This is a genomic window from Bradyrhizobium sp. HKCCYLRH1030, assembly GCF_051168395.1.
Lineage (GTDB): Bacteria > Pseudomonadota > Alphaproteobacteria > Rhizobiales > Xanthobacteraceae > Bradyrhizobium.
Genome location: NZ_JBNPUY010000003.1, coordinates 508548 through 622082 on the forward strand (window position 1 = coordinate 508548; position 113535 = coordinate 622082).

Here is a 113535-nt window from a genome sequence, read left to right on the forward strand (position 1 = left end):
AAGGGAGCCGTCCACGGCAATCTCGGTGCGCTCGCCGCCCTTTTCGAAGATCCAGGGCTGCAGCGTATCGTCGGCAGGGACCCGATGTCGGATGCAATTATGGGCCTGGAGATCCTCGGGCACGGCCGGCGCGGGATGCGCCGCGAGATAGCCGGGGGCGGCAACCGCAACGAAGCTGCACTCGTCGAAGACGCGGATGACCTTCATGTCGCGCTCCACCCGGTGGCCGGATCTGATGCCGGCATCAAAGCGATTGCGCACGATGTCACTGTTGGTGTCGTCGACAGCTAGTTCGATATGGATGTCCGGGTATTCGGCCAGGAATGACCTGATCAGGGGCCCGAGCCCTCTCACGGCGAACACACGGGATACGGTCAGGCGCAGGGTACCCATCGGCTTGTCGCGGAACGCGTTGATGCTCTCGATGGCCTGGTCGACCCGTTCGAGAATCGGCTGGATCTCCGCCAGCAGGCGCTCGCCGGCCTCGGTGAGGGCCACGCTGCGCGTCGTCCGGTTGAACAGCCTGACGTCCAGCCGCTCCTCGAGGCTCTTGATGGTCTGGCTGATGGTCGGCAAGGAGCAGCCGAGATGAGCGGCCGCCTTGGTGAAGCTCAACGAATCCGCGACGGCTGCGAAAGCGGAGAGCTCGGACAGCTGAACCCGTGCCATCGCTAGGCGTACTGCGCCCGGCGTTGGTCCGCATCGTGCTGAAACATCCACATCCCCCTGATACGCCGCGTCGTGCGGCTGAGACGACTTCGCCAGCGTCGTCCCGACCGATCAGGCACATCAATCTTCCATCAGGAAGCCTACGCCCGGATCACCATCCCGCGCCGCAGAGCTAGGTGCGACGTGATCATTCCGCAAGCATCGAAGTGATGTCGAAACGATCACAAATCCGCGCCTGATCGCCGGACCACCATCGCAGGATCGACTTACCTGACCTAGGCAGATATTTTTTCCACCAATTGGGGGGCGATCGATGCGGTGTCCTTGGTGGATGACCCGCAACACCACGCGCGATGGCGTGCCCACGGCAACAGCTGGAACTCGCGGGAGTCGCGGTCGAGCGACCATTATGCACAGGACCCGTGCGCCGCGCGAAGGTTCGGAGGTCGTTCGCCGTATCGAGGCCTCAACTGGCCTTGCGTGAGCGTGCGGTGGTTCGTGCCGGCTTCTCCGACTTCTTCGGCTCCTCGGCCTTCTTCGGCTCGTCCTTGGCCTTCTTGCCGCTGATCGGCAGCAGCATCTCGCGCTGGCCTTCGACGCGCTTCTTCGGCTTCTTGGCCTTGGCCTTCGGCGCGGGGGCGCCAGCGGCGGGCGCCTTGTCACCCTCGCTGGCAAGGCTGCGCTTCAGGGCGTCCATCAGGTTGATGACGTTGCCGCTCGACTTCGGTGCAGCCTTGGCGGCGATGGTCACGCCGCTGCGCTTCTTGTTGATGAGCTCGATCAGCGCGGCCTCGTAGTGATCCTCGAAGTTCTCCGGCTGGAAGTCGGCCGATTTCTTCTCGACGATGTGCTTGGCGAGATCCAGCATGTCGCTGGTGATCTTCACATCCTGGATGTCGTCGAAATATTCTTCCTCGTTGCGCACCTCGTAAGGGTAGCGCAGCAGCGTTCCCATCAGGCCCTTGCCGAGCGGCTCCAGCGCGATGATGTGCTCGCGATTGGTGAGCACGACCCGGCCGATCGCGACCTTGTCCATGCTGCGGATGGTCTCGCGAATGACCGCGAAGGCGTCGTGGCCGACCTTGCCGTCGGGGACGAGATAATAGGGACGGATCAGATAGCGGCTGTCGATGTCGGTGCGCGGCACGAACTCGTCGATCTCGATCGTGTGCGTCGATTCCAGCGCGATGTCCTCGAGCTCGTCCTTGGTGACCTCGATGTAGGTGTCGGTGTCGACCTTGTAGCCCTTGACGATGTCGTCATTGGCGACTTCCTCGCCGGTCTCGGCATCGACCCTGCTGTATTTGATGCGGTGGCCGGTCTTGCGGTTGATCTGGTTGAAGGAGACCTTCTCGGACTCCGACGTCGCCGGATAGAGCGCGACCGGACAGGTCACGAGCGACAGGCGCAGAAAACCCTTCCAATTGGCGCGCGGGGCCATGACCTACTCCACTTAACTCCGAACTAACGGCTTGCTCCGAACCGGACTGCTGCGGGCGTCGTTCTCGCGGCAGCCGCGAGGATAACACCCGAGGCTGCGGATTCAACAAGCTGGCCGGCAGATTCTCGGATCGGCGTTAACCCGTCGCAGGGGGCGCCGCCCGGAACATCATCTGGCTGCCGACGTTGCCAACGGGAGTGCGTGACAGAGCGCTTCACCGCTCGGAATGCGAATAACAGTGAGCTGAGGGCACCATGGCAGCCAGACGACCGACGCAGATCGTCGAGACCCCCACCGAAGCGCGGCAGGGCGAGCCTGGACCGTCCGTCCTGGCGATCCTGGCCATCTCCACCGGACTGGCGCTGCTCGTCCTTGGCCTGATCTGGTTCGTGTTCTTCCGCACCTGACGCGAGGACCGTTCGATCCGCTCCATTGCGTGGCCGGGTAACGTCCGTCCGCGTCCCTCAGATCCGCGTTCGAGCCCCGCCATCCGTGCGGCGGGTCTTCTCATGCCCGTCTTTCAGAGCTTATATCCGCCCCAATTCTGTCGGCCCCTGCCGGCGGTCCCGATCGAGATGACCAAAAAGTAACCTGGTCGCTCGGGTTCCGTTCATGCACGGTTCACGGCCTTCCGGTTCATCTTGAGGGCGGAAATCGTGCAGTTCAGCTTTGGAGGCAAGCGTGCGTCTGCTCGTTGTCGAGGACGATCCGGATCTCAACCGTCAGCTCACCACGGCCCTGAGCGACGCCGGCTACGTCGTGGACCGTGCGTTCGATGGGGAGGAAGGGCACTATCTGGGCGACAGCGAGCCCTACGACGCTGTCGTGCTGGACATCGGCCTGCCCAAGATGGACGGCATTTCGGTGCTGGAGGCGTGGCGGCGCAATGGCCGGGCGATGCCGGTCTTGATTCTCACCGCGCGCGACCGCTGGAGCGACAAGGTCCAGGGCTTCGACGCCGGTGCCGACGACTACGTGGCCAAGCCCTTCCACCTGGAAGAGGTTCTGGCGCGCATCCGCGCGCTGCTGCGCCGCTCGGCCGGCCACGCCCAGAGCGAGCTGACCTGCGGGCCGGTCACCCTCGACACCCGCACTGGCAAGGTCAGCGTGTCGGGCAACCCCGTCAAGATGACCTCACACGAATACCGCCTGCTGTCCTATCTGATGCATCATTCCGGCCGCGTCGTCTCGCGCAGCGAGCTGGTCGAGCATCTCTACGACCAGGACTTCGACCGCGACTCGAACACCATCGAGGTGTTCGTCGGCCGCATCAGGAAGAAGCTCGACTGCGACGTCATCCAGACCGTGCGCGGCCTCGGCTACCTGCTGACCCCGCCGCCGGCCGCAGGCGCCTGATCCGTTTCCGGAGCCAGCCATTCGAGGTGGCCGGGCGCCGGCCGTTTCGCTAGTTTGCGGTCATGCGCCAGAGTTCACTTGCCACCCGGTTGTTCCTGTCCGCGACCGCGTGGCTCGTGGTCATCCTCGCCATCACCGGCATCGTGCTGTCCTCGGTGTATCGCAATGCGACCGAGCGCGCCTTCGATCGCCGGCTCAACCTCTATCTCCGCACCCTGATCGCCGAGGTCGCCACCCCCGACGATCCGCCGGACCGCCAATTCCAGTCCTTGGGCGAGCCGCTGTTCGAGCTGCCGCTGTCCGGCTGGTACTGGCAGATCACCCGTACCGACACCGAGAAGCCGGAGGTACGGGCCTCGCGCTCGCTGTGGGACAAGAAGCTGCCCAAGCTGGAGGAGCAGGGGATCGAGCTGACGGCGGCCGGGATCCGGATCGGCTATGTCGAAGGGCCGGAGAACCAGGACCTGCGCATGGTCGAGCGTCCGGTGGATCTCGGCTCCGACGGCAAGTTCCTGGTCAGCGTCGCCGGCGATGCCTCGGAGATCTTCGACGAGACCCGCAGCTTCGACTACTACCTCGGCGGCACCTTCACCGCGCTCGGGATCGTGCTGCTGCTCACGACCATCTTCCAGGTCCGCTATGGCCTCGCGCCGCTGAAACGCATCTCCGAATCGATCGCCGACATCCGGTCCGGGCGTGCCGAGCGGCTGGAAGGGGAGTTTCCGGTGGAGATCGCGCCGCTGGCCCGCGAGACCAATGCCCTGATCGACGCCAATCGCGAGATCGTCGAGCGGGCGCGCACGCATGTCGGCAATCTCGCCCATGCCATCAAGACGCCGCTCTCGGTCATCGTGAACGAAGCGGCGACCCATGCGGCGGACCCCTTCGCGGCCAAGGTGATGGAGCAGGCGGACTTCATGCGCGACCAGGTCGCCCACCACCTCGAGCGGGCGCGGATCGCCGCGCGCGTCACCATCGTGTCCACCGTGACGGAGGTGGCGCCGGCCATCGAGGCGCTGCGCCGCACCATGGAAAAGATCTACCGCGACCGCAGCATCGTGGTCGAGGCGACCGCCGATCCCGCCGCGCGGTTTCGCGGCGAGCGCCAGGATCTCGAGGAGATGGTCGGCAATCTGGTCGACAATGCCTGCAAATGGGCGGCTTCGCGGGTCTCGGTCGAGCTCACCGTGGAGCCGCCGGCCCAGTCCGGGGCCTCGCCGATGCTGCGGATCGTGGTCGATGACGATGGCCGCGGCCTTTCGGCGGCCGAGCGCGCCCAGGTGCTGCGGCGCGGCCAGCGGCTGGACGAATCCAAGCCGGGGTCGGGGCTCGGGCTGTCGATCGTCACCGATCTGGCTGCGCTCTATGGCGGCCGCCTGACCCTGGGCGATGCCCCGACCGGGGGACTGCGGGCGGAGCTGAGACTTCCCGGCGTTTGACGGGGCGGCGAATTTCGCCATCCTAAAGGTGTTCTTAATACCGCGGACGCTATGGTTCGGGCAGGGGTGCGCGATGTGCGCTCTCGCCGTGGAAATTTGCACGCCGGCGCATGGGTCAGACAGCTCACGAGCGGTTAAGGGAATATCTCGGGCAGCTGCCGCCGAACGCGCAGTCGCTCCTGATGCGCGAATTCGAGCGCGCCATCGAGCGCGGCCAGGACGTCGCCGTGGCGACCCTGGTGCTCGAGCAGCTGCGCAAGGTGGTGCGGCCCGTCGCGCCGCCGGCTCCCGCTCCAGCAGCCGACCCGGCGCGGCCCCAACCCGCCATCGAGGTCGCCCGTCCGCAAGGCCGCGACGAGCGCCGCCAGAGCGGCGATGGCCCGCGTCGGCTGTTCCGGCCGCTCGACCCGTTCCTCACCGATTCCACCGGTCCTCTCCGTCCCGGCCAGATCCGCCGTGCCTCGCTGCTGCCGGTCTGGCAGTGGCTCGGTCGCGAAGGCGCGCCGGAGCGCTATGCCGAATTCGAGGCCGCGATGTCGGTCTCCGGCGACAGTTCGCGCGAGGTCGAGATGACCGCACGCAAGCTGCAGCGCGCCGCCGCCGAGGCGCTGATGAACCTCGTCGGCCCCAACGCGACCGGCGACCGCCAGCGCGCGCTGGCCCGCATCGGCGCCCCCAGCGTGATCGAGGATCTGCTGCCGATCGCGCTGGTGCTGCAGAACCGCGAGGCGCTCGACGGCCTCAACGGCCGGCTGCCCGGCATCATCCGCGTGCTCGGCGATTCGCAGATCGCCTCCGTCACCGAAGCCATCAACGTGCCGTCGCTGCAGACGCCCTCGATGCTGCCGTTCGCACTGTCGCTGGTGATGCAGCGGCTCGCCGCGCCCTGGCAGATCATCCGTCTCGCCACCAAGATCGCCGCCTCCGACGACGAGATCAGGGTCGCCGCGACCCCGTTCGGCGTCGCCGTCACCATCGCGCTCAACGATCTCGCCGGTCTCGCCTCGGTGCTGCGCGCCGACATCCGGCGCGGTCATTTCTCCGATCTCGGCGATACGCTGAAGACGCTGCATGACGGCGTTCGCGGCCTGCGCACCGAGCTCGACCTGCGCTCGGAATCGAACTGGGGCAAGCAGCTCACCGCGATCCGCGCCGACATCTCCAATGCCCTGCAATCGGAGATCGACAGCGTGCCTGGCCGCGTCCGCCGCATCCTGCGCCAGCGCGCCGACAAGGACATTCCGGCCGGCGCCGGCGTCGATGGCAGCGAGGTCGAGGAGGTGGCTGCACTGATCGAGTTCGTCGCCGTCTGCCGCAACTATGCCAGCGAGCTCGCGATCAACGAGGTGACGCTGCGGACCTATTCCGATCTGCAGCAATATGTCGAGAAGGCCACCGAAGCGCTGGTGCAGTCGCTGCGCTCGGGCGACGCGCGGGCGCGCGCCTATCGGCAGTCGCAGGTGTCGGCGGCGATCCGCTTCTGTCACGTCCTGTTCGGCAACGACTACGCCCAATTGATGAGCAGGTCGGCCGAGAACGCGATGAACGGCGAGCGAAAATCCTCGCGCGCCGGTTGAGATTTTCTGCTAGTCTGTCGACGTTTTTGATTTTGCAATTTCAGGTTGACCTCGCCCCGGGGCCACGCATAGGTTCCGCCAAGTTCCATCCATTTTCATCAAGACCATGATTTCCGTCATCAACTTCGTCGAGGTCGAGAACCGCGTCGTCCGCGCGACCTATCGCAACCTCATGATCAAGGCCAAGGTCGTGCTCGTCGACAAGACGAGCGGGGCGCCACTTCCCGATCCCGTCACCACCATCGCCTCTCCGGTCCCGGTCGGGTCGCTGCGGATCAGGCTCACCGACCATGTCCGGCCAGGCACCTATTTCCTTATGGCCCTGAACGGGCACGGCAGCTATCTCGCCAAGAGCGCCGAGTTCGAGGTCCCCTAATTACGTAATCCTCCTGAGTTTTTTGGCGCGGACGGCTGCGCTACCACGGCGGCAAATGTGAATTGCCGCCGGGAACGGTGCTGGTTAAAAGCGGCGCGAGGCGCGCCTGCCGGTGGGCGCTGACTGGAACTCTGTCCGATGACTCTCTGGTTCGTGTTCGCCGTGATGACGGCCGCGGCGATCTTCGCCGTCCTGCTGCCGCTCGGCCTGGGCGCGCGGGCCGCGTCTGGCGGTCGCGAGGTCGTCGTCTACAAGGACCAGCTGGCCGAGATCGAGCGCGACGTCGAAACCGGGCTGATCGGCAAGGTCGAGGCGGAAGCCGCGCGGGTCGAGATCGGCCGCCGCCTTCTGGCCGCCGCGGACCAGGAGGGCGAGGCCGCGGTGAAGCCGAGCCTCGGCCTGCGCCGCGCGTCGGCCGTGCTGGCGCTGATCGGCGTGCCGATCGTGGCGCTCGCGGTCTACCTGCCGCTCGGCTCGCCGCAACTGCCGGATTTCCCGCTCACCGCACGCGCGGCGCCGCCCAATGGGACGCAGCCGCTGGAAACGCTGGTGGTGCAGGTCGAGCAGCACCTGCAGAAGAACCCGACCGACGGCCGCGGCTGGACCGTGCTCGCCCCGGTGCTGGCGCGGCTCGGCCGCACCGATGACGCGATTCGGGCCTATCGCAACATGATCACCTATGCCGGCGACGGCGCGGCCAAGCGCGCCGATCTCGGCGAGATGATCACGGCCGCCGCTGGCGGCGTCGTCACCGCCGAGGCCAAGGCGGAGTTCGAGCGGGCCCACGCGCTCGAGGCCGACGAGCCGAAGTCGAACTACTATCTCGGTCTCGCCGCCGAGCAGGACGGCCGCAAGGACGATGCGGCCAACATCTGGCGGGCGATGCTGGGCAAGGCGCCGGCGGATGCGCCGTGGCGGCCGCTGGTGACGGCGGCGCTCGGCCGGGTCGGCGGCGGCGAGGTGCCGGCGCTGCCGAGCGAGGCGATGGCCGCGGCCAAGAGCATGAGCGACGGTGACCGCGAGACGATGATCCGCGGCATGGTCGACCGGCTGGCGGCGCGGCTGAAGCAGAATGGCGACGACGTCGAGGGCTGGTTGCGCCTGGTGCGCGCCTATGTCGTGATGGGCGATCTCGACAAGGCCAAGGGGGCGTTGTCGGATGCGCGGCAGGCGGTGTCCGGCGATGCCGAGCGGTTGCGGCAGCTCAACGAGGGCGTGAAGACTTTCGGCTTGGATGGATGAGCGGCGCTTCCGCCGCCAACGGGATCAAGGGATGACACGCAAGCAGAGGCGTTTGACGATCATCGGCGGGGCGCTGTTCGTGCTCGCGGTCGCCGCAGGGCTGGTGCTCAACGCGCTGCGCGACTCCATCGTGTTCTTCTCGACCCCGACCATGGTCGCAGAGAAACATATCGGGCCGGGCAAGCGCTTCCGGCTCGGCGGCCTGGTGCAGCCGGGCTCGCTGAAGCGCGGCGACGATCTCGCCGTCAGCTTCGAGGTCGCCGATGGCGGCGCCAAGCTGCCGGTCGCCTACAAGGGCATCCTGCCGGATCTGTTCCGCGAAGGGCAGGGCGTCGTCGCCGAGGGCGCGCTCGATGCCGACGGCGTGTTCAAGGCCGACACCGTGCTCGCCAAGCACGACGAGACCTACATGCCGAAGGAAGTCGCCGATGCCCTGAAGAAGCAGGGCCATTGGAAGGACGATTACGGCAAGCCGAAAGGCGGCGCCAAACCGGGCCCGGTGTCGATGCGCGAGGGCACTGACAAGAGCGCGGCAGGAGCGACGCAGTGATTGCAGAGAGCGGACATTACGCCCTGGTGCTGGCGCTTGCGCTGGCGCTGATTCAGTCCACCGTGCCGATGCTCGGCGCGTATCAGCGTGACGTCGCCCTGATGAATGTCGGCCGCTCGGCCGCGCTGGCGCAATTGCTGTTCGCCGGTCTCTCCTTCATCGCGCTGATCACGTTGCACGTGACCTCGGATTTCTCCGTCGCCAACGTGTTCGAGAACTCGCACTCGATGAAGCCGCTGCTCTACAAGATCACCGGCGTGTGGGGCAACCACGAAGGCTCGATGCTCTTGTGGGTGTCGATCCTGGCGCTGTTCGGCGCCATGGTCGCGGCCTTCGGCAACAATCTGCCGCTGTCCTTGCGCGCCCGCGTGCTCGCGGTGCAGGCCTGGGTGGCGACCGCGTTCTATCTGTTCATCCTGACCACATCGAATCCGTTCGCGCGCCTCGCCAACCCGCCGATCGAGGGCCGCGATCTCAATCCGGTGCTGCAGGACATCGGCCTCGCCGTGCATCCGCCGATGCTCTATCTCGGCTATGTCGGCTTCTCGATCTCGTTCTCGTTCGCAATCGCAGCCCTGCTCGAAGGCCGCATCGATGCCGCCTGGGCGCGCTGGGTGCGGCCGTGGACCCTGATGGCCTGGATCTTCCTGACGCTCGGCATCGCCATGGGCTCGTACTGGGCCTATTACGAGCTCGGCTGGGGCGGCTGGTGGTTCTGGGACCCGGTCGAGAACGCCTCGCTGATGCCCTGGCTCGCCGGCACCGCGCTGCTGCACTCCGCTGTCGTCATGGAGAAGCGCAACGCGCTCAAGGTCTGGACCATCCTGCTGTCGATCCTGACCTTCTCGCTGTCCCTGCTCGGCACCTTCCTGGTGCGCTCCGGCGTCATCACCTCGGTGCACGCCTTCGCCAGCGATCCGACGCGCGGCGTGTTCATCCTCGGCATCCTCGTGCTGTTCATCGGCGGCAGCCTGACGCTGTTCGCCGGCCGCGCCACCGCGCTGAAGCAGGGCGGGCTGTTCGCGCCGATCTCGCGCGAGGGCGCGCTGGTCTTGAACAATCTGCTGCTCACCGTGTCCTGCGCCACCGTGCTGTTCGGCACGCTGTACCCGGTGATCATGGAGGCGCTCGACTTCAAGCTCTCGGTCGGCGCGCCGTTCTACAACATCACCTTCGGCCCCTTGTTCGCGCTGTTGCTGCTGATGGTGCCGTTCGGCCCGATGCTGGCGTGGAAGCGCGGCGACCTCGTCGCGGCGACCCAACGGCTGCTCGCGGCCGGCGTCGTGGCGCTGGTGGCGATCGCGATCGTCTGGGCCTGGGCGCGCGGCGGCAGCGCGCTGGCGCCGCTCGGCATCGGTCTCGGCGTGTTCGTCATCACCGGCTCGGTCGTCGATCTGGTCGAGCGCAGCGGCGTGGCCCGCGTGCCGTTCAAGACGGCGCTGCACCGGACCCGCGGCCTGCCGCGCTCGGTGTGGGGCACGGCGTTCGCGCATGCCGGCCTCGGCGTCGCGCTGCTCGGCATCGTCTGCGAGACCACCTGGAACAGCGAGCTGATCAGCACCTTGCGTCCGGGCGACGTGCGCAATCTCGCCGGCTACCAGATCAAGTTCGACGGCATGAGCCAGCGCCAGGGCCCGAACTTCAGCGAGGTCGTCAGCACCTTCGTCATCAGCCAGGACGGCAGGCAGCTCAGCGTCCTGATGCCGAGCAAGCGCAGCTTCGCCACCCGCGGCATGTCGACGACGGAAGCCGCTCTGATGACGCGCGGCGTCAGCCAGCTCTACGTCTCGCTCGGCGATGCCACCGCCGACGGCGGGCTGGCCGTGCGCATCTATCACAAGCCGCTGGTGCTCTTGATCTGGTTCGGTCCGGTGCTGATGGCGTTCGGCGGCCTGTTGTCGCTGTCCGACCGGCGCCTGCGCGTCGGCGCCCCGCGGCCGGCGCGCGCCGCGCGTGCGCTGCAGCCGGCGGAGTAGGGCGGATGCGACGCAGTCTCGGCTTCCTCGCGCTCGCGCTGCTGCTGTTGAGCTCGCCGGTGGCGCATGCGGTGCAGCCCGACGAGGTCATGTCGGACACCGCCAAGGAGCAGCGCGCCCGCGCGCTGTCGCGCGAGCTGCGCTGCATGGTCTGCCAGAACCAGTCGATCGACGATTCCGACGCGCCGCTGGCGCGCGACCTGCGCCTGCTGGTGCGCGAGCGTCTCGCCGCCGGTGATAGTGATAATCAAGTGCTCGACTTCCTGGTCGCGCGCTACGGCCAGTTCGTGCTGCTGAAGCCGCGGTTCGAGCGCCAGACCCTCCTGCTGTGGCTGCTGCCGCCGGTGCTGCTGCTCGGCGGTGGCCTGGCGCTGTGGTGGCAGGTCCGCCGCCGCGGCCAGCGCGGCGCGGAGGCCACGCCGAAGCTGACGGCCGAGGAGGAGGCGCGGCTCGCCGCGCTGATGGCCGCCGAGAAGCCGCCGGCGACGTGATGATCCGCTAACGCCACGATCCCCTGCCAGTTAGTTACTCCGTCATGCCCGGGCTTGACCCGGGCATCCACGTGGATCCCAGAGTGCCGGACGACGTGGATGGCCGGGTCAAGCCCGGCCATGACGACGGAGAGAGGCGGGCTGAAAGCGCGCGTGGTGCGAAGGCCGGCTGTCGCGAGTAAGAAGCGTGCGCAGCAAATGAGAACGCGCCGTCGATCCGCAAAACCCCCGTGCTTTCCCGTGCTCCGCACCTACCGGCGCTTTCAGCTTATTTTACCTTTGTCTGGAAGTGTGCGTTGACATTCCGTCTGACGTACCCGGGCAAAGCCGATGTTCTCCAACAGCAATCTGACGATCCGCTTCCTCGTGGGAGGCGTCGTCGCCTCTCTCCTCATGCTGTTGGCGATCGGCGGCGGCACCGGCTTCATCGCGGTGCTCTATCTCAACAACCAGATCACCAGCCTGTCGTCGGACTTCGCCAATCTCAGCGGCCCGGCGCGTGATCATGCGATGCTGATCTATCACCAGGCGCAGTCGGCGTTCTCCTACTTCCTGATGGCCTGCGCGGCCATCGCGGTGTTCGCCAGCGCCGTCTGCCTGATGACCTATGCCGCCGTGCAGAACGGCATCCTGCGCCCGCTCGCCGCGATGGTCTCGGCCATGCGCGACGTCGCCGACCAGAAATACGACACGCGCATTCCCGGCCTCGGCCTCAGCAACGAGATCGGCCAGCTCGCCGGCGCGCTCGAGGTGTTCAAGACCAACGGCATCGAGCGCCAGCGCCTCACCGCGCGCGAATTGCAGGAGGCGCAGCGCCAGGGCGAGCGCTCGCGCTTTCTCGACGGCCGCATCCATTCCTTCAACGACCTCGTCGCCAGCGTCGTCAGCAGCGTGGCGTCCTCGGCCATCCGGCTGAAGAGCAATGCCGAGACCCTGTCGCGCGCCGCCAACGATACCTCGGCCAAGGCCAATGCGGTCGAGGCCGCCGCCAACCACGCCAATCGCAGCGTCCAGACCGTGGCCGGCTCGACCGAGGAGATGACGAGCTCGATCGGCACCATCAGCCGCCGCGTCTCCGACGCCACCCAGCGCGCCGAGGGCGCGGCCTCGCAGGCCGAGAAGAGCAAGAACACCATCCACGCGCTGTCGGACGCCGCCGAGAAGATCGGGGCCGTGGTCCAGCTCGTGCAGGCGATCGCCTCGCAGACCAATTTGCTGGCGCTGAACGCCACCATCGAGGCCGCCCGCGCCGGCGAGGCCGGCCGGGGCTTTTCGGTCGTCGCCTCGGAGGTGAAGAACCTCGCCAACCAGACCAGCAAGGCGACCGACGAGATCTCGGCCCACGTCGCCAGCATCCAGGGCATCACCGCCGAGACCCGCGGCGCCATCGACGGCATCTCGACCACGCTCAGCGAGATCAGCGCCATCATGTCCGGCATCGAGGTCGACACCTCGCAGCAGCGCAACGCCACCCAGGACATCTCCCGGAGCGTCCAGGAAGCCGCCCGCGGCACCCTCGACGTCTCCAACCACATCGCCCAGATCAGCTCCACCTCCGCCGAAACCGGCCGCCTCGCCTCTGAGGCCCGCGACGCCGCCGGCGAGCTGTCGCAACAGGCCGAGACGCTGAAGCGCGAGGTGGATGCGTTCATCGTGAGCGTGAAGGCAAGCTGATCGGGCGGCTAGCGCCGCACGACAACAGCCAGCCATCATCTCCGCCGTCATTCCGGGGCATTCGCGGCACGCGAATGAGCCCGGAATCCATAACCACGAGCGGTTGTGGTGGCGACGGGCCGTTTCGGCGTATTGCTCCACCAACTGCGAGTCGTGGCTATGGATTCCGGGCTCGCGCTCACGCGCGCCCCGGAATGACGGCGGAGAGAGCGTCGTCCCCGCCATCACGCGAAGCCGTCACCCAGTCCTCCGCTGTCGTCCCTGCGAACGCAGGGACCCATAGCCACAGGGAGATGCTGTTGTGCGGGATGTCGGACCAGTCTTGTTTCACGACAACCGCCGCGGAGTATGGGTCCCTGCGTTCGCAGGGACGACATCGGAGTTGGTGGAGGCCGCTCGCGTCACACCGGCAGCTGCGAGCCGCGGCCGTCTAACCCGCTATTAGTAAATATCCCCCATCGTGCATACAGCATAGCTGTGAGTCGCCAGCCAGGCGGCCGATGCTGCGGGGCAGGCGCGTGGCGACGTCAGTTCGCCCGCCTGCCGCTCTTGGGGGAGCGGACGAGGACATGATGAGCTTGAAGATCAGGGGGCGTCTCTACGCCGGCTTTGCGGCGCTCATCGTCGCCGGTGCCGTGATGGCGGCCGTGGCGGTGTGGAACCTGTGGGCCGTGCGCGACCAGGTCGCGAGCATGTCGGCGCTGTCGGACGCGACCGCGCGCATCCTGCAGATCTCCAACCATTTGCAGGCGATCCAGCGCGCCAACCTGCGCTACATCCACGACGCCAACGAGCCGGCGCTCAAGGAGGCCGCCGAGCGCGAGGCGGCGGCGACCGCGCTGCTGCAGGCGGCCACCGCCGGTTGGCTGTCGGCGGAGCAGCGCAAGCTCTATGGCGATCTCACCGGCGAGATCGCGCAGATGAAGACCCAGCGCGATCAGTTGCAGGATGCGGTCAAGCAGATGAAGACCGGCCGCGCCGCGCTGCTGCCGGGCGGCGAGGACCTCGCCGCCAAGGCCGCCAAGCTGTCGATCGCCGCGCGCATCAGCAAGGAGCCGGAGGTCATGACCGCGGTCGCGGACATCGACGCCCGCCTGCAGCTCGTCCGCATCGCGACCTGGCGCTTCCTGGCGCTGCGCGACACCAAGTCCGCCTCCGCCTTCCGCGCCGGCGTCGACAATGTCGAGCAGCGGCTCGCCACGCTGGAGGGCGCGTCGCCGCCGGCGGGCGTGCTGGCCGCGATCGCGCCGGTGAGGGCCTCGCTGGAGCTGAACAAGACCGCGTTCGAGGCCACCGCCGCCGCCGCGCTGAAGTCCGAGGACATCTACGCCACCGCGATCGAGCCGCTGATCGCCCGGAGCATCGACACGCTCAAGGCCGCCGAGGCCGGCGTGAATGCCGACTATCACGCTTCTCGCGCGCGCGCCGAGGGCGCCATCGACAGCACCATCTCGCTGCAGATGCTGGTCGGCGCCGCCGCCATCCTGTTCGGCTGCCTCGTCGCGGTCCTGATCGCGCGCAGCATCGTCGGCCCGCTGGCGTCGATGACGCGGGCGATGGGGCGGCTCGCGAGCGGCGACGTCGCCGTCGAAATTCCCGGCCGCGGCGCCAGCGACGAGATCGGCGCCATGGCGACGGCGATCCAGGTGTTCAAGGACAACATGGCCGAGACCGAGCGGCTGCGCGCCGAGCATGCGGACGCCGAGGCGCGCCGCGAGCACGAGCGCCGGGACGACATGGCGAAGCTCGCCCGCCAGTTCGAGCAGGCGGTCGGCGAGATCGTCGATGCGGTGTCGCACGCCTCTAGCGAGCTCGAAGCCTCTGCCGGGACGCTGACCAGCACGGCCGCGCGCGGCCAGGACCTGTCGGCCGACGTCGCCGCCGCCTCGCAGGAGGCCTCGTCCAACGTGCAGACGGTGGCCTCCGCCGCCGAGCAGCTGTCGTCCTCGGTCAGCGAGATCTCCCGCCAAGTGCAGGAATCCGCGCGCATCGCCAGCGAGGCCGTGGCGCAGGCCAACCGCACCAATGAGCGCGTCGGCACCCTGTCGAAGGCCGCGACCCGCATCGGCGACGTGCTCGAGCTGATCAGTAGCATCGCCGGCCAGACCAATTTGCTGGCGCTCAACGCCACCATCGAGGCGGCGCGCGCGGGCGAAGCCGGCCGCGGCTTCGCGGTCGTCGCGGCCGAAGTCAAGGCGCTGGCCGAGCAGACCGCCAAGGCCACCGGCGAGATCGCCCAGCAGGTCTCCGGCATCCAGGCCGCCACCGCGGAGTCGGTCGGCTCGATCAAGGAGATCGGCAGCACCATCGGCCGCCTGTCGGAGATCGCAGCGGCCGTCTCCGCCGCCGTCGAAGAGCAGGGCGCCGCGACGCAAGAAATCTCCCGCAACGTCCAGCACGCCGCCAACGGCACCCAGCGCGTCTCCCGCAACATCGACGACGTGCAGCGGGGAGCGTCGGAGACGGGGTCTGCGTCGTCGCAGGTGCTGTCGGCGGCACGGTCGCTGTCGGCGGAGAGCGGGCGGCTGAAGCGCGAGGTGAGCAGGTTCCTTGGGTCGTTGCAGGTGGCGTGATGGGAGCACGGTGTGTAGCTCCGGCGTCGGACGAGTAGGGCGGATTAGCGCAGCGTAATCCGCCATCGCCACCCGACCACTAACGCGGCGGCTTACGTCTTCGGCTAAGCCGCCCTTCGGATCGTCGATGGGCGAGCCGTCACCAAGCGCTCCGCTGTCGTCCCGGACAAGCGTGCGCAGCACGCGCCGATCCGGGACCCATAACCACAGGAAGATGTCGTTGGCGAGATGTGGGACCAGTCGTTCTAAGCAAGGACCGCCGCGGATTATGGGTCCCCGCGTTCGCGGGGACGACGGTGGAGTTTTGTGGCGGCTGCTCGCGTCACACCTGCGGCTGAAAATACATGGCGCGATCCGGGAACACACGAGCTTCAGAGATAAACCTTGGTGTCGCAACGTTCGTCCGGCTGTGCTTGCTCCTGATCATGCTGGCCAAGCCGATCGGAGAAGCGACAAAATAAACCGGACGTCGATGAAGTAAACGTGCTGATTTCCACCGCGTATCATTATTCCAGCAAGTCCTACGAAGTAGGAATTCCTGTCTCGTGCGATATGATAGATGGGGCCGCCACTCAAGCCGTCTTGAGAAAAAGGCGTCTTGCCTGTGATCTTTATACGATGCACATGCCGGGCATGGCTCGCTCCGATGTAGTTTCCGGTGGTGACTACCTGTTTTAGATGTACATGCGGGATCTCGTAGTCAACGCTTCGGTACTCCGTAGGATAACCAAACAGGTAGAATTGAGTGTCGGAATTTCCGTTCCACGCATCGCTCTCCTGGATTGGAAAGAATGCCGATTCAAGATTTGGAGATTGATAGTTTTCAGGCACGAACTCCATTGCCTGTAGATCGTTGAAATCTTCGTCAATACTGCTGCTATCGGTGCTTACGAAAAGAAGGCGCGATCCCGACACAAGTATCTTTCCGTCCTCGATTGGGATCGTGACATCATCAGGTGCGTAATCTTTCGTTTGGTGGCGACACCATAAAAGAAAGTACTTGTCGTGCCATCGAACTGCCGTTGCGGAGCCTAGAAAACAATATGGGAACTGCTCGTGGCCAGTGAGACAGAAAGTTTGCTTGGTGTACCTCGCCAGCACCGTTTCAGTGTTGCGAGCAGGCACCCATAGTCTTCCCACACGTACAGCAGAAGCTCCGACCCATAATGTGAGATTGCGTATCACTGTTGGGGCGCTCGCTTCGCGGCGTCGTCAAGCTGATTGGAGATGCCTGACAGCAATGCAATGACTGGCGAATTGAATCGCAAGCTAGAGTATCAGAGTTCATTCGGAGCGGGGTGTTGCCTGAAGTTGCAATCCCGAAAATTTATAGGGATTACGGCTGATCGTTTCCCGAATTTCGTTGCGGCCCTTCCTATTAGCCAAATCGTGGGGTCGTAAAATGGGTGGCTTTATTCCGAAAATCAAAAATCCTCTTGCGTTCTCCCCCAAATCACCCGTATCTTCCACCGCGTTCCGTACCGCTGAGGGAGCGTATCGCGATCGTCACGGACGCGGGTTGCGGAATGCGATGGACGCGGGCTGCCGCAGCGGGGCTTTGGCCTCGCCGACGAACGGCGGATCACGGATGTGAAATCGTGTGGTCCTGGTCGCCCGATGCTGCGGCCAAGCCGGTGGTGATGATCCGCCGGTGACGGGGGCAAGACAGCCGGTCCCCGGGGAGATCACGTATAACCGTTAACACCATCGCACAGGGAGGGCCGGGCGTGTTCGGCCAGACCTGTGGTACCTGCCGCCTGCATTTTTTTCCGCAGGCGGGCCACGGGCGCGGCCAGCGCCCGGCCTTCCCTGTGCCCTCGATGCGAGGGTGCGAGTTTGAAGGGCATGACTCGGGCGCGGGATGCGTCGCGAGGATGTGGAGGCTCGACGCGCGGTTAGTTTTCTCCACATGCTGTTTGATAGTGGGGATCAGGATAGTTGCTCCGGGCGTCATTGCGAGCGCACCGGACGGGTAGGCGGATGAGCGCAAGCGTCATCCGCCGGGGGCTGGCTCAGGTGCGGGCGGATGTGCGGCGGCTGGATCGGGGCTGTTGGAAAGGCGGCGGGTTACGCCTGCGGCCAACCCGCCCTACGGGGGTTACGACTTTGGTCGGACCGGCCAAAATGATGGCCGCTACGGGGCGGCCGGGACGTGGGCAAGCCCCTGGTCTCGCAAGGCTTTTCCGCCTCGCTCCACCATCTGCGCCATTCCGCCGCAGTGTTCGTGTCCATCCATTACAGAAGTTTAACGCCGCAGCCAGCACGCCGTAAGGCGGCAGCCCCCATCTTCACTGGCGAACGGGGCGCACAGCCCGGGACCCAAGTTTTAGACCTTGACCAAAATCGCTTGCGGAGAAAACCGTATGACTGACCGTCCGACCGACCTGTCCTCCCTTCCGTCCTATCGCCAGCCCCGGCGCGGGCTGTTCTCGGCGCGCAAGTTCGCGCTGATGGCCTCCGTCGTCGCGGGCCTCGGCGTCGCCGCCTATGGCCTGTCGCCGCAGGGGGCGCCGCTCGACCTGTTCTCGACCTCGGCCCATGCGCAGGTCGCCAACGAGGTCAGCAAGGTCGCGCGCCCGGTCGGCTTTGCCGACATCGTGGAGCGGGTGAAGCCGTCGGTGATTTCGGTCAAGGTCAACATCGCCGAGAAGGTCGCCAAGGACGACAGCGACGACGATACGCCGTTCCAGCCGGGCTCGCCGATGGAGCGCTTCTTCCGCCGCTTCGGCGGTGAGAACGGCATTCCCGGCATGCCGGGTCGCGGCGGCCGCGGTGGCGGTCGCGCCGTGACCGGGCAGGGCTCCGGCTTCTTCATCTCCGCCGACGGCTATGCCGTGACCAACAACCACGTGGTCGACGGCGCCAACAAGGTCGAGGTGACGACCGACGACGGCAAGACCTACAGCGCCAAGGTGATCGGCACCGACCCGCGCACGGATCTGGCGCTGATCAAGGTCGAGGGCAGCACGAACTTCCCGTTCGCCAAGCTCGCCGACGGCAAGCCGCGGATCGGCGACTGGGTGCTGGCGGTCGGCAACCCGTTCGGCCTCGGCGGCACGGTGACGGCCGGCATCGTCTCGGCGGTGGGCCGCGACATCGGCAACGGCCCGTATGACGATTTCATCCAGATCGACGCGCCCGTGAACAAGGGCAATTCCGGCGGTCCGGCGTTCGATGTCGACGGCAATGTCGTCGGCGTCAACACCGCGATCTACTCGCCCTCCGGCGGCAGCGTCGGCATCGCGTTCTCGATCCCCGCCTCGACGGTGAAGAGCGTGGTGGCGCAGCTCAAGGACAACGGCTCGGTCAGCCGCGGCTGGATCGGCGTGCAGATCCAGCCGGTGACGCAGGACATCGCCGACAGCCTCGGCATGAAGAAGGCCGAGGGCGCGCTGGTTGCCGAGCCCCAGGCCAACGGTCCGGCGGCGAAGGCGGGCATCCAGTCCGGCGACGTCATCACCGCGGTCAACGGCGAGCCGGTGAAGGACGCGCGTGAGCTCGCCCGCACCATCGGCGGCATCGCGCCGGGCGCCTCGGTCAAGCTCAACGTCCTGCACAAGGGCGAGGACAAGACCATCAACCTGACGCTCGGCAAGCTGCCGAACACGATCGAGGCCAAGGCCGACACCGGCGGCGACAATTCGAGCCCGACCCGCGGCGCCGACGTGCCGAAGCTCGGCATGACCGTGGCGCCCGCGTCGAGCGTCGCCGGCGCCGGCAAGGACGGCGTCGTCGTCACCGAGGTCGATCCGAAGAGCGCGGCCGCCGATCGCGGCTTCAAGGAAGGCGACGTCATCCTGGAGGTCGCGGGCAAGTCGGTGACCTCGGCCGGTGACGTGCGCGAAGCGATCAACGCCGCCAAGGCCGACAACAAGAACAGCGTGCTGATGCGTGTGAAGAGCGGCGGGCAGTCGCGCTTCGTCGCGGTGCCGCTGGCCAAGGGCTGAGCGAGGGCCAAGGCCCTCACGAGAAGGCCCTTACGAGATGGGAGACTGCCGGCATGTGCCCCCGCGCCGGCGGCTCTTCCTGGGGGCGGGCTTAAGTTCCGCTCCCGCAAACCTTCCGTTGGACAACGCCCCCCTCCGTCGGAAGGAACTCGGGCGGTGAGGTCCCCCAGCCTCACCGCCCACTTTGCTGCCGATCAACCTCGGGCCCATGCCGCCTTGCACGGAAACGGCGGCCGGTCCATGTAGATGGACATCGAACCGTGACCGCCGCCCCCGTTTCCGCAATGCGCCTCCTGATCATCGAAGACGACCGCGAGTCCGCCGACTATCTGGTCAAGGCGTTCCGCGAGGTCGGACATGTCGCAGACCTCGCCAGCGACGGCGAGGAGGGGCTCGCCATGGCCGACAGCGGGGATTACGACGTGCTGGTGGTCGACCGCATGCTGCCCAAGCGCGACGGCCTGTCGCTGATCGGCGCGCTGCGCGACAAGGGCAACCGGACGCCGGTGCTCATTCTCTCGGCGCTCGGCCAGGTCGATGACCGCATCAAGGGCCTGCGCGCCGGCGGCGACGACTATCTGCCGAAGCCCTATGCCTTCGCCGAGCTGCTCGCCCGCGTCGAGGTGCTGTCGCGCCGCCATGGCGGCCCGGCCGAGGAGACGACCTACAAGGTCGGCGATCTCGAGCTCGACCGGCTGTCGCACCGGGTCGCGCGCGGCAAGGACGAGCTGACCCTGCAGCCGCGCGAGTTCCGCCTGCTCGAATATCTCATGAAGCATGCCGGGCAGGTGGTGACGCGCACCATGCTGCTGGAGAACGTCTGGGATTATCATTTCGATCCGCAGACCAACGTGATCGACGTCCACATCTCGCGGCTGCGCTCCAAGATCGACAAGGGGTTTGACCGTCCGCTGCTCCATACCATCCGCGGCGCGGGGTACATGATCCGTGACGGCCTTCGGTAAGCTGATCCGCACCACGGCGTTCCGGCTGACGCTGGTCTATCTGCTGTTGTTTGCGCTGTTCGCAGCCTCGCTGCTCGGCTATTTCGCCTGGAACACCCGCCGGCTCATCACCGAGCAGATCTCGACCACGGTCACCTCCGAGATCAGCGAGATGACCGACATCTTCGCCCGCTGGGGCCTGCGCGGAATCGTCGGCGCGATCGAGAGCCGCGCGCTGCGGCCGGGCGCCAATCTCTATCTCATCACCACGCCGACCGGACAGGCGATCGCCGGCAATGTCGGCTCGCTGGCGCCGGGCGTGATGGGCTCGTCCGGCTGGTCGGAGACGTTCTACCGGCGGCTCGACGACAGCACCGAGCACAGCCATCGCGCGCTGGTCTATGTCACGCAGCTCTCCAGCGGTTTTCGGCTTTTGATCGGCCGCGATCTCGAGGAGCGCCGCCGCCTGTTCGGCATCGTCGCCAAGGCGGCGCAATGGTCGGTGCTGGTGGTGGTGGTGCTCGGCATCGGCGGCGGCATCTTTGTCGCGCGGCGCGTGCTGCACCGGATCGATGCCATGACCGGCACCACGCGGCGGATCATGGATGGCGATCTCTCCGGCCGTCTGCCGGTCGGGCGCAGCGGCGACGAGCTCGATCGCCTGGCGGAAAATCTCAACGCGATGCTGGAGCGCATCGAGGCGCTGATGACCGGCCTCAAGGAGGTCTCCGACAACATCGCGCACGATCTCAAGACGCCGCTGACGCGGTTGCGCAACCGCGCCGAGGAGGCGCTGGCGAAGTCGCGCTCCGAGGACGAATATCGCGCCGCGCTGGAGCGCACGATCGAGGAATCCGACGGCCTGATCCGCACCTTCAACGCGCTCTTGATGATCGCGCGGGCGGAGTCCGGGCAGGCGCGCGGCGACATGGTCGAGTTCGATGCGGCCGAGGTCGCCGGCGGCATCCACGAATTGTACGAGCCGCTGGCCGAGGACAATGAGATGACCTTGCGGGTCAAGGCCGCGGCGGCGCCGGTGCATGGCAATCGCGAGCTGATCAGCCAGGCGCTCGCTAATCTCGTCGAGAACGCGATCAAATACGGTAAGCCGGCGGCGCTGCCGCTCGATGCCGCCGCCGCCGCTGATAGCCGCGAAATCCTGATCGAGGCGCGGCGCGAGGGCGGACAGGTGCTGCTCAGCGTGACCGATCATGGCGAGGGCATTCCCGAGGCCGAGCGCAAGCGCGCCGTCGAGCGTTTCGTGCGGCTGGAGGCGAGCCGCACTTTGCCCGGTTCCGGCCTCGGTCTCAGCTTGGCGTCCGCCGTCGCGACCCTGCATGGCGGCGAGCTCCGGCTCGCCGATGCCAGGCCGGGGCTGATCGCGACGCTGGTGCTGCCGGCTGGTGCCGGCGTGCCCGCGAAGCTTGCGGCGCCGGCGCAGGATGTGCCACAGAAGGCCGCATGATCTCATCCGCGCCGGGAAACGCGGACGGGCAGACGCTGGCCGAACGTTTCGTTGCCGGCCCACATGTCCGTGCGCCCGACAAAGCCGAACAGCGCCTCCACGAGTGGCTCGCCGAGCTCGAGCCGTCCTTGGCCGCCTCGCTCCACCAGCTGCTCGCCGACGGCTGGCCGCGAACCATCCTGCTCGGGATTGCCGAGTGCTCGCCCTATCTGTTCGATCTCGTCCGCGCCGACGGCCATCGCCTGGACCGTCTTTTGCGCAGCGAGCCGCAGGCGCATCTCGCCGAGCTGATCGCCCGCACCGGGCGCGAGGTGTTTGCCGCTTCCAGCGAAGCCGAGGTGATGAGCCTGCTGCGCCGGTTGAAATCCGAGGCGGCGCTCTTGATCGCGCTGTGCGACATCGGCGGCGTGTGGCCGGTGATGCAGGTGACGGCGGGGCTGACCGACGTCGCGGTGTCCTCGGTGCAGATGGCGCTGCGGTATCTGCTGCGCCTGGAGACGGTGCGCGGCCGGCTCGCGCCCGTTGATGCCGACGATCCGGAGCAGGGCAGCGGCCTGTTCGTGCTCGCGATGGGCAAGATGGGAGCGGGCGAGCTCAACTATTCGAGCGACATCGACCTGATCGTGTTCTTCGATCCCGAGATCAACTCGCTGGCCCGCGACATCGAGCCGCAGCCGTTCTTCGTCCGCGTGACGCAAGCGATGGCGCGGCTGCTGCAGAGCCGCACCGCGGACGGCTATGTGTTCCGCGTCGATCTCCGGCTGCGGCCGGATCCGGCCTCGACGCAGGTGGCGATGTCGACCGAGGCAGCGCTGCATTACTACGAGCGCGAGGGCCGCACCTGGGAACGCGCCGCGATGATCAAGGCGCGGGTCTGTGCCGGCGACATCGTCGCGGGCGAGGCGATGCTGGCGGAGCTGTCGCCGTTCGTATGGCGCAAGCATCTCGACTTCCAGGCGCTGACCGACGTCCACGACATGAAGCGGCAGATGCAGGTCTATCGCGGCCACAGCGAGATCGCGGTCGAAGGCCACAACGTCAAGGTCGGTCGCGGCGGCATCCGCGAGATCGAGTTCTTTGCCCAGACTCAGCAGCTGATCGCCGGCGGCCGTCATCCCGAGCTGCGCGTCCGTCCGACTTTGCAGGCGCTCGACGTGCTCACCGCCAGCAAGTGGATCACGGAGCAGGCGCGCGACGAGCTCACCACGGCTTATGAGTTCCTGCGCAGGGTCGAGCACCGGCTGCAGATGATGGCGGACGAGCAGATCCACAGCCTGCCCGACGATGTCGAGGGCGTGAGCCGCTTCGCATGCTTCTTCGGCTACGACAGCCGCGAGCGGTTCGCGACCGATCTGCTGTTCCATCTCGACGTCGTGCAGGGACATTACGCCAGGCTGTTCGAGGGCGACCCCACCGGCACCGTCAGCCTGCCGGCGGTGAACTACGGCGCCGGTCCCGACGAGCCGCGCCTGATGGAGCATCTTGCCGGATTGGGCTTCCGCGATCCGGTGATGGTCGCCAAGACCCTGCAGCAATGGCTGGCGGGCGAGTACCGTGTGTTCCGCACGGATGCGACGCGCACCGCGTTCACCGATTTCCTGCCCGCGCTGATCGATGGCCTCGCGCATGCCGACGAGCCGGATCGCGCCGTCGTGGCCTTCGACCGCTTCCTGCAGGCGCTGCAACTCGGCGGCCGCCTGATCACCCTGCTCGGGCAGAACCGCGATCTCGTGGCGCTCGTCGCGCTCGTGCTCGGGGCGGCGCCCCGGCTCGGCGACATGCTGGCGCGGCAGCCGCGGCTGATGGACGGCCTGATCGATCCGCGCTTCTTCGGCGCGATCCCCGACCGGCGCGAATTGTCAGAGCGGCTGGCGTCGACGCTAAAGGATGCCGGGACCTATGAGGAGTTTCTCGATCGTCTCAGGCTGTTCGGCCAGGAGAGCCTGTTCCTGATCGGCACGCGCATCCTCTCCGGCACGGTGTCGGCGCAGCAGGCCGGCACCGCCTTCGCCGACGTCGCCGAGGGCATCGTGCACACCGTGCATGATCTCGTGACGGAGCGCTTCGCCGCCCAGCACGGCCGCATCAAGGGCCAGGAGACCGCGATCGTCGCGATGGGGCGGCTCGGCGCGCGCGAAATGACGGCTTCGTCCGATCTCGACCTGATCCTGCTCTACGACTTCGACGGCGATGCGCCGGATTCCGACGGCGAGCGCTCGCTGCAGGGCGCGCACTACTTCGCGCGCTTCACCCAGCGGCTGATCTCGGCCTTCACCTCGCGCACCAATTACGGCGTGCTCTACGATATCGACATGCGGCTGCGGCCGTCGGGCCGCGCCGGCCCGCTGGCCTCGCACATCGACTCCTTTGCGCATTACCAGGAGCAGGAGGCGTGGACCTGGGAGCACATGGCGCTGACGCGGGCACGGGTGATCTCGGCGTCGCCGGCGTTTCGGGCCCGGATCGAGGAGATCATCCAGGCCGCGCTGCAGCGTCCGCGCGACAGGACCGCGATCGCGCGCGACGTCGCCGACATGCGCCGCGCGATCGCGGCCGAGAAGGGCGAGGCCGATCTGTGGGACCTCAAGCACGCCGCCGGCGGCATGGTCGACATCGACTTCGTCGCGCAATATCTGCAGCTCGTCCACGCCGCGACGACGCCGGAGATTCTCGATGTCAGCACGCTTGCAGTGCTCGACAATGCCGAGCGGCTCGGCGTGCTGCCGCGCGCTGAAGCCGTGATCCTGCGTCAGGCTGCGCGGCTCTATCACGATCTGACGCAGATCGTGCGGCTGTGCGTCAGCGACAAGTTCAAGCCGGATCAGGCCGGCGAGGACCTGCTGCGGGTGATGGCCCGGGCGGGCGACGCGCCGGATTTCTCGGCGCTCGAGGCGCGGCTGCGCGAAACGCAGACCGAGGTGCGGCGCGTGTTCACCGCACTCGTGGAGGGATGACCCGACCAGCCGCGCGGTAGGACGGCCGGCCGCCTATGCCTTTTCCTTGGCGACCGCGGCATCTTTCAGCCGGCCGATCGCTTCCTTCACCGCCGGGTCGAGGCCGGCGCCGCCGGCGTCGTGGTGCGCATAGATCGTCTTGAGCATGCGCGGATCCCAGAACTTCTTGATGTGCTCGGCGACGCCGGCGACCTCCTTCTCCTGTCCCTGGCTCTGGAAGAACTTGCCGATCTGGTTGGCCATGTAGACGAGGCGCTCGGAGGGGTTATGCGACATGGGTGTTGTCCGTCTGTGTTGATCGCGCGCCGGTCTCGGCGCTCGCGACGATCCGTTCGGGATGGGTGAAGATTTCGAAGCCGTCGTTGCGGGCCACCGCAATCAGCGTGATGCCGGCGGCCTCGGCCATGCGAATGGCGAGCGCGGTCGGGGCGGAGACCGCGACCATGATGGGTGCGCCCATGGCAGCAGCCTTCTGCACCAGTTCGACCGAGACGCGGCTCGTCAGGATCACGATGCCCTCGCTCGCCGCACAGCGCGTTTGCGCGAGGTGGCCAGCGAGCTTGTCGAGCGCGTTGTGGCGGCCGACATCCTCGCGCAAGCCGACGATGCCGCGCGCGGGAGTCCAGAACGCCGCGGCATGCACCGCGCGGGTCTCGTGATTGAGCTTCTGCAGCGGCTCGATGGCCTCAAGCGCCGCCATGACGTCGCGCGGAGCGAAACGCCGGCCGTCCGGGACATGCGCCGCCGGCCGCACCGCTTCGCTGATCGAATCGATGCCGCACAGGCCGCAGCCGGTGGGGCCGGCGATGTTGCGGCGGCGCTCGGCCAAGCGTTCGGCCTGCGCGTCGGGCAGCCACATCCTGAGCTCGATGCCGTCATCCAGCTCGACGACGTCGAGCGAGATGATGTCGTCGCGGCTCGTGACGAGACCTTCGTTCAGGCTGAAGCCGATGGCGAAGTCGCGGAGGTCTTGCGGCGTCGCCATCATGACGGCCTGGGTGCCGCCATTGTAGGTCAGTGCGACCGCGGTCTCCTCCGGCACGCGGCGGTGGCCCTCGGTGAGGGCTCCGTCGCGCCAGACCAGACGATCCGCGATGCGCACTGCATCGGTCATGCTACTCCGCTGCCTCCACGACCGGGGCGATGCGGCGCGAGTTGCGGGCCTGCTCGTCATAGGCTTTCTGCCAGTCCGACGGTCCGTTGGACTGCGACACCTGCACTGCCGTGACCTTGTACTCCGGACAGTTGGTGGCCCAGTCCGAATAGTCCGTGGTGATGACGTTGGCCTGGGTCAGCGGATGGTGGAAGGTGGTGTAGACCACGCCGGGGGCGACGCGCTCGGAGATCAGCGCGTGCAGCGTGGTCTCGCCGGCGCGGCTGGTCAGCCGCACCCAGTCGCCGTCGCGGATGCCGCGCTGCTCGGCATCGTGCGGATGGATCTCCAGCACGTCCTCGCCATGCCACACCACGTTCTCGGTGCGCCGCGTCTGGGCGCCGACATTGTACTGCGACAGGATGCGCCCCGTGGTGAGCAGGAGCGGGAAGCGCGGGCCGGTGCGCTCGTCGGTCGCGACATACTCCGTGACCACGAACTTGCCCTTGCCGCGGACGAAGCCGTCGACATGCATGATCGGCGAACCCTCGGGATTCTTCTCGTTGCAGGGCCACTGCACCGATCCCATCTCCTCGAGCTTCTGGTAGGAGACGCCGGCGAAGGTCGGCGTCAGCGCCGCGATCTCGTCCATGATCTCGGATGGGTGATTGTACTTCATCTCGAAGCCCATCGCCTTGGCGAGACCGATCGTCACCTCCCAGTCGGCCATGCCGTTGAGCGGGGTCATCACCTTGCGCACCCGCTGGATGCGGCGCTCGGCGTTGGTGAAGGTGCCGTCCTTCTCGAGGAAGGTCGAGCCCGGCAGGAACACGTGGGCGTAGTTGGCGGTCTCGTTCAGGAACAGGTCCTGCACGATGACGCATTCCATCGACGATAGCGCCTGCACCACATGCGTGGTGTTGGGATCCGACTGCAGGATGTCCTCGCCCTGCACGTAGAGGCCCATGAAGGTGCCTTCGATCGCGGAGTCGAACATGTTCGGGATGCGCAGGCCCGGCTCAGGGTTGAGCTTGACGTTCCACATCGCCTCGAACTGGTCGCGCACCGCGTCGCCCGAGATGTGGCGGTAGCCCGGCAGCTCGTGCGGGAACGAGCCCATGTCGCACGAGCCCTGCACGTTGTTCTGGCCGCGCAGCGGGTTCACGCCGACGCCGCGGCGGCCGATATTGCCGGTCGCCATCGCGAGGTTGGCGATCGCGATCACCGTGGTCGAGCCCTGGCTGTGCTCGGTCACGCCGAGGCCGTAGTAGATCGCGCCGTTGCCGCCCTTGGCGTAGAGCCGGGCCGCGCCGCGGATCGCTTCCGGGTCCACGCCGGAAATGCTGGCGATCGCCTCGGGGCTGTTCTTCTCCAGCGCGACGAACTCGGCCCAGTCCTGGAACTCGCTCCAGTCGCAGCGCTCGCGCACGAAGGTCTCGTTGACGAGGCCTTCGGTGACGATCACATGGGCCAGCGCAGTCAGGATCGCGACATTGGTGCCGGGCAGCAGCGGCAGATGATAGTCGGCCTTGACGTGCGCCGACTTCACGAGGTCGATCTTGCGCGGATCGACGACGATCAGCTTGGCGCCCTGGCGCAGCCGCTTCTTCATGCGCGAGCCGAACACCGGATGCGCATCGGTCGGGTTGGCGCCGATCACCATGATGACGTCGCTGTCCTCGACCGAGTCGAAGTCCTGCGTGCCGGCGGAGGTGCCGAAGGTGGTGGCAAGGCCGTAGCCGGTCGGCGAGTGGCAGACGCGGGCGCAGGTGTCGACATTGTTGTTGCCGAAGCCGGCGCGGATCAGCTTCTGCACCAGATAGGTTTCTTCGTTGGTGCAGCGGGACGAGGTGATGCCGCCGATCGAGTCGCGGCCGTATTTGGCCTGGATGCCGCGCAGCTTGTCGGCGGCGAACTTGAAGGCCTCGTCATAGGAGACCTCGCGCCAGGGCTGGTCGATGGTCTCGCGGATCATCGGCTTGAGGATGCGTTCCTTGTGGGTCGCATAGCCATAGGCGAAGCGGCCCTTGACGCAGGAATGGCCGCGATTGGCCTTGCCATCCTTGTACGGCACCATGCGCACGACTTCCTCGCCGCGCATCTCCGCCTTGAAGGCGCAGCCGACGCCGCAATAGGCGCAGGTGGTGACCGCCGAATGCTCCGGCTGGCCGATCTCGATCACGCTCTTCTCGGTCAGGGTCGCAGTCGGGCAGGCCTGTACGCAAGCGCCGCACGACACGCATTCCGAACCGAGGAAGCTCTCGCTCATGCCCGGCGACACCCGGCTGTCGAAGCCGCGGCCGGAGATGGTCAGCGCGAACGTGCCTTGCACTTCCTCGCAGGCGCGGACGCAGCGCGAGCAGACGATGCACTTGGAGGGATCGTAGGTGAAATAGGGGTTCGACTCGTCCTTGGGCAGCCAGGCCGGATTGGCTTCGCCGCAGGCGTCGGCGAACACGTGGTTGTCGCCCTGATAGCCGTAGCGCACGTCGCGCAGGCCGACGGCGCCGGCCATGTCCTGCAGCTCGCAATCGCCATTGGCAGCGCAGGTCAGACAGTCGAGCGGATGGTCGGAGATGTAGAGCTCCATCACGCCCTTGCGCAGCTTCTTCAGCCGCTCGGTCTGGGTGTGAACGACGAGGCCCGCGGCCACCGGCGTGGTGCAGGAGGCCGGGGTGCCGGCGCGGCCTTCGACCTCGACGAGGCAGAGGCGACACGAGCCGAACGCGTCGACCATGTCGGTCGCGCACAGCTTCGGGATCTGCGTTCCGGCCTCCATGGCCGCGCGCATGATCGAGGTGCCCTCGGGAACGGTGATGCTCTGGCCGTCGATGGTGAGCGTGACCATCTTTTCGGACTTGGAGAGCGGTGTGCCGTAATCGGTTTCGTGGATGAGCGACATGGTCGGTGTCCTTGTTCCCGATATCTTATTCCGCAGCCTGCAAGCGCGGCTGCTGGGGGCCGAAATCTTCGCGGAAGTGCTTCAGCGCCGAGAGCACAGGGTAGGGCGTGAAGCCGCCGAGTGCACAGAGCGATCCGAGCTTCATAGTGCCGCAGAGGTCTTCGACCAGGGCGATGTTCTCGGCGACGCGCTCGCCGCGGCGGATCTTGTCGATGGTCTCGGCGCCGCGCGTCGAGCCGATACGGCACGGCGTGCACTTGCCGCAGGATTCGATGGCGCAGAACTCCATCGCGAAGCGGGCCTGCTTCGACATGTCGACGCTGTCGTCGAACACGACGATGCCGCCATGGCCGATCAGGCCGTCCTTGGCGGCGAACGCCTCGTAGTCGAACGGCGTGTCGAACAGGGCGCGGGGGAAGTAGGCGCCGAGCGGGCCTCCGACCTGCACCGCACGGACCGGGCGGCCGGTGAAGGTGCCGCCGCCGATGTCGTCGACCAGCTCGCCCAGCGTGATGCCGAACGCGGTCTCGAACAGGCCGCCGAACTTGACGTTGCCGGCGATCTGGATCGGCATCGTGCCGCGCGAGCGGCCCATGCCGAAATCGGCATAGGCCTTGGCGCCCTCGTCGAGGATGAAGGGGATGGCGGCGAACGACAACAGGTTGTTGACGACGGTCGGCTTGCCGAACAGGCCATGATGGGCGGGCAGCGGCGGCTTGGCGCGGACGATGCCGCGCTTGCCCTCGAGGCTCTCCATCAGCGCGGTCTCTTCGCCGCAGACATAGGCGCCGGCGCCGGTGCGCACCTCCAGCTCGAAATTGTAGTTCGAGCCCGCGACGTTGCTGCCGAGCAGGCCGGCCTTCCTGGCGATGTCGATCGCCTTGGTCATGGTCGCGATCGCGTGCGGATATTCCGAGCGCGTGTAGATGTAGCCCTTGGTGGCGCCCACCGCGATGCCGCAGATGGTCATGCCTTCGATCAGGACGAAGGGATCGCCTTCCATCAGCATGCGGTCGGCGAAGGTGCCGCTGTCGCCCTCGTCGGCGTTGCAGATGACGTATTTGCGGTCGGCCGCGGTCTGCGCCACCGTCTTCCATTTGATGCCGGTCGGGAAGCCTGCGCCGCCGCGGCCGCGCAGGCCCGAGGTCGTGACCTCGGAGATCACAGCATCGGGCGTCAGCGTCAGAGCGCGGGTCAGGCCCTTGTAGCCGCCATGGGCGCGGTAGTCGTCGAGCGACAGCGGATCGATGATGCCGCAGCGGGCGAAGGTGAGGCGGGTCTGCCGCTTCAGCCACGGGATCTCCTCGGTCAGGCCGAGCGAGAGCTTGTGCGGCTTGTCGGCGACGATCGCATCGAGCAGGGACGGCACGTCGTCTGCCGTCACCGGTCCGAAGCCGAACCGGCCCTGCGCCGTCTCCAGTTCGACCAGCGGCTCGAGCCAGTACAACCCACGCGAGCCGTTGCGTACGACTTCAATATCGACCTTCCGCTCCAGCGCCGCCTTGTGCAGCGCGTGGGCAACCTCATCGGCGCCGACGGCGAGGGCGCCGGCATCACACGGGACAAAAAGACGCACGCTCATCGCTGGGCCTCCGAGACGAGAGCATCGATCCGGGCTTCGTCGAGCCGGCCGACCAGGCGGCCATCGAGCATGGCCGACGGCGCGGTTGCGCACAGGCCGAGACAGTAGATCGGCTCGAGCGTGACGCGCTCATCGGCCGTGGTGTTGCCGATGGAGATGCCGAGCTTCGCTTCGGCGCGCGCCGCGAGCGCATCGCCGCCGGCGGCCTGGCAGGCCTCGGCGCGGCACAGCTTCAGCACGTGACGACCGGCCTTCTTGGCCCGGAAATCATGGTAGAACGTGAACACGCCGTAAACCTCGGCGCGCGAGAGGTTCAGAGCGGATGCGATCATCGGAATGGCATCCTCCGGCACATGGCCGAACGTCTCCTGCAACGCATGGAGGATGGGCAAGGTTGCTCCCTCCATCCCGCTATGTTGGGCGATGATTTCGGCGCCGCGCGCCGCGTCCCACGTCTCGTACACCGGCGTCATCCTGATCCCGATTCTGCGTTGCAAGCGTTTCGCACATCCAAATTGGAATTGCTCAAGATATCAATAAAGCAGTCCCGTGCTGCGATAGCGAAACGCAATCGAGAGATAGCTAGAAGTTGACGAAAAACAGGCCTTCGCGCGACCGGCTTGCGGCCGCGTTTTACCGTGTCCGGGCCCGCCGCGCCGTGATAGGTTTCTCCGTGGCCCGCACCGCCGAAAACGTGCGGAACTGGGCCCTTCAACCGCTGGAAGGCCGACCTCTTGATTGACAAGCTCGAACTGCTGCTGGCGCTGGCCAAGGAGCGTCATTTCGGCCGAGCGGCCGAGGCCTGCGGCGTGACCCAGCCGACGATGTCGACCAGCATCAAGCAGCTCGAGGAGATCCTCGGCGTTATGCTGGTGCAGCGCGGTTCCAGGTTCCAGGGCTTTACGCCGGAGGGTGAGCGCACGCTCGACTGGGCGCGCCGCATCGTCGGCGACTTCCGCGCGATGCGCCAGGAGATCAACGGGCTCAAGGACAAGCTATCGGGCGAGATCCGGATCGCGGCGGTGCCGACGGTGCTCGGCATGGTGGCGTCGCTGACGACGCCGTTCCGCGCCAAGCATCCGGAGGTCCGGTTCCGCATCATGTCGTGCACGTCGGCCGACGTGCTGGGGCTGCTGGAGAACCTGGAGGTCGATGCCGGGCTGACCTACATCGAGAACGAGCCGATCGGCCGTGTCCGCACCATCCCGCTCTACAACGAGAGCTACCGGCTGCTGACCGCGCCCGACGCGATGTTCGGCGATCGCGATCAGGTGACCTGGCAGGAGGTCGGGCAGGTGCCGCTGTGCCTCCTGACCCCGGACATGCAGAACCGCCGCATCATCGACCGCGCTCTGAAGGCCGCCGGCAACGAGGTGACGCCAACGCTGACGTCGAACTCGCTGCTGGTGCTGTACACCCATGTCAAGACCGGCCGCTGGGCCAGCGTGATGCCGGCCAAGCTCGCCGAAACGCTCGGCCTCGCCGACAAGGTGCGCTCGATCCCGATCGTCGATCCCGTCATCAACTACCAGATCGGCCTGGTCATCCCGCAGCGTGACCCGATGACCCCGCTGATCGCGGCGCTGGTCCAGATCGCCCGCGAGGTCGCGCCCAGCCTGCAGGCGTGAGGCGCGCGTCCGCGGAGTTGCCGCTGGCCCAGCGCCTCAGCACCGGCGGTGAACAATGGCCCGGGCTTGCTCCGCTGCGCTCGCCATGATGGCGTACACTGTCTCCTCTCGTCATTGCGAGCGCAGCGTCGCCATCCAGGTTGCTGCCGTGGCGACGGTCGGCGTCGTCACCGACCTTGCTGGCGTCGTCGGCAGACTTCGGGCTCTCATGCGGTCGCGGAACCCTGACCTTGCGCGTGGCGCGTGGTCTTCAGCTCATAATGCCCGGCATGGCCGTCATGGCGGCTGAGCAGCTTCCGCGCCGCGGGCGGCACCACCGCCGTGTCATGCGCCGGACCCGCGAAGCGAACCACCGCCGTCTGATCGGCGAAGGTCATGATCGTCACGAATTCGACCTCGTCTTCGAGCGGCCTGCGCAGCAGCTCGATGCTCAGAAATCCCTCGATTTCCCGATCGATGATCCCTGGAAAGATCGTTGACCGCAGCAGGTCCTCATAGGCATCGGCATCCGCCGCCCTGGTCCAGCCGTGCCAGATCCGCTTCAGCATCGCGATGCTCCCTTGGGTACGATGATGGTCACCGAACCCTTGCACGGGCGTCGAGCGTCGGACTTGGTGAAAGTTGCGGTCCGCGCGGCGAACTCGCGGAGCGGCTAGCTCCGCTCAGTACGCCGCAAATTGCTCCCGCATGATCTTCTCCTCCTGCCGGATCCGCAAGGCCAGTGGCACGGCATAGATGATCAGGCCGGCCACGAGCGTGAGATAGGCGTGCAGGGTCAGCGCGTAGCCGATCAGCTCGGGCAGGATGTTGAGGAAGTAGTTCGGGTGGCGCACGATCCGGAACAGCGGATGGGTCACCAGCGCGTGGTCGCCCGCGAGCATCAGCTTGACGGTCCAGAGGCGGCCGAGCAATTGCGACACCACAAGCAGCATCACCGCGCCGAACAGATAGATCACGAACCCGATGATGCTGACGGCGTCGAGCGGCGCATCCCGGACGAGGCCCTCGGCCGTCGCGGCGAGATAGAAAGCGACATGTGCGATGGCCAACCAGCGCGACACGGATGCGCCGTATTCGGTTGCGCCGTCGGCGCGCAGCCGTTTTTCGTTGCGGATCGAGACGCCCAGCATGGCAAAGCGATAGGCGAAGGCGGCAACGATGAAGGCAATGATCACGCGCGGTACTCCAGATCTTGGAGCAACTGCCTTAGTTGCTGACGTGCAGGTGCGTCAATACCACGTTCCGCCGATGTTGCTGACTAGGCACGAAGCGACGTCATGATGCCGTCATCCGCCTGCGTCGGCGTTGCATGTCCGAAGGGCAAGCCGATCGCATGCCTCGGGCATCATCCGTCACGCGAGAGCGCTGTCATGCCTGTGGGGCCTGATCCTGAAGTGCAATCTCTTTGAGATGTGAGTCCGATTTGATGATGTTGCCGTAGGGTGGGCAAAGTGCCCACGCTACGGCAGTACGGCCGCCGCGCTCACGCCGCGACCGAGATGCTCGCCGTGGCCTTGTACGCGTCGCGGGGCAGGGTCACGCGCACGACGGTGCCGTGCTCCAGCCGCGAGCGCAGCCGCATCGAGCCGCCGTGCAACTGGGCCAGCGAGCGGGCGATGGCGAGGCCGAGCCCGGAGCCGTGATAAGTCTTGGTCATCTGGCTCTCGACCTGCTCGAACGGGCGGCCGAGGCGCGCCAGCGAATGCGCAGGGATGCCGATGCCGGTGTCGGCGATGATGAGCACGACCTTGTCCTCGAACACGCGGCTCCGCATCGTGACACGGCCGCCCTCCGGGGTGAACTTCACCGCGTTCGACAGCAGGTTGACCATGATCTGCTTGGTGGCGCGACGGTCGGCGACGACCGGGATGCTGCCTCCGATGTCGGCGTCGAGCACGAGGCTCTTGTCCAAGGCGCGACCGGAGACGACGCGCAGCGATTCCGCCAGCGTCTTGGCGAGGTCGAGCGGCTCCATGTCGAGCTTCATGCGGCCGGCCTCGATCTTCGACATGTCGAGGATGTCGTTGATCACCTCGAGCAGATATTGACCCGAGGTCAGGATGTCGTGGCAGTACTCCTGGTACTTTTCCGAGCCGAGCGAGCCGAACATGCCGCTGCCCATGATCTCGGAGAAGCCGATGATGGCGTTGAGCGGAGTGCGCAGCTCGTGGCTCATATTGGCGAGGAATTTCGACTTGGTCTGGTTGGCTTCCTCGGCGCGGGTCTTTTCCTGCGAGTACTTCTCGGCGAGGTCGGCGAGCTCGATCGCCTGGCGTTCCAGCGCGCTCTGCGAGCGCTGCAAGTCGATGACCGTGGCGCGCAGGCGCAGGTCGTTGTCGACGAGCTTCTGCTCGTGCTCCTTGATGCGGGTGATGTCGGTGCCGACCGAGACGTAGCCGCCGTCCTTGGTGCGGCGCTCGGAGATGTGCAGCCAGCTGCCGTCGTCGAGCTGCGCCTCGAAGGTACGGCCGCCCGGCGCCTGCTGGCTGTGGTCGTGCAGCCGGGTGCGGATCTCCGGCATCTTGCCGACCTCGATGACGGTCTCATAGGAGGTGCCGGGGATCACGGCGGAGTCCGGCAGCTTGTGCAGCTTCTGGAAGTGCGAGTTGCACAGCACCAGCCGGTTGTTGGCGTCCCACAGCACGAAGGCTTCCGAGATCGTCTCGATCGCGTCGCGCAGGCGCAGGTCGGCCTCGACGGTCTTCTCGACCAGACTCTTCTGCTCGGTGACGTCGACGGCGATGCCGATCAGGTGCAGGCCGGAATCGGAGGTGCCCTGGCTGAGCTCGCAGCGCACCCGCAGCCAGATCCAGTGGCCCTCGGTGTGGCGCATCCGGAAGCTCTGGTCGATCTGGTGGATGTCGCCGGCGACGAGCTGGTCGGCGATCTCGAACAGGTCGATGTCATCGGAGTTCACCAGCGCGTTGACCTCGCCGAAGGTGAGGAGGTCGGTGCGGTTTTCCAGGCCGAGCATCGCGAACATCGAGTTCGACCAGAAGATGCGCCCGCGCGACAGGTCCCAGTCCCACAGCCCGCAGCGGCCGCGATTGAGCGCGGTGTCGATGCGGCCGCGCACGGCGTCGTTGATCAGGTCGCCCTCGCGGGCGCGGGTCGACTGCCAGTGGAAGGCGAAGCCCAGGATCAGCACGACGAAGCCCGTCGTCGCCGACAGGGTCACCGAGAGCGCGGCGTCCGAGCCCCAGATCGGCTCGAGCTTCTCCTGGATCACGACGACGCGGCCGGGCAGCGCCTTGATCAACTGCGACACTGCGAAGGCTGGACGGCCGTTCGGCAAGGTGATCTCGGTGACCGCGCCCTGCAGGCCGGGCGTGGCCAAGAGCTGCGCGGTCGAGATCAGATCGAGGATGCGGTCGTTCTCGCCGAGCGCGGCGTCGACCGGAACCCGGGCCAGGATGCGGTGGTCGGCGCCGGTGACGATCACGTGGCGTCCGGCCGCCGCTCCCCAGGCGGGGATCAGGTCGGGCAGCAGGCTCTGCAGATGCTCGATGTGGGCGATGCGGTCCGGGCGCGTCGCCAGATGACCGATACGGTCGGCGAGCAGGTCGGAGATCGCGGCCAGGTCGCGCTTGGTCGCGCCGCGCTTCTGACGGCTCTGGTCGAGCACCTGGACGAAGGCGCCGAGACAGATCGTGACGAGAAAGGCGATGATCAAAGTAGGGACAGCACGACGCAATACCGGCTCAGCAGTCAGCAGCCTTTGATAGGCCGGTTTCGCGATCGATTGCGCCAACCCCTTGATGGAATCAGAAGATTGGACGCACGCGTTCGCGGCATGCGCACGCGCCATGCTGTAGACCCCCGAAACTTCTTGGATACCCGAATTTCGAAAGAGCCCCAGCCGCTTCCGAATCAAGTTGATTTGAATCCAGATTTCTCGGGCTGTCGAGAGTCAACGATTTGGCAAAAGCTAATAAATCTTATCCAATGCGGAATTGCCATGGCGAAAAGCCGGCAGAGTGAGTCCGAAGCGGGAACGCAGCATGACGTTCAGGCTTCAGCCGTGCGGCGGCTCGGCGTGACTGATGACGCGCTTGACGCTCGGGAAGGCGCGACGCACCCCGCGCTCGATGTGGTCGACATTGTCGTGCACCTTCAGCACGCTCATCGACGGCGCCGCGCGGCAGTGGAAGTTGACGATCTCGCCGGCCTCGGTGTTGCGGACGCGGACATTGTGCACGTCGTACATGTCGGTCTCGGCGGCGAGACGCTGCAGGGCTGCGGCGATCTCGGCGATCCGCTGCACCGGCGCGTCGACGCCGAATGGCAGCTCGGGTTCGAGCGGCTCGATATGGGTGTCGACCTCGACGTCGGCGCCGAATTCGTCGCGGATGCTGCGTTCCAGCTCGTGCGCGATCGCATGCGCCGCGAACAGGCTCATGTCGCCGTCGACCTCGAGGTCGATCGCGACGATCAGGCGGCCGCCGACGTCGTGGACGGTGACGTGATGGATCGCGAGGCCGGAATTGCGCGCGATCACCATGATGCGCTCGCGCACGCTCTCGTTGCTGAGCGCGACCGGCACCGTCGTGAAGGTGACGTCGGCGCCAGACAGGCTGGCATCGACCGCGGCCTGCGCATCGCGCTTGATCTCGTGCACGCGGTCGATCGGGTAGGTGCGCGGCACCTGCACCGTGGCGTCGACAAAATGCGTTGCGCCGACGAGCCGGACCCGCAGCCGCTCGACATCGACGACGCCGTTGATCGAACGGATCGCGGCGCGCGCCTTTTCGGCCGCGCCCTCTGGTGCACGGTCGAGCAGTGTTTCTACGGTGGAGCGCGCCAGCCGCAGGCCGAGCACCGAGATCATCAGGGCGACCGCGACCGCGGCGGCGGAATCCCCCCACCAGAATCCGAACGCGGTGAGGACCAGGCCGGCGATGACGGCAATCGAGCCGAGCACGTCGGAGGCGAAATGCAGCGCGTCGGCGGCGAGCGCCTGGCTGTGGGTCTCGTGCGCGGCGCGGTGCAGCGCGCGGGCGCGCCAGAAGTTGACGGCGATGTCGACCAGCAGCACCACGAACGGAATCGCCGACAGCGACGGCGGCGGCGCCGCCTCGCGCAGCCGGCTGACGGATTCCACCAGCACGCCGCCGGCCAGCACGTAGAGCAGGGCGATGACGCCGAGCGCCGACAGGCTCTCCAGCTTGCCATGGCCGTAATGATGCTCGTCGTCGGCCGGCCGGTCCGATACCCGAACCACCATCCAGGTGATCACGGTGGCGACGACGTCGACGGCGCTGTGCAGGGCCTCGGAGACGAGCGCGAGGCTGCCGATCAGGACGCCGACGATGAACTTCGCCGCGGCCATGCTGGCGCTCGCCGCGATCGAGATCGCGGCGACACGGGTTTTCCCGGAATCGACATGGGAGGCGGCGTCTCTCATGGCGGCGGATGTAGCAGCCGAGGCCGCACCATGAAAGCCGGGATCGCGCGGTCCATGTGCGTGGACCGCGCGCTGTTTCGAGTGCTTCTAAATCTCAGAAGGTTGCGTTCACAAGGTCACCACGATCTTGCCGAGATGCTTGTTCGCCTCCATGTGCGCGAACGCCGCGCCAATGTCGTCGAAGGCGAAGACGCGGTCGATCGGCAGCCGCAGCGTGCGCTGCTCGACCGCGCCCCAGATGTCCTTCTTCACCTCGTCGAAGATCGTACGGATCTCCTCGATCGAACGGGTGCGGAAGGTGACGCCGACATAGGTGATGCGGCGCGCCGCGTGCAGGTCGAAGTTGAAGTCGGCATGGGTGCCGCCGAGCCGGCCGACATTGACGATGCGGCCGAGGACCTTGGTCGCGGCGAGGTTCTGATTGGCGACCTTGCCGGACACCTGGTCGATGATCAGATCGACGCCCTCGCTGTTGGTCGCCTGCAGCACCTGATCGACCCAGGCGGGATCGCTGGAGTCGATGGCGAGATCGGCGCCGAACTCCTTGAGCCGTCCGCGGCGCATCGCATCGGTCGAGGAGCCCACCACCAGCGAGGCGCCCTTGAGCTTGGCGATCTGCATCGCCATCAGGCCGACGCCGGAGCTCGCGCCCTGCACCAGCACGCGCTGGCCCGGCTGCAATGCGCCGTTGCTGACGACGGCATTGTGCATCGTGGTCAGCGCGATCGGGAGCGTGGCGGCCTCGTCGAAGTTCATGTTCGACGGCGCTTGGAACAGGCGGCCTTGGTCGGCAAGGGTGTATTCGGCGAACGCCGCGCTGCCCGAGCCCATGACCTTGTCGCCGATCTTGACGCCCCTGGCGTCGGGACCGAGCTCGGCGACCTCGCCGGCCCATTCCATGCCGAGCACAGTGCCGACGCCGCCGGCGGCGCCATGCACATGCCCCTTTGTCATGCCGAGGTCGGCGCGATTGAGGCCGCAGGCGCGCACGCGCACCAGGACCTGCGTGCCCTTCGGCGCGGGCTTTGCGATATCGGTGATCGCGGCGCCCTGGGCGCCGTAGACATAGGCTTTCATCGCAAGGAATCCTGTCGGGTCAGCATGAGCGGCGATCTTACTGTGCCGCTCCTCTCTGCGCACCGCCTAACAGGCGGCGCGCTGCTCCGACAAGACTCTCTCAGTCATGAACCGGTTCCGCGGACCGGCTGTACGCGTCAGGCGGCGACCGGAGCTTCCGCTTCGTCGAAGGCGCTGGAGACGTCGCGCATGCTGATGACGCCGGCGAGCGCGAAGTCGACGATGACCGGGAGGTGGCGGATGTGATGCACGTTCATCAGATGCCGCACGTGCTCGAGCGTGTCCTCAGTGCTGCAGGAGATCAGCCGCTGCGGCGAGATCAACTGCGAGACCTTCATGGTGACGCCGGCGGCGCCGTGCTCGGCGATGGCGCGCACCACGTCGCGCTCGGTGAACATGCCGGCGGCGGTGTTGCCTTCCGTGCGGACGACGTCCTTCACGACGAGGGCGCTGACATTGCTGGCGCGCATCAACTGCGCCGCGACGCCGACGGTCTCATTCATTCGCACCGTGATCACGCGCGCCGTCTTGTTGCGCAGGATGTCTCCGACTTTCATGGCACCCTCCCGTTTGTTGTCTTGAACAGAAGGAAGTCTGGTATACGTTATGCCAGAAGTCAATTGGGATCTTGATGTTTTCTGGGCAGATGCCTGGAAAATAAGGTCAGCGATGCTGTCAAATGTATGCTCGGATTGGCATCTGGCATGCACGGCGCGCCAAAAGAAAAAAGAAAAGGAGGCGCATCGGGATGCGCCTCCTGCAGTCGCGGGAAGAAGCGGGTGATTTACGCCGTGGTGCGAACGTCTTGCGCCGCAGGCTGGGTGACCGCCGCCTCCTTGCCGAGGATGAAGGCGCGGCGCAGCGGCTTGATCACGAACAGCGCCATCAGCGCCGCCGTCGCGTTCAGCGCAACGCCGATCACGAACACGGCCTGCCAGCCATACTTGGCGGAGACGAGGCTCGCGAGCGGGACCAGGAGCGAGGCGGTGCCCTTCGCGGTGTAGAGCATGCCGTTGTTGGTCGCGGCATATTTGCTGCCGAACGTATCGCCCGAGGTCGCCGGGAACAGGCTGTAGATCTCGCCGAACACGCCGAAATAGACCGCGGTCGCGAGCACGAACACGATCGGGTTGTGGCCGTAATTCGCCAGCGTCAGCAGCATCAAAGCGGCGGTGCCAAAGGCGATGAACATGGTGTGCTCGCGGCCGATCGTATCCGAGATCCAGCCGAACACCGGACGGCCGAAGCCGTCGAAGATGCGGTCGAGCGAGATCGCAAACGTCAGCGCTGCCATCTGGAAGCCGGCGAGCGACACCGGCTCGTTGGCGATCTTGAAGTCGTGCGCGATCGGGGCGATCTGGGCGGCGGTCATCAGGCCGCCGGAGGCCACCATCACGAACACCAGATACATGATCCAGAAGATCGGCGTGCGCAGCACCTGCGGCGGCGTGTAGTCGATCTTGCTCTGCGGCAGGTTGAGCTGCTTCTTGCGCGCAGGCGCGGCGTGGGTCGGCGGCCGCAGGAAGATCGCGAGCACGAACACGATCAGGCCCTGGCCGATGCCGAAGGTGAAGAAGGCGCTCTGATAGCCGCTCGAGGCGATCATGCTGGCGATCGGCACGACGGTGAGCGCGGCGCCCGCGCCGAAGCCGGCCGCGGTGGCGCCGGCGGCGAGGCCGCGGCGGTCGGGAAACCATTTCAGCGCATTGCCGACGCAGGTGCCGTAGACCGCACCGGCGCCGATGCCGCCGATGACGGCGCCGGCGTAGAGCAGGGTGAGCGAGTCGGCGTAGGAGTTCAGCACCCATGCCAGCGAGATCATGACGGCGCCGAACATGATGACGAGGCGCGGGCCGTATTTGTCGACGAACCAGGCCTCGACCGGCACGAGCCAGGTTTCGGTGACGACGAAGATCGTGAAGGCCAGCTGGATCGCCGTGCGACCCCAGTGAAACTTCGCGTCGATCGGATCGACGAACAGTGTCCAGCCATATTGCAGGTTGGCGATCATCGCCATGCAGATGATGCCCATCGCGAGCTGGAGCCAGCGGAAGCCGCTGGACTGTGCCTGGACAGGCGGTGTCGCCTCTGTGCTGGAAACCATGTGTCCTCCCTAACGCGCTCTCTTGGAGGATGCCGCTGCGAGCGCGCTCCTCGTCTGCGCACGAAGTCATTCTGGTATAATATATTCCAGTCTGCAATATGGCCTGCGACACAGGGTGCGACATGTTGCTTTGCAACGAGAGCGAAATCGTCCGCCAAGCAAAAGAAAACGCTCGGCAAAATGCCGAGCGTCGTCAATCTGGAAGCGTCCTTTTTTATTTTTGTTGCAGCGCGAAGGGGCGCGTCAGAGCGTCGATTTCTGCACCACGACCCTCCGCCAGGGCTTGAGCACCGCGATCGCGAGGATCGATGCCAGGATGTTGGCGCCGGCCGCGATGATGAAGACGCGGTCCCAATTGCCTGATGACTGCTGCATGTAGTTCGCGATCGGCACCAGCAGCGCTGCCGTGCCCTTGGCTGTGTACAGCAGGCCGGCATTGGTGGTGGCGAACTTGGTGCCGAACGTGTCGGTGCAGGTCGAGGGGAACAGCGAGTAGATCTCGCCCCAGGCGAAGAACACGAAGCCGGACAGGATCACGAACCACACCGGATCGTGGCCGAGCATGTACAGCGCCCAGATGCCGATGCCTTCCATGCCGAAGGCGATGAACATCGTGTTCTCGCGGCCGATCATGTCCGAGATCCAGCCGAAGAACGGACGCGTCAGGCCGTTCAGAACGCGGTCGATGGTCGCTGCGAACGTCACCGCCGTCATGGTCATGCCGATCAGCGTCACCGGAATGTTGTCGACCTTCCAGTCGCCGGCGATCGGCTTGAGGTTGGCCGTCACCATCAGGCCGCCGGCGCCGACGATCACGAACATGAAGTACATCAGCCAGAAGATCGGCTGACGGATCACTTCGGTCGGGTTGTAGTTGCGGCGGCTCTGGACGAGGTTGGTGTTCTGAGTGACCGCGGGCACCTGGCCTTCCTTGGGCGCGAACAGGAAGAAGGCGAGGATGACGATGATGATGCCCTGGCCGAGACCGAAATACAGGAAGGTGGTCTGGAAGCCGGAGTCGCGGATCATGGCCTGGATCGGCGCGACGGTGAGCGCCGAGCCGGCGCCGAAGCCGGCCGCGGTGATGCCGGCCGCGAGGCCGCGCTTGTCGGGAAACCATTTCAGCGCGTTGCCGACGCAGGTGCCGTAGACGCCGCCGGCGCCGATGCCCGCGATGATCATGCCGAGATAGTAGCCGTTGAGCGAGGTGGCGTAGGCGTTGATCATCCAGCCGATCGCGCAGAGCACGCCGCCGACGAGCACGACGATGCGCGGGCCGTATTTGTCGACGAACCAGCCCTCGACCGGCACGAGCCAGGTTTCGAACAGCACGAACAGGGTGAAGGCCCACTGGATCGACGCGCGATCCCAGCCGAAGGTCTTGGCGATATCCGGGACGAAGAAGGTCCAGCCATATTGATAGTTGGCGATCATCACCATCGCCAGGACGCCAACCGCGAGTTGCGTCCAGCGATAGGCGTCGCTTACTCTTGCAGATGCGGGCGCCCCCGCGTGAGCCAAGTCCGTCATGTTTCCTCCAGGCTGTCTATTCTTGTCCTAACAGCTATGCGGAGTTTGGTATATGATATGCCAATAAACAAGCGGATTCATCGAGCCCGTGCCCGCTGCTAGGCCAGCGATCGATGAAAAAAGCCTGCAGAAGCAAGGCAAATCGCTGCAGCGACAATACGACGCAGCAGAGGATATTTGTAGTTCAACTATCGGAGCAAGGGCGAGTTTATGCGGCGAGCGCCCGCAACCGGTTGTAGCCCTGCTGGATCGCCGACCAGAACAGCGCGATCAACCCGAGCGCCATGATGGTGCCGACCAGCCCGTTGGAGAAGAAGATCGCGAGCGATCCCTGGGATCCCAGTAGTGACTGCCGGAAGGCCTCCTCGGCCTTGTCGCCGAGCACGATGGCGAGCACCAGCGGCGCGAGCGGATAGCCGCACTTCTTGAACAGATAGCCGAGCACGCCGAACACCAGCATCAGCACCACGTCGAACGTGCTCGAGTGCACCGAATAGGCGCCGATGGCACAGAGCACGAGGATGAGCGGTGCGATGATGCTGAAGGGAATGCGCAGGATCGCCGCGAAGACCGGGACGCAGGTCAGCACGACGAGCAGGCCGGCGAGGTTGCCGAGATACATCGAGGCGATCAGGCCCCAGACGAATTCCTTCTGCTCGACGAACAGCATCGGGCCCGGCTGCAGGCCCCAGATCAAGAGGCCGCCGAGCAGCACTGCGGCCGTGGGGGAGCCGGGCACGCCGAGCGACAGCATCGGCAGCAGCGCCGCCGTGCCTGCCGCATGGGCTGCCGTCTCCGGAGCGACGACGCCTTCGATCTCGCCATGGCCGAAATTCTTGCCGCGCTTGGAAAGGCGCTTGGCGATGCCGTAGCTCATGAACGAAGCCGGCGTGGCGCCGGCGGGGGTGATGCCCATCCAGCAGCCGATCAGGCAGGAGCGCAGCGACGTGACCCAATAGGCCGGCATCTCCTTCCAGGTGTGCAGCACGACACGCAGATTGATCTGCGCATTGCCGCCGCGGAAACTCAGGCCTTCCTCCATCGTCAGCAGGATCTCGCCGATGCCGAACAGCCCGATCACGGCGATCAGGAAGTCGAAGCCGTTGAGCAGTTCAGTGACGCCGAAGGTGAGGCGGAGCTGGCCGGTGATGGAATCCAGGCCGACAGCCGCGAGCGCGAAGCCGATCATCATCGCCGCGATCGTCTTGAAGGGCGGCTCCTTGCTCAGGCCGACGAAGCTGCAGAAGGCGAGAAAATAGACGGCGAATTTCTCGGCCGGGCCGAACTGAAGCGCGAAGCCAGCGACCAGCGGCGCGATCAGCGTGATCATGATGACCGCGAACAGCGCGCCGACGAAGGACGAGGTGAACGCTGCCGTGAGCGCCTCGCCCGCCTTGCCCTGCTGCGCCATCGGGTAGCCGTCGAAGGTGGTGGCGACCGACCATGGTTCGCCGGGGATGTTGAACAGGATCGAGGTGATGGCGCCGCCGAACAGCGCGCCCCAGTAGATGCAGGACAGCATGATGATCGCCGAGGTCGGCGGCATGCTGAAGGTCAGCGGCAGCAGGATCGCGACGCCGTTGGCGCCGCCCAGTCCCGGCAGCACGCCGATGATCACGCCGAGCACGATGCCGAGGATCATCACCATGATGTTGAACGGTTGGAGGGCGACTGCGAAGCCGTGAAACAGATTGGCGAGTTCTTCCATGCCAGCTTGGTCCTGCAACCCTCAGCGGATGAGTTTTCTTGTTAGAGCCCGAGCCGATCCTCGATCGGCCCCTTGGGGAGGGGGACCATGAACCAGCGCTCGAAGATCAGATAGGTCACGACCGGCATGCCGATCGCGACCGCTGCCACCGTGAGCCAGCCATATTTGCCGAGCCACCGCATGAACCAGGCGATGAAGATCATGGACGCGAGGTAGAGGCCAATGAAGGGCAGGGCGCCGACATAGATCGCCGTCGGCACCACCACGCTCATGACCTGGCGGAGCTGGCCCCATTCGGCGAAGACACGGCCGTCGTCCTCGCGCAGCGTGTTGCGGACATTCATCGCGCTGGCCGCGACGATGAGCAGGCCGACATAGAACGGAAAGAATCCCGCCCGCGGCCCCTCAGCGCCCCAATTGATTCCCGCCTTCACGCTGCCGATGATCACGATGATCCCGAACAGCGCGATGGCGAGCGTGACGCCGGCCTCGACCGCCTTGTGGCTGGGGCCGGCCGATCCATCGTGACTTCTCATGCGAGCCGCTCAGTTCGAGGCCAGGAAGCCGGCTTCCTTCATCAGGAGCTCGTGCCGCTTCTCTTCGGTCTCGACCCACTTCGCGTAGTCCGCACCGGTCATGAAGGTGGTGTTGAAGGCGCCGGTCTTCATGAAGTCCTGCCATTCCGGCGTCTCTCGCACCTTCCTGAACAGGTCGACGTAGTATTCGATCTGGTCCTTGGTGGCCCGCGGCGACATGAAGATGCCGCGCAGCATCAGATATTCGATGTCGAGCCCCTGAGACTTGCAGGTCGGGATGTCCTTCCAGGCCTTGCCGTCGGTGATCGGCTCGTCAAAGCCCATCGGCTTGTCGTCGAACACGCAGAGCGGCCTGACCTTGCCGCCGCGCCACTGCGCCACCGCCTCGATCGGATTGTTGACGGTGGAATCGATGTGGTTGCCCACCAGTTGCACGGCCACTTCGCCGCCGCCCTTGTAGGGGATGTAGGTGAACTTCGCGCCGGTCGCCTTCTCCATGGCTACCGTGATGATCTGGTCTTCCTGCTTCGAGCCGGTGCCGCCCATCTTGAGGGTGCCGCCGGCCTGCTTGACCGCATCGACGTAGTCCTTGGCGGTGGTGTAGGGCTTCTCGGCATTGACCCAGAGCACGAACTCGTCGAGCGCCAGCATCGCGACGGGAGTGAGGTCCTTCCAGTTGAACGGAATGCCGGTCGCGAGCGGCGTCGTGAACAGGTTCGACAGCGTGATGATGATCTTGTGGGGATTGCCGGCCGACGCCTTGACGTCGAGGAAGCCTTCGCCGCCGGCGCCACCGGACTTGTTGATCACGACCAGCGGCTGCTTCATCAGGTTGTGCTTGGTGACGATGCCCTGGATCGTCCGGGCCATCTGATCGGCACCGCCGCCGGTGCCAGCCGGAACGATGAACTCGACCGGCCGGACAGGCTCCCATCCCGCCAGAGCCGGGATATGCCCTGCCATCAGGGCGATGCCAGCCATAACGGCCACGCGCACGGAACGCTTCATCGACGCTTTCTCCCCTTCATTCCCGAGAGCGCACGGCTTCTTCCGGCCGCTGTGCCCAATCGAACCACCGACCTGTCGAGCCCGCCGGTGTCATCCCCACCGTGACCAGCTTCAGGCCGTCGCCAGCCCCGGACTTCCTTGCCATGCCATGCAGCCAAAAGTTGTATTGGCAGCCGGGATCAGGCAGCAAGAGGAGCATCCGCAGCAAATCGACCGATTTGATTTTGGTATGAAGAGGTGACCGACCGCAATTGAGGAGATCGGGTGGGACGCCCACGGGGCCAATATGTCGCAGGTCGCGTGGGGGTCGCAAAAGCAAAAGCCCCGGAGATCCGGGGCTCTTGGTTGGGCTTCGAGGGCTGCCTGCGCGCGCGAAGCGCGCCGAGCCTCAGAGGCCGAAATAGGGCAGGTCGCCGTTGCGGTTGGCGGCGCGGGCGCTGGTCATCAGCACGCGGTCGAGGGTCGCCAGCAGGCGGCCGAACAGCGACACGGGCTGGACGAGGGGGAGGGCGACGGTCTTGGCCATGGTTTGTCTCCTTCAGTGAGGCGGTATGACGTTCTGACTGACGAGAATTTACGTATACCAGATGCCAGATACAACGGATTATATTGCATGGCGGTATGAGCATTTTGCGATGCAGCAGGAATGTGACGATTTGGATTTTCAATCGAAATTTGGCTCCTCATGCAGAAAGAGCCGCCCAATGGGGGGCTCAGAACAGTTAAAAGGTAATTAGATACGCATTCGCGGCTATGCGACGGCTTGCCTGCCGCGGCTGGCTCGCCCACGACGATCCGGGATCGCGGCCACTGCTGGACACCTCCCAGGTGCGCTCCGATCGCGTGCTCCGCGTGCAACGCGAGGGAACAATGGCGCGGGGCCAGGGAACCGTGCCGCCCGGGCCGCAGTTACCCTGCAATCGCACGGAGCGGCATGACCGGATGTTGATCGTTCAGTTCGGCGCGCTGTATCTCTTCTAGAAACGTATCATCGGCGAAGGAAAGGCCATGCGCGCCTTGATCCTGGCACTGTCCCTCCTAGCGATCGCCGGAAGCGCGCAGGTCGCTCACGCTGGTCTGAGCAGCACACCTCGTGAAGCGTCGGCACCCGCCGATACCGTGATCGCTGCCCAGGACGCCAATCAGCAGGCCGAGAACCAGATCGGCCTCACCAAGGCGAAGCGTCGCGCGGTGCAACGAGGGCTGACCAGGCTCGGGTTCGGCACCAAGATCAACGGGACGTTCGACGAACAGACCCGCGCCGCCCTCGCCCATTGGCAGGAGGAGCGCGGCTACCCCACGACCGGCTTCCTCAATGCCGCCCAGCACAAGGTCCTGATGGACGCGGCCGCCGAGGCTGCCAAATCCGACCGCCAAGCCCGTCGCAGCACGGGACGCGCGCGACATCAGCGCAATGTCGGAGGTCCCATCGGCGCGATCGGCGGTGCGATGCACCGCGTGGTGGGCGGAATTTTCGGCAGGTAAGCGTTCAACCTCGAAAGAGCTGGAGGACGGCCATCGCAACCTGGCACGTTGTAGGACGGTTGTGACCACGATGCGCCGGGCGAACTCATGTTACCAGAGCATGCGCATGGCGGCGTGGATGTCGGGGGATGAAGCAGATCGGATCAACTTGCTTTGACCACTACGAGTCCTCCCACCCCTTGCGGGATGCGGCCTGGCCGGCCGCCGGATACGAAGAGGCTGTCGCATCTTCGGCAGATGTCTGCTGTGGCTCTCAACGACACCGTCGCAATCAATGACCTCTGGGCCCGAAATGGGCCAAGCACGTCACTTCACGTCGCCCAGGTCGGCGGCCTGGCCGAGCCGAGAGTCACCGCTATCAGTCGTTGCGTCGTTGCGCGCACGCGGCAGATAGATCGTGACCGTGGTTCCCTTGCGGAGCTCACTCTCGATCACCGCGACACCGCCGCATTGTTTGGCAAATCTATAAACGCTGGCGAGACCGAGCCCGGTGCCTTTGCCCGGCTCTTTGGTCGTGAACAAGGGCTCGAATGCAACCGCGAGGATTTCAGGCGGCATGCCCGAGCCCGTGTCGGAAACCGCGACTGCCACGTAATCGCCCGAGAGATTGTCGTGCTCGCCGTGCAGCGTCCTATTCATCGTCGATATTTGCACGGTGCCTTCCGCGGTCATGGCATCGCGCGCATTGACGACCAGGTTGATGATCGCCATCTCCAGTTGGGTTGCGTCGCCGCGTACGGGCCAAGCCTCCGATGCGAGGTTGAAGATCAGCTTGCCGATTGTGCCCAGCGACTGCTCCAGCACTCCCTCCATGGCAAGGATCGCCTGATTGATGTCGATGATCGTCACTGCCGACGGCTCTTGGCGTGCGAAGGCCATAAGGGAGCGGACGAGCTGCTGGCCCCGTTTGGCACTAGCCAGGGCATTATTGATACGCAATCGCGAGCGGGGATCATCGATCCGCTCCTCGAGCATATCCAAGTTTCCTAGGATCGGGGTGAGCAGATTTCCGAAATCGTGGGCGATGGTGGCGGCCATCTGGCCAATCGCTTCCAGCTTCTGTGATCGCCGGAGCGACTCCTCGATTTGCGCTTTTTGGTGCTGCGCCTCGTCGCGCTCGACCTCGCGCTGGTTGATCAATTGGGAAGCCGTTGTCAGAGCGTGACCTAGCTCGTTCACCTCCCGAATTTCGACCGTCGGGACATCAATCTTCCTGGACAGTCCCAGCGCAAGCGCCGGGGTCGTCATCGCGCGGATCGAGCGGACGATTCGCCTGCTGATACTTGCCGCCAACAACGCACCGAGCAACAGCACGAGGACCGCGGTAGCGCTCTGGATCATCAGTGCCCATCGCAGATTCGTCGTATAGACGCTCTTGGGAACGCCGAATGCGATCATCCAGCCCGTGATCGACGACCGGTGGTATCCGCCGATGACTGCGATACCTTCCAGCGTCGGGGTCTCGTATATGCCCTCCTGCGCCCTCGACGTCTGGCGTTGGAATTCAGGCGTTCCCTGCTGGCCGATGAACAGTTCCGGATCTTTGGTCCGGGCGACGATAGTCCCGCCGGTGTCGAGGATCGCCACGATCCAGCCCTCCGGTATCTTCTGCCGCTCCAAGATTACGGCAACATTCGCGGGAAGAATGCCCATCACAAGCGCATACGCGACCTTCCCGTCCCGAAACACGGGCACACCGACGGCGATTTGAGGCTGTCTCGATGTGGCTCCGATATAAAAATCGGAAATCGCAGGTCGGCCGGACTCGAAGATGGTGCGGACCAGGCCTGGGATGCTGGTTCTGGGCAACGGCTGACCGTAGGGGACCATCGTGCTGACCAGGAGTTGTCCGGCCGCGTCCGCGATGACAATTACATTGCCTGTCAGCCACTGCAGCAGTTCGCGCGAGTGCTCATGAAAGGCGGCAAGATCACCGGACTGCAGGTAGGGTGACTTTGCAAGCACCCGCAAGCTCGACTGGACGCTGAGCAGCTCGCGGTCGACCGCCTGCATCAGCGCGCGTGTTGTGGCCACGGTATTGCGTTCTGCATTGTCGCGTGCCGCAATATACGAGTCGGTGATCAGGTAGCCGGCGACCAGCATTGCCGGAACCGTGCAGACCACGAGGAGCAACCCCAACCAGAACCGAATGGATCGACCACGGTTTTCGACAGGAGGTACGCGCCTGGACATGAACTCTTCACCGATAGAGTTTTGGAAAGAACCTCGCGACAGCCCACCATGCAAAACCCTATGAGCCTAAGGCGGGTTCTATTTGATTTGAGTCAAACGCCTACGATGAGAACGCGGGCCAACGCCCCGCCTCCAGGTATGGGATCGGGAATTTTCGCAGCCTCATGCCTGCCCTCAATCTGAGGGAAGACCATCGTGTCGGTTCAAAGCAGAACTCTGGAAGGGGCCTTCGCTACTACAATGTGGGATGCTAGCGAAATGTCTCAGATGGGTCTTGGTCGTGTAAAAACGGCCTTGCGGACGTCCGTCCTGACCACGAGGACGCGGGCGTTTCTCAGGCTGTGATTGCCGCGATCAACGGCTTGACCCCGACGATGTTCATGACCCGTGTGAGGTTGTACGCCAGAACCGATAGGGCCATCTCGGCGGCTACTTTTGGGAGCGATTTAGTGAGGAAGTGCGTCGCTCCCATACGGGCCTTCATCGTGCCGAACGGATGTTCGACCGTCTCGCGCCGCTGGCGCATCGCTTCCGGGTTTGCGTCAAGGCGCTGCTGCACTGCCTCAAGCAGATGCTCGTGCTCCCACCGTGTAATCCGCCGCTCCGGCCCCGGCGTGCACTGGGATTTGAGCGAACAGGTTTGACAGGCTGTGGTCCAGTAGCGCCGCAACACCTTGCCGTCTTCTTCGTTTGTATAGCGATACGGTAATCGCTCTCCAGCTGGGCAGCGATAGGCATCCTGTTCTGGCAAATAGACAAAGTCCTGCTTACCGAAGCGTCCCTCCGACTTAGCATTTGACGTCTGCGGCTTGGGCAGCGTCACCGTGATTCCGGCCTCGTGGCACGCGAGGATCTCTGGGCTATTGAAGTAGCCGCGATCGGCTACAGCGTCGAGCGTCTCGCTCTTGAGAACGGCCTTTGCCTGTTTGGCCATGTTAGCAAGTTGGGCGCGATCTGAACCGCTGTTCGTGACCTCGTGCGTCACAATCAGATGGTGCTCGGTGTCCACGGCGACCTGTACATTGTAGCCGACAACGCCGGAGCCGCGGCCGCTCGTTGCCATCGAGCGGCTGTCGGGATCGGTCAGAGAGATTTGCTGATCGGACGACGCAAGCATCTGCTTCTCATACGCGGCAAGCTTGCCCATTTCCTCCTTCAGCTTCGTGAGCTTCTCGGCAAGTCTCGTCACCTTCGCAGCCAGCGCCTCTGTCGGCTCCTGGCGGTCGGCCGTGTCAAGTTGGCTCAGATAACGCGCGACGCTCTCCTCCAGCTGAGCACGCCGCCGTTGGACCTTTGCCCGTGTGAAGTTCTTGTCTCGGTTGTTCACGGCTTTGAACTTGCTGCCATCGATGGCGACGCTCGCCGTCGCCAGAAGGCCCATCCCACGGCAGAGTTCGACAAAGCGCGCACAGACCATGCGAAGCGCCAGGCCGTTGTCTTTACGGAAGTCGGCGATGGTCTTGTGATCAGGCGCGAGCCGACCCAGCAGCCACATCACCTCGAGATTGCGGCCGGCCTCCCGTTCGAGCCGCCGGCTCGACTGCACCCGGTTCAGATAGCCGTAGATGTAAAGCTTCAGGAGAACCGAGGGGTGGTACGACGGCCGACCGGTGGCTGCCGGCTCCACCCCTTCAAAACCCATCTCAGACAAATCGAGCGCTTCGACAAATGCGTCGATCACGCGAACGGGGTTGCTCTCGTCAATGAAATCATCGAGGCATTCAGGCAACAGCGTCCATTGCCCACGATCCGCCTCTTCAACGAAGCGCCTCATCGATTCCCCCAAAAGAATCACTGGAGAATCATAACAGCCGCGCAGCGTTTTCACACAGCCAGGGTCCTAAGCCGTCGAATTCTCTACGACTGGGACAGGCGTCATCCAGACGCTCGCGTCGACATTGCAAATTTATCTAGCTAAGATCGACAACTATTGTTGTCCTCAGCTGGTCGATCGAACTGGAAGCGTTGGACGTTGGAGCCGGATATGGACGTCCCGAAAAGGCGCCTCATTTGGGACCTTGTGCAAGGAGGCCTCTCGGAGGAATCCTTCATCGCGCAATTCGGCGCAAATCCGCGAACTACGCCCGAGATCGTTCGCGTCGAGCTTGAGGAGAGTTTGACAGAGAGGTCGACCGATAACCTCAGATTTGCGTTTGCCGGTCACCATTGACTGCCTGTATCGGACGGCGTTGCGCAAGCATGATTATCTCGCCTACAACGACAACGAATCCCTGGCAATCAAGTGCATCTGGGCGCTGCATGATATCGGTACGCCCGAGGCAGCCGAGAAACTCCAACGTTTATCGCAGTCTGATTTGTCAGCGCGCGTGCGCGAGAAAGCTCTCAAGCGACTATCGGCGCTGGCGGTGACGCGACCCGGTGCCAGCTTATCGCCGCGCAAGAGACCAAAAGGTTCGGCCCGACTGGGATTTGGGTGGATCTCAGCGCGACAAGTAGGGCAGCGGGCGATATCCTTCGCAGAAGCGTGCCAAGGAGACGTCAAGTCTCGGTGGGCGGGAATCAAAAAGCCGCCGGGCGATGCCGGCGGCTTGATGTCGGTGGGAGGTAGGTGCTGCGGCGCTCGCGCCGCTCCTGCCTTGGTGCTGCGTTGCCGCTTACTCAGCAGCTTCCTTGCGCGGCGGATCGAGTGCGCCGGAGTCGTGGATCTCGGCGACCTGGTGGTCGCTGAAGCCCAGCACCTGGCGCAGGATCTCGTCGGTGTGCTCGCCGAGCAGGGGCGAGCGCGTGACGTCGGCCGGGCTGTCCGACAGCTTGATCGGGTTGCCGACCGAGAGATACTTGCCGCGGGTCGGGTGGTCGACCTCGACCAGCGTGCCGGTCTTGCGCAGCGACTCGTCCTCGGCGATCTCCTTCATCGACAGGATCGGGCCGCAGGGGATGTCGAACTCGTTCAAGATGTCCATGGCCTCGAACTTGGTCTTGGTCATGGTCCACTGCTCGATCCGGCCGAAGATCTCGTTCAGGCGCGGCAGGCGGGCAGCGGGCTTGGCGTAGTTCGGGTCGGTCTTCCAGGTCGGCTCGCCGATCACGTCGCAGATCTTCTCCCAGACCGGGGCCTGGGTGATGAAGTAGATGTAGGCGTTCGGGTCGGTTTCCCAGCCCTTGCACTTCAGGATGCGACCGGGCTGGCCGCCGCCGGAATCATTGCCGGCGCGCGGCACGGCGTCGCCGAACGGCACGCCCTCGCCGAACTGGCTGTATTCCTTCAGCGGGCCGTGCTCGAGGCGCTGCTGGTCGCGCAGCTTGACGCGGCAGAGGTTCAAGACCCCGTCCTGCATCGCGGCGGTGACGCGCTGGCCACGGCCGGTGTGGGTGCGCTGATAGAGCGCGGTGACGATGCCGAGGGCGAGGTGCAGGCCGGTGCCGGAATCGCCGATCTGCGCGCCGGTCACGAGCGGCAGGCCGTCACGGAAGCCGGTGGTCGAGGCGGCGCCGCCGGTGCACTGCGCGACGTTCTCATAGACCTTGCAGTCCTCGTAGGGACCAGGGCCGAAGCCCTTGATCGAGGCGACGATCATCTTCGGGTTGATCGCCTGGATCTTCTCCCAGGGGAAGCCCATGCGATCGAGCACGCCGGGGCCGAAATTCTCGACCAGCACGTCGCACTTCTTGATCAGCTCGGTCAGAACCTCCTTGCCCTTGGGGTTCTTGGTGTCGAGCGTGATCGACCGCTTGTTGTGGTTCAGCATCGTGAAATAGAGGCTGTCCACGTTGGGAATGTCCTGAAGCTGGCCGCGGGTGATGTCACCCACGCCCGGCCGCTCGACCTTGATCACGTCGGCGCCGAACCAGGCCAGCAGCTGCGTGCAGGTCGGTCCGGACTGGACGTGGGTGAAATCGAGAATGCGAACGCCCTCGAGCGCCTTGGTCATGTCTTGCTCTCCGTAACGATTGGTCATCCCGCGACAGCGGGCATCTGATGTCCTTGCGGGTGGCCTTTACTTCTTCTTCGTCAGCACGCTCTGCGGATTGAGGTTGCCGATACGGCCGCTCTCGGATCCCGCAGCAGGATCGATCACGGCGTTGATCAAGGTCGGCTTGCCGGAATCCATCGCTTCGTTGACGGCGCGCTTCAGCTCGTCTGGCGAGGTCGCGTTGACGCCAACGCCGCCGAAGGCCTCCATCATCTTGTCATAGCGCGCGCCCTTGACGAACACGGTGGTCGCCGGGTCGTCGCCCGCCGAGTTCTGATCGGTGCCGCGATAGATGCCGTCGTTGTTGAAGATAACGACGCAGATCGGAAGATTGTAGCGACAGATCGTCTCGACCTCCATGCCGGAGAAGCCGAAGGCGCTGTCGCCCTCGATCGCCAGCACCGGCTTACCGGTCTCGACCGCGGCGGCGATCGCCGAGCCCATGCCGATGCCCATCACGCCCCAGGTGCCGACGTCGAGCCGCTTGCGCGGCTGATACATGTCGATGACGCCGCGGGCGAGGTCGAGCGTGTTGGCGCCCTCGTTGACCAGGATCGCGTCGGGACGCTCCTTGATGATGGTGCGGAGCACGCCGAGCGCGCCGTGATAGTCCATCGGCGAGTTGTTGTTCATCAGCCGCGGCGCCATCTTGGCGACGTTGTCCTCGCGCTTCTTCTGCACCGCGCTCAGCCACTCGACCGAAGCCTTGGGCCAGTTGCTGCCCATCGCCTCGCTGAAAGCCGTGACGACCGAGCCGATGTCGCCGACCACGGGGGCCGCGATCTCGACGTTGGAGTCCATCTCCTTCGGCTCGATGTCGACCTGGATGAACTTCTTCGGCTGTTCGCCCCAGCTCTTGCCCTTGCCGTGCGACAACAGCCAGTTGAGGCGGGCGCCGATCAGCATGACGACGTCGGAGTCCTTCAGCACGGTCGAGCGCGCCGCGCCGGCGCACTGCGGATGCAGGTCGGGCAGCAGGCCCTTGGCCATGCTCATCGGCAGGAACGGCACGCCGCTCTTCTCGACGAAGGTCTTGATCGCCTCGTCGGCCTGCGCGTAGGCCGCGCCCTTGCCGAGGATGATCAGCGGGCGTTTCGCGTTCTTCAACAGATCGAGCGCGCGCTTCACCGAGTCGGGCGAGGGGATCTGCGCCGGGGCCGGATCGATCACCTTGACCAGCGAGGCCGCGCCGGCTTGCGCGTTCATCACCTGGCCGAACAGCTTTGCCGGCAGGTCGAGATAGACGCCGCCCGGACGGCCCGAGACGGCGGCGCGGATCGCGCGGGCGAAGCCGATGCCGATGTCCTGCGCGTGCAGCACGCGGAACGCCGCCTTGCACAGCGGCTTGGCGATCGCGAGCTGATCCATCTCTTCATAGTCGCCCTGCTGCAGGTCGACGATCTCGCGCTCCGAGGAGCCCGAGACCAGGATCATCGGGAAGCAGTTCGTCGTCGCATGCGCGAGCGCAGTGAGTCCGTTGAGAAAGCCGGGAGCGGAGACGGTGAGGCAGACGCCCGGCTTCCTGGTGAGGAAGCCGGCGATCGCGGCGGCGTAGCCGGCGTTCTGCTCGTGACGGAAGGAGAGCACGCGGATGCCTTCAGCCTGCGCCATGCGACCGAGATCGGTGATCGGAATGCCCGGCACGTTGTAGATCGTGTCGATCCCGTTCAGCTTCATCGCGTCGATGACGAGATGAAAACCGTCCGTGAGCTCCTCGTGCGTGTCCGGTGCCTCGGTCTTAACAGCAGTCTGCGCCATGCGCCTCTCTCCCTGGTCGTCTACGAAGGCGCTTTGCGGCGTCTTCTTCTGTTTGAACCTGTCAGCTGAATAGTTCCTGGCCGTGCGTCTCGACATAGGTCGCGAGGCCCAGCGTGTGATCACGGGCGCGCTTTTCGGCGAGCTCGGTGTTGCGTTCCTCCAGCGCCTCGATGATCGCGAGATGCTCGGGCAGGGAGGCCGCGATACGATCGGTGCGCCCGATCGTGAGCTGGCGATAGCCGCGCACGTGCAGCAGGATGTCGTTGGTCATGTCGACCAACACGGGCGATTCCGACAGCGAGATCAGCGCCTGATGAAACGCGATGTTCGCCTTCGAATATTCCTCGACGTGCTCCTGCGGCGGGCGGTCCTTGCCGAAGTCCTTGAAGTAGTCGCGCAGCGCCGAGATGTCCTTCTTGCGCGCGATCGTCGTGATCAGCCGCGCCGCCATGCTCTCAAGCGCCGCCCAGGCGCGGATCATGTCGACGATCTCGCTCTTGGTCCGGCGCACCACGACGATGCCACGGCGCGGCACGGTCTTCACGAAGCCGTCCTGCTCCAGCATCGCGATCGCTTCGCGAATGGGCGTGCGGCTGACACCGAGGCGCTCGGAGAGAGCGCGCTCGTCGAGCATGACAGGCTCGGGCGAGGCGTAGATGTCCATCTTCAGAATGGCTTCTTTCAAGGCCTCATAGGCCTTATTCTTGAAGCTCGTCTCCGGGGCGATGCGAGCGATCGCGATGTCGGCCTCGGCCATGATGGGCAATGCCTTGTTCGTTTTTTCTGTAGACAAGACCGTCTCCTCTCCTTGGGAGATGCTTGTTTACAGCATTTTGCGTTCAAGTTTTTTGGCATACCAGATGCCAGGATGTCAAGCTGCGAGCTTTTTCAGCGTGTCCACATCTTCGTTGCGCTTGACAAAGTTTGCGTCTGGCATACCAAATGCCATAAACGACCAGCAATCTCCAGGAGGAAGCCCCGATGTCTGACGCCATCCCGAATGCCAAGGCCACGATCCGAGACGTTCTCGATCGTGTGAAGGCGGATAAACGCACCAGCCTCACCGCGCCCGAAGGCAAGATCGTGTGCGACGCCTACGGCATTCCGGTGCCGAAGGAGGGCCTGGCGAAGTCCGCGGCCGAAGCGGCCAAGCTCGCGGGCGACATGGGTTTTCCGGTCGTGATGAAGATCGTCTCGCCGGACATTCTGCATAAGACGGAAGCCGGCGGCGTCATTGTCGGCGTCAAGACTGCCGACGATGCGAAGACAGCGTATGAGACCATTCTCGCGAATGCGAAGAAGTACAAGGCCGACGCCAAGATCGAAGGCATCCAGGTGCAGCAGATGCTGACCGGCGGTACCGAGGTGATCGTCGGTTCGATCACCGACGGTTCGTTCGGCAAGCTGGTGGCCTTCGGCCTCGGCGGCGTGCTGGTCGAGGTGCTGAAGGATGTGACATTCCGCCTCGCTCCCGCGACCAAGGACGATGCCCTGTCGATGCTCGACGGCATCCAAGCCCACGAAATGTTGAAGGGCGTGCGCGGCGGCGATGCCGTGAGCCGCGAGGCGCTGGCGGACGTCATCGTCAAGGTGTCGAAGCTGGTCAGCGATTTCCCTGAAATCGTCGAGCTCGACCTCAATCCGGTGTTCGCGACCAAGACCGGCGCGATTGCGGCCGACGTCCGCATCGTCGTCGATTTCGACTACAAGCCCCGTCCGGCGCCGCGCTCGAACGAGGAAATCGTCACCGCGATGAACCGCATCATGAAGCCCCAGGCGGTCGCCGTGATCGGCGCCTCCGCCGAGGACGGCAAGATCGGCAACTCCGTGATGAAGAACCTGATCAACGGCGGCTACAAGGGCCAGATCTACCCGATCCACCCGAAGGCCTCCGAGATCCTCGGCTACAAGGCCTACAAGAGCGTCAAGGACGTGCCCGGCGTGATCGACACGGCGGTGTTCGCGATCCCCGCCAAGTTCGTCGCCGGCGCGCTGACCGAATGCGGCGAGAAGCAGATCCCCGGCGCGGTGCTGATTCCCTCGGGCTTTGCCGAAGCCAACGAGCCGGAGCTGCAGGCTGAGATCGTCGAGATCGGCAAGAAGTACAATGTCCGCCTGATGGGGCCGAACATCTACGGCTTCTACTACACGCCGGCCAATCTCTGCGCGACCTTCTGCACCGCCTACGACGTCAAGGGCCACGCGGCGCTGTCGTCGCAGTCGGGCGGCATCGGCATGGCGATCATCGGTTTTTCGCGCTCGGCGAAAATGGGTGTGTCTGCCATCGTCGGCCTCGGCAACAAGTCCGATATCGACGAGGACGATCTGCTCGCCTTCTTCGAGCAGGACCCCAACACCAACCTGATCGCGCAGCACTGCGAGGACCTCAAGGACGGCCGCGCCTTTGCGGAAGCCGCCAAGCGCGTCTCCAAGAAGAAGCCGGTCATCGTGCTCAAGGCCGGCCGCACCTCGGCCGGCGCCAAGGCCGCCTCGTCGCACACCGGCGCGCTCGCCGGCAACGACAAGATCTACGAGGACGTGCTGAAGCAGTCCGGCGTCATCCGCGCCCGCTCGCTGCGCCAGCTGCTCGAGTTTGCCCGTGGCGTGCCGGTGCTGCCGACGCCCAAGGGTGAGAACGTCCTCATCATCACCGGCGCCGGCGGCTCGGGCGTGCTGCTGTCCGACGCCGTCGTCGACAACGGCCTATCGCTGATGACCATGCCGGCCGACCTCGATGCCGCCTTCCGCAAGTTCATCCCGCCGTTCGGTGCCGCCGGCAACCCGGTCGACATCACCGGCGGCGAGCCGCCGATCACCTATGTGAACACGGTCAAGCTCGGCCTGTCGGACGACCGCATCCACGCGCTGATCCTCGGCTACTGGCACACGATCGTGACCCCGCCGATGGTGTTCGCCCGCAACATGGTCGAGGTGAAGAAGGAGATGGAGGCCAAGGGCTTCGTCAAGCCGATCGTCGCCTCGCTCGCCGGCGACGTCGAGGTCGAGGAGGCCGCCGAATATCTCTACCAGAACGGCATCCCGGCCTATGCCTATTCGACCGAGCTGCCGGTCGAGGTGCTCGGCGCCAAGTACAAGTGGGCGCGCGGCGCGGGCCTGCTCTAAGTCAAATCGATGCGAATGCCGCTCCGGCGTCTCGCCGGGGCGGCACTTTCTTTGATAGCGTGACGAAGCAAGATCCGTCCGTCCGGCAACGGCGCCGCCTGTGAGGGCGGTGCAGAGAGGCGCCACGTGATCCGTCGCAAGACGATCGAGCCACGCGCGGATGCTGCGGCCGAACCCCGCGACGGCGGCGTGCAATCCGTCGGCCGCGCGCTCCAGATCCTGGAGATTCTCGCCGAAGACGACGAAGGCTATCGCCTCAGCGATCTCGCCGTCCGTGCCGGGCTTTCGACCTCGACCGTTCATCGCCTGCTGACCACGCTCGAGAAGCGCCGCTTCGTCCAGTTCGACCGCATGGAATCGAAATGGCACGTCGGCGCGCAGAGCTTTGCCGTCGGCGCGACCTTCACGCGGCGGCGCAATTTCGTCGCGCTGGCGATTCCCTATCTGCGAAGGCTGCGCGACCAGTCGCGCGAGACCGCCAATCTCGCCGTCGTCGACGATGAATCGCTGATGGTGCTGCTGCGGCTGGACAGCCGGGAGATCATGCGCTCGTTGACCAAGGTCGGGGGCCGCCTCGCCATGGTCGCCTCCGGCATGGGCAAGGCGGTGCTCGCGACCTATTCCGATGACGACGTCAACGGCATCATCCACCGCCAGGGCATGCCGCGCCTGACCGAGAAATCGATCATCCGCGCCAGCGACCTGTTCCGCGAGCTCGAGACCATCCGCCGCCAGGGCTACGCCGTCGACGACGAGGAGGCGAGGCTCGGCCTGCGCTGCATCGCCGCCGTCGTCCACGATTCCTGCCGCGAGCCGGTGGCTGCCATCTCCATCTCGGGCCTGGCGAGCCGCCTGACGGAGGAGCGGGTGCCTGTGGTCGGAGGGATGGTGCGGGATATTGCGGCGGAGCTGACAGCGGCGCTGGGTGGAGTGGGGCCGTCCAGCGGCGATGGCGTTGGACAGGCCGATTGACTGCCGCGCACATCGTGTCGACAATCCGCCATCACTTCACGCCATCGACAGACTCCGGACGTGCGAGAAGGGAGGCAGGGATTGATATTATCAGATCTACCGTCGAATCGAGCCATCTATGTTTGTCAGCATGTGTTCGACAAGTCGCGGAGCATGGACTACGTCCACTACGATGCCGAAGGTGACATACTGATAACGTGCGTCGGCAACGATCATGATTTCCGTGACCCGGCCGAGGTTCACGTGGTTGGACTTGGACATCTTTTGTCTCGGGATCCGACACTCTACGATCTGCCAGATCTAGCGATGGGCGATTGGGCTGATCGGAGCGATCGCGCGCAACCCTGGCGAAGGCACGATAGTGCATGGGGGAGCGCATAACGCTCTTGCCCACACTCGAATTCGTCTTGTGCGGCACACCCGCTTGACCCGAGTCTGCCGACGTGATCACCGCGTCGGCGCCTTGTCTTTCCAGAACGCAGCTATCCTATCCAATCGCGCGATGGGAATCGGAGGATCGTCGCGCACAGCCGTCAACAGCCGTAGAACCTTCTCGGCAAAGGTGTCATCGACCAGCTCCGCCAGCTGCGCCGCTCGTTCCGCCATCGCATCGCTTCCGCCGCCGGAGGGATCCACGGCCGTCAGCATGGGATAGATGAGATAGTTTACGGTGTCGTCGCGGGCCAGCATCTCGTCGATCATGAGCGGCAGGATGGTGGCCAGAACCTCTGCGGACGCGTAGGTCGGCCAATCCGGACGGTTCGAGATCTCCTCGTAGGAGAAGCCGCCCGACATGAACTTCCGAAACATGGCCTCGGCTCTGGCCGCTTCCAGTGTGACTTTCTCCCGGGCGAAGCCGATCAGGAGTTCAACTGGCCGTTTGCTTGTCATGCGCAGATCACCGTGCCATCGGAGCGCGAGGCGGTCTTCACGTCAGCATGTCGTCGCCGTCTGAAAATCCGTGCCGACAAATGCCCGCATCGACCGTTCTGCCTCTCGTTCGGGGCGCTCTCTTAACAGACTTCGGCGAGTGTTGCATGATCAGACTCAGGAAGATCAACATCGCCCCCGGCTCATGTCTTCAGCCCCCGTCCAGATTTCAGCGCCGGTCCAGCGCCGTCAGGTTCACGGGATAGCCACCAGGCTGCATGCCGTTGCAGGTGCTCTGCTGTGATGCCGGGGCGGTGACCAGGAATTTCGACATCTGGCGAGGCCTTTGAACATGACGTCGATCAAGGATCTTGAGCCTTGCAGCTACTTCCCCGTCGACTGTGACGCGCTCACCGCCGTGGGATGGCTCGGGACCGAAACTGAATTCGAGACCGGTCCTGTCAGCAGGCCGTTCATGCAAAGGCTGAAAGAGCTCTGTTCCAATCCCTGGCAGCCGATGGTGAGTGCGGGCTTTCACGCCTGTGACCTTTGCCAGTTCGATGCGCCGACGGGCTCCGAAAATGTCTTCGTGCCCTATCGAGGCAACATCTACGTAGCGCCCGTCCTGATCGTCCATTACATCGCGGCCCACTGGTACCGTCCGCCGGACGTTTTCATTGATGCCGTCCTGGCATGCCCGCCGATCCGCAGCATGGCCTACAAGACCGCACTGCTCGACAATGGCGGCCGCAGTCTCGTGTCGCCACCCAAGGCGCGTTGACGCCGCTCGCCCGTCGTGGGCAAAGCGGCCGCAGCAGGCGGCGGCGTGCCTACCGTCCATCGACGAGCTCGGTGGCTACGGTGGGCACGGCGCCACGACGATGTCGCGTGAGGAGGGTGCATGACAGCGCCTTTGCCTACCCACCGATCGTTCTGATCGGCCAAATGCGCTCCAGTTGACGGCAGCGCCGCCAGCGTCGACAATCCCGGCCAACGCGAGTGACCGAGCCGCCACAACCACGCTGTTTTCACGGAGTCATGTCAATGTCGATCAGTGACGCCGAGATCTTCGATCGATGGCTCAACAAGTCCGGCGAGTACGGCGGGATCGTCCCGCCTCATCTCGCGTCGAAACTGATGGTGGGGGGACGGTTCGTGATGAAGTTTCTTCCAACCGAAACCTGCATGCAGACGATCGTTCGGCGAATAGCTCCGGATGAGGCGCTCGCGTTGGGGACAGCCGTGCTTGCGAAGCTCGGCGAGCTGGTGCCTGAGGACGACATCGCGCCACCTCGGCGCGTCCTCAAGGCGGTCATCGGCGCTGGCTTCTTGAACATGAGCCCCGCAATCGTGCGGCTGGAAATCGTCGATCGCAATGCCGGCGAATGCGAGTTCAGGATCAGCACGCTGGCGAAAGAGGGCTTCATCTTCAAGCAGAATACCGCGCCCAAGGCGGTTGAGCGCGTCACCTCGGAGCTGCGGACACTGATCGGCCTCTATCAATAGGCCGATCGGCCGAATCCCGTTCGTGATCACCGCCGCAATGATCGAGGCGGCGAGGCTAGAACGCCCGCGTCGCCAGCATCGTCTTGATCACGAGGGCGTAGGCCGCAAACGTCAGGACGTAGCCGACCGCCAGTGCGACGCCGTTGCGGAGCGAGAGGGGCTCGAGCTGGATCGCCTGATGTCCGCCCAGATAGCGCTGCAGTGCGAACAGCAGAAAGGGGATGCCGATCAGCCATGAGTGGAAATGGAGCGCCAGAACCAGGCCGGCCACGACGCCGATCCAGCCGGCGAGCAGGGCGGCCTTCCGGCTCGCCGAGCCGATCAGCGCATTGAGAATGAGACCGCCGTCGAGCGGATAGATCGGCAGCAGATTGGCGGCGTTGATCACCGCGAACATCTCCATCGCGATGCGCAGGTCGGATTTGCCGGCCGGCATGATCGCGGCCAGCGCCAGGGTCGGGATCAGGCTCATCGCCGGTCCCATCAGCGCGATGAAGCCGAGCCGGCCTTCGCTGCCATAGGCGGTCTTCGGCACGATGGCGCCGCCGAAGAAGGGGACGAGATAGACGGCGTGGATGCCGACGCCGGCCATCAGCATCGCCGCGGCGTGGCCGGCCTCATGGATCGTGATGACGATCGCCAGCAGCACCGCCTCCTTCAGGCTGAACATGTACCAGAAGCTGGCAAAGGCCAGCGCCGAGAGCACCAGGCCGTGGTTCGCCAGATCGGCGAGACGGCTGTGCGTGCCGGCCTCGCGTTCGCATTCCGCCTTGATCAGCTGCGTCAGCCTGCGCACGCTGAGCGGATAGATGATGCGATCGCGAAAGCTGCGGATCGTCAGCTCGTTGAAGATGGTCAGCAGCGTCCCTTGCGGGGTCGCGACGACGCTCACGCCCGCATGCGCATCACGTCCGCCCTCCGGCGGCACGCTCAGCTCATGCGCCACGTTCTGAGAACGGATGATCCCCCTGGCTTCGTCGCGCTCGATTTCGCGGAACACGCCTTGCGTCCGCGGCTGTCCGCTCACGGCGACGCGGCCGAGCCAGAGGTCGCGGCTTCCGGGCAGGGGGGCGCGCGTGATCTCCAGGACCGGTGGCCCGTTCAGCACCATCCGTTCGGCGACATTGAAGCGCCAGACCGCATCGCGGGGCGCGTCGATCAGGATCTTGGCCTCGTAGCGCTGCCGGTTGCGGCCCCTGACGGCACCGACCAACGCCTGCAGGATGCAGATGACGAGGCGCAGCAACTCGATCGGCACAGCCAGCAACCTGAGCATGGGATCCCTTCATGGGTGACGCATTCGTGATCTCTCGCCCCTAGGGTGCGCAGCTGATGTCGTCAAGATCGGGGACGATGAGGGGGCCCCGCTGCCCAAGTCGTAATCAATTCCGCCGCCCTATTTGGGCTTGCCGTCGCCCGGATCGCGCGCAACGATCGTGGCGGATCACCTGAACACGTCCAGCGAGCCTTGCCATGACCAAACTCACGCGCTTCTCGGTCGGCCCCCTGCACACCATGACGCGGCGGCTCGCCGACGTCGCATCGGGTCGCGCCGCACCCGATCTCGTCATCACCGGCGCCCGCGTGCTGTCGACCTATTCGGAGCGCATTCTCCCGAACCGCGAGCTGTGGGTCACCGGCGGACGCGTCGCGGCGGTGAAGCCGGCCGGCGCCCACAAGGCGCTCGGCAGCGGTTTCGCGCTCTATGACGCGGCCGGCGGCATCATTGCGCCCGGCCTCGTCGATCCGCACATCCACATCGAATCCTCGATGGTGACGGCCTGCGCCTATGCGGAGGCCGCGCTGCTCAACGGCACGACGACAATCTTCTGCGACAGCCACGAGATCGGCAACGTCATGGACGTCGCCGGCGTTGAGGCGATGCTGAAGGATGCGCGGCAGGCGCCGCTGTCGATCTTCCTCACCGTGCCCTCGACCGTGCCGGCGACCTCGGCGGCGCTGGAGACGGCGGGCGGCGATCTCACGCCGGACAAGATCGCCGGCCTGTTCGATCGCTGGCCGGAGGCGGTCGCGCTCGGCGAGAAGATGGATTTCGTGCCGGTCTGCATGGGCGACGAGCGCAGCCATGCCATCCTTGCGGCGGCTTTGCAGCGCGGACGGCCGGTGTCCGGGCATGTCTATGGCCGCGAGTTCGTCGCGGCCTATGCCGCGAGCGGCGTCACCGATACGCATGAGGCGATCGACCGCGACATCGCCGACGACCTGCTCGATGCCGGCGTCTGGATCTTTCTGCGCGGTGGTCCGCCGACGACGCCGTGGCACAGCCTGCCGCAGGCGATCCGCACCGTCACCGAGCTCGGCGCCTCGCACAAGCGCACCGCCGTGTGCACCGACGATCGCGATGCCGATGATCTCATGCTGTTCGGCCTCGACTGGGTGGTGCGCGAGGCGGTGAAGGCGGGGATGTCGCCGGAGCAGGCGTGGTCGATGGGCTCGCTGCACGGCGCGACGCGCTTTGCGATGGATGGCGAGATCGGCGGTCTCGGCGGTGGCCGCCGCGCCGATCTGGTGCTGCTCGACGACGGCCTGAAGCCGCAATCGACCTGGTATGGCGGCGAGCTGGTGGTGGACAAGGGCAAGATCACGCCGCGGCTCGATCAGGCGCTGTCGCAGCGCTATCAGTACCCGAAGGCGGCCTATGCCACGGTGAAGCTGCCGGCCAAGGTGACGCTGACGCCGGAGCTGCCCACCAAGGCCTGCACCGTCAACGCGATCAAGACGGCGCTGCCCGGCATCACGCTGATCCACGACAAGGTCGCGATCGAGCCGGCCAACGATTGGGAGACGCTGTTTGCGCGCTACGGTCTCTGCTTCGTCGCCGTGATCGAGCGCCACGGCAAGTCGGCCGGCAATGTCGCGCACGGGCTCTTGAAGGACTTCGGCCTCAAGCGCGGCGCCGTCGCCTCCAGCGTCGGCCATGACAGCCACAACATCATCGTCGCCGGCACCAACGAGGCCGACATGCAGGCCGCCGTCGCCGCGATCGGCGCGCAGCAGGGCGGCGTCTGTGTCGTGGCCGACGGCAAGGTGCGGGCGATGGTTCCATTGCCGATCGCCGGCCTGTTGTCGGACAAGCGCGTCACCGAGGTCGCCGAGGAGGTGAAGCTGCTCAAGAAGGAATGGGCGGAAGCCGGCTGCACCATTCCCTACATGGGCTTCAATTTGATTCCTCTATCGGTCATTCCGGAAATTCGTATCACCGACAAGGGCCTCGTGCTGGTGCCGCAGATGGAGCTCGCGCCGCTGTTCGAATAGCACCATCGAACCGTCATGCTGTTAGGACATGTCAGCTGTTTGTCGTCCTAACTAACTGAGGCCACCCGTGTTTTGCCGAGCGTGCCGCATCGTGGGAAAAATCGACGACTGAATTGAGATCGCAGCCGTCAGCAGCGATCCTCGCGCATCAACCAAAAGAGGAAGCGCGAGATGGCGAAGATGCGAGCGATCGATGCTGCGGTGCGAATCTTGGAGAAGGAAGGCGTCACCTGCGCCTTCGGCGTTCCCGGCGCGGCGATCAATCCGCTGTATTCCGCGCTGCAACGGCGCGGCTCGATCCGCCACATTCTCGCCCGCCACGTCGAGGGCGCCTCGCACATGGCCGAGGGATACACCCGCGCCAAGGCCGGCAACATCGGCGTGTGCATCGGCACCTCGGGCCCGGCCGGCACCGACATGATCACCGGGCTCTATTCGGCGATCGCAGACTCCATTCCAATCCTCTGCATCACCGGCCAGGCGCCGCGCGCGCGGCTCTACAAGGAGGATTTCCAGGCCGTCGACATCGAGCAGATCGCCAAGCCCGTGACCAAGTGGGCGGTGACGGTGCGCGAGCCCGGCCTCGTCCCGCGCGTGTTCAGCCAGGCTTTCCACATCATGCGCTCCGGCCGCCCGGGACCGGTGCTGATCGACCTGCCGCTCGACGTGCAGCTCGCCGAGATCGAGTTCGACGACGAGACATACACGCCGCTGCCGGTCTACAAGCCCGCGGCGAGCCGCAAACAGATCGAGAAGGCGCTGGAGATGCTCAATGCCGCGGAGCGCCCGCTGATCGTCGCCGGCGGCGGCATCATCAACGCCGATGCCAGTGATCTGCTCGTCACCTTCGCCGAGACCGTCAACGTGCCTGTGGTGCCGACCCTGATGGGGTGGGGCGCCATTCCTGACGATCACGTGCTGATGGCCGGCATGGTCGGCCTGCAGACCAGCCATCGCTATGGCAACGCCAATTTCCTGGAGTCCGATTTCGTGCTCGGCATCGGCAACCGCTGGGCCAACCGCCACACCGGATCGCTCGAGACCTACACCAAGGGGCGCAGCTTCGTGCATGTCGACATCGAGCCGACCCAGATCGGCCGCGTGTTCAATCCCGATCTCGGCATCGTTTCGGACGCCAAGGCGGCGCTCGAGCTGTTCATCACCGTCGCACGCGAGTGGCGCAAGGCGGGCAGACTGCGCGAACGGCAGGCGTGGCCGGCGGCGTGCCAGGATCGCAAGCGCACGATGCTCCGGCGCAGCGATTTCGATCAGGTGCCGATCAAGCCGCAGCGCGTCTATCATGAGATGAACAAGGCGTTCGGCCGCGACACCTGCTATGTCAGCGTCATCGGCCTGTCGCAGATCGGCGGCGCGCAGTTCCTCAGCGTCAACCATCCGCGCCACTGGATCAATGCGGGGCAGGCGGGGCCGCTCGGCTGGACCCTGCCGGCCGCGCTCGGCGTCCGCGCCGCCGATCCCAGGCGCGAGATCGTCGCGCTCTCCGGCGACTACGACTTCCAGTTCCTGATCGAGGAGCTCGCGGTCGGCGCGCAGTTCAACCTGCCTTACATCCACGTCGTCGTGAACAATGCCTATCTCGGCCTCATACGCCAGGCGCAACGCGGCTTCTCGATGGACTATCAGGTGCAGCTCTCGTTCGAGAACATCAACGCGCCGGAGGTCGGCGGCTATGGCGTCGACCACGTCGCGGTCGCGCAGGGCCTCGGCTGCAAGGCGATCCGCGTCACCGACCCGCGCCAGGCGCAGGCTGCGTTCGCGACCGCGCGCGAATGGATGGCGGAATACCAGGTGCCTGTCGTGGTCGAGTTCGTGCTCGAACGCGTCACCAACATCGCGATGGGTACCGAGATCGACAACGTCGTGGAGTTCGAGGAGGTGCTCGATCTGCCGGTCGACGAGACGCCGGCCGAGCCGGCGCGCACCTTGCAGCCGGCTTGACCGCAGCCATCGCACTCAGTCGAGGACCCATGACATGCCGCGCTTTGCCGCCAACCTCACGATGCTGTTCAACGAGCTGCCGTTCCTCGACCGCTTCGCCGCCGCCAAGGCGGCCGGCTTCGGCGGCGTCGAATATCTGTTCCCGTATGATTTCGACAAGGCCGAGCTGCGCGAGCAGCTCGCGCGCCACGGGCTGACGCAGGTGCTGCACAATCTGCCCGCCGGCAATTGGGCCGCGGGCGAGCGCGGCATCGCCATCCTGCCGGATCGCGTCGACGAATTCCGCGACGGGGTGCGTCGTGCGATCGAGTATGCGAAGGCGCTGGATTGCCGCCAGCTCAACTGCCTCGTCGGCATCGCGCCCGAAGATGCCGATCCGCGCGAGCTCAACCAGGTGCTGGTCCGCAACCTGCGCTTCGCCGCGACCGCGCTGAAGGCGCAGGGGATCAAGCTGCTGATCGAGCCGATCAACACGCTCGACATTCCCGGCTTTGTCCTCAACCGCACGGCACAAGCGCTTCAGCTGATCTCGGAGGTCGAGTCCGACAATCTGTTCGTCCAGTACGACATCTACCACATGCAGATCATGGAGGGCGATCTCGCCCGCACGATGCAGAAGCATCTCGCCCGCATCGCCCACATCCAGCTCGCCGACAATCCGGGCCGCCACGAGCCCGGCACCGGCGAGATCAACTACGCCTTCCTGTTCCGCCACCTCGATGCGATCGGCTATCGCGGCTGGATCGGCTGCGAGTACAAGCCGCAGGCGACGACGGTGGACGGGCTGGGGTGGATGACGGACCGCGCGGCCGCTCCCGTGAGCTGAGTTTTCGGCTCCCACGATTGCGCCACATGGCGCCGGTTGATTGCACGGTCACCGAAATGTGCTCCGCCGTCATTCCGGGGCAGCCGCGCAGCGGCTGAGCCCGGAGTCCATACCCACGGATGGCAAATACAGGACGAGCTGAGGCCAGACGCGGCTCGCGCCATCGTAGACCGTTGTGGTCGGATTCCCGGCTCGCGCTAACGCGCGCCCGCGATGCCGGTGGGGAGGCAAAGTGCGCTTTTGACGTTGGCCTGGTCGCTGCGCGATCTCGCGTTGCAGGTTCTCCCGCCGAGCATCGTGCGTTCCCTCTCCCCGTTCGTCACGGTGGCGCGACGAGCTTCGCTCGCGCTGAGAGGGCCGGGGAGCAGTCACACGGGACGTGTGTCGCAGATGGCCACAGACATTCGTACCGAGCCGGCGCGGCCGATCTCGATCGTTGCTACCCGATGACTGTACCTAGGCAAGGGCTGCAACTTTTATGGAGGAGGCTGGTCCAGAGGGTCTCGTTCGATGAAGTCTCGCGGGACACAGAATGAGTGACCACTGTAGCGAGCTCCATCTGTGTCGACGATAGTCGTACCGAATCCAAGCCAGTAGTAGCCATGGCTGTCAATTTCATTGACCGCGCAGGATTGGCCGATAAAGCCGCGCATTTCCGCTTGCTCGCTGGCGGGAAGGTCATGCACCAGCCAATCAGGCAGGCCAAGCAGCCTGACACGGTCCCCAACCTGAATGTCGTTCGACACCTTGGCAAGCTCCCGACTGCGGCTCACTTTTTCTGGTTTCCGGTTTTCGTCCGTGTCGATGCCAGTTTCGAGGGCATTACTTATGATTTGGTCGCGTGGTAGGCCCGGGTGCACCGGATCATCTTCTTACCGAGTGGGCAGTCCAGTATGCTTGACCCTCGCGAGGTTGCGGCCACGCCATCGCTACGGACGAAGAAGTGCTTGGTCCTCCGCAAAAGACTCCAGAAGAGACCGAAATCGTTTTCGGATCTCGTCCGCCTGATAGAGATATTTGCGGCTGAATTCTAAGGACAGGACACCCCATTGCGCCCCAGTCGCGTCCGCAATCGTGCAGCCGGGGTTCTTGTTCGTGAGCTTATCGCAGGCAAATATCAGAGGGCCTTCAGTCGTGTCCTTGAAGTAGAGCTCTTGGTCGGCAGCCTCACATAGACGGTAACCGGATTCGACCGCCCGGAATACGCCCGGTCCCTTGTCGGCGCACCAGCGATTCCACTCAAGCTGTCGTGCGGACAAATCCAGCTCTTTCTGCCAGCCGTGGATCGTCGCGTTCAATTGATCTCCAAGTCCGCCGTAATAGGGAGGTTTCAGGAACTTGTTGGCGTTGTCCGCTGTCCTTGGCACCAGTCCAGGAAGCAGGACACGAATCTCGAAGATCGTATTCTTGGTCGGCTCGACATCTGGCCTGCTCAAATCGACCAGATAATTGCGTGGGATCTTGTAGATCTTGCTGCCAAACGCGATCGGAATTGGTGTGCTCTCGAGAGATGGATACTCTCGAAACAGTTCGTCATCAGATGCGTGTCTATTGACCATCTCTTCGACGGACTCGTGCTTCTCGAATAGCGGATCACGATCGGTTGCGTGACCAAAAGACGTGCAACCGAAGAAGGAGTATGCGATCAGCGCGGTCGTAAGGACCAAGCGGACAATCCGCCTCGTCGAGTCGGGAGTTTTTGCGCCGGGGGAGATGCTGGCTGCGCCATATTGCCTTTGTCCAACCTCAGCCATGGCCCCGGTCCACTTGTCGTATCTGGCAACCCTCGCTCCGGTTGCAGTATCTCGCTTGATCTACTGTAAGCACCGCAAGCGCTGAACTTTCGGTTAATAGAAAGGTCCCCGAGGATGCAAAAGCCTCGGCGACAATGACCTCACCTGACGAAACAGTTATTTGCATTCGACCGTCGCTCCGCGGCAGACGACGAGTGCTGGAAACCCATCCGAGGTCACTGATGTCATCTGTTGCGACCGTGTTTGCGCAATCGTTCTTCCACGGCACGCGCGCCGATCTGCGGCCGGGCGACCTGATCGCTGTCGGGTATCCGTCCAACTTCACCGAGGCGGAGCCGATGTCCTGGGTCTACTTCACGGCGACGCTGGATGCGGCGATCTGGGGCGCCGAGTTGGCTGCCGGTGACGGACGGGGACGGATCTACGTCGTCGAGCCCACCGGTCCGTTCGTCGACGACCCGAACCTGACGGACAAGAAGTTCCCGGGAAATCCGACGCGGTCTCATCGATCCCGCGCGCCGCTGCGGGTCATTGCCGAGGTCGTCCTTTGGCAGGGGCACGCACCGGAGGTGGTGAAGCAGATGAAGGAGGGCGTTGCGCGCGCCATGACCGACGGGCCGGGCATCATCGACTGAGCGGCGCGGCGGCATCGCACTGCCGTCGATCCGTCGCGCCCGATGGCTGTTTGCGGATGCTGCGACGCGCTCGCCACGCGGCGCCCTCCGTCCAGAACATCGAAAAAGTCCGGTGGTAAGGTGCGTTCGAACTGGTGTCGACGCACGAAATCTCCTCCTCATGAGCCGAGCCTATCGCCGAGAGGCGAGGGTTGGACTTGGCGTCCATGATTGATCGGGGGCGCCGCTCGGCAGCGTCGCTCGCCTTTCGGCGACGGCATGGTTGAAGAGTTCGAGGACCAAGCCGAATGCCGCCAAGTCCTCTGGTTCGATGGCTCCATCGTCATAGCCCTTGAGTGTCTCGGCGATGATCCCGTCGACCTCTCGTTGCCAGCTCAGCAGATCGTGTTCCGAGCCGGCATTGCGCACCTCCGAAACCGCCGCAAGAATGCGGTTGCGGCCGCTGGTGTCGTCCTCCAGTTCATCCCGGTTCAGATAGCGGCGCAGCCATTCGGCGGCCGAACCGATGCCGGAAAGTACGAGCAAGGCGAACCAGAAATAATCGCTGTACTTGTCCAGAAAGGTTCGCTCCGTGCCGTTGATCACCGCCGCGGCGCCTCGATGTACGGAAGGCTCGGTCTCCTTCTCGGTATCGGGCTTCGTGATGTGCGAAGCGCCGGCGAGGCCTTGCGTGATCGTGTCGCGGACCGCGAAAAGCTGCCGGTAGAAGGCCGCCGCCTTGGCTTCTGAAAGCTCCTTCTTGGCCAGGATCAGGTGATTGACGCTGATCGTGTCGACCTTGTCCTCCGGCCAGGCCGGTTTCGCGTTGAAGACGCTGGCTGGAATTTCCTCGGCCTCGTAGCGCGGATGCTTCAGGGCAATGGCCTCCGATGCTTCGATCGGAAGAAACGTCGGAGCTCCGCGGGCTCGGGAGGTCGCGGTGATGGCGTCCACCGTGATCCTGCTGTCGAGCGGACCGACGGCGAGATACGCATCGAGGGTGGGGTCTTGCGCAAGCTTCTCGATCTCGTCTGTCCCGAATTGAACCGTGGCAACCTTATCGGGTTGCACGCCGGAGCCCTCCAGAATGGCCTGGAGCACCGCGACGTTTGCTCCGGTCCTCCCGATGATGCCGACCTTGTGACCTGCCAGATGGGCGATATCTGCGATCTTGCCGCCGGCCTTCTGCTTGGGCTCGTTGCCGCGTCGCCCGGAGGGCGACCACAGCACGACATAGTTCTTGCGCAGGACGGCCAGTGTTTGCGCATCGGGCGGCATGCCGAGGTCGCCGCGGCCGACCGCCAGGTCGGTTTTGTCGGCGGCCAGCAGGGCCAGGGATTCAGCCGCTCCGCCGGTCGTGATCGGGGAGAGCCGGACGGTCCTGCTTTCCTCACCGAAGGCGTCGGCCATCGCCTGGACCACCTTGTGGTCGTCGCTCGCCGCCGGTCCGACGGCGATCCGGAGAGTTTCGGGCTGCAAGACGTAGAACAGGCCCGCCGCGGCGGCGCCAAAGGCGACAAATCCCAAGGCCAACACGATCAGCAGCCTTCGTTGACGGCGGTCGTGAGCACTCCTGACCACATCGGACGATGACATCAGCGGACCCCTTGAGAAAACGCGTGTCGGCTCCACGCGCGCACTGGAACTTGGGCGAACCGGTGTCAACCCGGAATGTTCCGTCGGCTGGCGAGAGTTGATGAAAGCAAGCCTTGGTGGGTCGCTTGGGGTCAAAAGGGGCCCTGAGGCACTCCGGCGCCTACTTCCGATCGGGCCCGAGAGCGGACATTCTCAGCGCCACTCCGGAAGGTCCGGAAAGGGGCCACAAGCAGAAATCAGATTTGCGCCGTGACTTTTCGTTCTGCGCCGGAGCCCGGAGCGTATTATGAGCAGCGGCGGGTGCGAACGAGCGTCATCAAGGGCATTCGACCATGATCTTATTCTCGAACAGCAGGCCGACACGGACGTTCGCGCCGCCCTCCTTGAAGGAATCCTCGCTCGCACCCTGTGCCATCTTGCGGTCGCGATCGTTACCAATTGGCTTAGCTATCCACGCCTCGCAGTCGGCGGGGGCGCCCACGAGCTTGACCGGATGGTCCTTTGCCATCTGGAAATCGATGAAATACGAAGGATCAACTATCTCTAGAAGGAGACTTTTCGACTTCACAGGCGTCTTCAGCGGCAGCGTGAAATGGAGAGTCAGGCGGTCGCCCGCGTAGTCGAAGAAATAATCGATTGGCGCTTCAAACGTGAGCTTTCCGTTAGCCTTTAGAGATGTGAAATAGCTATGTTCCTTCAGCGCTTCGATGTTGATTTTCGCCAACGGCTGCAACTCTTCGCGGGTATAAACGCCATTGGTCTTGGTCTCCATGCCCAGCAGCGCATGGTTCGAAAAGTTATCGTCGAAGGTCCACGCGTGTCGTACGCCGGTGACGAAGCCGTCGGCCGCATAGACCAGCTCGCTTGTCGAGGTGACCCAAACATGCGGATGCGCCTCGGCCGCTCTGTCGCCAACCAGCAGCACACCGGTGAGCAGCGCAACCACGACCGATAAGACGTCCCTAGGCAGCCGCACGTTAGAGCTCCGAAAATGTTGAATACGACCGGTCCATCGGAGGCACCAACCGTTCTCTATCATATTGCGCTGCCGATGTCGCCGATGGGTCAAAACGCGCCCTCCACGCGCCCGACCGCTTGCTTCCGATTCGACCCTAACAACGGACCTCCCCCGCAGACGGGAAGGTCCGACATGGTCCGAAGCAGACATGGCAGCTTCACGAGTGAGCCCGTAATATCGCCGACAAAACGCAAGCTGCCGTTGAGGCGTAGAGCCGTCAAAATCACCGGCGTGTTTACAGTCCTCTAGCAATTCAAGACGCGGCTCGGCTTCAGAGTCGGGGTTTGAATCCGAGAACTCTTGGGTGGCCTCGAGCCCGGCCACTGCGGGATCGCCTCGTCATGGTGACCCGGCGCAGCATCATCCGTGGGCATTGGCTACCGTGGCTGGCCTCGTCCACCTTCCACATCGGTGGTGCAGGGCCGATACAGCGCTTGGAGTTGCCGGCCGCGGAGGTAGATCGCGCGCGCGGTCATGCCGCCGTGCCGCGTAATCCATTGCCTGACTGCGGGTGGGTAACGATCATAGAGCATCTGCGTGGCTTCAGGGTTGGGAATAGCCTTCCCATCGGGCCCAGGATTGTCGGCGACCCTGAAGCCGAATACGGCTCTTGGGGTCACGCAGATGCTGTCGTGGGGAATGTACGCCAGCACGAGCGTGCAGGCGCCGGCGCAGATCCCGTCGATGATGACGGACGCGCCGAAGTCGCGTAAAACTTTGAACCTGTCGATATAGTTTCCAATCCGTCCGCCCTGATCAAAAACAATGCGCACGGCAGCATGACTCGGTTGCATGCTCCCAAGCATGAACGCCGCGACCAGCGTCACCCTCACCAGCCTCATCTGTCCATCATCCGATCGACCGAACTCCATCGCCTTGCGCAATAACGGCTGCCGGTTCCACTTTGGTCAAGAGCTGTCTGCTGACCATTCCAAGATTTGCTCCGATGTGGCCTCCAGCGCGGACATCGCCGCCATCGACCGGGAAGGTCGTGACGAGCCAGAAGCGATCCGAAGGACAAGGGTTGCACGCGCTCGTCGGGCAAATCAGTCTGGGCACTTTGTGCTCACGTGGTTGAAACGAGCGCCGCCAGGGCTACGACACGCCGCATCGGACGAATCGAATTCGTCCACGAAATCAAGCTGATCTCGCGCACATCGCTGCGACGCCAAGAAATTGCTTTCCATTTTTCAGAAATCGTGCATGATGTGCGCATCCTGTCTCGCCGAGAGGGACGTTGCGCGCGATCGTCACGACACGTGGGGCAGGGATGCGGTGGCCGTGAGGTGTCGCAGCATGTGCTTGCGCATGCGGACGAACGACACATCACGGACGCGAAGTCGTGTGGTCCTGGCCTCCCGGTGCCGAGGTCAAGCGCGCGACGAGAGCTTAGCTCTCGCGCGAGCGACGGGGTCAATCAGCCGGTCCCCGAGGAGAGCGCGAAAGAAGCGTTAAGACCGCCGCGCAGGGAATGCCGGTTGATCGGCTTTGCCTGTGGTACCTGCCGCCTGCATTTTTTTCAGCAGGCGGGCCATGGGTGAGGCCTTCACCCGGCATTCCCTGCGCCCTCTCGATGTCATCGGAGGGCGATCGATCGCAGGACTCGGGCGTGATCCGCCGCGAGCGATGGTGAAGAGTTCGAGGCTTGGTTCCCTTGGCATGATGGTTCCCTTGGCATGATGAAGTTTCGGCCATTTGGAACCGGAACTGCAGGCGATCCCTTGGTGTTGAACGGCATCTCGAAAGCACTGGAGGAGAGACAATGATGAGAACCCGTCTTGCCGTTTCGCTGATCGCCACCTCGCTGCTGGCGTCGACCGCTGCGTTCGCCCAGTCCACGACCGTCGAAGGTGCCGCCAATGGTGCTGCGGCCGGCGGCGCCGTTGCCGGTCCGGTCGGCGCCATGGTTGGTGGCACGGTCGGCGCCGCCGTCGGTGCGGGCCTGGAGATTCCGAACGCGGTCATCAACTCGATCGAGGCCGAGCGCGCGCCGTCGGTGGTCGTCCATGAGCGTGTCGTGGTCGGCGAGCCGCTGCCCGCCACCGTCGAACTGCGTCCGGTACCGCGCTACACCGAGTATCGCTATGCCGTCGTGAACGATCGCCGCGTGATCGTCGATCCGCGCACCCGCCGCGTCATCAAGATCATCGAGTGATCTGACATTCTGACAGGCAGGGGCCTCGTCGCATCAGCGGCGGGGCCTCTTGTCATGCGGTTTGCGTGCGGATCTGTCGGATGAGCCAGTCGATGGCCGCGGACAGGCCGAATCCGATGCAGGCGGTCGCGGCGTCGACGACGAAGTCTTCCAGCCGTGCGTGACGCCCTGGCGCCAGGAACTGCGCGAGTTCGAGTGCACCGATCAGGATCACCGCAATCCCGGTGGTCAGCAGCCGATGACTGCGATAGGCGAGGCCGAACGCAAGGCCGATCAGGATGAAGGCGAGGGCGTGTTCGCCGTCCTGTCCAAGCTGCGAATGGGGCCTATAGCTGGGCGGGCCCAGCGTTGCGAAGGCAACGGCTGCGGCGAGCAGCCAGGCCGAGAGGCGGATCGCGATCTTCATGGACGCTGCTTAGCACGTTCCGGGCCACGAACCGGGGTCACGGTCGCTTGAGGCACCGGTTTAGTTAATGTGGCTCGGAAGCCGGAACATGGCCTTCTCATCGTACCGCGAACAGCTTTCGTCCGGCGCCTCAGATCGGCTGCCGGACTCCCAGACCCTGCATGAAGCGCTCGCGGATCTGCGCCGGATCGCGCCTGGTGGCGCCCACACCGGGCTTGTCGTCGATCTTCGCCGCAATCAGCACCGGGCCGGGCGCCTCGAACGTAACAGCGATCAAGCGTTCGAAATCTTCCTCGTCTGCGGCCCAATGGCTGGCGCCAATGCCGCAGCCGGCGGCAATGGCGACGATGTCGGCGTTCCGGGCCGGCGTCGGCTGGTTTCCGGTGATCTGGTAGACGCCATTGTCCATGACGATGATGGCCAAATTCTTCGGCGCCAGCGTCGCAATCGTGGTCAGGCAGCCGAGCTGCATCAGCAGCGAGCCGTCGCCCTCGAGCGCGAACACCCGGCGCTGCGGCTGCGCCAGGGCGACGCCGAGCGCGATCGGGCAGGCAAGCCCCATGCTGCCGAGCATGTAGAAATTCTGCGGCCGCGGGCCCGCCGCCCACAGATCGAAATTGGTGTTGCCGATGCCGCCGATGACAGCTTCCTCGTGCTTGAGTTTCGCGACCAGCCGGCAGGTGAGGTCGGTGCGGTTCATGACCTTGGTGTTGCTGATGGTCGCGCTCATGCGAACACCTTTCCGCCGGTCAGCAGCGGCGACAGGATGAGCGCCACCGGCGCCTGTGTCGCCACCGCCTGCTTGATCGAGCGGTCCATGATGAATTCGAGCTCGTCGAGGCGCGTCATGGTGTGATGCTCCATCGCCAGCGCATCGAGCACCGGGCGCATGGTCCGGCACACCAGCGACTGGCCGTAGTTGAATTCGCCGAGCGTGCCACGCTCGGACACGATCATGATCAGCGGGATCTGGCAGGGCACGACCAGCGAGGCCAGCACGTTGGGCAAGGTCGCGAAGCCCGATGTCTGCATCAGGAGCGCGCCGCGGCGCCCGCCCATCCAGGCGCCTGCGAGAATGCCGACCGCTTCCTCCTCGCGCGCCGTCGCAAACGTCGTGAAGAACGGATCGTCGTGCAGGCTGTGGATCAGCGGCGTCAGGACGCGGTCGGGAACGTAGGGGATGAGGTCGACGGCGTTGCGCTTGAAGGTCTGCAGCACGATCTCGTGCCAATTCGGCACGGTGCTTGCGGATCGCGCCGCATCGGCATCGGCGGCCATTGCTGTTCCTCCGGTCGTCCCTGATGGGGGGCGCTGTTTGGCGCTGAGCTTGACGGCACCGGGACGATTGTCAACATGCCGGCCCGGCCGGTCAGGCGTCCGCCTTTCAAGTCCGACATCAAGAACCAAGACACCAGGAGGTCGCCTGTTCATGGCCGCGAATTCCAAGCGCGTCTTCTACGTCAAATATCTGGCCCACCCGATCTTCAGCGAGCTGCTCGCCGCACGCCCCGACGTCCGGCTCGACCGGCTGGAGAACGAGAGCTCCGAGGCCGAGACGGCGCCGATCCTCGCGGCGGCTCACGCCTACCAGATCGGGGCGGCCCGCGACGAGCTCGCGCCGCGCTTCCATGTCGATGCAGACCTGCTGCGCCGCGCCCCAAACCTCCTCGTCGTGTCGAGCAACGGGGCCGGATACGACCCGGTCGACGTCGACGCCTGCACCGGGGCCGGCGTCCTCGTCGTGAACCAGTCCGGCGGCAACGCGCATTCGGTGGCCGAGCACACGCTCGGCATGATGCTGACCCTGTCGAAGCGCATCATCCAGTCCGACCGCCGGCTGCGCCGGGAGCGCGACGTCAACCGCAACGATCTGATCGGCAACGAGGTGCAGGGGCGGACGATCGGCATCGTCGGGCTTGGCCATGTCGGCCGCCGGGTTGCCGAGCTGTGCCGCGGCCTCCTCGGCATGACGGTGCTGGCCTATGACCCGTATCTCTCGCCGGAGGAGATCGCGGCACGCGGCGCGGAGAAGGTGGAACTCGATGACCTGATGCGGCGCTCTGATTTCGTCTCGATCAACTGCCCGCTGACGAGGGAGAGCCGGGGCATGATCGGTGCCCGCGAGTTCGCACTGATGCAGCCGAGCGCCTATTTCGTCACCACCGCCCGCGGCTTCATCCATGACGAGGAGGCGCTGTTCACCGCCCTCAGCGAAAAGCGCATCGCCGGCGCCGGCCTCGACGTCTGGGCCAAGGAGCCGCCGCCGCCGGACCATCCGCTGCTCCAATTCGACAACGTGCTGGCGAGTCCCCATACGGCCGGCGTGACTCGCGAGGCGCGGCAGAACATGGGCCGGATCGCCGCCGAGCAACTGCTCGCCGCGCTCGACGGCGGGCGGCCGCCGCGCCTCATCAACCCCGAGGCCTGGCCGCGCTACAGCGCCCGTTTCCGCGAGGCATTCGGAGTGACACCCGCCTAGCCGGGAGAGAGGAATTGCGAGGAGAAGATTTCATGCGTCGCAAGCCGCGAGGTGGCAACAAATCTTCTCTCCCGGGCGGCTTCCGCGAAGCGGACATTGCTATTTTCCGAGCTGTCTCGACAGCACGATGGAGGCTGATCATTTTTCCTGTGGCGCCATGAGCTTAGGCCACGTTTTTCGCTCGGCGCGGAAGGGAAGTTGGTCCGATGCGCAGGCTGAACGCGATCCTGAAGTCGACCCACGGCCGCGTCCGTCGCGCCGTCTCGCAGTTCGTCGCAATTGCCGCCGCGAGCCTGCCTTCGGTCGGCGCCTGAGCGCCGGTTCCACGAGCTGCGTCAAATATTTGCATCGACCGCTTGATATCGGTCAACAGCGAGCTGGGAAGCGCGGTAACATCACCTCCGAGCACTCCGTGAGAGACAGGAGGTTGCATGTCGCGCTATGTCATCCATTTCATGAAGGACGTGCTGGGCGAGAACGGCCGCCAGTGCGAGATTTGCCAGAGCACGCTGGAGGTTGAGGCCGAGAGCGAAGGCGAAGCCGCAGAGATCGCAAAGTCCCGGTTCTGCGAACAGCAGGAGCTGCGCGACTGGTCGCTGCATGCCGACCGCATCGAGGTGAAGGCGGCCGACTTTCCCTCCTGACCCTGCGGCTCAGCGGCGCAGCCCAGCCGGTGCGTCGCTGGCCCCGGGGCCCAGCGAGCGCTGCACCATCACGGTGTCGCACCAGCGGCCGTAACGGTAGGCGACGCCCGGAAGCAGCCCCACCCTGGCGAACCCGAAGCGCTCATGAATGCCGAGCGAGGCGACGTTGTCGGCGTCGATATAGCCGATCATCTGGCGATATCCGGCCGCTGCGGAAGCATCGATCAGCGCCTGCATCAGCAGCCGGCCGACACCACGGCCGAGATGCTCATGGTGGACATAGATCGAATGCTTGACCGCGAACCGATAGGCTGGCCGCTTCCTGAACAGGACGACATAGGCATAGCCCACGACCTCGCCGCGGAATGTCGCGACCAGATGTGGCAGCCGATGATTGCGCAGATTCTTGCGCCGCTGCTTGAGATCGTCCGGCTCGGGCGCCCCGGAACCGGCGGCGCTGTCCTCGACCCCGCGGCGGACGTGCCGCCGGTAGATCGAGAGCATGGCCTCGACATCTTCGTCGCGTGACGGCCTGACGAGGACCGGCGGCTCGGTCTCGCGAGCCGTGATCGCGCTGTCCATGGTTCGAATTACTCTGCGCAGACATAGGTATGGAGCCGGATCCGGCCGGACTCGTCGAGCTCCTTGTACAGCCCCTGGATCTCGACGTCGAAACCGGGATAGGCGTTGAACGCCCGCTCGAACATCTTGAGGTAATCGATCATCGGCTGGGCGCGTTCGGACAGCCGTTCGCCCGGAACGATGGTGGCGATGCCCGGCGGATAGACCACGAACGGCGTCGTCGCGATGCGCCCGGCGATCTGGTCGATCGGCAGGTAGTCGACCTCGTTTCGCATCAACGCACGCGCCGCCTCGCGCGGCGACATCGCGATCTCAGGCAAGTGCTGCGGCTGGAACTGCTTCGCCTGCAGCGCGCTCACCTCGGCCTCGCGGTAGAAGCGGTGCATCTCGGCGCAGAGGTCGCGCAGCCGCAGCTTGCCGTAACGCGCAAAGCGCTTGCGGGTGAACTCCGGAATGGCGTCCTCCAGCAGCACGTTGTCGTCGTGGAGCCGCTTGAAGGCGACCAGACCGCTGATCAGGGTTCCGGCCTTGCTCGCCTCGACCCCCGGCGTCAGCAGGAAGAGCAGCGAGTTGAGGTCGTTCTTCTCCGCCACGATGCGGTTCTCGCGCAGATATTGCGCGACGATCGGAGCCGGGATGCCGTGCTCGGCATAGCCGCCGGTGGCGCGATCGAACCCCGGGGTCAGCAGGGTCAGCTTGTTGGGGTCGGTCATGGTGAAGCCAGCGGCGAGATCCGGAAAGCCGTGCCATGCCGCTCCGGGCGCGAGCTGCCACAGCGCGGCATCGGTCGCGAGCTGGTCGGTCGAGAGCGCCTCCCAGGCCACGTCGTGGCTAGCCCCGGGATTGGCCGCATCGGGGATCGATACGCGATCCGGAACGAATGGCTCGAAGAACCAGCGCCGCGCCGGATCCTTCTCCTTCTCCTCGAATTCGCGGCGCATCGCCCGGATCTTCTTGCGCAACTCGATGCCAAGCCGGATCGTGTCGTCCCACAGGACCTCGCCGGAGCGGCCCTTCATCATCTGCGCGCCGACGTCCAGCGAGGCGAACAGCGGGTAGAACGGCGATGTCGAGGCGTGCTGCATGAAGCTTTCGTTGAAGCGGCGATGCTCGATCCGCCGCCGCTGCCCCTTGATGTGGCGGTCCTTGACGTGGATCTGCGATGCCTGGGAGAAGCTCGCGAGCTGCTTGTGGGTCGATTGCGTGGCGATGATGCCGGGAGCGTCGGGCCCGAGATCGCCCAGGCCCATGGCGAAGCGGCCGGCGTAAAGCGGGTGGAATTTCATGAAGCCCGCCCAGGCCTCGTCGAACATGATGTAGTCGCAGAGGTGCCCGATCCGCTTCAGGATCATCTCGGCGCTGTGGATCGTGCCGTCATAGGTGCACTGCTCGACCACTGCGACGCGGAATGGGCGTGGCTTGCGCCAGGCGTCGGGGTCCCTGACCAGCGGGTTGTCGCGGATCTGTTGCCGGAGGTGCTCCTCATCGAGCAGATCCCAGCGCATCGGGCCGATCAGGCCCCAGGGGTTGCGAACCGTTGGGACGTAGATCGGGACGCCGCCGGAGATCAGCAGCGCGCCGTGATGGGCGGCCTTGTGGTTGTTGCGGTCGAACAGCACGAGGTCGCCGTCGGTGACCAGGGCCCCGAGCACGACCTTGTTGGAGGTCGAGGTACCGTTGAGGACGAAATAGGTCTTCTCGGCGCCAAAGATCTGCGCCGCTTCCTTCTGCGCGCGCAGCGCCGGCCCCTCATGGGTCAGGAGATCGCCGAGATCGAGCACGGAATTGTCGAGGTCGTCGCGGAACACGGCCTCGCCGAGATGCTCGACGAACACCCGGCCGATCGGGCTGCGACTGTAGAACACGCCGCCATTGTGGCCGGGGCAGGTCCAGAGCTGGTTGCCTTCCTCGGCGTAGTCGACCAGCGCGCCGAAGAATGGCGTCTTCAGTGTCTCGGCATATTGCTTCAGCCGGCTGACCAGGTTCTTGGCGATGAAGGCGGGAGTCTCCTCCGACAGGAAGACGTATCCGTCGATGAAGTCGAGCACCTCGACCGGCAGATCCTCGAACCGCTTGCGGCGGATCAGGAGGATGATCGGGAAGTCCAGTCCGCGACGGCGCATCAGGTTGATCAGCGACGCCGTCTTGCCTTCCAGGCCCTTCTTGCCCCAATCGACGACCATGCAGCCGATCGCGGCATCCGTCTGCACGGCGATCTCGGCGTCCTCCAGCTTGCGGGCGCGCACCACCTCGAAGCCCGAGCGCTGGATCTCCTCGATGATCTGGTTGAAGCGGACGCCCGCAAGGTCGTCGGTCTCGAACACGGGAGCGGCGAACAGGAAGGTGAAGCGGCGGAAGTATTCCATGAGAGTCTTTCGGGCTGGGTGGCAGCCACCTGTCGTCACGTTCGATGACGGTTCGATGACAATAGGGCGCCTCACGGAGCTTGTCTCGGCCGCCTCGCGGTGGCAATCGTCCCGAACCCGAGTGATGCTGAAAGGATCCGTGGTGCTTCCCGAATGGATCAGCCTTGATTGTGTGACCCCGTCCGAGCTCCATCGGCAGGCGGCGCTGGAACGCCAGGCCCAGTTGACCAAGCCGATTGGTGCCCTTGGGCGATTGGAGCAGGTGGCGGTCGAGCTGGCGGCGCTGCAGGCGTTGGAGCGGCCGGGGGCCGATCGGGTCCCGGTGGTGCTGTTCGCGGGGGACCATGGCATCGCGGCGCGAGGCGTGTCGGCGTATCCGCCGGAAGTGACGGTGCAGATGCTGCACAACTTCGCGGCCGGTGGCGCGGCGATCTCGGTGCTGGTGCGCAGCCTGGGCTGTCCGCTCGAGGTGGTCGATGTCGGTACGCTGGCGGATGAGCCGGTGCCCGGTGTCGTCGTCGACAAGCCGCGGCGCGGCACGTGCGACTTCAGCACCGGGGCGGCGCTGACGCCGGAGGAGGTTGCGTTCGCGGCCGACGCCGGACGGCGCGCGGTGGCGCGGCAGGCCGATCACGCGCCGCAGCTCGTGATCTTCGGCGAGATGGGGATCGGCAACACGACGTCGGCGGCAGCGATCGCCGCTGCGCTGCTGTCATGCGCGCCCGCGGACATCGTCGGCAGCGGCACCGGGCTCGACGCCGACGGACGGGCGAGGAAGGCTGCGGTGATTGCCGATGCGTTGGGGCGACACGGGCTCACGGCGGGAGCGGCCGTCGCGGACGTCCTGGCTGCCGTCGGCGGCTTCGAGATCATTGCGATGGCCGGCGCGATCGTCGCCGCCGCGCAGCGGCGCTGGCCGGTGCTGGTCGACGGCTTCATCGTCTCGGTCGCGGCGCTGGTCGCCGTCCGCCTCAATCCCTCCTGCCGTCCGTGGCTGCTGTTCTCGCATCGCTCGGCCGAGCGCGGCCACGCCATCGTGCTCGACGCGCTCGGTGCCCGTCCGCTGATCGACCTCGATCTGCGGCTCGGCGAGGCCTCGGGCGCCGCCACTGCGCTGCCGATCATCCGGCTCGCCTGCGCACTCCACAACGGCATGGCGACGTTCGCCGAGGCCGCCGTATCGGGTCGCGAAGCCTGATGCGGATCGATCTGCTGCGGCACGGGACGACAGGACGGGACGGCCATCTCGACGGCCGTACCGACCCGCCGCTCAGCGACCTCGGCTGGGATCAATTCCGGCGGCAGACGCGGAGTCGGATCTGGCGCAGCGTCGTCAGCTCGCCGTTGGCGCGCGCACGTGCGGCAGCGGAGGATTATGCCCGGCTGACCGGCTGCGCGCTGGACATCGACGCGGATTGGAGCGAGCTCGATTTCGGCCTCTGGGACGGGCGGACGCATCGCGACATCGCCGCGGAGCCCGGAGGCGAAGCCTTGCTCGACACCTTCCATGCCGATGCTGAGGTCCGGGCGCCGGGCGGTGAGAGCTGGTCCGATTTGCAGGCGCGGGTGGCGCGCGCAACACATCGTATCCTTGCCCGGCCCGAGCCTGCGCCGGTTCTGGTGGTGGCGCATGGCGGCGCCATGCGCGCAGCGCTCTCGCATTTGCTCGGCTGGCCGCTGCGCCAGCTGTGGAGCCTGCGCATCCGGCCCGGCACGCGGATCACGCTCGAAGCCGGGCAGGGCGGTGATGGTGTATCTTGGGGCGAAATCGTCGAGATCATCCAGCCATGAGTCTGCGTGAATTCTGGATCGCATTGCAGTTCCTGACACGGCTGCCGACACCGCGGGTCGCTGAGTCGCGACCGGACGATCTTGCACGGGCGTCGGTCTGGTTTCCGGCAGCCGGACTGGTGATCGGCGCCTGTCTGGCGCTGGTCGGCCGCCTTTTTCATGATGCCGATCCCTGGATCGTCGCGCTGACCGTGCTGGTCGCCTGGATCGGGATCACCGGCGCGCTGCATCTCGATGGGCTCGGCGATGTCGCCGATGCGTTCGGCGCCTCGCATGGCAGGCCGGAACGCTTCATCGCCGTGCTGGGCGATCCCCATGCCGGCAGCTTTGCCGTCGTCGCGATCAGCTTGCAGATCGCCGCCAAGCTGGTGCTGATCGCCGAGCTGGCGACGGGCCCGACGGCCTGGGCGCTGGTGCTGATCCCGGCCTGGGCACGCTGGGGGACTTTGATCTGCAATAAGACCCTGCTGTCGTTGAAGCCAGGGCTGGGGGCGAGCATCTCGAACAGCGTCGGCTGGAACGTCATCGTCGCCTGGGGCGGCGCGCTCGCGATCGGCGCGCTGGCCGGTGCGGTGCCGACGCTGATCGCGATCGCTCTGGTTCCGGGAATCGCGTTCTATTGGCAATGGCGGCTCGGCGGCATCACCGGCGATTGCCACGGCGCCAGCATCGAGGTCACGGAAACGCTGCTGCTGGCCGCCTGCGTTCTCGGCTAGGACGCGCTGCCGAGCGCCTGCGCTAGCCGCTGCCAGCCTGTCTCATGGCCCGGCAGGCCGAAGCGCAGCCAGCTTGTTTGAGCCGGAAAACGCCGGACATGGATGCCATGGCGGGCGAGCCGCTCGGCAATGTCAGGCGCGCTCGGCGATGTGATCAGTCTGAACAGCGGCGTGCCGCCGAGGACCGCGCAGCCGGCCATGCTCAGAAGATCGTCAATGCGCGAACAATCCTTCGCGAGACGGGCGCGTGTCTGGTGCAACCAGTTTTCATCCGCCAACGCCGTCGTTCCGATCGCGAGCGCCGGTCCGGACACGGCCCAAGGCCCGAGCGCATCACGGAGTTGCCGTACAATGTCGACGGAGCCGATCGCGAAACCGAGGCGGACGCCGGCAAGGCCGTAAACCTTGCCGAACGAGCGCAGCACGATCGTCGCCGGCGGCAGGTCGGCTGCCAGGCTGGCATCGGCGGGATAAAGATCGATGAATGCTTCGTCGACGATCAGCAGACCATCGCGCCGGCGCAGCCCCGCTGCGATGCTGACCAGTGCGTCGCGCGGCAGCAGGCGGCCGGTCGGATTGTTGGGATTCACGACCACGGCGACATCGGCGCCAGCGAGCGCATCGAGATCATCGACCAGACTGACGCGATGACCGCAACGGCGCCAGCACAGCGCATGCTCCTCATAGGTCGGCGCGAGCACGGCGACGGTCGCGGGTGGGCGCAGTCTGGGCAGGATCTGCAAGAGCGCCTGCGTGCCGGGCGCGGCAACGATCATGTCGGGCTCTGCCACGCCATGGCGAGCCGCGGCCGCTGCGCGTAAAGCGTCATTCTCGTATTTGCCAGGCAGACGCGCCCAGCTCTCAGCCGGGATCGCCGGCACGGGATAGGGGATCGGGTTGATTCCGGTCGACAGATCGATCCACGGCGCTGGCGCATCCGGATAGCGACGGCTGATCGCAGCGAGATCGCCGCCGTGAAGGATCGCTTCCGGCTCGTCCGCGCGCATGCTAGTCGCTCTGTCGTCCATCTCTTTCCTTTACATGTCTTTCCTTCAGTGGAGATCGATGTTCGTCTCTCTCGCGCTCACGGCGCTCCTCGTCGAGGCGGCGGTCGGTTATCCCCAGGTCCTGGTGCAGCGGATCGGTCATCCCGTGATGTGGGTGGGCGCGCTGATAGCATGGGGGGACCGCCGCTGGAACAGGGCAGCAGACGGCTTTGCCGCACGACGCGCGCGCGGCATTGCGCTCGTGTGCCTGCTCGTCGCGGGGATGATGGCCACCGGTCTCGCCGCAACATGGGTCATGCAGGCGCTCGTCGGCGAACCGGTCGCAACCATCATCCTTGGTGTGGCGGCAAGCAGCCTGCTGGCCCAGCGCAGTCTCGACACGCATGTCGCCGCGGTTGCAGAGGGACTGGGGCAGGAGGGGCTCGAGGGCGGCCGCCGAGCCGTCTCGATGATCGTCGGCCGCGATCCCGAGCGGCTGGATGAGGCCGGCGTCGCGCGGGCCGCGATCGAGAGCCTGGCAGAAAACTTCTCCGATGGCGTCGTCGCACCCGTGTTCTGGCTCGTCGTCGGCGGGCTGCCGGGCATCCTGATCTACAAGGCTCTCAACACCGCCGACAGCATGATCGGTCATCTCTCGGACCGTCACCGCGCGTTCGGCTGGGCGGCGGCGCGGCTCGACGATCTCGTCAACCTGCCGGCCTCGCGCCTGTCCGCGCTGTGGATCGCAGCCGCCGCGGCCTGCATCCCGAGCGCCTCGGCTTCGGCCGCGGTGCGAGCCGTTGCACGCGATGCGTCGAAGCACCGTTCGCCCAACGCCGGCTGGCCGGAAGCGGCGATGGCCGGTGCGCTCGGACTGCGCTTGGCGGGGCCGCGCGTCTATCACGGTCATCTCGTCACCGATGCCTGGATGGGCGACGGGCGCGCCGATCTCGACGCGTCCGACATCCGGCAGGCCTTGCGGCTGTATCGGCTGGCCTGTCTGGTTCAAGCCCTGGTCGTCGCAGGACTCGTCCTGGTCAGGATCCTGTAGCCGCCACGGGCGGCGCGGGCTTGCTCGCCAATGCCAGGATACGGTCAACGTCGACGTAGCGCTCGAGATGCGCCGCGAGTGCATCCAACGTCGTGTCCACATCGATCTCATAGGAGAGGCCGCTGGTCGTCGCGCCGAGGCCGCGCAGCCAATGGCTGCGCAGGCCGTCGTCGGCGAACAGGCCATGCACGTAGCAGCCGGCTACCAGGCCATCAGGCGCGATGGCGCCATCGCGCCGGCCATCGGAGAAGGTCAGGAAGGGGCACTGTGTCGCCCGTCCCTCCGTGCGGCCGATGTGCATCTCGTAGCCGCGGAACGAGAGCTTATCGTGCGTCAGCGTGCCCTGGACCTCGCGTAACGCCTTGTCATCGGTCAGGGTCGTTTCGACGTCGAGCAGGCCAAGTCCCGCGACGGAACCAGCTGCACCCTCGTGCCCATCGGGATCGCTGATCACGCGCCCGAGCATCTGATAGCCGCCGCAGATGCCGAGCACGCGACCGCCGCGGCGAAGATGCGCGGCCAGATCGATGTCCCAGCCGGCGCCGCGCAGGGCGGCGAGATCGGCGATCGTCGCCTTCGAGCCCGGCAGGATCACCATCGATGCGTCGCCGGGGATCGGCGTGCCTGGCCGCAAGAACTGCAGATCGATTCCATCTTCCAGCCGCAACGGATCGAACTCGTCGAAATTGGAAATGCGCGGGTAGGCGAGGATGACGACCTTCGGCCGTTGTCCTCCCGATGATCCGCGTTCAGCCAGGCCAAGCGCGTCCTCCGCTGGCAGGCGGCGCGCATCCGGAAAATGCGGAATGAGCCCGAGCGATGTCCACCCCGTCCGCTGCGCGATCTCGTTCATGCCCGACGCAAACAAGGCGGGGTCGCCGCGAAACTTGTTGACGAGGAAACCTGCCACGCGCGCGGCATCGTCCGGCGGGATCACCGTCTTGGTGCCGACCAGGCTCGCAATCACGCCGCCCCGATCGATATCGCCGATCAGCACCACCGGAATCTGCGTCGCCTGCGCAAAGCCCATGTTGGCGATGTCGCCGCCGCGCAGGTTGATCTCGGAGGCGGAGCCTGCGCCTTCGACCAGCACGATGTCGGCATCCGCCGCGAGCTGATGGAAGCTGTCGAGCACGGCCGCCATCAGTTGCGGCTTCATCGCCTGATAGGCCGACGCCTTGGCGGTGCCGATGACGCGGCCCTGCACCACGACCTGCGACCCGATCTCGCTTTGTGGCTTCAGCAGCACCGGGTTCATGTGCACCGTCATCGGCCGCCGCGCCGCGCGCGCCTGCAGCGCCTGGGCACGGCCGATCTCGCCGCCATCAGCGGTGACGGCGGCGTTGTTCGACATGTTCTGCGGCTTGAACGGCGCCACCTTGAGGCCGCGCAATGTCAGCGCGCGCGCGAGCCCCGCGACGATCAGCGATTTGCCGACGTCGGAGCCGGTGCCCTGGAACATGATGGCCCGCGCGCTCATGAACTCAGTACTCGATGCCTTCCTGCGCCCTCACGCCGGCCGCGAAATGATGCTTCACGAGGTTCATCTCGGTGACGAGATCGGCGGCCTCGATTAGCTCCGGCTTGGCGTTGCGGCCGGTGACGACGACGTGCAGATCGGGACGGCGCCCTGCGAGCGTGGCGACGACGTCTGCGATATCAAGGTGATCGTAGCGCAGCGCGATGTTGAGCTCATCGAGGACGAGCAGCCGGATCGACGGATCCGCCATCAGCTCCTTAGCCTTCGCCCAGGCGCGCTCGGCCGCGGCGACGTCGCGCGCACGATCCTGCGTCTCCCACGTAAAGCCTTCCCCGAGCGTGTGCCACGACACCTGATCGCCGAACTTCTCGATCGCCTTGCGCTCGCCTGTTTCCCACGCACCTTTGCCGAACTGCACGACGCCGATGCGAAAGCCGCGGCCGAGTGCGCGCAGCATCAGGCCCCACGCCGCCGTCGATTTGCCCTTGCCCTTGCCGGTGTGAACGATCAGCAGGCCCTTCTCCACGGTCTTGGAGGCGACCTCGGCATCCTGCACCGCCTTGCGGTTCTCCATCTTCGCCTTGTGGCGTGAATCGTCGGCACTTCCGGTCATCGGCATTTTCTCCTGGTCACTTCAACGTCAGCGGCAGTCCCGCCGCCATCAGGATCACGCGATCCGCTAAGGCCGCGATGTCCTGGTTCAGTCGCCCCTGGGCATCGCGAAAGGCGCGCGCGAGCGCGTTGTCCGGCACGATGCCCAATCCGACTTCGTTGGACACGGCCACGATCGGGCCATGCGCGTTCCTGAGCGCGTCGATCAGCTCGGCACATCTGGCCGGCACGTTCATGTCGGCGAGCATCACGTTGCTGAGCCAGAGCGTCAGGCAATCGATCAGCATCGGTACGCCCGATTCTCCGCTTGCCCGGACGAGGCCCGCGAGATCATGCGCCGTCTCCAGCGTCTGCCATCCCTTGGCGCGGCGCGCCTTGTGCTGGGCGATCCGGTCGGTCATTTCGGCGTCGAACGCCTGCGCGGTTGCAACATAGGTCCAAGGCGCGGGAAGGGCGGTGACGAGGGCCTCGGCATGGCGGCTCTTGCCCGAGCGCGCACCGCCGAGCACCAGCGTCAGGCGCGGCAGGGCGGGATGCGGCGGGGCGGGGACCATGGGGACGATTCCGATTGACGGGCTTTGGTGCGACCCGTATCTAACAGATGACGGTTCTCCGAAAGGAGAGATTTAGGGAACACGGTGCGGGTTCTTGACCCAAGGCCGTGGCTGCCCCCGCAACTGTAATCGGCGAGTGTGAGGCCAAGACACCACTGGGAAACCGGGAAGGTGGCTTCATGCGGTGACCCGAGAGCCAGGAGACCTGCCGTCGACATTGCTGTTGGCCGACCCGTCGCGCGGGGAGTCGCGATGCTGGTTCTGATCCCGCCGGGATGGGCGGGGTGCCGTCGGATGCAGCGCATCGTCCGGTCCTCTGGGGAGCCGGCAAGCGACGGAGACGGCCATGAAGTTGACCCGTACCACGACCTTTGCAGCCGCGAGCCTGGTGCTGCTCGCCACCGATCCCGCCTTCGCGCATCACATGATGGGGGGCAAGCTGCCGCAGACGTTTGCGCAGGGGATGCTGTCCGGCCTCGGCCATCCTGTCATCGGAATCGACCATCTGGCGGCGATCGTGGGCGCGGGCATCGTTGCAGCGCTTCTGGGCCGCGGCTTCGCGCCGGTGCTCGCCTTCACCACCGCGATGATCGCGGGCGTCGGCCTTCATGTGGCCAAGGCCAACATCCCGGCTGCCGAGCTGCTGGTCGGCCTGACCACCGTCGTGGTTGGGCTGGTGGTGGTGATGCGTGGCCGTTTCGGTGTGCTGCCCGTCGCCGGCCTGTTCGCCGTGACCGGTCTCGTCCATGGATATGCGCTGGGCGAATCGATCGTCGGGGCCGAGAATACCCCGCTCGGGGCCTATCTCGTCGGTCTGCTCGTGATCCAGACCATCATCGCCGCCGGCGCGTTCCTCGGCACCAGGCTGCTGTCGGCAAAGGCCAAGACGGCTGCGCCGCTGGCGCTGCGGCTCGCGGGCGCTGCCATCGTGCTGGTGGGTGGGGTCGCCGCGGCGACGGCGGCCGGCGTGATCGGCTGATTGATGACCGCATCCGAGACTGGTGAGACGACGCTGTTCGTCTGCGTCACTTGCCGTTCGCAGGGGACGGAACCTACGCCGCCTGATCAGCCGCGGGCCGGAGCCCGTTTGCTCGCCGCGATCGAGACGTTGCCGACCGCGCAGCGCGCCGGTGTCACCGTTGTCGGTGTCGAGTGTCTGTCGAACTGCAATCGTGCGTGCACGGTTGCGGTGACGGCGCCGGGCAAATGGACCTATGTGCTCGGCGCGCTCGATCCGGATCTGCATGCGCGGGATGTGCTGACATTTGCGCAACTGCATCAGCGCCATGACGCCGGTCTGCCGGCCTGGCGCGAGCGTCCCGAATACATTCGCAAGAACACCGTCGCCCGCGTGCCTGCGCTGTCAGCGCCACGCTGAAAACGAGAGATCGCATCGCCATGACGAAGTCGTTCGCCAAGACGCCTTGCACCATCGTCACCGGTTTCCTCGGCGCCGGCAAGACCACGCTGGTGCGCAACCTGATCGAGACCGCGAACGGTCGCCGGCTCGCCATCATCGTCAACGAGTTCGGCGATGTCGGCATCGACGGCGACATCCTGAAGGGGTGCGGCGTGCCGGATTGTCCGGAGGATCGCATCGTCGAGCTGTCGAACGGCTGCCTGTGCTGCACCGTTGCCGATGATTTCGTCCCCGCGCTCAGGAGCCTGCTGGATCAGAAGGAGCCGCCTGAGCATATCGTGATCGAGACCTCGGGGCTGGCGCTGCCGAAGCCGCTGGTGCAGGCCTTCAACTGGCCCGAGATCGCGACGCGCGTCACCGTCGACGGCGTCGTTGCGGTCGTCGATGGTCCGGCGGTGGTCGCGGGACGCTTCGCCGATGATCCCGAAGCGCTCGCCGCGCAGCGCGCCACCGATGCGTCGCTCGATCACGACAATCCGCTGGAGGAGGTCTACGAGGACCAGCTGTTGTGCGCCGATCTCGTCGTGATGAACAAGAGCGACCTGATGAGCGAGGAGCAGCGCAAGGATGTCGCCGCCGAGATCGCGGCGAAGGTGCAGCGTGCCGTCAAGGTGATCGCGACGGAGCACGGCAGGCTGTCGGCTTCGGTGCTGCTCGGACTCGGTGCCGCCGCGGAGGACGATCTCGCGGCCCGGCCGTCGCATCACGACAACGAGGCCGAGCACGATCACGACGATTTCGAGAGTTTCGTGCTCGACGTTCCGGCGCAGGCTTCGCCCGATGCGCTCGTCGACCGCATCGCGGCCGCCGTCGACGCACATGATGTGTTGCGGGTGAAAGGGTTCGTGGAAGTCGCCGGCAAGCCGCTGCGCCTCCTGGTGCAGGCCGTCGGCAGCCGCATCCAGCATCAGTTCGAGCGCCCGTGGCGCTCGGGCGAATCGCGGCAGGGGCGGCTGGTGATCATCGGCGAGCGCGGCCTCGATGCCGCCGCCATCCAGAGCCTGATCACAGGATAGGCGTCACCGATGCACCTGCTGGCGACAACGGGCGCGGATCTCGACGACCTCGAACAGGCCGTGGATCTTGCACAGTCGCCGGCCGAGATCGTCGTGCTGTCGTTCTCGGACACCGACCTGTCGGCGCTGGCCGAAGCCTGGACCGTGTCGTCGGATGACCTGCCGAGCCTGCGCCTCGCCAGCTTGAAACGGCTGAAGCATCCGATGTCGGTCGATCTCTATGTCGACCGCGTCGTGCTGGGCGCGCGCGCCGTCGTCGTGCGCTGTCTCGGCGGGCTCGACTATTGGCGCTACGGGCTGGAGCGCATCGCATCGGTCTGCCGCAGCCGCCACATCCTGTTCGCGGCACTGCCGGGTGACGATCGCGCCGACGACAGGCTTGCTGAGCTCTCGACCTTGCCGCAGGACGCGACCTCGCGTCTCTACGGTTATCTGCACGAGGGCGGGGTCGGCAATGCGCGCGAGGCCCTGCGCTATCTCGCGACGCTGCTCGGGCGCGACGCGCAGTTTGCCGAACCGATCGCGATCGGTTCGATCGTCGGCTTCATGCCCGATCGCGGAGCCGTCGGCATCGATGATCTCTGCAGCCATGATGATGCGCGGCCGAGCGCGCTGATCGTGTTCTACCGTGCGAGCCTGCTCGCTGCCGATACGGCCGGGATTGCTGAGCTGATGCGGGCGATCGAAGCCAAAGGGCTGGCGGCAGTCGCGGTCGCGGTGACCAGCCTGAAGGATCCCAATATTGGGGATGCACTGGCGCGACTCGTCCAGCGCCGGCGTCCTGCGATCATTTTGAACGCCACCGCGTTCTCGGCGCTGCGCGACGACGGCACCACGGTGCTCGACGTGGCCGATGCACCAGTTCTGCAAATCATCCAGGCGCAGAGCACGGAAGAGGCCTGGGCCTCGTCGGTGCGCGGACTGTCGCCGACGGACCTTGCGATGAATGTCGTGCTACCGGAGCTCGACGGCCGGCTGTTGGCGCGCCCGATTGCGTTCAAGGGCGAGGCGCCGGCGGATGAGCGTCTGCAGTTCAGCGCGATGCGCTATGTGCCTCAACAGGACCGCATTGCTTACGTCGCGCAACTGGCGGCGCGATGGGCGCAATTGCGGGGGCTGCCGGCCAGCGAGCGGCGCGTGGCGCTGGTACTCTCCGATTATCCGTCGCGCGGCGGGCGTTGCGGCTACGCCGTCGGTCTCGACACCAGCGCAAGCGCAGCCGCCATTGCGCGGTTGTTGGCGGAGGCGGGGTACGATATCGGCCGTGTAGCGCCGACTGCGGACGATATCGAAACGCTGCTGCGGGACGAGGCAGATCAGCTCGTGGTGCCGCTCGCGGCCTATCGGTGTGCTCTGGCGCCGTTGCCGGACGATCTGCAGCGTGCGCTACATGACATCTGGGGAGAGGCGGAAGCGGACCCGGCGTTCCGGGATGGCGCCTTCCATTTTCCGGTGCTGCGTGCGGGAAAACTCCTGATCTTGTTGCAACCGGATCGTGGCAGTCGCGCCGATCGCAAGTCCGGTTATCACGACACCAGCGTGCCGCCGCGGCACGCCTATGTCGCGCTCTATGCATATCTGCGAGAGGCCGAGCGGATCGATGCGCTGATCCATCTTGGTGCGCATGGCACGCTGGAATGGCTGCCGGGCAAGGCGCTGGCGCTGTCAAATGCGTGCTGGCCCGAGGCCGTACTGGGCCCGCTGCCGGTGATCTACCCCTTCATCGTCAACAATCCCGGCGAAGCGATGCAGGCCAAGCGGCGGTTGTCGGCACTGACGCTCGGGCATCTGACGCCGCCGCTGTCGCAGGCCGGTCTGCACGGATCCCTGCTGGAGCTGGAGGGGCTGGTCGAGGAATATGCCGAGGCGGATGGCCTCGACAAACGCCGCCTGAAACTGCTCGAGGAGGAGATCGTCGCGCGGGCCTGGCAGGGCGGCCTGGCCGCCGATTGCGGGCTCGACCGTGCCATGACCGGACGCGAGGCGATCGCGCAGCTCGACGCGCAGCTCTGCGACATCAAGGAGCTCGCGGTGCGCGACCGCCTGCACGTGTTTGGGGAGGCGCCCGACACGGCGGCGACCGCCCTGCTGGCCGATGCGATCACGGCGGCGATGGGGCAGGCGGTGACGGTCGATCGCGCCGACATCGCCGCACGGATCGCCGCGAGCGCTGCGGCCGAGCGCAGCGCGTTGCTCGCCGCGCTCGATGGCCGGCGCGTTGCTGCCGGTCCCGCCGGAGCGCCGAGCCGCGGCCGTCTCGACGTGCTGCCCACGGGCCGCAATCTGACCGCGATCGATCCGCGCGCGATCCCGACCCGGACCGCGGCCCTGGTCGGCGTACGCGCGGCTGATGAGGTGATCCGGCGCTATTTGCAGGATCATGGCGACTACCCGCGCGCGCTCATGCTCGATCTCTGGGCGTCCGCATCGCTGCGCACGGGCGGCGACGATCTGGCCCAGGCCTTGGCTTATCTCGGCGCGCGGCCGCGCTGGGACCTCAACTCCAATCGGGTCACCGGCGTCGACGTGCTGCCGTTGGCGATGCTCGACCGCCCGCGCATCGATGCGACGCTGCGGATCTCGGGGCTGTTCCGCGACCTGTTCGAAGCGCAGATCGCGCTGTTTGATCTCGCCGTGCAGAAGGTGGCGTCACTCGACGAGGACGATGCCGACAATCCGCTGGCCGCGGCACGGCGGCGCGGCGAGAGCCTGGCGCGCGTGTTCGGCGGCGCACCCGGCAGCTACGGCGCCGTTGCCGCCGACCTCGCGCTCGGGATGGACTGGACGAGCCGGTCGCAGCTCGGCGAAGCGTATCTTGAGAGCACCGCTTACAGTTTCGGCGGAGCGCATGACGGCGTGTCGGCCTCCGACACGTTCCGCGCCCGCGTCCGTAGCGCCGATGCCCTCGTGCATCCGCAGGACGATCGTGAGCGCGACCTCCTCGATGGCGAGGAGGTGGCCGATTTCGCCGGAGGCTTCGCAGCCGCTGCAGCGTCGCTCGGCGCGTCGCCCGTACTGCTGCATCTCGACACCAGCCGTCCGGAGGCGCCCGCGGCGCGGAGCTTCAGCGAGGAGATTGCCCGCGTGGTGCGCGGCCGTCTCACCAATCCGCGCTGGATCTCGGGAATGCTCGCGCATGGCTATCGCGGCGTCGCCGAGATCGCGCAGGGCGTCGACGCGCTCTACGCCTTTGCGGCTACCTCCGACACCGTTGCCGAGCACCTGTTCGATCTGGCGCATGGCGCGCTGCTGCGTGACGAGGCCGTGCTGGACGGCATGACCGCACGCAATCCCGCGGCCGTCGCCGCGATCGTGGCGCGATTCGAAGACGCGCTGCGTCGGCAGCTGTGGGTGCCACGCCGAAATGCCGTCGCCGATGAGCTTGCGCATGCCCGCACGCGCCTGACGCAAGCGGAGAGCGCGTCATGACCGCCTCGGTCGAGATCAAGGGCTGGTGCCCGGGCGCGCGGCGGCCGATGCCGAGCGGCGACGGCCTCATCGTTCGTGTCCGGCCGCATGGCGGCGCGTTGCCGGTGTCGGCGCTGCGTGAGCTTGCCGAGGCCGCTCGGCGCTACGGCAACGGCCAGATCGACCTCACGCGCCGCGCCAATCTGCAAATACGCGGCGTATCGTCCGAGACGCTCGCGCCGCTGTGGGAGCTGATGGCATCGCTCGGCCTGCTCGATGACAGCGCCGAGCTCGAGGCCATCCGCAACATCGTCGTCAACCCGCTGGCGGGACTCGACCCGGCCGAATGGGTCGACATGCGCCCCGTCGCCGCCGAGCTGGAGACGCTGCTGGCCTCGGATCAGGCGCTCCATGCGCTGCCGCCCAAGTTCGGCTTTGCGCTGGACGGTGGCGGCAGGCTGCCGCTGACCGGGCTCGCCGCGGACGTTCGTCTCGTCGCCTGTGGTGGTACTGAGGCGAGGCGGATCGCCGTCGGCATTGCCGGTTCAAACGACTATGTGTGGCTGGGAACGGCAGCCGTGACCGACGCGGCGTCGACGGCCGTTCACCTCGCGCGGCTGGTGCTGCAACACAGCCCGACGCGACGTTCCGCGACGTTGCCGCCGCAAGCGAGCGCTGCCATCCGCGCCGAACTGGGCCTCGATGTTTCAAACGCCGTCGCGACGGCGTCGGCAACCATTTCGCAGCGACGTTGCGGCGTCATCGCTCTGACGGATCAAACCTGCGCCGTCGGTCTCGGCGTGCCGTTCGGCCGCATTGATAGCGGCACGCTGGCGCGGCTTGCGGCCATGCTTGCGGCACACGATGTCGCCGAGGTCCGCTTGTCACCATGGCGCGCGCTGTATGTCGCCGCGGGTGCCGTGATCGCGGAGCAACTGGCGGCGGATGCCGCCCGGCTCGGTCTGGTCGTCGACGATGCCGATCCACTGATGCGCATCGACGCCTGCTCGGGCGTCGGCTGCTGTCCATCGACCGGACTGGCGACGCGACAGCATGCCGGCCTGCTCGCGGATGCGATGGCTCGGACCGGATTCAACGGCACGCTGCACGTCTCCGGCTGCGCCAAGGGCTGCGCACGCTCGGCAGCCGCGGACGTCGTGCTGGTCGGCGAGGGCGAAGGTTATCACGTCGTCCGCAACGGCACGGTGAAGAGCGAGCCCTGCGGCATGCTCGATCCCACCGAGATCGACGTCGACGGGCTGTTCGAAACGAAAGAAAAGGCCGATGTCTGAGCTGCGCGACTACATCAAGGACGGCGCGGAGATCTATCGCCGCTCGTTCGCGACCATCCGCGCCGAGGCCGATCTGTCGCGCTTCCGCGGACTGGAAGAGAAGATCGCCGTGCGTATCATCCATGCCTGCGGCATGGTCGAGATCACCTCCGACATCGCGATGTCCGAACACTTCGCCACCGCGGCGCGGGAGGCGCTCGATCGTGGCGCGCCGATCCTGTGCGATGCCAAGATGGTGGCGCAGGGGATCACGCGGGCGCGGTTGCCGGCGAGGAACGAGATCATCTGCACGCTCGATGCGCACGAGGTGCCGGCGCTCGCCGCGCAGCTCGGCACGACCCGATCCGCAGCAGCGCTGGAGCTGTGGCGGCCGCATCTCGGCGGCGCCCTGGTGGCGATCGGCAATGCGCCGACGTCGTTGTTTCATCTGCTCGACATGCTCGATCAGGGCGCGCCGCGACCGGCGGCGGTGATCGGAACGGCTGTGGGGTTCGTGGGAGCCCGCGAGTCCAAGGAGGCGCTCGCGGCCGATGGTCGGGTACCGTATCTGATCGTCAAGGGCCGCAAGGGCGGCAGCGCCATGGCGGTTGCTGCGGTGAATGCGATCGCGAGCGACGTCGAATGAGCCTGCTCGACACCATCGCGGGCTCGGCCGATCCGGGTACGCTGTACGGCATCGGCGTCGGTCCAGGCGACGTTCGCTATCTGACCTTGCGCGCCGCTGGTCTGGTTCGGTCCGTCGACGTGGTGGCGTTCTTTGCCAAGCGCGGCATGGAAGGCAACGCGCGACGGATCGTGGCGCCGTTGATGGAATCCGGCCGCCACGAGCTGCGGCTCGAATATCCGGTCACGGAGGAATTGCCCGTCGCCGACTTGTCCTATCAGTCCCAGATCGCCGATTTCTACCGGCGCGCGTCGGAGAGCATCACCGCGCATCTGGCGGCGGGGCGATCGGTCGGTCTGCTGTCCGAAGGCGACCCGTTCTTCTACGGCTCGTTCATGCATATGTGGCGGCGGCTCGAGCGCGATCATCCGGTCGAGGTCGTCCCGGGCGTCACCGGCATGTCCGGCTGCTGGACCAAGGCCAATGTTCCCATCACCTGGGGCGACGATGTCCTGTCCGTGCTGCCGGGCACGCTGGGCGAGGACGTCCTGCATGACCGGCTGACGCGTTGCGAGGCCGCCGTCATCATGAAGGTCGGGCGCAACCTTGCTAAAGTGAAGCGCGCGATCATCAGCGCCGGATTGCTCGATCGCGCGCTCTATGTCGAGCGCGGTACGATGGAAGCGCAGCGTGTCGCGCCGCTGGCCGAGGTGGAACTGGACCGCGGCCCCTATTTCTCGATGATCCTGATCCCCGGACAAGGGCGTCGGCTATGACGGGTACGCTGACGATCGTGGGCGTCGGCCCGGGGCGGGCCGAACTGATCACGCCGGCCGCCGCGGCCGCCATCGCAGGCGCGACCGATCTGATCGGCTATGGACCGTATCTCGACAGGGTGACGACGACGAGTCCGGGTCAAATCCGGCACGCCAGTGACAATCGCGTCGAGCTCGACCGCGCCCGCCACGCACTCGGGCTCGCAAGCGACGGCAAGCAGGTCGCGGTGGTGTCGGGCGGTGATCCCGGCGTGTTCGCGATGGCCGCGGCGGTGTTCGAAGCGGTCGAGGCGGGACCGGCGGCGTGGCGTGACCTCGACATCCGCGTCGAGCCTGGTGTCACCGCGATGCTGGCGGCGGCGGCCGAGGTCGGGGCGCCGCTCGGTGGCGACTTCTGCGCGATCTCGCTGTCCGACAATCTCAAGAGCTGGACGACCATCCGCCGCCGCCTCGAGGCGGCTGCCGCCGCCGACTTCGTCATCGCGCTGTATAATCCGCTGTCCAAGGCGCGACCTCATCAGCTGGGCGAGGCGTTCGCGCTGTTGCGGCGGATCAAGCCGGAGTCGACCGTCGTCGTCATGGTGCGGGCCGCCGGCAGTGGTGATGTCCGACGGATCATCACCACCTTGGGCGAGGTCGATCCCGGCAAGGCGGACATGCGAACGCTCGTGCTGATCGGATCGACCGCCACGCGCCTGATCGCGCGCGAGGGAAAGGCGCCGTTTGTCTATACGCTGCGCCGCGAGGTCGAGGGCGGCGCATGAGCCAGTCGTGCCTCCAGCCATTGCAACGCGGCTCGCGCGCCGTCCAGCGCGACGCCCTGCGGCTTGTCGGGTCGGGCGATCATCACCACGGGAATCGCGAGCCGCCGCGCGGCTGCGATTTTCGGATAGGTCGCGGCGCCTCCGGAGTTCTTCGACACCACGAAGGCGATGCGCTCCTGGATCAGAAAGGCTTCCTCTGTCGCCTCGTCGAACGGCCCGCGATCGTGGACGAAGCGAATGTCGGGCGGCAACGCGACGTCGCCAGGCGGATCGATGGTTCGCGCGACGTAGTGATGCTGCGGGGCTGCTGCGAAGGCTGCGAGCTCCAGGCGCCCAAGACTGAGGAACACACACGCCGGATCTGCTCCGAGCGCGGAAGCCGCGTCGTCGGCACTGCTGACCTCGATCCAGCGGTCGCCGGCCTGACGTTGCCATGCCGCGCGCCGGATCGACGCCAGCGGCACCGACAGCGCATGGCAGGCTGCAACCGCATGTCGCGAGATCTGGTCGGCGTAGGGATGCGTGGCATCGACGACGGCGTCAATTGCATGATCGCGCAGCCAGGCTTCGAGTCCGGCGATGCCGCCGAAGCCGCCGATGCGCGTCGGCAGCGGCTGCGGTTTGGGCGAAGCGGTGCGGCCGGCGAGCGAGAGCGTCGCTGCGAACCGGTCGTCGCCGGCGAGCAGCTTCGCCAGCTCCGAAGCCTCGGTCGTCCCGCCGAGAATGAGGATGCGCATGCGGGGCAGGGTCCATGGTGAACTCGGCCGCAACTTGCAACGCGCAGCGCTGGCTGTCCATCGTCGGGATTGGCGAGGATGGTGTTGACGGTCTCTCAACGTCTGCACGACGTCTCATCGCGCAGGCGGCGCTCGTGGTCGGCGGCGCGCGCCATCTCGAGCTTGCGGCGCCGTTGATTGCGGGGGAACGGCTGGCCTGGCCCAGCCCGCTGAAGCTCGCGTTCGACCAGATCGCGGCGCGACGGGGAGAGCCCGTCGTCGTTCTCGCAAGCGGCGATCCTTTCAACTACGGCGTCGGCAAGCAGCTGATGCAGCGTTTCGCGTCCGCCGAGATGCTTTGCGTCCCGCAGCCCTCGGCCTTCAGCCTCGCAGCGGCACGGCTCGGCTGGCCGCTGCAGGATGTGACGCAGGTGACGCTGCACGGCCGCCCGCTCGAAGGGATCATCCGCCATCTCGCGCCGGCGGCGCGCATTCTGGCCCTGGCCTGGGACGGTTCCACTGCCGCACGGCTCGCCGCGCTGCTGACCTCACGCCGCATGGGACGCTCGCGCCTGACGGTGCTGGAAGCGATCGGCGGCGCGCACGAACGGGTGCGCAGCGCGTCGGCCGACGCGTTCGATCTCTCTGATATTCATCCGCTGACGACGATCGCGATCGATGTCGAAGCGGAGGTTGATGCGCCCGTGATCCCGCTGACCGCCGGTCTTGCCGATGACCTGTTCGAGCATGACGGCCAGTTGACCAAGCGCGAGCTCCGCGCCGTGACGTTGTCGGCCCTGGCGCCGCGTCCGGGCGAGCTGTTGTGGGACGTCGGGCTGGGCTCGGGTTCGGTGGCAATCGAGTGGCTGCTGCGTCATGGCTCGTTGCGCGCAATCGGCATCGAGGCGCGCCAGGACCGGGCCGACCGGGCGATGCGCAACGCGCTGGCGCTCGGCACTCCCGAGCTGACACTGGTGACGGGGCGCGCGCCAGCGGTGCTGGCGGATCTCGAAACGCCGGATGCGGTCTTCATCGGCGGCGGCATTTCGGAAGCGGGGGTGTTCGAAGCCGTCTGGTCGCGGCTGAAACCCGGCGGCCGCCTCGTCGCCAACGTGGTGTCGCTCGAAGGCGAGACGCGGCTGAGCGCGTTGTTCGGCCAGCATGGCGGTGAACTGATCCGCATCGCCGTTTCGCGCATCGAGCCGGTTGGCCGCATGCATGGCTGGCGGCAGGCCATGCCGATCACGCAGTGGCGGGTGACGAAGCCATGATCGCGCTCGGGATTGGTTGCCGGCGTGCCGCCGACGTCGCAGATATAGAGGCGGTCATCGCGCATGCGCTCTCGCTTGTGCGCCTCGCGCCCGCAGACGTGGCGGTGCTCGCCACTGCGGCTGACAAGGCCAGTGAGCCTGGCGTGATCTGCGCCGCGCAACGGCTTGGCCGTCCGCTCGTCGCCATCGCCTCTGCTGACATGGCGGCTGTTGCCGATCGCGCGATCACGCGGAGCGATCGCGTCAGGTGCTTGAAGGGTGTACCTTCGGTTGCCGAGACGGCGGCGCTCGCTGCCGCCGGCGTGAATGCCCGACTGATCCTCGTGCGCGTCGCAAACGCCGTAGCGACCTGCGCGGTGGCGGAGGGCGACGGCGCCATTGTTGCGGAGCCTGCCTCATGACGGTGCATTTCGTTGGCGCGGGTCCAGGCGCGCCGGACCTGATCACCTTGCGCGGCCGCGACCTGATCGCGCGCTGCCCGGTGTGTCTCTATGCGGGCTCGCTGGTCCCTCGGGCGCTGCTCGATCATTGTCCACCCGGCGCGCGTATCGTCGACACGGCACCGATGTCGCTCGACGAGATCGTCGCCGAAATCGAGCGCGCCACGCTCGCGGGCGAAGATGTGGCGCGACTGCATTCCGGCGATCTCTCGATCTGGAGCGCGCTCGGCGAGCAATTGCGGCGCCTCGATGCGTTGCGGATCCCGTACACGATCACACCGGGCGTGCCGTCGTTCGCGGCGGCTGCCGCCGCGCTTGGCCGCGAACTGACCTTGCCGGGCCTCGCCCAATCGGTGGTGCTCACGCGGACGTCCGGCCGCGCGTCGGCCATGCCGGAGACGGAGCAGCTCTCGCTGTTCGCGCAGTCGCGCGCCACGCTCGCCATCCATCTCTCGATCCACGTTCTCGATAGAGTCGTTGACGAGCTGCGGCCGCATTACGGCGACGACTGCCCGGTGGCGATCGTCTATCGCGCGAGCTGGCCGGATCAGTTGGTCCTGACCGGCACGCTGGCGACGATCGTCGGACAAGCCGCGGCTTCCGCCGTGGAGCGGACCGCGCTGATCCTCGTGGGCCGCGCGCTCGCAGCCGAGGATTTTCGCGACAGCGCGCTGTACGATACCGGCTATCAGCGGCGCTTCCGCGGGAGGGGCGAATGAGCCGGTCCCTGACTTTGTCCCACCAGCCGGCCGTCACGGTCGAACACGGCGACGTCGAGGACCATGTCGTTGTCGCCCAGCGCACGCCGCGCCGTCTTCCAGGCGGCGAGCGCGACGGCCTCGCCGGCGGGAAATCCGACCCGCTCGGCCTCCTGCAGCACCTGCAGCGCGGTGTTGGCCGTGCGTGCGCTCGTGACCAGCGTGGCCGGCGCCCCCGCGTCATGCAGCGTGTTCGCGAGCCAGCCGAGATCGACCTCGCCGGCGCGCGAATGCAGGTCGAGCAGGCCCTGGCCGAGCTTGGTCATCTTGGCGAAGCCGCCGGCCACGGTGACGCGGGCGACCGGATGCCGGCGCAGATATTTCAACATGCCGCCGGCGAAATCGCCCATGTCGATCAGCGCCGTCTCCGGCAGGCCATGGAGCTGCTGCACGGCCTTCTCGGACGTGCTTCCCGTCGCGCCGGCGATGTGCGGCAGGCCAGCCGCGCGCGCGACGTCGATACCGCGATAGATGGAGTGGATCCAGGCAGCACAACTGAACGGCACCACGATTCCCGTGGTGCCGAGGATCGACAGGCCGCCGACAATGCCGAGCCGCGGGTTCAGCGTCTTCCTGGCGAGCTCCTCGCCGCCGGGAATGGAGATCTCGACGGCCACATCGCGCGCCGCGCCGAGCGCGGCAGCGGCCTCATTGATCGCCGCCGCGATCATCTCGCGCGGCACCGGATTGATCGCAGGTTCTCCCGGCGGCAGCGGCAATCCCGGTCGCGTCACTGTGCCGACGCCGGGGCCGGCGCGGAACGTCACGCCGGACTTGTCTGCACCGCGCTGCAGAGTCGCTTTGACCAGCGCACCGTGCGTGACATCGGGATCGTCGCCGGCGTCCTTGACGACGCCCGCGGTTGCCTTGGTGCCGTCGGTCTCATGCATCGCGATCGCAAAGCCGACGCGACGTCCGCCGGGCAAGGCGATCTCGACCATGGCAGGACAGTTGCCCGTGATCAGCAGCTCGTAGGCGGCGCGCGCCGCAGCCGTGGCGCAGCTGCCGGTCGTCCAGCCACGCTTCAGCGGTTGGTTCGGCGGATCCGCAGTTTCCTTCATGTCCGTTCGCATAGCACATTTTGCCAAGCCTCGGCGGCGTTGCGGCCATGACCATGGTGGCGCCCAACGGAATCATCGTCGCCGCGCCGCGTTCCGGCGCCGGCAAGACGACGGTCACGCTCGGGCTCTTGCGTGCGCTCAGCCGGCGCGGCGCGCGCGTGCAACCCTTCAAATGCGGCCCGGACTATATCGATCTTGCCTATCACACGGCCGCTGCAGGACGGACGAGCTACAATCTCGACGGCTGGGCGATGTCGGCGCGGCAACTGCTCGGGCTTGCCTGCAGCGTTGCCGCCGACGCCGATATCGCCATCATCGAGGGCGTCATGGGCCTGTTCGATGGTGCGTCACATCCCGGGCGCGCGGGCAGCGGCTCGGCCGCGGATCTCGCAGCCCTGACCGGCTGGCCAGTCGTGCTCGTTCTCGATGTCAGTGGGCAGACCGAGACGGCCGCCGCCGTCGCGCTCGGCTGCGCGCGTTTTCGCGACGATGTTCGCGTGGCCGGGGTGATCCTCAATCGGGTCGCGAGCGAGCGCCACCGAGCGCTCATCGAGCCGGCGTTCGCGGCTATCGGAATCAAGGTCCTCGGCGCTCTGGCGCGGGACGCGCAATTGACCTTGCCGGAACGTCATCTCGGCCTGGTCCAGGCCCAGGAGATCACGGCCATCGAGGCCCATCTCGAGCGTCTCGCGGCCAGCTTGTCTGGATCGGTCGATCTCGACGCGCTGCTCGCTCTCGCGAACCCGATCCGCGCGCCCGATCTGGCGGCGCAGACATCCAGCCTCGGCCTCAAACCGCCCGGACAGCGCATCGCGTTCGCAGCAGATGCCGCCTTCTCGTTCAGCTATCCGCACCTCCTCCGGCACTGGCGCGCTCAGGCCGCGGAGACCATTCCGTTCTCGCCGTTGAACGACGAGGCTCCCGATCCCGCAGCCGACGCGGTCTGGCTGCCAGGCGGCTATCCCGAATTGCACGCGGGACGGTTGGCCTCGGCGCGGTCGTTCCTCGATGCGTTGCGCGCGATGGCGTTACGCGGCGTGCCGATCCACGGTGAGTGCGGCGGCTACATGACGCTGGGGACAGGACTCGAGGATGCTCACGGTGTCCGGCATGCGATGGCCGGGCTGCTGTCGCTGGAAACGTCGTTCGCGCGCCGCCGTCTGCATCTCGGCTATCGTCAAGCGACGCTCTTGGCCGACTGCAGTCTCGGCGGAAGAGGGGCCGTCGTTCACGGTCACGAATTCCACTATGCAACCATCCTGAGCGAGGCAGACGATCCGCTGATCGCGTGCCGCGATGCGTCGGGCGGCGTCGTCGCCGAGCGCGGCGCCCGGCGCGGGTCGGTGACCGGATCGTTCCTGCACGTCCTGAGCGGGGAGGGCGCATGAGCGAGCCAGGCCGAAGCCCTCCGCAGTTCGACGCGACATTCCGGCAGCGCTTTGCCGAGCTGGTGCGCTGGCGTCGCGACGTCCGCCGTTTCCGCGCCGATCCGGTCTCCCCAGAGCTGATCGAAAAGTTGCTCGCGCTCGCGTCCCATGCGCCATCCGTCGGCTTCTGCCAGCCCTGGCGGTTCGTGCTCGTCGAGAGCCCTGAACGCCGCGCGACGGTCATCGAGAACTTCCAGCACGCGAACCAGGCCGCGCTCGCCGGCTATGATGGTGAGCGCCGCGCGCTCTATGCAAGGCTCAAGCTGGAAGGCTTGACGCAGGCGCCGGTCCATCTCGCAGTCTGTGCCGACGAGGGCGCTGCCACCGGTCATCGTCTCGGCCGCGCCACGATGCCGGAAACGCTCCGCTACTCGGTGGTGGCCGCGATCCAGACGTTCTGGCTGGCAGCGCGCGCGGAAGGTCTCGGCGTCGGCTGGGTGTCGATCCTGGACCCGGCGGCTGTCTGTCGTGAACTCGAGTTGCCGTCCGAATGGAGCCTGATTGCGTATCTCTGCGTCGGCTGGCCGCAGGAGGAGCATGACGATCCCGAGTTGGAACGTCACGGCTGGGAAACGCGGCTCGACCAGACCGTGATCAAGCCGCTCAAGCGCTAGTCACGATGCGAGCGCCAGCGCCGGTGCGTCAACCGTCATCGGCTCGCCGACAGCGTCCGCGGCGCGCATGAGCTGAAACCGTGTGCCGTGCAGGTTGAGGGTCAGTGGAATGCCGCGGAAATCGTCGTGAAAGGCGCGGATGCGGCGCGCCATTTCGGCCGGATCGATGTCGACGGGCATGTCGCACATGGCGGCGTACATCTGCCGGGTGCTCTTCGCGCCGCTCCAACCGGTGCCGAGTGCCGGCAGCGGGCCGGCATGGCAGGCGAGGTCGCGCGACATCCGCCAGAACAGATAGGCGAGCCGCACGAACGTCATCTGCTCCAAGCCGCGGACATCGACGCCTCGCGGGATGTCGAACGTCTCGACACCGACGATCGCGCCGCAGTCGACCCGGGCCTCCATCGCATGGGCCGTCGCGCCGAAGCGCGTCGCACCGTCGTACATCGCGAAATGGGCCGGTGCCCAGCCGGGATAATCCGGCGGGCCCGGATGAAAATTGTAGGCGCCGTGGCCGACCGCCTGAAGGATGGCGGCGGGCACGATGACGCCGGTCGTGAAGGCAAGCAGGCGGGATCTGCCGAGCACGTCGCGCTCGATGGCTTCGATGTCCTGCAGGCTGACCGCGAAACGGAATGCGAGGGCAGGGTTGTGCGCCCGCAGGAGCTCCGACAATGCGAGCTGCTGGTCGCGGCTGCCGGTGAGAAGGATGATGGTGTCGAACATGATTTGTCCTGGCTGGCGTCAGTGGCGATGGGCGTTGAAGCTGGCGGGCCGGCGCGTCGCTTCCGAGGCGGCGGTGGCGGCGAACAGATCCGCCGGCAGTTCCTGACCGGGGATGATCTCGAGCACCATGTTGTCGGCCAGCAAAGCGGCCTCCCTCGCGATGCGAACCTCCGGCGGCCACGAGCACAGCGAAAGCTCGAGGCGGCCAAAGCCGCCGCAATCGGCGACGAAGGCGCTGGTCAGCCTCTCGATGCTGTCAGCCGTTGCGCGTGCGCTACTGCGTTCGACGTCGCGCAGGATGACCGTGATGCCCCGGTCGGACTTCACTCTCGAGCGCACCACGAGCAGCGACTCCAGCGCGCCGACGCGCCCAGCCCGCCGCGGCGACCGCGCCACCTCGGCGAAGTCCGGGTCGGGACCAAGATCAGCCTTGGTCGGCTTCAGATTGTGCACGATCGTCGCGTTGCGGACCCCGGCTTCCCCTGCAACGGCATGAAAGCTGCGGGGAAGCCAGACCGTGTCGAGCGCGATCTGAGACGTTACCGCACTCCAGGCCTGGTCGATCAGATAGCCGCCCCAGACATCGGGGTATGACGAGGCGATCTCGCGCCAGGTCGTCAGCATTGTCTCGGCCGCCTTGGAGCGACCGAAATAGAGGGTACGCGCCGACATCTCCCAGCCGTTCCACTTATGGACGGCGAAGTCGCAGCCCGTCAGATGAGGAAGGTCCGGGGCGGCTTGAAACATCACGTCGGCCTCGACGTACAACAGCGGCTCGCGGTGACGCTGCCACATCCGCGCGATGAAGTCGGCCTTGTCGGCAGCGCTCAGACGCTCGCCGGGGCGTCGATCGATCGCCTCGATGTCGAATGGGAGCCCGAACCGCTGCAGCGAGCGCCTGAGATGATAGACGTGCAGGTCGCCGACCGTCGTTGGATGGCAGGACACGACACGCATCGCAGTTGCGGGTGCCGCCTCCGGAGCAGGCCAGTCGCGGCCGCCCCACCACAATTCATGCGGACCGTCGGCTGAGGTGCCGACGGTACCGAACGCGGTCAACTTGGATTTCAGGAAATCGAACGCAGGATTTTCGCCGAAGGGGATGACCACGGCGTCATACGTTGTCAGCGAGCCATGCAGCAGTTCGGCACCCGCGCCCGTCGGCGGGTCGAGCAGGACGACCGTACGGCCACGGCCAAGCGATGGACGGTCGCCGCAGTGAATCGGCGGCCCGAACGTCCGCGACAGCCATTGTAGACGACGACCTTGCTGCTGACCGAGCTTGACGCCGAGAGCGCGCAGGGCTTGCACCGGGTCGTCGTCAATGGTCTTCGGGTCTTGTCGCGTCATGCCGGGTCCTCCTGCACAATCAAACGGACCACGTCAGCCAATCAGGCGCGTCGATCGCGCATGTGCTTGCGCCGATGACTTGCGATGATGCGCGTAGGACGAGGCTCTCAACACGGAAAACGCGAACTTCGTTTCGCAATGTTGCCGGGCGCGCCGCTCGAAACCCCAACGGTTGAATCGACATCGTGATTGCAGAAGCGGAAGTACGAGCATTCGCGTCCGGTCTGATCAAGTTAACCAGCACTGACGTGAGCGATTGGGCGCGCAAAAGCGATCGCTGTGCGGATCCCGCGCTTCACGCTGATACGTTGAACGCAACTCCGCTCCGGAGAGTCTGTATCGATCGAAACATTCAGCAACATTCGGTGACGCTATGGACATCGATGGACATCCAGGCATGTGTCGATGGCGCGCGACGCATCACGTCGTTCGCTCCATTTTGTCGCGTCATCAGCAACTACAACGTACGAACGCGACAGATCAGGCGCGTCATGTCGCAAAAATCGTCACGCGATTCAAAAATCGCGTCTGCGGCAACTGACAGAGTCGAAAAATGAGATAATTTCGTCGAGGTGATTCGGAAAAAATTGCCGAGCGAGATGATCGTTTCGCAAGAATTCCGGACCTTGCGCGAGCGCGGATTTGGCGTGCGCGGTACGCATCCACGGATGCTGTTAGTAAGCGTTGCAGCTCGCGTTTTCTGCTGAATTCGTCTTCCGGAATGAAATCCCCGCCATGCCGAACATCGGCCTTTCCTCCTCAACGACCGTCGAGCGCTCGATCCGCGTGCGGCAGAATTTGCCTGTCCCTAGGCAAAACATTCCATCTAACTACCTGAAAAGTCACAAAAAATCTTCGCCTGCTTCTCTCGATCGCAGCGTTCAACGATCGGAAGCCGTCTGCGAACTGCGTAGTCGGCATTGCGGGTTGGAGATTCGGAAATGAGCTACGCGCTGGACGTCTGGGCCCCGGCCGATGGCGTATCTTCGAAGGAGCCGGAGGCGCCGGACGTTGCGACGCTGCTGTCGAGCGAGTCGGCCAGCACCGTTCCCGACTCCGCGCCGCCAGGCGAGGCTGCGATCTTTGACGAGGACAAGGATCTGCTCGACCGGCTGGCCACCGGAGAGGAACTCGCATTTCGTCTCCTCGTCGAGCGCCACATCGACCGCGCCTATGCGATTGCGTTGCGCATCGTCGGCAATGCTGCCGATGCAGAGGACGTCGTGCAGGATACGATGTTGAAGGTCTGGACGCACCGCGGGCGGTGGCAGCACGGCCGCGCCAAATTCTCGACCTGGCTCTATCGCGTCGTCAGCAACCGCTGCATCGACATCCGGCGCAAGCCGCGGACCGAGAATGTCGATGTGGTGCCCGAGGTTGCGGACGGCAAGCCGGATGCAGTGAGCGTCATCGAGCGTGCGGAACTCAGCGACCTCCTGGAGGGAGCGATGCAGCGGCTTCCGGAACAGCAACGGATCGCTGTGATCCTATCGTATCACGAGAACATGAGCAACGGCGAGATCGCCGAGGTGATGGACACGACAGTGGCCGCCGTGGAGTCGCTGTTGAAACGGGGACGCCAGCATCTGCGCGACATGCTGCGGCGTCACGAGCGCGACATTCGCGGCGCCTTCACGGATTGCTAACCATAAAAATCCCGTCGCGGGAGAATTCCCGCCTGATTCCCGCAGGCGCTTCCGTTTGATCGGTCAGACGGGGCCGATCCGCACCGTCAGTCCTTCCACGATGCGGCGTGCTTTGCCGATCACTCAGGAGTCCTCACCGTGCCCGCAATTTCCACCAACATCGCCGCCAACTCCGCCGTCCGCTACCTGAACATCAACTCCAACCAGGAGACGAGCTCGCTCTCCAAGCTGTCGAGCGGTTCGCGCATCACGTCAGCCTCGGACGACGCGGCCGGTCTCGCCATTTCGACGCGTATCTCGTCGGACATCACCACGCTGCAGCAGGCTGCGACCAACACGGCGCAGGCGACGTCGATCCTGCAGACCGCGGATGGTGGCGCATCCAACATCAGCGACATCCTGGCGCGCATGAAGTCGCTGGCCTCCGAGTCCGCATCGGGCACCACGGTCGGAACCAGCCGCACCTACATCCAGTCGGAATTCTCGCAGCTCACCAGTGAAATCTCGTCGATCGCGACCGGAACGCGCTATAGCGGCCAGAGCCTGCTCGACGGCACCAGCACCTTCTCGTCGGGCGTCTCGGTCCTGGTCGGCTCGTCCGCGTCCGACACCATCAACATCACGCTGTCGGATCTCACCGCGAGCACGCTCGGCGTCTCGTCGCTCGACGTCAGCACCCAGACCGGCGCGACCGCAGCCTTGACCGCTCTCGACACCGCGATCGACACCGTGTCGAAGGCCCGCGCCGACATCGGCGCGCAGGAGTCGCGCTTCAACTTCTCGGCCGACTCGATCTCCACGCAGACGCAGAACCTGCAATCGGCCAATTCCGCGATCAAGGACGTCGACATCGCGTCCGAGCAGGCGAAGCTGTCGTCGGCGCAGGTGAAGACCCAGGCCGCGGTGTCGGCGGAAGCCGCCGCCAACCAGATCCCGCAGTACCTCCTGAAGCTGCTGGGCTGAGCCGTGATCTGCCGGGCCGGCGCCTCGCCGGTCCGGCTTCTTCCTTGGAGGACGACGACGGATGACGGTGAGCAGCGCAACCTCGAGCACGAGCAGCACGACGTCGTCGTCTTCATCATCGTCGACGAGCTCGAGCAGCTCGCTCACGACGTCGGGCACGAGCACGACGAGCACGATCGACTGGACCGCGCTGATCGAGTCCGCCGTCAATGCCAAGCTCACCCAGGCGACCCAGATCTCGACCAAGATCACGGCCAATGAGGCCAAGATCACGGCGTATCAGACGCTGCAGACCACGCTGAAGACGCTGTCATCGGGATTGTCGTCACTGGCGACGTCGATGGTGAACTCGCTTGCGACCAACGCCTTCGCCACGCGGGCCGCCACCATCAGCGCGACCGGCGACGTCAGCGCCTCATCGGCTCTGTCGATGTCGGTGAGCAACGGAGCCGCGACCGGCAGCCACACGCTGACGATCAGCCAGGTCGCCACGGCTCACAAGGTGACGGGTACGACGCAGTCGAGCCAGACCGCGGCACTCGGCTATTCCGGTACGTTCTCGCTCGGCCTGTCCGGGGGCAGCACGGCCGACATCACCATCACCAGCGGCATGTCGCTGCAGGATGTCGTCGACGCGATCAATGCCCAGAGCTCCACGACCAATGTCGAGGCGTCGATCGTCCAGGTATCGAGCGGGTCCTATCAGCTGGTGTTGACGGGGACCCAGGATGCCGCGGACATCACCTATGCAAGCTCGTCCGGGGACGACGTCCTCAACAAGCTCGGGGTGACCGACAGCTCGGGAGCCTTCGCGACGGTGCTGCAGACCGCGCAGGCAGCGGAATTCACGCTCGATGGGATCAGCCTGACGCGCGATACCAACGACATCACCGACGTTCTCAGTGGCGTCACCTTCGACCTGCTGCAGGCGACCCCGTCCGGAACGACGCTGACCGTCACCATCGGGACGGACACGAGCCAGATCTCGTCGGCATTGCAGACATTCGTTACCGACTACAATGCATTCCGCGATGCCGTGATCGCGCAGCAGACCACCAATTCAGACGGGACGGCGTCCTCGAGCTCCGTCCTGTTCGGCGACGGCACCATGCGCGACATCATGAATTCGCTTCAGGCCGTGCTCGGAACCTCGGTCGGCGGGTTGACGATGGCCGACCTTGGCCTGTCGTTCAACGAGAAGAACGAGCTCGAACTCGATACCAGCACGCTGTCGACGATCCTCAGCACCAATCTGAGCGGCGTGACGACGTTGTTGTCGGCGCAGACCAAGACCTCGTCGAGCCAGCTCAGCGTGGTCAATACCGGGTCGTCGCCGCAGTCGTTCACCCTTGACCTGACGGTGGATTCGTCGGGAAATCTTTCGGCGGCGTCCGTCGGTGGCGACAGCTCCCTGTTCACGGTGAGCGGCAACACGATCGTGGGCAATTCCGGGACCATCTATGCCGGGATGGCCTTCACCTATGCCGGCTCGACGTCGCAATCGATCACCGTGACCTCCACACAGGGGCTCGCGACCCAGATCTACCAGATCGCCAAGACCGCATCATCCAGCACGGGATCGCTGCAGACGCTGATCGACAATCTGAGCTCGCAGGACGACACGATGCAGGCCAAGGTCGATGACATCAAGAGCTCGGCCTCCACGTTCCAGACGCAGCTTACGGCGCAGTACGCCAAATATCAGGCTGCGATCGAGAGCGCCAACAACACGCTCACTTATCTGAAAGCCCTTCTCAACGCGAGTTCGAGTAACTGATGACCCAGAATTCGATGGCGCAATTCGCAAGTCAGGCCTATCGCGGCGCTGCGGTGGCCGTTCCGCCGCTGCGGGCCGTCATCATGCTGCTCAACGGAGCGATGATGAGCTTGCAGAAGTCGCTGCAGGCGCAGGAGGCTCGCCGCTTCGAGGAGGGGCACATCCATGTGACCCGGGCGACCGCCATTCTGCGCGGATTGAGCCTTCACCTCGATCCGACGCGCGGCGGGCCGGTCGCCGACCAGCTGTTCGGAACCTACAACGCCCTGATCGTGGCCGCGCTGCGGGCCTACGGTCGACCTCACATGCGCGAGAATTTCCAGCGGATCACCGGAAGTCTGCTGGAGCTGCGGGAGGCGTGGGAGGCTGTCGAGGCGGCAGCCCGGGGAAAGCGAGCGGCCGGTGATTCGGCCAACCCTCGGTAGCTCTGGCGAATCAGGCCCCTGCCGCACCGCGGAAATCTTGGGAAACGGATCAGAAACGGGCTGCATTGTCTCCCGTTTCGGTATCCAGTGCGGCCTCGCGTGCATACGGCTCCCGAAAAGTACGGAGTTTTCCGTGTCCGGTTGCGGTCGATCGCCACAATTGCCGATATCAATTTCGTTCGCGGGCTGAATGCTTTATGACCAAGCTGGAAGCGCTGGATTGGGCGGACGATGGACGTCAGGGAATTCGAGGATCTGATCGGCAGGCTGGGTGAGGACATCTCGCGCTGGCCAGCGGAGCAGCGTCAATCAGCTGCTGATCTGCTTGCATCCTCTCCCGAAGCCGATCGATTGCTGTCCGAGGCACGTCTTGTTCGTGAGGCGCTGTCGTCGCCGCCGGCGCGTGCACCCGCGGGCTTGACGTCGCGCATCCTTGCTGCGGCCCATCGCCTGACCCAAGAGGAAGCGGCAACCGCCCCGGCCGACGCCCACCAGCCTGGCTGAGCCCTAGCCAGGGCCGACCTTGGGCGGCTACGCTTTGGCCGGTTGGACTTCGGCGCTGGAACCGCAACACTATCGCATCTGTCATCTCGCTCAATCTGTCGAGCTCGCTTGCGCGCGAATCCAGGCGCCCGAGTGCGGCGACGGCGAGCCGTCGCGCCGATGCAGATCGGGGCCTCGCACCAGGCGATTTTTGCCCACTCAGCGCAACCGCGCGGCGGCAAATTCTGCCGTCGGATCAACTAATTCGACCGACTAATTATGCGCCTGGAATCGGCGCTCCGGCCGTTTGATCAGCAAACGCCTTCACGACCGCGTGGTCGTGCTGTGTCCCGCCGCCGTTCGCGGCGCGAGCCGGAGTTCTGCCATGACCGTTTCTGCCGCGAGTTCGTCGACTGCGACCACCTCATCGACCTCATCATCCAGCGATACATCGCGTACGACGCTCAGCTCGACCGACTTTCTTCAGCTCCTGGTGAGCGAACTCCAGAACCAGGATCCGCTCAACGCGACCAGCGTGACCGACTTCATCAACCAGATGACGTCTTACGCCAACTACACCTCGCAGCAGTCGCTCAACAGCAGCATGACCTCGCTGGCCGGCTCGTTCTCGAGCCTGGTGACGCTGAATTCGGTGAACTACATCGGTCACACCGTCGAGGCGAAGAGTGACACCGCCGTTCTCTCGAACGGCTCGGCGACGTTCGGCTATTCGCTGTCGTCGGCAGCGTCGAACGTTTCGATCTCGATCAAGGATTCCTCCGGAAGCACGGTCTGGACCGGCACCGGGACCGGCAACAAGGGCACCAATTCGATCACCTGGGACGGCACCGATTCCAGCGGCAATCAGCTCAGCGACGGCGGCCAGTACACGATCTCCGTGACGGCGACGGACTCCGCGGGCACCTCGGTCCTCAACTACACGACGGTCACCGGGACCGTAACCGGCATCGACACCTCGACCAGCACGCCCTCGCTCACCGTCGGCGGCGTTCCTGTCAGCGCCAGCAACATCATCGGCGTCACCTCCTGACGGCATTACCTGGAGTACAATCATGAGTCTTTCTGGAGCCCTGTCATCGGCGATCTCGGCGCTCAATGCGCAGAGTTCGTCGCTCGCCATGATCAGCGACAACATCTCCAACGCCGATACGACCGGATACAAGACCACCTCCGGCCTGTTCGAGCAGCTGGTGACGGCATCGAGCAGTTCGAAAGCCTATTCCTCGGGTGGCGTCTCGGTCTCCGGCCGTGCCAACATCACGCAGCAGGGGCTGCTGGCCGCCACTACCAACGCGACCGACGTCGCAATCCAGGGCTCGGGTTTCTTCGTCGCGACCAACTCGACTTCGGCCGGAGGCGAGACTTTCTACACCCGCAACGGCGCGTTCACCACCGACAATGCCGGCTATCTCGAGAACGACGGCTACTATCTCGAAGGCTGGCGCACCGATGCGACCGGCAACGTGGTCGGCAACGGCCTCGAGCCGGTCAATACGAAGGTGGCGCTGACGAATGGTGGGGCGACGACCAAGACGTCGCTTGCGGCCAACCTGCCGGCCGATGCCGCGAGCGGAGACACCTTCAGCAGCTCGATGACCGTGTACGATTCGCTGGGGCAATCGCACACGCTCAACGTCACCTGGACCAAGGGGGCGACGGCGAACGAATGGACCGCTGATTTCGCGCCGGCGACGGCGTCGGACGGCACCGTGACGAGCGGCACCTATACGATCGATTTCAACTCAGATGGTTCGCTCAGCACGGTATCCTCGACCAATCTCGGTATCACCTGGAACAACGGCGCCGCGGCGAGCTCGATCGCGCTCAGCTTCGGCACCACCGGCGGCGGTACCGACGGCCTGACCCAGTTGTCGTCCGGCAGCACGACGCCGAGCGTCTCCAACTTCAGCGCCAATTCCGATGGCATCTCGTTTGGCACGCTGAGCAGCATTTCGGTCGGCAAGAATGGTCTCGTCGAGGCGACCTATTCCAACGGACAGACGGTTCCGATCTACAAGCTCGCGGTAGCGACCTTCGCCGATCCCAATGGTCTCGTGGCGCATAGCAGCGGCATGTACACGTCGACGGCGACGTCGGGCAATGCGACCCTGCAGGCGTCCGGCGAGAATGGTGCAGGAACCATCTACGGCAGTGAGCTGGAATCGAGCACGACCGACACCACGGGCCAGTTCAGCAACATGATCTCGGCTCAGCAGGCCTATTCGGCGGCATCGCAGGTGATCTCGGCCGTCAACAAGATGTACGACACGCTGATTTCGTCGATGAGGTGATCATGGCCGACCTGAAGAGGGAGCGGCTCGGCGAGGGCGAGGCTCTGCTGAAGAGGCTGCAGCGGCTGAGACTGCGCGCTGCGACCGCCGGCAAGGACGACCGCGCGCAACTGCTGGCCTTGATCGACGATATCGAAACGGTCCGACGAAAGCTGCTCCGTGAATGCGCGCTGCTCGACGAAGAGCTCAAGGTCGCCACCGTGAGGGTGACGGCGCTGAATACCTACGCCCGTGTCGCGCAGATCAGCCGCCGACCGCAGCGTGAACAGTAGGATGGGAGCGACAGGATGAAACACGCAATTCAGGCCGATCAGCGGCCGGCCAGCGAAGATG

The 113535-nt window shown here is 65.6% G+C and carries 100 protein-coding genes and 1 riboswitch (2 of these 101 running past the window's edge); of the genes, 56 read left to right on the forward strand and 44 right to left on the reverse strand.

All coding sequences use genetic code 11. From position 1 onward, the window contains the following. A protein-coding gene (locus ACQR1E_RS12545) for a LysR family transcriptional regulator (RefSeq protein ID WP_315753057.1) crosses the window boundary here: on the reverse strand, positions 1-669 show its 5' portion. The gene continues 333 nt to the left of window position 1, outside the view; the window shows 669 of its 1002 coding nt (coding positions 1-669); it begins with the start codon at positions 667-669; its stop codon lies off the left edge, out of view. Positions 670-1135: 466 nt separating this feature from the next. Continuing rightward, positions 1136-2110, reverse strand: coding sequence for a Ku protein (locus ACQR1E_RS12550; RefSeq protein WP_315753055.1), 975 nt, complete (start codon positions 2108-2110; stop codon positions 1136-1138). Between the two features lie 254 nt (positions 2111-2364). Here ACQR1E_RS12550 and ACQR1E_RS12555 point away from each other — a divergent pair, with 254 nt between their 5' ends. From ACQR1E_RS12555 to ACQR1E_RS12605, 11 genes are all read left to right on the forward strand, one after another. Beyond that, positions 2365-2517, forward strand: a complete 153-nt coding sequence (locus tag ACQR1E_RS12555) for a hypothetical protein (protein WP_315756472.1) — start codon at positions 2365-2367, stop codon at positions 2515-2517. A 274-nt stretch (positions 2518-2791) separates the two neighbouring features. After that, positions 2792-3466: a response regulator transcription factor gene (locus tag ACQR1E_RS12560; RefSeq protein ID WP_006614547.1), complete on the forward strand. Its 675-nt coding sequence runs from the start codon at positions 2792-2794 to the stop codon at positions 3464-3466. Between the two features lie 62 nt (positions 3467-3528). After that, positions 3529-4905, forward strand: a complete 1377-nt coding sequence (locus ACQR1E_RS12565; RefSeq protein WP_434897095.1) for an ATP-binding protein — start codon at positions 3529-3531, stop codon at positions 4903-4905. A gap of 110 nt (positions 4906-5015) precedes the next feature. Next, positions 5016-6482: a hypothetical protein gene (locus ACQR1E_RS12570; protein ID WP_316187286.1), complete on the forward strand. Its 1467-nt coding sequence runs from the start codon at positions 5016-5018 to the stop codon at positions 6480-6482. 106 nt (positions 6483-6588) lie between these two features. After that, complete coding sequence (locus ACQR1E_RS12575) at positions 6589-6858, forward strand: hypothetical protein (protein WP_315716145.1); 270 nt, start codon at positions 6589-6591, stop codon at positions 6856-6858. Between the two features lie 138 nt (positions 6859-6996). Next, positions 6997-8100, forward strand: a complete 1104-nt coding sequence (ccmI, locus tag ACQR1E_RS12580; protein WP_434897096.1) for a c-type cytochrome biogenesis protein CcmI — start codon at positions 6997-6999, stop codon at positions 8098-8100. 31 nt (positions 8101-8131) lie between these two features. After that, positions 8132-8650, forward strand: coding sequence for a cytochrome c maturation protein CcmE (gene ccmE, locus ACQR1E_RS12585; protein ID WP_315753052.1), 519 nt, complete (start codon positions 8132-8134; stop codon positions 8648-8650). After that, positions 8647-10626: a heme lyase CcmF/NrfE family subunit gene (locus ACQR1E_RS12590; protein ID WP_315753051.1), complete on the forward strand. Its 1980-nt coding sequence runs from the start codon at positions 8647-8649 to the stop codon at positions 10624-10626. The genes ccmE and ACQR1E_RS12590 overlap by 4 nt, the downstream gene beginning before the upstream one ends. Before the next feature lie 5 nt (positions 10627-10631). Further along, positions 10632-11117 (forward strand): cytochrome c-type biogenesis protein, encoded by a 486-nt coding sequence (locus ACQR1E_RS12595; protein WP_316167013.1) that lies wholly within the window; start codon positions 10632-10634, stop codon positions 11115-11117. Between the two features lie 330 nt (positions 11118-11447). Further along, positions 11448-12791, forward strand: coding sequence for a methyl-accepting chemotaxis protein (locus ACQR1E_RS12600; protein ID WP_434897097.1), 1344 nt, complete (start codon positions 11448-11450; stop codon positions 12789-12791). A gap of 569 nt (positions 12792-13360) precedes the next feature. Further along, positions 13361-15364 (forward strand): methyl-accepting chemotaxis protein, encoded by a 2004-nt coding sequence (locus tag ACQR1E_RS12605; RefSeq protein WP_316167010.1) that lies wholly within the window; start codon positions 13361-13363, stop codon positions 15362-15364. Between the two features lie 423 nt (positions 15365-15787). Here the strand turns inward: ACQR1E_RS12605 and ACQR1E_RS12610 are convergent, their stop codons facing one another. Then, positions 15788-16489: a hypothetical protein gene (locus tag ACQR1E_RS12610; RefSeq protein WP_315828277.1), complete on the reverse strand. Its 702-nt coding sequence runs from the start codon at positions 16487-16489 to the stop codon at positions 15788-15790. A gap of 1238 nt (positions 16490-17727) precedes the next feature. Between ACQR1E_RS12610 and ACQR1E_RS12615 the strand changes: the two genes are divergently transcribed. The 4 genes from ACQR1E_RS12615 to ACQR1E_RS12630 all read left to right on the forward strand — a co-directional run bounded on the left by ACQR1E_RS12615 (position 17728) and on the right by ACQR1E_RS12630 (position 24674). After that, positions 17728-19311: a Do family serine endopeptidase gene (locus tag ACQR1E_RS12615; RefSeq protein ID WP_316191360.1), complete on the forward strand. Its 1584-nt coding sequence runs from the start codon at positions 17728-17730 to the stop codon at positions 19309-19311. 284 nt (positions 19312-19595) lie between these two features. Further along, positions 19596-20276 carry a response regulator transcription factor gene (locus ACQR1E_RS12620; RefSeq protein ID WP_315716199.1) on the forward strand — a complete coding sequence of 227 codons (681 nt, stop codon included), beginning with the start codon at positions 19596-19598 and terminating at the stop codon, positions 20274-20276. Then, positions 20260-21720 (forward strand): sensor histidine kinase, encoded by a 1461-nt coding sequence (locus ACQR1E_RS12625; protein ID WP_315716154.1) that lies wholly within the window; start codon positions 20260-20262, stop codon positions 21718-21720. The genes ACQR1E_RS12620 and ACQR1E_RS12625 overlap by 17 nt, the downstream gene beginning before the upstream one ends. Beyond that, positions 21717-24674, forward strand: coding sequence for a bifunctional [glutamine synthetase] adenylyltransferase/[glutamine synthetase]-adenylyl-L-tyrosine phosphorylase (locus ACQR1E_RS12630; protein ID WP_434897098.1), 2958 nt, complete (start codon positions 21717-21719; stop codon positions 24672-24674). The genes ACQR1E_RS12625 and ACQR1E_RS12630 overlap by 4 nt, the downstream gene beginning before the upstream one ends. 33 nt (positions 24675-24707) lie before the next feature. Here ACQR1E_RS12630 and ACQR1E_RS12635 read toward each other — a convergent pair whose 3' ends face one another. The 5 genes from ACQR1E_RS12635 to ACQR1E_RS12655 are packed head-to-tail and all read right to left on the reverse strand — an operon-like array spanning position 24708 to position 30724. After that, complete coding sequence (locus ACQR1E_RS12635; protein ID WP_315716156.1) at positions 24708-24950, reverse strand: formate dehydrogenase subunit delta; 243 nt, start codon at positions 24948-24950, stop codon at positions 24708-24710. After that, positions 24940-25788, reverse strand: coding sequence for a formate dehydrogenase accessory sulfurtransferase FdhD (gene fdhD / locus ACQR1E_RS12640; protein WP_315768114.1), 849 nt, complete (start codon positions 25786-25788; stop codon positions 24940-24942). The genes ACQR1E_RS12635 and fdhD overlap by 11 nt, the downstream gene beginning before the upstream one ends. A gap of 1 nt (position 25789) precedes the next feature. Continuing rightward, positions 25790-28669, reverse strand: coding sequence for a formate dehydrogenase subunit alpha (gene fdhF / locus ACQR1E_RS12645; RefSeq protein WP_315768112.1), 2880 nt, complete (start codon positions 28667-28669; stop codon positions 25790-25792). Positions 28670-28694: 25 nt separating this feature from the next. After that, the gene (locus ACQR1E_RS12650) at positions 28695-30251 is read right to left on the reverse strand and encodes a formate dehydrogenase beta subunit (protein ID WP_315753040.1); all 1557 of its coding nucleotides are present in this window, start codon (positions 30249-30251) and stop codon (positions 28695-28697) included. Beyond that, the gene (locus ACQR1E_RS12655) at positions 30248-30724 is read right to left on the reverse strand and encodes a formate dehydrogenase subunit gamma (protein WP_315753146.1); all 477 of its coding nucleotides are present in this window, start codon (positions 30722-30724) and stop codon (positions 30248-30250) included. Before ACQR1E_RS12655 ends, ACQR1E_RS12650 begins: the two co-directional genes overlap by 4 nt. 261 nt (positions 30725-30985) lie before the next feature. Here ACQR1E_RS12655 and ACQR1E_RS12660 point away from each other — a divergent pair, with 261 nt between their 5' ends. Continuing rightward, positions 30986-31879 carry a LysR family transcriptional regulator gene (locus ACQR1E_RS12660; RefSeq protein ID WP_315716160.1) on the forward strand — a complete coding sequence of 298 codons (894 nt, stop codon included), beginning with the start codon at positions 30986-30988 and terminating at the stop codon, positions 31877-31879. Between the two features lie 206 nt (positions 31880-32085). Here ACQR1E_RS12660 and ACQR1E_RS12665 read toward each other — a convergent pair whose 3' ends face one another. From ACQR1E_RS12665 to ACQR1E_RS12680, 4 genes are all read right to left on the reverse strand, one after another. After that, a complete protein-coding gene (locus ACQR1E_RS12665; protein WP_434897099.1) occupies positions 32086-32427 on the reverse strand; it encodes an antibiotic biosynthesis monooxygenase in 342 nt (113 codons plus the stop codon). Positions 32428-32541: 114 nt separating this feature from the next. After that, positions 32542-33054: an isoprenylcysteine carboxyl methyltransferase family protein gene (locus tag ACQR1E_RS12670; RefSeq protein ID WP_434897100.1), complete on the reverse strand. Its 513-nt coding sequence runs from the start codon at positions 33052-33054 to the stop codon at positions 32542-32544. Positions 33055-33362: 308 nt separating this feature from the next. Continuing rightward, positions 33363-35687 (reverse strand): sensor histidine kinase, encoded by a 2325-nt coding sequence (locus ACQR1E_RS12675; protein ID WP_315753037.1) that lies wholly within the window; start codon positions 35685-35687, stop codon positions 33363-33365. Between the two features lie 207 nt (positions 35688-35894). Then, the gene (locus ACQR1E_RS12680) at positions 35895-37208 is read right to left on the reverse strand and encodes a cation diffusion facilitator family transporter (RefSeq protein WP_434897101.1); all 1314 of its coding nucleotides are present in this window, start codon (positions 37206-37208) and stop codon (positions 35895-35897) included. On the opposite strand from ACQR1E_RS12680, the gene ACQR1E_RS12685 reads away from it, so the two are divergent. Next, positions 37189-37317, forward strand: a complete 129-nt coding sequence (locus ACQR1E_RS12685) for a hypothetical protein (RefSeq protein WP_315716165.1) — start codon at positions 37189-37191, stop codon at positions 37315-37317. The two genes, ACQR1E_RS12680 and ACQR1E_RS12685, sit on opposite strands and share 20 nt — an antisense overlap. A gap of 74 nt (positions 37318-37391) precedes the next feature. Here ACQR1E_RS12685 and ACQR1E_RS12690 read toward each other — a convergent pair whose 3' ends face one another. The 8 genes from ACQR1E_RS12690 to ACQR1E_RS12725 all read right to left on the reverse strand — a co-directional run bounded on the left by ACQR1E_RS12690 (position 37392) and on the right by ACQR1E_RS12725 (position 45772). Further along, positions 37392-38360, reverse strand: a complete 969-nt coding sequence (locus tag ACQR1E_RS12690) for a zinc-binding dehydrogenase (protein WP_434897102.1) — start codon at positions 38358-38360, stop codon at positions 37392-37394. Positions 38361-38497: 137 nt separating this feature from the next. Then, complete coding sequence (locus ACQR1E_RS12695) at positions 38498-38917, reverse strand: CBS domain-containing protein (RefSeq protein ID WP_015665845.1); 420 nt, start codon at positions 38915-38917, stop codon at positions 38498-38500. Positions 38918-39144: 227 nt separating this feature from the next. Next, on the reverse strand, positions 39145-40464 hold the full coding sequence (gene oxlT / locus ACQR1E_RS12700) for an oxalate/formate MFS antiporter (RefSeq protein ID WP_315716168.1): 1320 nt from the start codon (positions 40462-40464) through the stop codon (positions 39145-39147). Between the two features lie 243 nt (positions 40465-40707). After that, positions 40708-41994, reverse strand: a complete 1287-nt coding sequence (oxlT, locus tag ACQR1E_RS12705; protein ID WP_315716169.1) for an oxalate/formate MFS antiporter — start codon at positions 41992-41994, stop codon at positions 40708-40710. Between the two features lie 208 nt (positions 41995-42202). Then, positions 42203-43702, reverse strand: coding sequence for a tripartite tricarboxylate transporter permease (locus ACQR1E_RS12710; protein WP_315716170.1), 1500 nt, complete (start codon positions 43700-43702; stop codon positions 42203-42205). 41 nt (positions 43703-43743) lie between these two features. Beyond that, positions 43744-44238, reverse strand: a complete 495-nt coding sequence (locus tag ACQR1E_RS12715; RefSeq protein ID WP_316184521.1) for a tripartite tricarboxylate transporter TctB family protein — start codon at positions 44236-44238, stop codon at positions 43744-43746. 9 nt (positions 44239-44247) lie between these two features. Next, positions 44248-45246, reverse strand: coding sequence for a Bug family tripartite tricarboxylate transporter substrate binding protein (locus ACQR1E_RS12720; protein ID WP_434897103.1), 999 nt, complete (start codon positions 45244-45246; stop codon positions 44248-44250). 388 nt (positions 45247-45634) lie between these two features. After that, positions 45635-45772, reverse strand: a complete 138-nt coding sequence (locus ACQR1E_RS12725; RefSeq protein WP_315716173.1) for a hypothetical protein — start codon at positions 45770-45772, stop codon at positions 45635-45637. Positions 45773-46254: 482 nt separating this feature from the next. Here ACQR1E_RS12725 and ACQR1E_RS12730 point away from each other — a divergent pair, with 482 nt between their 5' ends. Then, positions 46255-46731: a peptidoglycan-binding domain-containing protein gene (locus ACQR1E_RS12730; protein WP_315753028.1), complete on the forward strand. Its 477-nt coding sequence runs from the start codon at positions 46255-46257 to the stop codon at positions 46729-46731. A 306-nt stretch (positions 46732-47037) separates the two neighbouring features. Here ACQR1E_RS12730 and ACQR1E_RS12735 read toward each other — a convergent pair whose 3' ends face one another. The 5 genes from ACQR1E_RS12735 to ACQR1E_RS12755 all read right to left on the reverse strand — a co-directional run bounded on the left by ACQR1E_RS12735 (position 47038) and on the right by ACQR1E_RS12755 (position 55410). After that, positions 47038-48834, reverse strand: a complete 1797-nt coding sequence (locus tag ACQR1E_RS12735) for a sensor histidine kinase (RefSeq protein WP_316175931.1) — start codon at positions 48832-48834, stop codon at positions 47038-47040. A 424-nt stretch (positions 48835-49258) separates the two neighbouring features. Next, the gene (locus ACQR1E_RS12740; RefSeq protein ID WP_315716201.1) at positions 49259-50698 is read right to left on the reverse strand and encodes an IS1182 family transposase; all 1440 of its coding nucleotides are present in this window, start codon (positions 50696-50698) and stop codon (positions 49259-49261) included. 841 nt (positions 50699-51539) lie between these two features. Continuing rightward, on the reverse strand, positions 51540-52817 hold the full coding sequence (gene frc, locus ACQR1E_RS12745; protein WP_315718405.1) for a formyl-CoA transferase: 1278 nt from the start codon (positions 52815-52817) through the stop codon (positions 51540-51542). 66 nt (positions 52818-52883) lie between these two features. Beyond that, positions 52884-54617, reverse strand: a complete 1734-nt coding sequence (gene oxc / locus ACQR1E_RS12750) for an oxalyl-CoA decarboxylase (RefSeq protein ID WP_434897104.1) — start codon at positions 54615-54617, stop codon at positions 52884-52886. A gap of 61 nt (positions 54618-54678) precedes the next feature. Beyond that, a complete protein-coding gene (locus ACQR1E_RS12755) occupies positions 54679-55410 on the reverse strand; it encodes a GntR family transcriptional regulator (protein WP_315718407.1) in 732 nt (243 codons plus the stop codon). 188 nt (positions 55411-55598) lie between these two features. Here ACQR1E_RS12755 and ACQR1E_RS12760 point away from each other — a divergent pair, with 188 nt between their 5' ends. Next, positions 55599-57740, forward strand: coding sequence for an acetate--CoA ligase family protein (locus ACQR1E_RS12760; RefSeq protein ID WP_316171122.1), 2142 nt, complete (start codon positions 55599-55601; stop codon positions 57738-57740). A gap of 126 nt (positions 57741-57866) precedes the next feature. Beyond that, positions 57867-58712 (forward strand): IclR family transcriptional regulator, encoded by an 846-nt coding sequence (locus tag ACQR1E_RS12765; protein ID WP_434897105.1) that lies wholly within the window; start codon positions 57867-57869, stop codon positions 58710-58712. Positions 58713-59159: 447 nt separating this feature from the next. Here ACQR1E_RS12765 and ACQR1E_RS12770 read toward each other — a convergent pair whose 3' ends face one another. Next, complete coding sequence (locus ACQR1E_RS12770) at positions 59160-59603, reverse strand: hypothetical protein (RefSeq protein ID WP_434897106.1); 444 nt, start codon at positions 59601-59603, stop codon at positions 59160-59162. A gap of 331 nt (positions 59604-59934) precedes the next feature. Between ACQR1E_RS12770 and ACQR1E_RS12775 the strand changes: the two genes are divergently transcribed. Both ACQR1E_RS12775 and ACQR1E_RS12780 read left to right on the forward strand, forming a co-directional pair. Continuing rightward, entirely contained in the window at positions 59935-60363 is a 429-nt protein-coding gene (locus tag ACQR1E_RS12775; protein ID WP_434897107.1) for a hypothetical protein, read from the forward strand. A gap of 218 nt (positions 60364-60581) precedes the next feature. Further along, positions 60582-61088 carry a hypothetical protein gene (locus tag ACQR1E_RS12780; RefSeq protein ID WP_434897108.1) on the forward strand — a complete coding sequence of 169 codons (507 nt, stop codon included), beginning with the start codon at positions 60582-60584 and terminating at the stop codon, positions 61086-61088. A gap of 55 nt (positions 61089-61143) precedes the next feature. Here the strand turns inward: ACQR1E_RS12780 and ACQR1E_RS12785 are convergent, their stop codons facing one another. Beyond that, on the reverse strand, positions 61144-62364 hold the full coding sequence (locus ACQR1E_RS12785; protein WP_434897109.1) for a metalloprotease: 1221 nt from the start codon (positions 62362-62364) through the stop codon (positions 61144-61146). A gap of 197 nt (positions 62365-62561) precedes the next feature. On the opposite strand from ACQR1E_RS12785, the gene ACQR1E_RS12790 reads away from it, so the two are divergent. From ACQR1E_RS12790 to ACQR1E_RS12805, 4 genes are all read left to right on the forward strand, one after another. Beyond that, positions 62562-64364 (forward strand): adenine deaminase, encoded by a 1803-nt coding sequence (locus ACQR1E_RS12790; RefSeq protein WP_434897110.1) that lies wholly within the window; start codon positions 62562-62564, stop codon positions 64362-64364. A gap of 171 nt (positions 64365-64535) precedes the next feature. Continuing rightward, complete coding sequence (gene gcl / locus ACQR1E_RS12795) at positions 64536-66323, forward strand: glyoxylate carboligase (protein ID WP_434897111.1); 1788 nt, start codon at positions 64536-64538, stop codon at positions 66321-66323. 34 nt (positions 66324-66357) lie between these two features. After that, complete coding sequence (gene hyi, locus ACQR1E_RS12800; RefSeq protein WP_434897112.1) at positions 66358-67149, forward strand: hydroxypyruvate isomerase; 792 nt, start codon at positions 66358-66360, stop codon at positions 67147-67149. 602 nt (positions 67150-67751) lie between these two features. After that, the gene (locus ACQR1E_RS12805; RefSeq protein WP_316203077.1) at positions 67752-67997 is read left to right on the forward strand and encodes a hypothetical protein; all 246 of its coding nucleotides are present in this window, start codon (positions 67752-67754) and stop codon (positions 67995-67997) included. Between the two features lie 81 nt (positions 67998-68078). Here the strand turns inward: ACQR1E_RS12805 and ACQR1E_RS12810 are convergent, their stop codons facing one another. After that, positions 68079-68903: a hypothetical protein gene (locus tag ACQR1E_RS12810; protein WP_434897113.1), complete on the reverse strand. Its 825-nt coding sequence runs from the start codon at positions 68901-68903 to the stop codon at positions 68079-68081. Positions 68904-69124: 221 nt separating this feature from the next. Here ACQR1E_RS12810 and arr point away from each other — a divergent pair, with 221 nt between their 5' ends. Next, positions 69125-69538, forward strand: a complete 414-nt coding sequence (gene arr, locus ACQR1E_RS12815) for an NAD(+)--rifampin ADP-ribosyltransferase (protein ID WP_434897114.1) — start codon at positions 69125-69127, stop codon at positions 69536-69538. A 171-nt stretch (positions 69539-69709) separates the two neighbouring features. Here arr and ACQR1E_RS12820 read toward each other — a convergent pair whose 3' ends face one another. The 3 genes from ACQR1E_RS12820 to ACQR1E_RS12830 form a co-directional block, all read right to left on the reverse strand. After that, entirely contained in the window at positions 69710-71113 is a 1404-nt protein-coding gene (locus ACQR1E_RS12820; protein ID WP_434897115.1) for an ABC transporter substrate-binding protein, read from the reverse strand. Positions 71114-71429: 316 nt separating this feature from the next. Beyond that, a complete protein-coding gene (locus ACQR1E_RS12825) occupies positions 71430-72059 on the reverse strand; it encodes a DUF1007 family protein (protein ID WP_434842237.1) in 630 nt (209 codons plus the stop codon). Positions 72060-72508: 449 nt separating this feature from the next. After that, entirely contained in the window at positions 72509-73015 is a 507-nt protein-coding gene (locus ACQR1E_RS12830; RefSeq protein ID WP_315828441.1) for a hypothetical protein, read from the reverse strand. 881 nt (positions 73016-73896) lie between these two features. On the opposite strand from ACQR1E_RS12830, the gene ACQR1E_RS12835 reads away from it, so the two are divergent. Next, a complete protein-coding gene (locus ACQR1E_RS12835; protein ID WP_315718467.1) occupies positions 73897-74286 on the forward strand; it encodes a DUF1236 domain-containing protein in 390 nt (129 codons plus the stop codon). A 52-nt stretch (positions 74287-74338) separates the two neighbouring features. Here the strand turns inward: ACQR1E_RS12835 and ACQR1E_RS12840 are convergent, their stop codons facing one another. From ACQR1E_RS12840 to ACQR1E_RS12850, 3 genes are all read right to left on the reverse strand, one after another. Next, on the reverse strand, positions 74339-74692 hold the full coding sequence (locus ACQR1E_RS12840) for a VanZ family protein (RefSeq protein ID WP_315718418.1): 354 nt from the start codon (positions 74690-74692) through the stop codon (positions 74339-74341). Between the two features lie 130 nt (positions 74693-74822). After that, positions 74823-75422: a thiamine pyrophosphate-dependent enzyme gene (locus ACQR1E_RS12845; protein WP_434842238.1), complete on the reverse strand. Its 600-nt coding sequence runs from the start codon at positions 75420-75422 to the stop codon at positions 74823-74825. Beyond that, on the reverse strand, positions 75419-75970 hold the full coding sequence (locus tag ACQR1E_RS12850) for a thiamine pyrophosphate-binding protein (RefSeq protein ID WP_316184497.1): 552 nt from the start codon (positions 75968-75970) through the stop codon (positions 75419-75421). Before ACQR1E_RS12850 ends, ACQR1E_RS12845 begins: the two co-directional genes overlap by 4 nt. A gap of 151 nt (positions 75971-76121) precedes the next feature. On the opposite strand from ACQR1E_RS12850, the gene ACQR1E_RS12855 reads away from it, so the two are divergent. Beyond that, a complete protein-coding gene (locus tag ACQR1E_RS12855) occupies positions 76122-77171 on the forward strand; it encodes a hydroxyacid dehydrogenase (protein WP_434897116.1) in 1050 nt (349 codons plus the stop codon). A gap of 431 nt (positions 77172-77602) precedes the next feature. Next, a complete protein-coding gene (locus ACQR1E_RS12860) occupies positions 77603-77815 on the forward strand; it encodes a hypothetical protein (protein ID WP_315754543.1) in 213 nt (70 codons plus the stop codon). Positions 77816-77824: 9 nt separating this feature from the next. Here the strand turns inward: ACQR1E_RS12860 and ACQR1E_RS12865 are convergent, their stop codons facing one another. Then, the gene (locus tag ACQR1E_RS12865) at positions 77825-78397 is read right to left on the reverse strand and encodes a GNAT family N-acetyltransferase (protein ID WP_315828438.1); all 573 of its coding nucleotides are present in this window, start codon (positions 78395-78397) and stop codon (positions 77825-77827) included. Positions 78398-78405: 8 nt separating this feature from the next. Beyond that, the gene (locus ACQR1E_RS12870; protein ID WP_315718424.1) at positions 78406-80763 is read right to left on the reverse strand and encodes an Orn/Lys/Arg decarboxylase N-terminal domain-containing protein; all 2358 of its coding nucleotides are present in this window, start codon (positions 80761-80763) and stop codon (positions 78406-78408) included. Between the two features lie 142 nt (positions 80764-80905). Here ACQR1E_RS12870 and cobT point away from each other — a divergent pair, with 142 nt between their 5' ends. The 3 genes from cobT to ACQR1E_RS12885 are packed head-to-tail and all read left to right on the forward strand — an operon-like array spanning position 80906 to position 83270. Next, entirely contained in the window at positions 80906-81961 is a 1056-nt protein-coding gene (cobT, locus tag ACQR1E_RS12875; RefSeq protein WP_434897141.1) for a nicotinate-nucleotide--dimethylbenzimidazole phosphoribosyltransferase, read from the forward strand. Then, positions 81961-82554 carry a histidine phosphatase family protein gene (locus ACQR1E_RS12880; protein ID WP_434897117.1) on the forward strand — a complete coding sequence of 198 codons (594 nt, stop codon included), beginning with the start codon at positions 81961-81963 and terminating at the stop codon, positions 82552-82554. Before cobT ends, ACQR1E_RS12880 begins: the two co-directional genes overlap by 1 nt. Next, a complete protein-coding gene (locus tag ACQR1E_RS12885) occupies positions 82551-83270 on the forward strand; it encodes an adenosylcobinamide-GDP ribazoletransferase (protein WP_315754536.1) in 720 nt (239 codons plus the stop codon). Before ACQR1E_RS12880 ends, ACQR1E_RS12885 begins: the two co-directional genes overlap by 4 nt. Here ACQR1E_RS12885 and cobD read toward each other — a convergent pair. Then, on the reverse strand, positions 83267-84298 hold the full coding sequence (gene cobD, locus ACQR1E_RS12890; protein ID WP_316171916.1) for a threonine-phosphate decarboxylase CobD: 1032 nt from the start codon (positions 84296-84298) through the stop codon (positions 83267-83269). The two genes, ACQR1E_RS12885 and cobD, sit on opposite strands and share 4 nt — an antisense overlap. A gap of 37 nt (positions 84299-84335) precedes the next feature. Here cobD and cbiB point away from each other — a divergent pair, with 37 nt between their 5' ends. Further along, positions 84336-85307, forward strand: coding sequence for an adenosylcobinamide-phosphate synthase CbiB (gene cbiB / locus ACQR1E_RS12895; protein WP_316187429.1), 972 nt, complete (start codon positions 84336-84338; stop codon positions 85305-85307). On the opposite strand, the gene ACQR1E_RS12900 is transcribed toward cbiB, so the two are convergent. The 3 genes from ACQR1E_RS12900 to cobU are packed head-to-tail and all read right to left on the reverse strand — an operon-like array spanning position 85294 to position 87953. Continuing rightward, positions 85294-86787 (reverse strand): cobyric acid synthase, encoded by a 1494-nt coding sequence (locus ACQR1E_RS12900; protein ID WP_316187426.1) that lies wholly within the window; start codon positions 86785-86787, stop codon positions 85294-85296. The genes cbiB and ACQR1E_RS12900 overlap by 14 nt on opposite strands. Positions 86788-86791: 4 nt before the next feature. After that, a complete protein-coding gene (cobO, locus tag ACQR1E_RS12905) occupies positions 86792-87400 on the reverse strand; it encodes a cob(I)yrinic acid a,c-diamide adenosyltransferase (RefSeq protein WP_315718430.1) in 609 nt (202 codons plus the stop codon). 16 nt (positions 87401-87416) lie between these two features. Next, a complete protein-coding gene (gene cobU / locus ACQR1E_RS12910; RefSeq protein ID WP_315754529.1) occupies positions 87417-87953 on the reverse strand; it encodes a bifunctional adenosylcobinamide kinase/adenosylcobinamide-phosphate guanylyltransferase in 537 nt (178 codons plus the stop codon). 34 nt (positions 87954-87987) lie between these two features. Beyond that, positions 87988-88180, forward strand: a riboswitch (cobalamin riboswitch). Positions 88181-88299: 119 nt separating this feature from the next. Between cobU and ACQR1E_RS12915 the strand changes: the two genes are divergently transcribed. The 8 genes from ACQR1E_RS12915 to cobJ are packed head-to-tail and all read left to right on the forward strand — an operon-like array spanning position 88300 to position 97233. Then, the gene (locus ACQR1E_RS12915; RefSeq protein WP_315828430.1) at positions 88300-88932 is read left to right on the forward strand and encodes a HupE/UreJ family protein; all 633 of its coding nucleotides are present in this window, start codon (positions 88300-88302) and stop codon (positions 88930-88932) included. 3 nt (positions 88933-88935) lie between these two features. After that, a complete protein-coding gene (locus tag ACQR1E_RS12920) occupies positions 88936-89331 on the forward strand; it encodes a DUF1636 domain-containing protein (protein ID WP_315718433.1) in 396 nt (131 codons plus the stop codon). Between the two features lie 20 nt (positions 89332-89351). Further along, positions 89352-90389: a cobalamin biosynthesis protein CobW gene (cobW, locus tag ACQR1E_RS12925; protein ID WP_315718434.1), complete on the forward strand. Its 1038-nt coding sequence runs from the start codon at positions 89352-89354 to the stop codon at positions 90387-90389. Positions 90390-90398: 9 nt separating this feature from the next. After that, complete coding sequence (cobN, locus tag ACQR1E_RS12930) at positions 90399-93818, forward strand: cobaltochelatase subunit CobN (RefSeq protein WP_316192278.1); 3420 nt, start codon at positions 90399-90401, stop codon at positions 93816-93818. Continuing rightward, the gene (gene cobG, locus ACQR1E_RS12935; RefSeq protein WP_316192277.1) at positions 93815-95089 is read left to right on the forward strand and encodes a precorrin-3B synthase; all 1275 of its coding nucleotides are present in this window, start codon (positions 93815-93817) and stop codon (positions 95087-95089) included. The genes cobN and cobG overlap by 4 nt, the downstream gene beginning before the upstream one ends. Then, on the forward strand, positions 95082-95714 hold the full coding sequence (locus ACQR1E_RS12940) for a precorrin-8X methylmutase (protein WP_316192276.1): 633 nt from the start codon (positions 95082-95084) through the stop codon (positions 95712-95714). Before cobG ends, ACQR1E_RS12940 begins: the two co-directional genes overlap by 8 nt. Further along, positions 95711-96469, forward strand: coding sequence for a precorrin-2 C(20)-methyltransferase (locus tag ACQR1E_RS12945; RefSeq protein ID WP_315718438.1), 759 nt, complete (start codon positions 95711-95713; stop codon positions 96467-96469). Before ACQR1E_RS12940 ends, ACQR1E_RS12945 begins: the two co-directional genes overlap by 4 nt. Continuing rightward, positions 96466-97233: a precorrin-3B C(17)-methyltransferase gene (gene cobJ / locus ACQR1E_RS12950; RefSeq protein WP_316192274.1), complete on the forward strand. Its 768-nt coding sequence runs from the start codon at positions 96466-96468 to the stop codon at positions 97231-97233. Before ACQR1E_RS12945 ends, cobJ begins: the two co-directional genes overlap by 4 nt. Here cobJ and ACQR1E_RS12955 read toward each other — a convergent pair. Continuing rightward, positions 97197-97970: a cobalt-precorrin-6A reductase gene (locus tag ACQR1E_RS12955; protein ID WP_434863553.1), complete on the reverse strand. Its 774-nt coding sequence runs from the start codon at positions 97968-97970 to the stop codon at positions 97197-97199. The two genes, cobJ and ACQR1E_RS12955, sit on opposite strands and share 37 nt — an antisense overlap. Positions 97971-97984: 14 nt before the next feature. On the opposite strand from ACQR1E_RS12955, the gene cbiE reads away from it, so the two are divergent. Genes cbiE through cobM form a run of 3 tightly spaced genes read left to right on the forward strand, consistent with a single transcriptional unit; the run spans position 97985 to position 100379 of the window. Continuing rightward, complete coding sequence (gene cbiE, locus ACQR1E_RS12960) at positions 97985-99220, forward strand: precorrin-6y C5,15-methyltransferase (decarboxylating) subunit CbiE (protein ID WP_315718441.1); 1236 nt, start codon at positions 97985-97987, stop codon at positions 99218-99220. Further along, positions 99217-99621: a cobalamin biosynthesis protein gene (locus ACQR1E_RS12965; RefSeq protein ID WP_315718442.1), complete on the forward strand. Its 405-nt coding sequence runs from the start codon at positions 99217-99219 to the stop codon at positions 99619-99621. Before cbiE ends, ACQR1E_RS12965 begins: the two co-directional genes overlap by 4 nt. Beyond that, positions 99618-100379 carry a precorrin-4 C(11)-methyltransferase gene (gene cobM, locus ACQR1E_RS12970; protein WP_315718443.1) on the forward strand — a complete coding sequence of 254 codons (762 nt, stop codon included), beginning with the start codon at positions 99618-99620 and terminating at the stop codon, positions 100377-100379. The genes ACQR1E_RS12965 and cobM overlap by 4 nt, the downstream gene beginning before the upstream one ends. On the opposite strand, the gene ACQR1E_RS12975 is transcribed toward cobM, so the two are convergent. Further along, positions 100349-101479 carry a cobalt-precorrin-5B (C(1))-methyltransferase gene (locus ACQR1E_RS12975; RefSeq protein WP_315718444.1) on the reverse strand — a complete coding sequence of 377 codons (1131 nt, stop codon included), beginning with the start codon at positions 101477-101479 and terminating at the stop codon, positions 100349-100351. The two genes, cobM and ACQR1E_RS12975, sit on opposite strands and share 31 nt — an antisense overlap. 47 nt (positions 101480-101526) lie before the next feature. On the opposite strand from ACQR1E_RS12975, the gene ACQR1E_RS12980 reads away from it, so the two are divergent. After that, positions 101527-102867 carry a cobyrinate a,c-diamide synthase gene (locus ACQR1E_RS12980; RefSeq protein ID WP_316193994.1) on the forward strand — a complete coding sequence of 447 codons (1341 nt, stop codon included), beginning with the start codon at positions 101527-101529 and terminating at the stop codon, positions 102865-102867. Next, positions 102864-103520, forward strand: coding sequence for a 5,6-dimethylbenzimidazole synthase (bluB, locus tag ACQR1E_RS12985; protein ID WP_434897118.1), 657 nt, complete (start codon positions 102864-102866; stop codon positions 103518-103520). The genes ACQR1E_RS12980 and bluB overlap by 4 nt, the downstream gene beginning before the upstream one ends. Here bluB and ACQR1E_RS12990 read toward each other — a convergent pair whose 3' ends face one another. Both ACQR1E_RS12990 and ACQR1E_RS12995 read right to left on the reverse strand, forming a co-directional pair. Beyond that, the gene (locus ACQR1E_RS12990) at positions 103521-104246 is read right to left on the reverse strand and encodes a formyltransferase family protein (RefSeq protein ID WP_315718447.1); all 726 of its coding nucleotides are present in this window, start codon (positions 104244-104246) and stop codon (positions 103521-103523) included. 18 nt (positions 104247-104264) lie between these two features. Further along, positions 104265-105596 carry a hypothetical protein gene (locus tag ACQR1E_RS12995; RefSeq protein WP_434897119.1) on the reverse strand — a complete coding sequence of 444 codons (1332 nt, stop codon included), beginning with the start codon at positions 105594-105596 and terminating at the stop codon, positions 104265-104267. A gap of 941 nt (positions 105597-106537) precedes the next feature. On the opposite strand from ACQR1E_RS12995, the gene ACQR1E_RS13000 reads away from it, so the two are divergent. The 9 genes from ACQR1E_RS13000 to ACQR1E_RS13040 form a co-directional block, all read left to right on the forward strand. Continuing rightward, positions 106538-107242, forward strand: coding sequence for an RNA polymerase sigma factor (locus ACQR1E_RS13000; RefSeq protein ID WP_315754502.1), 705 nt, complete (start codon positions 106538-106540; stop codon positions 107240-107242). A gap of 138 nt (positions 107243-107380) precedes the next feature. Then, positions 107381-108205 (forward strand): flagellin, encoded by an 825-nt coding sequence (locus ACQR1E_RS13005; RefSeq protein ID WP_315718450.1) that lies wholly within the window; start codon positions 107381-107383, stop codon positions 108203-108205. A 61-nt stretch (positions 108206-108266) separates the two neighbouring features. Continuing rightward, positions 108267-109982 carry a flagellar filament capping protein FliD gene (gene fliD / locus ACQR1E_RS13010; RefSeq protein ID WP_434897120.1) on the forward strand — a complete coding sequence of 572 codons (1716 nt, stop codon included), beginning with the start codon at positions 108267-108269 and terminating at the stop codon, positions 109980-109982. After that, positions 109982-110407 (forward strand): flagellar export chaperone FliS, encoded by a 426-nt coding sequence (fliS, locus tag ACQR1E_RS13015; RefSeq protein ID WP_316166963.1) that lies wholly within the window; start codon positions 109982-109984, stop codon positions 110405-110407. The genes fliD and fliS overlap by 1 nt, the downstream gene beginning before the upstream one ends. Positions 110408-110638: 231 nt before the next feature. Next, the gene (locus tag ACQR1E_RS13020) at positions 110639-110911 is read left to right on the forward strand and encodes a hypothetical protein (RefSeq protein ID WP_315754497.1); all 273 of its coding nucleotides are present in this window, start codon (positions 110639-110641) and stop codon (positions 110909-110911) included. A 364-nt stretch (positions 110912-111275) separates the two neighbouring features. Then, positions 111276-111941, forward strand: a complete 666-nt coding sequence (locus ACQR1E_RS13025) for a flagellar hook assembly protein FlgD (RefSeq protein ID WP_434897121.1) — start codon at positions 111276-111278, stop codon at positions 111939-111941. 22 nt (positions 111942-111963) lie between these two features. After that, positions 111964-113202 (forward strand): flagellar hook protein FlgE, encoded by a 1239-nt coding sequence (gene flgE / locus ACQR1E_RS13030; RefSeq protein ID WP_315769942.1) that lies wholly within the window; start codon positions 111964-111966, stop codon positions 113200-113202. A 2-nt stretch (positions 113203-113204) separates the two neighbouring features. Continuing rightward, entirely contained in the window at positions 113205-113474 is a 270-nt protein-coding gene (locus ACQR1E_RS13035) for a hypothetical protein (RefSeq protein ID WP_315754493.1), read from the forward strand. Positions 113475-113489: 15 nt separating this feature from the next. Beyond that, positions 113490-113535: the start of a flagellar protein FlgN gene (locus ACQR1E_RS13040; RefSeq protein ID WP_315718457.1), read on the forward strand. 407 nt of this gene lie beyond the right edge of the window; 46 of the gene's 453 nt are visible here — the first part of the coding sequence; its start codon is at positions 113490-113492; the stop codon falls past the right edge of the window.

What these genes read in the sequence shown, in the direction of transcription:
- ACQR1E_RS12845 (WP_434842238.1), bottom strand. Translation starts at nt 75,422, where the DNA reads ATGAGCGCGACCATCAGCAACACCAAGGTCATGAACCGCACCGACCTC.
- ACQR1E_RS12805 (WP_316203077.1), top strand. Translation starts at nt 67,752, where the DNA reads ATGGCTGTCAATTTCATTGACCGCGCAGGATTGGCCGATAAAGCCGCG.
- cobW (WP_315718434.1), top strand. Translation starts at nt 89,352, where the DNA reads ATGACGAAGTCGTTCGCCAAGACGCCTTGCACCATCGTCACCGGTTTC.
- ccmI (WP_434897096.1), top strand. Translation starts at nt 6,997, where the DNA reads ATGACTCTCTGGTTCGTGTTCGCCGTGATGACGGCCGCGGCGATCTTC.
- ACQR1E_RS12650 (WP_315753040.1), bottom strand. Translation starts at nt 30,251, where the DNA reads ATGAGCGTGCGTCTTTTTGTCCCGTGTGATGCCGGCGCCCTCGCCGTC.
- ACQR1E_RS12855 (WP_434897116.1), top strand. Translation starts at nt 76,122, where the DNA reads ATGGCCGCGAATTCCAAGCGCGTCTTCTACGTCAAATATCTGGCCCAC.
- ACQR1E_RS12835 (WP_315718467.1), top strand. Translation starts at nt 73,897, where the DNA reads ATGAGAACCCGTCTTGCCGTTTCGCTGATCGCCACCTCGCTGCTGGCG.
- ACQR1E_RS12675 (WP_315753037.1), bottom strand. Translation starts at nt 35,687, where the DNA reads ATGGCGCGTGCGCATGCCGCGAACGCGTGCGTCCAATCTTCTGATTCC.
- ACQR1E_RS12715 (WP_316184521.1), bottom strand. Translation starts at nt 44,238, where the DNA reads ATGAGAAGTCACGATGGATCGGCCGGCCCCAGCCACAAGGCGGTCGAG.
- ACQR1E_RS12740 (WP_315716201.1), bottom strand. Translation starts at nt 50,698, where the DNA reads ATGAGGCGCTTCGTTGAAGAGGCGGATCGTGGGCAATGGACGCTGTTG.
- ACQR1E_RS12915 (WP_315828430.1), top strand. Translation starts at nt 88,300, where the DNA reads ATGAAGTTGACCCGTACCACGACCTTTGCAGCCGCGAGCCTGGTGCTG.
- ACQR1E_RS12570 (WP_316187286.1), top strand. Translation starts at nt 5,016, where the DNA reads ATGGGTCAGACAGCTCACGAGCGGTTAAGGGAATATCTCGGGCAGCTG.
- ACQR1E_RS12575 (WP_315716145.1), top strand. Translation starts at nt 6,589, where the DNA reads ATGATTTCCGTCATCAACTTCGTCGAGGTCGAGAACCGCGTCGTCCGC.
- ACQR1E_RS12870 (WP_315718424.1), bottom strand. Translation starts at nt 80,763, where the DNA reads ATGGAATACTTCCGCCGCTTCACCTTCCTGTTCGCCGCTCCCGTGTTC.
- cobN (WP_316192278.1), top strand. Translation starts at nt 90,399, where the DNA reads ATGCACCTGCTGGCGACAACGGGCGCGGATCTCGACGACCTCGAACAG.
- ACQR1E_RS12900 (WP_316187426.1), bottom strand. Translation starts at nt 86,787, where the DNA reads ATGAGCGCGCGGGCCATCATGTTCCAGGGCACCGGCTCCGACGTCGGC.
- fliS (WP_316166963.1), top strand. Translation starts at nt 109,982, where the DNA reads ATGACCCAGAATTCGATGGCGCAATTCGCAAGTCAGGCCTATCGCGGC.
- ACQR1E_RS12635 (WP_315716156.1), bottom strand. Translation starts at nt 24,950, where the DNA reads ATGTCGCATAACCCCTCCGAGCGCCTCGTCTACATGGCCAACCAGATC.
- ACQR1E_RS12860 (WP_315754543.1), top strand. Translation starts at nt 77,603, where the DNA reads ATGTCGCGCTATGTCATCCATTTCATGAAGGACGTGCTGGGCGAGAAC.
- oxlT (WP_315716168.1), bottom strand. Translation starts at nt 40,464, where the DNA reads ATGGTTTCCAGCACAGAGGCGACACCGCCTGTCCAGGCACAGTCCAGC.
- ACQR1E_RS12955 (WP_434863553.1), bottom strand. Translation starts at nt 97,970, where the DNA reads ATGCGCATCCTCATTCTCGGCGGGACGACCGAGGCTTCGGAGCTGGCG.
- ACQR1E_RS12775 (WP_434897107.1), top strand. Translation starts at nt 59,935, where the DNA reads ATGACGTCGATCAAGGATCTTGAGCCTTGCAGCTACTTCCCCGTCGAC.
- cobG (WP_316192277.1), top strand. Translation starts at nt 93,815, where the DNA reads ATGACCGCCTCGGTCGAGATCAAGGGCTGGTGCCCGGGCGCGCGGCGG.
- flgE (WP_315769942.1), top strand. Translation starts at nt 111,964, where the DNA reads ATGAGTCTTTCTGGAGCCCTGTCATCGGCGATCTCGGCGCTCAATGCG.
- ACQR1E_RS12695 (WP_015665845.1), bottom strand. Translation starts at nt 38,917, where the DNA reads ATGAAAGTCGGAGACATCCTGCGCAACAAGACGGCGCGCGTGATCACG.
- ACQR1E_RS12920 (WP_315718433.1), top strand. Translation starts at nt 88,936, where the DNA reads ATGACCGCATCCGAGACTGGTGAGACGACGCTGTTCGTCTGCGTCACT.
- ACQR1E_RS12595 (WP_316167013.1), top strand. Translation starts at nt 10,632, where the DNA reads ATGCGACGCAGTCTCGGCTTCCTCGCGCTCGCGCTGCTGCTGTTGAGC.
- ACQR1E_RS12945 (WP_315718438.1), top strand. Translation starts at nt 95,711, where the DNA reads ATGAGCCTGCTCGACACCATCGCGGGCTCGGCCGATCCGGGTACGCTG.
- ACQR1E_RS13025 (WP_434897121.1), top strand. Translation starts at nt 111,276, where the DNA reads ATGACCGTTTCTGCCGCGAGTTCGTCGACTGCGACCACCTCATCGACC.
- ACQR1E_RS12865 (WP_315828438.1), bottom strand. Translation starts at nt 78,397, where the DNA reads ATGGACAGCGCGATCACGGCTCGCGAGACCGAGCCGCCGGTCCTCGTC.
- cobJ (WP_316192274.1), top strand. Translation starts at nt 96,466, where the DNA reads ATGACGGGTACGCTGACGATCGTGGGCGTCGGCCCGGGGCGGGCCGAA.
- cobM (WP_315718443.1), top strand. Translation starts at nt 99,618, where the DNA reads ATGACGGTGCATTTCGTTGGCGCGGGTCCAGGCGCGCCGGACCTGATC.
- ACQR1E_RS12710 (WP_315716170.1), bottom strand. Translation starts at nt 43,702, where the DNA reads ATGGAAGAACTCGCCAATCTGTTTCACGGCTTCGCAGTCGCCCTCCAA.
- ACQR1E_RS12940 (WP_316192276.1), top strand. Translation starts at nt 95,082, where the DNA reads ATGTCTGAGCTGCGCGACTACATCAAGGACGGCGCGGAGATCTATCGC.
- ACQR1E_RS12605 (WP_316167010.1), top strand. Translation starts at nt 13,361, where the DNA reads ATGATGAGCTTGAAGATCAGGGGGCGTCTCTACGCCGGCTTTGCGGCG.
- ACQR1E_RS12615 (WP_316191360.1), top strand. Translation starts at nt 17,728, where the DNA reads ATGACTGACCGTCCGACCGACCTGTCCTCCCTTCCGTCCTATCGCCAG.
- ACQR1E_RS12735 (WP_316175931.1), bottom strand. Translation starts at nt 48,834, where the DNA reads ATGCTGGTCGCCGGCTACCTGATCACCGACTCGTATATTGCGGCACGC.
- ACQR1E_RS12685 (WP_315716165.1), top strand. Translation starts at nt 37,189, where the DNA reads ATGAACTTCGCCGCGGCCATGCTGGCGCTCGCCGCGATCGAGATCGCG.
- fliD (WP_434897120.1), top strand. Translation starts at nt 108,267, where the DNA reads ATGACGGTGAGCAGCGCAACCTCGAGCACGAGCAGCACGACGTCGTCG.
- ACQR1E_RS12690 (WP_434897102.1), bottom strand. Translation starts at nt 38,360, where the DNA reads ATGAAAGCCTATGTCTACGGCGCCCAGGGCGCCGCGATCACCGATATC.
- ACQR1E_RS12790 (WP_434897110.1), top strand. Translation starts at nt 62,562, where the DNA reads ATGACCAAACTCACGCGCTTCTCGGTCGGCCCCCTGCACACCATGACG.
- ACQR1E_RS12680 (WP_434897101.1), bottom strand. Translation starts at nt 37,208, where the DNA reads ATGGCCGCGGCGAAGTTCATCGTCGGCGTCCTGATCGGCAGCCTCGCG.
- ACQR1E_RS12885 (WP_315754536.1), top strand. Translation starts at nt 82,551, where the DNA reads ATGAGTCTGCGTGAATTCTGGATCGCATTGCAGTTCCTGACACGGCTG.
- cbiB (WP_316187429.1), top strand. Translation starts at nt 84,336, where the DNA reads ATGTTCGTCTCTCTCGCGCTCACGGCGCTCCTCGTCGAGGCGGCGGTC.
- fdhD (WP_315768114.1), bottom strand. Translation starts at nt 25,788, where the DNA reads ATGACCGATGCAGTGCGCATCGCGGATCGTCTGGTCTGGCGCGACGGA.
- ACQR1E_RS12600 (WP_434897097.1), top strand. Translation starts at nt 11,448, where the DNA reads ATGTTCTCCAACAGCAATCTGACGATCCGCTTCCTCGTGGGAGGCGTC.
- ACQR1E_RS12785 (WP_434897109.1), bottom strand. Translation starts at nt 62,364, where the DNA reads ATGCTCAGGTTGCTGGCTGTGCCGATCGAGTTGCTGCGCCTCGTCATC.
- ACQR1E_RS12550 (WP_315753055.1), bottom strand. Translation starts at nt 2,110, where the DNA reads ATGGCCCCGCGCGCCAATTGGAAGGGTTTTCTGCGCCTGTCGCTCGTG.
- ACQR1E_RS12990 (WP_315718447.1), bottom strand. Translation starts at nt 104,246, where the DNA reads ATGTTCGACACCATCATCCTTCTCACCGGCAGCCGCGACCAGCAGCTC.
- hyi (WP_434897112.1), top strand. Translation starts at nt 66,358, where the DNA reads ATGCCGCGCTTTGCCGCCAACCTCACGATGCTGTTCAACGAGCTGCCG.
- oxlT (WP_315716169.1), bottom strand. Translation starts at nt 41,994, where the DNA reads ATGACGGACTTGGCTCACGCGGGGGCGCCCGCATCTGCAAGAGTAAGC.
- fdhF (WP_315768112.1), bottom strand. Translation starts at nt 28,669, where the DNA reads ATGTCGCTCATCCACGAAACCGATTACGGCACACCGCTCTCCAAGTCC.
- ACQR1E_RS12760 (WP_316171122.1), top strand. Translation starts at nt 55,599, where the DNA reads ATGTCTGACGCCATCCCGAATGCCAAGGCCACGATCCGAGACGTTCTC.
- ACQR1E_RS12850 (WP_316184497.1), bottom strand. Translation starts at nt 75,970, where the DNA reads ATGGCCGCCGATGCCGATGCGGCGCGATCCGCAAGCACCGTGCCGAAT.
- ccmE (WP_315753052.1), top strand. Translation starts at nt 8,132, where the DNA reads ATGACACGCAAGCAGAGGCGTTTGACGATCATCGGCGGGGCGCTGTTC.
- ACQR1E_RS12810 (WP_434897113.1), bottom strand. Translation starts at nt 68,903, where the DNA reads ATGGCTGAGGTTGGACAAAGGCAATATGGCGCAGCCAGCATCTCCCCC.
- ACQR1E_RS12725 (WP_315716173.1), bottom strand. Translation starts at nt 45,772, where the DNA reads ATGGCCAAGACCGTCGCCCTCCCCCTCGTCCAGCCCGTGTCGCTGTTC.
- cobU (WP_315754529.1), bottom strand. Translation starts at nt 87,953, where the DNA reads ATGGTCCCCGCCCCGCCGCATCCCGCCCTGCCGCGCCTGACGCTGGTG.
- ACQR1E_RS12620 (WP_315716199.1), top strand. Translation starts at nt 19,596, where the DNA reads ATGCGCCTCCTGATCATCGAAGACGACCGCGAGTCCGCCGACTATCTG.
- oxc (WP_434897104.1), bottom strand. Translation starts at nt 54,617, where the DNA reads ATGGCGCAGACTGCTGTTAAGACCGAGGCACCGGACACGCACGAGGAG.
- ACQR1E_RS12720 (WP_434897103.1), bottom strand. Translation starts at nt 45,246, where the DNA reads ATGAAGCGTTCCGTGCGCGTGGCCGTTATGGCTGGCATCGCCCTGATG.
- ACQR1E_RS12655 (WP_315753146.1), bottom strand. Translation starts at nt 30,724, where the DNA reads ATGACGCCGGTGTACGAGACGTGGGACGCGGCGCGCGGCGCCGAAATC.
- ACQR1E_RS12995 (WP_434897119.1), bottom strand. Translation starts at nt 105,596, where the DNA reads ATGACGCGACAAGACCCGAAGACCATTGACGACGACCCGGTGCAAGCC.
- ACQR1E_RS13035 (WP_315754493.1), top strand. Translation starts at nt 113,205, where the DNA reads ATGGCCGACCTGAAGAGGGAGCGGCTCGGCGAGGGCGAGGCTCTGCTG.
- ACQR1E_RS12565 (WP_434897095.1), top strand. Translation starts at nt 3,529, where the DNA reads ATGCGCCAGAGTTCACTTGCCACCCGGTTGTTCCTGTCCGCGACCGCG.
- ACQR1E_RS12630 (WP_434897098.1), top strand. Translation starts at nt 21,717, where the DNA reads ATGATCTCATCCGCGCCGGGAAACGCGGACGGGCAGACGCTGGCCGAA.
- ACQR1E_RS12840 (WP_315718418.1), bottom strand. Translation starts at nt 74,692, where the DNA reads ATGAAGATCGCGATCCGCCTCTCGGCCTGGCTGCTCGCCGCAGCCGTT.
- ACQR1E_RS12730 (WP_315753028.1), top strand. Translation starts at nt 46,255, where the DNA reads ATGCGCGCCTTGATCCTGGCACTGTCCCTCCTAGCGATCGCCGGAAGC.
- cbiE (WP_315718441.1), top strand. Translation starts at nt 97,985, where the DNA reads ATGGTGAACTCGGCCGCAACTTGCAACGCGCAGCGCTGGCTGTCCATC.
- ACQR1E_RS12820 (WP_434897115.1), bottom strand. Translation starts at nt 71,113, where the DNA reads ATGTCATCGTCCGATGTGGTCAGGAGTGCTCACGACCGCCGTCAACGA.
- gcl (WP_434897111.1), top strand. Translation starts at nt 64,536, where the DNA reads ATGGCGAAGATGCGAGCGATCGATGCTGCGGTGCGAATCTTGGAGAAG.
- ACQR1E_RS13020 (WP_315754497.1), top strand. Translation starts at nt 110,639, where the DNA reads ATGGACGTCAGGGAATTCGAGGATCTGATCGGCAGGCTGGGTGAGGAC.
- cobD (WP_316171916.1), bottom strand. Translation starts at nt 84,298, where the DNA reads ATGGACGACAGAGCGACTAGCATGCGCGCGGACGAGCCGGAAGCGATC.
- bluB (WP_434897118.1), top strand. Translation starts at nt 102,864, where the DNA reads ATGAGCGAGCCAGGCCGAAGCCCTCCGCAGTTCGACGCGACATTCCGG.
- ACQR1E_RS12965 (WP_315718442.1), top strand. Translation starts at nt 99,217, where the DNA reads ATGATCGCGCTCGGGATTGGTTGCCGGCGTGCCGCCGACGTCGCAGAT.
- frc (WP_315718405.1), bottom strand. Translation starts at nt 52,817, where the DNA reads ATGACCAAGGCGCTCGAGGGCGTTCGCATTCTCGATTTCACCCACGTC.
- ACQR1E_RS12665 (WP_434897099.1), bottom strand. Translation starts at nt 32,427, where the DNA reads ATGCTGAAGCGGATCTGGCACGGCTGGACCAGGGCGGCGGATGCCGAT.
- ACQR1E_RS12555 (WP_315756472.1), top strand. Translation starts at nt 2,365, where the DNA reads ATGGCAGCCAGACGACCGACGCAGATCGTCGAGACCCCCACCGAAGCG.
- ACQR1E_RS12980 (WP_316193994.1), top strand. Translation starts at nt 101,527, where the DNA reads ATGACCATGGTGGCGCCCAACGGAATCATCGTCGCCGCGCCGCGTTCC.
- ACQR1E_RS13000 (WP_315754502.1), top strand. Translation starts at nt 106,538, where the DNA reads ATGAGCTACGCGCTGGACGTCTGGGCCCCGGCCGATGGCGTATCTTCG.
- ACQR1E_RS12770 (WP_434897106.1), bottom strand. Translation starts at nt 59,603, where the DNA reads ATGACAAGCAAACGGCCAGTTGAACTCCTGATCGGCTTCGCCCGGGAG.
- arr (WP_434897114.1), top strand. Translation starts at nt 69,125, where the DNA reads ATGTCATCTGTTGCGACCGTGTTTGCGCAATCGTTCTTCCACGGCACG.
- cobO (WP_315718430.1), bottom strand. Translation starts at nt 87,400, where the DNA reads ATGACCGGAAGTGCCGACGATTCACGCCACAAGGCGAAGATGGAGAAC.
- ACQR1E_RS12975 (WP_315718444.1), bottom strand. Translation starts at nt 101,479, where the DNA reads ATGAAGGAAACTGCGGATCCGCCGAACCAACCGCTGAAGCGTGGCTGG.
- ACQR1E_RS12880 (WP_434897117.1), top strand. Translation starts at nt 81,961, where the DNA reads ATGCGGATCGATCTGCTGCGGCACGGGACGACAGGACGGGACGGCCAT.